We start from the raw sequence: 115343 nt of genomic DNA, 5'->3' as shown, positions 1-115343 counted from the left end.
GTCCTGCAGGAATGATTCTCCCAGTTTATTATCTGCGTAACGATACTGAATACCTGCGGTAAGATGTGGCGTCGCGTTCCACCAGAAAGCGACTGCGCCGTTGATTCCGTCCTTACCGCCATTACCTGCCGCGTAGGTTTCATTGCGGTCAAATTCGTATTCATTCCAGTTCGTTACGCTGAATTTCTCGCTGCCAAGCGAGAAGCTATATCCGGCCACCCAGCCCATTACATAACCATTATCCCCAGTATAATATGTCTGATCGGTATAACGTTTGGCAAAGAAGGGCTTAAACCAATAACCATTGCCTGTGAAATTATAACCTAACCCATAGAGAAACATATCATCATGGAAGTTAGCACGATTCGGCGAACCATAAGTTCCGTAAGCATGCAGATAGAGATTTAACCCCGTATCACCAAGATATATACGGTTGGTATTTTTGAAAGTGTAACGCTGTTCGCTGCCGGGTTTAGCGTGACGACCATTGTAGAAATTCTCCCAATCGAAGAAGCCGTACATTTCTCCCCAGCTAAAGTTCGCTCCGCCTTCAAGCTCCAGATAACCAAAGTCATCTTTATGTGATTTTTTACTGGTTTTTTCTGTAGTCTCTGATGTCCAGTCGAGATAATGCAGGCCGATATCGGCAAATCCACTTTTATATTCCGCATGGGATAGTGCGGGAATAATGAGTAAAGATGACAGCGTCAGAGTAAAGAATTTTTTCATAGCATATTTCCCTATGCCAATAGTTATTAATAGATTAATTAAAAATAAGTGATTTATAAAAATACAAACAGCATATTGTTATGATAAAGAGTAGATAACTACCAATACTGTTTTGTATCTTTATTAATACAGAAGCGATCTAAATCCATCGATATCAAATGACTATTGATAGCACCTGAAAAGTGTATTGGTCAGCACAGGTCGAAGGTCGTTATAAAAAGGAGTCAAATTTAATCCGATAGAACAAGGATATTTATGTCTCACGCTCTTTTTTCTCATAATCCTGAGTATTGTGTTGATATTATTCGTGCATATGCACCGGAGTTTACCCCGCGAGTTGCGTTTATTTTGGGTTCTGGACTAGGTGCGCTGGCGGAGCAAATTGAGAATGCGGTCGCCATCTCCTATGAAAAACTTCCCGGTTTTCCTGTGAGCACCGTTCACGGCCATGCTGGAGAACTGGTGCTCGGTCATCTGGCGGGTGTTCCTGTTGCTTGTATGAAAGGGCGTGGACATTTTTATGAAGGTCGGGGTATGAAGGTTATGACCGACGCCATTCGCACGCTGAAATTGCTGGGTTGTGAAGTATTGTTCTGTACAAATGCGGCAGGATCACTACGTCCTAAAGTTGGCCCAGGAAGTCTGGTGACGTTGTGTGATCACATTAACACTATGCCGGGTACGCCGATGGTTGGAGCGAATGATGAGCGTTTTGGCGATCGCTTTTTCTCGCTGGCAAATGCTTACGATGCAGATTACCGAGCCATTCTTCAGGCCGTTGCGGCAGAGGAGGGATTCCCTCTCACCGAAGGCGTATTTGTTTCTTATCCGGGGCCGAACTTCGAAACTGCGGCAGAAATACGCATGATGCAGATTATTGGCGGCGATGTGGTCGGAATGTCAGTGGTGCCGGAAGTTATTACCGCACGTCATTGTGGTCTCAAAGTTGTTGCCGTCTCTGCGATCACCAATCTGGCGGAAGGGTTAGGAGATGTAAAACTGTCCCATGCTCAGACACTGGCTGCGGCTGAGTTGTCCCGTCAGAACTTTATTAATCTGATTTGCGGTTTTTTACGCAAATTGGCCTAAACACACAATAGCAAAGGTTCCTTTTGGGAGCCTTACCTCACGGCAAGGAATAAAAAATGGGTATTACGTCCCGCTTAAAAATCATGTCGTTTTTGCAATATTTTATCTGGGGTAGCTGGCTGGTTACCCTGGGTTCTTACATGATTAACACCCTGGATTTTACCGGCGCGAATGTGGGTATGGTCTACAGCTCGAAAGGGCTGGCAGCGATTATTATGCCAGGCATTATGGGGATCATCGCCGATAAGTGGCTGCGTGCCGAACGTGCTTATATGCTGTGCCACCTGGTGTGTGCTGGCGCGTTACTCTACGCCACCACGGTTACTGATTCTGATACCATGTTCTGGGTGATGTTAGTTAATGCTATGGCCTATATGCCGACGATTGCGTTATCGAATAGTGTTTCCTACTCCTGCCTGGCAAAAGCCGGCCAGGATCCGGTGACGGCATTTCCGCCTGTACGTGTTTTTGGCACGATAGGTTTTATTGTGGCCATGTGGACGGTGAGTCTGATGGGCCTGGAACTCAGCAACGCGCAATTGTATATCGCCTCTGGAGCTTCGCTGCTGCTGGCTCTGTATGCGCTGACGTTGCCGAAAATTCCGGTTGCAGAGAAAAAAGAGTCCGCCACGCTGGCCAGTAAACTGGGGCTGGATGCGTTTGTTTTGTTTAAAAATCCGCGCATGGCAATTTTCTTTTTGTTTGCCATGATGCTGGGGGCGGTGTTGCAAATCACCAACGTCTTTGGCAATCCGTTCCTGCATGATTTTGCCCGTAACCCTGAGTTTGCCAACAGCTTTGTGGTGAAATATCCCTCCATTTTGCTGTCAGTTTCGCAGATGGCGGAAGTGGGTTTTATCCTCACTATTCCATTCTTCCTTAAACGCTTTGGCATTAAAACAGTGATGCTGATGAGTATGCTGGCGTGGACGCTGCGCTTTGGCTTTTTTGCCTTTGGCGATCCGTCTCCGTTTGGCTTTGTACTGCTGCTGATGTCGATGATCGTTTACGGCTGCGCGTTTGATTTCTTCAACATCTCCGGCTCGGTTTTTGTCGAGCAGGAGGTTGACTCAAGCATTCGCGCCAGCGCTCAGGGGCTGTTTATGACAATGGTAAACGGCGTTGGTGCGTGGGTGGGGTCAATCCTGAGCGGGATGGCGGTGGACTATTTTTCTGTCGATGGCGTCAAGGATTGGCAAACTATCTGGCTGGTATTTGCCGCTTATGCTTTGGCATTGGCAATTGTTTTTGCGTTGTTCTTTAAATATCAACACCATCCAGAAAAATTGTCGACTAAATCATTGGCTCATTAAAATTATTTAACTGGCGAGGGGATGCTCGCCAGTTCATTTCACAAACAAGGATTCCACGTGAAAGAAATCATTCTATCCTCAGGCATTGGGTTTGGCATTGGGGCATTATTTACTTTATGCCGAATACCCATTCCTGCACCAAATGTTTTACCTGGGGTTTTATCTATTGTGTTTATGTATATTGGGTATCTTGTCGTTAAATCTATTTTTTACTAAGCAATGTGGTAGATTCCAGACGTTATCCCTTATACCTGGAGTGCAACAGTGATGGAACGAGCTCACCGAATCGATCTGAAGTTATTGCGTTATTTTCTCGCTGTTGCAGAAGAATTGCATTTTGGCCGGGCTGCTGCCCGGTTAAATATGTCACAACCTCCCCTGAGTATTCATATCAAAGAACTTGAACAGCAACTTGGTACCTTGTTATTTATTCGCCATTCTCGCAGCGTTGCGTTAACTCATGCCGGGAAAATTCTGATGGAGGAGTCGCGTCGTTTGTTAGCCAATGCAAATCAGGCTATGGCGAGAGTGGAGCAGATTGGTCGCGGCGAAGCGGGGCGTATTGAACTGGGTGTGGTTGGTACGGCGCTGTGGGGAAGAATGCGTCCTGCAATGCACCATTTTTTGAAAGCAAATCCCAATGTTGAAGTACTGTTTCGCGAAAAATCGCCAGGTATGCAAATGGCGTTATTAGAGCGTCGGGAGCTTGATGCAGGGATCTGGCGTATGGCTATTGAACCAACGGTTGGTTTTACCAGCTTACGTCTGCATGAATCTTCATTCATGGTTGCAGTACCGGAAGATCACATTCTGGCCTCCAGGGATGCTGTTCCGCTGGCGGCGCTGCGCAACGAATATTTTGTCACGCTTCCATCCGTACATTCCGATTGGGGATTTTTGCAACGCGTATGTCAGCAGGCAGGCTTCTCGCCAATGATTATTCGTGAGGTTGTTGAGCCCCAGACAGTACTGGCAATGATCAGTATGGGAATCGGGATTACGTTAATGGCTGATGGTTATGCACAAATGAACTGGCCTGGCGTAATATTCCGGCCATTAGAGGAACGTATTCCGGCGGATTTGTATATTGTCTATGAACAACAGCAGGCTACACCCGCGCTGGAGAAACTGGTGGCGGCTTTGACGGTATGATGTCTGTGCCGGATGGCGACTAACGTCTTATCCGGCCTACGAAGAGAGTATTGTCGGTAGGCCTGATAAGCGTAGCGCATCAGGCAGTTGTATAAATCGCAGATAGCAAAAAGGCGCCTTTAGGGCGCCTTTTTACATTGGTGGGTCGTGCAGGATGACTCGCTTCGCTCGCCCTTCGGGCCGTCGCCGTAACCGGCTCCGTTGTTTCGCTGCGCTCAATACCGAACCTGCGGCAGGTTCGAATCTTACAAATCGCAGATAGCAAAAAAGCGCCTTTAGGGCGCTTTTTTACATTGGTGGGTCGTGCAGGATTCGAACCTGCGACCAATTGATTAAAAGTCAACTGCTCTACCAACTGAGCTAACGACCCGAAGTGGTGGGTGATGACGGGATCGAACCGCCGACCCCCTCCTTGTAAGGGAGGTGCTCTCCCAGCTGAGCTAATCACCCACTTCGGTACTTCAATTTTATCGTAAGAAATCCAGCTGGCGAGAAAGTGGTGGGTGATGACGGGATCGAACCGCCGACCCCCTCCTTGTAAGGGAGGTGCTCTCCCAGCTGAGCTAATCACCCACTTCTCAATTTCTTACTCTACACGGCGGAGACTACATAAAGTAGTTGGTGGGTGATGACGGGTTCGAACCGCCGACCCCCTCCTTGTAAGGGAGGTGCTCTCCCAGCTGAGCTAATCACCCCCGCTGTGTGGAGTCGCATTATAGGGAGAGTTGAAAATGAGTCAACGCATTTTCTAAAGAATTTGTTCGTTCGTCGTAAATTTAAACAAAACGATCGCAAATCAATCCATGCAGCATGATTTGTATACGAAAATGGCAAAGCGTGATGTTCCAACCTGAACAACATTGAGGAATCAGACCACAGTGATAGAATACGAGCCTGATAATCTTCCCAGGATTTGCCGGTTGTCGGCATCTTTATAAACGTAAGGCCATTTCATGAAAATCAAAACTCGCTTCGCGCCAAGCCCGACAGGTTACCTGCACGTCGGTGGTGCGCGTACTGCTCTATATTCCTGGCTTTTTGCACGTAACCATGACGGTGAGTTTGTGCTGCGTATTGAAGACACCGATCTCGAACGCTCCACTCCGGAAGCTATTGAAGCCATTATGGATGGCATGAACTGGCTGAATCTGGAATGGGATGAAGGCCCGTACTTCCAGACCAAACGTTTTGATCGCTACAACGCCGTGATTGATGAGATGCTGGAAGCCGGTACCGCGTATAAATGCTACTGCTCCAAAGAGCGTCTGGACGCGCTGCGTGAAGAGCAGATGGCAAAAGGTGAGAAACCTCGTTACGACGGTCGCTGCCGCCACGGTCATGAACATCATGCTGCTGATGAACCATGCGTGGTGCGTTTTGCCAACCCGCAGGATGGATCCGTTATTTTTGATGATCAGATCCGTGGGCCGATCGAATTCAGCAACCAGGAACTGGACGATCTGATCATCCGCCGTACCGACGGTTCCCCGACCTACAACTTCTGTGTGGTGGTCGACGACTGGGATATGGAAATCACTCACGTTATTCGTGGTGAAGACCATATCAACAACACTCCGCGTCAGATAAACATCCTGAAAGCGCTGAATGCGCCGGTACCGGTTTATGCACACGTGTCGATGATCAACGGCGACGATGGTAAAAAACTTTCTAAACGTCACGGTGCGGTCAGCGTTATGCAGTATCGCGACGACGGTTACCTTCCGGAAGCGCTGCTGAACTATCTGGTGCGTCTGGGCTGGTCCAGCGGCGATCAGGAAATCTTCACCCGTGAAGAGATGATCAAATTGTTCTCCCTTGGTGCGGTGAGCAAGTCTGCCAGTGCGTTCAACACCGAAAAACTGCAGTGGCTTAACCATCACTACATTAATGCGCTGGCACCGGAATATGTGGCAACGCATCTGCAATGGCACATTGAGCAGGAAAATATCGATACTCGCGTCGGCCCGCAGCTGTCTGAGCTGGTTAAACTGCTGGGTGAGCGCTGCAAAACGCTGAAAGAGATGGCGCAGAGCTGCCGTTACTTCTACGAAGATTTTGCTGAGTTCGACGCGGACGCCGCAAAGAAACACCTGCGTCCGGTAGCACGTCAGCCGCTGGAAGTGGTTCGCGATAAACTGGCTGTTATCAGCGAGTGGACGGCAGAAAATGTGCACCACGCGATTCAGGCGACCGCTGATGAGCTGGAAGTGGGGATGGGTAAAGTTGGGATGCCGCTGCGCGTAGCCGTAACCGGTGCGGGTCAGTCTCCGGCGTTAGACGTCACAGTGCATGCGATTGGTAAATCCCGCAGCATTGAGCGTATTAATAAAGCGCTGGCGTTTATTGCTGAGCGTGAAAGCCAGCAGTAAGCTCGGTTGAGCGATGAAACAACGGCAGGAGCGCATCCTGCCGTTTTTTTTGCCTGTTATTCAGACTCATCAATACCCAGACGGGTAAGGAAAGTGCGAATACCTTCGCGAGAAATATACATTGCCAGCTTTTCTTGTTCCGTTGGGGACATGTTGTCCAGTGCGCTAATTATTTGGCGACAGGCGTGGCTACGCACCACGTGGTTGTATTCTGCCAACGGTTCCTCTGCCTGATAAATTTCAGGTACTTTGCGAAAAGCCGGAATATTGAGCAGAAACGTGCGGACGCTGGAGTCGATATGAATCAGCCTTGCACGACCCCCTTTAACGCCGGGAAACTTTTCGGTGGTCCAGTTTTGTTCTCTGATCCAACGATTGACGGTTTGTTTGGCAACTCCGAGACAGTCCGCCAGTTCTTCGGTCGTCATTTTGCTGCGTAATTTTTTCATATTATTTGTTGTCGCGGATCCCTAAGCGTTGTAATAAACCCGTAATGCCTTCACGCAGGATCAGTGACGTAAACATTTTCTGTTCTGACGGAGTCATCTCTTTGGCGAGCCTAATCAGTAGAGCTTCGATAGAGGTATCGCCTGATAACGATAAATTATCTGATAAACCTTCGGCTGAACGCTCAGCACTGCGAATGTATTCACGAACTTGTTCGGTGACGTGAACCAGACGCGCTTTACCGCCCTGTACGCCTGGTTTTGGTGATGTAGCCCAACCCTCCTTACGCACCCATTTATTGATGGTCTGTCGGCTGTATCCGGTCAGATTAGCAAGTTCTTCTGGCGTCATCCGTTCCTTGAACATAACGATTCCCTGAATAGTCGTGGGGTTAATTAGTGGCTCATTTTATAGCACCATTTTAGTAGAAACCGTGACGCGTTTAACTACTGAATGCGAGTTGTTACGCAATGTTCTTCATTTGACTGCTTTTTCAGCGATTGAATTCTATGAGTTAATTTTGCCGTTGACACACGCGAAGGGAATTCATATGATGCCGCCCGTCAACTCGACAAGCTTTACGTAATGGGGCTATAGCTCAGCTGGGAGAGCGCTTGCATGGCATGCAAGAGGTCAGCGGTTCGATCCCGCTTAGCTCCACCAAATTTTATCCCAACAAATTTGGTATATACGTAAAAGCATCGTGGGGCTATAGCTCAGCTGGGAGAGCGCTTGCATGGCATGCAAGAGGTCAGCGGTTCGATCCCGCTTAGCTCCACCAAAATTTAAACCCTCGCTGAAAAGCGGGGGTTTTTTGTTTCTGCATCCTGTCGATTCTTACCGATATCTCTCTGCTCTGCTGAATAGCAGGCATAAAAAAGCCGGGGAAATTCCCCGGCCTTATTACTACGACGTTGTCTTACGCTTACAGCACCAGTGCTGCGATAGATGCAGACAGTACGCTCACCAGCGTAGAGCCGTACACCAGCTTCAGACCAAAGCGGGAAACTACGTTACCTTGCTCTTCGTTCAGACCTTTAATCGCACCGGCGATAATACCGATAGAAGAGAAGTTAGCGAAGGAGACCAGGAACACAGAGATGATGCCTTCAGCGCGCGGAGAGAGCGTAGAGGCGATTTTCTGCAGGTCCATCATCGCAACGAATTCGTTGGAAACCAGTTTTGTCGCCATGATACTGCCCACCTGCAGCGCTTCGCTGGACGGTACACCCATTACCCATGCAACCGGGTAGAAGATGTAACCCAGGATGCCCTGGAAGGAGATGCTGTAGCCAAACCAGCCGGTCACGGTGGCAAACAGGGCGTTCAGGGCAGCGATTAACGCGATGAAACCAATCAGCATCGCCGCAACGATAATTGCCACTTTGAAACCCGCCAGGATGTATTCACCCAGCATTTCGAAGAAGCTCTGACCTTCATGCAGGTTAGACATCTGGATATTTTCTTCGCTGGCATCAACGCGGTAAGGGTTGATCAGCGACAGCACGATAAAGGTGCTGAACATGTTCAGTACCAACGCCGCAACAACGTACTTCGGCTCGAGCATGGTCATGTACGCGCCGACGATAGACATGGAAACGGTAGACATCGCCGTTGCAGCCATGGTGTACATACGGTTGCGAGACATTTTGCCGAGAATATCTTTATAGGCGATAAAGTTCTCGGACTGACCCAGGATCAGAGAGCTGACGGCGTTGAAGGATTCCAGCTTGCCCATACCGTTCACTTTGGAAAGCAGGTAACCAATTGCGCGGATGATAACCGGCAGCACACGGATATGCTGAAGGATACCGATCAGGGCGGAGATAAAGACGATAGGGCACAGCACTTTCAGGAAGAAAAATGCCAGGCCTTGATCATTCATGCTGCCGAAGACGAAGTTCGTCCCCTCGTTGGCAAAACCGAGCAGTTTTTCGAACATTTCGGAGAAGCCTTTTACGAAGCCCAGGCCGACGTTGGAGTTCAGGAAGAACCACGCCAGTAACACTTCAATAACAAGCAGTTGAATAACATAACGAATGCGAATCTTTTTACGGTCACTGCTTACCAGCAGCGCAAGGATCGCAACAACGGCCAATGCCAATACAAAATGAAGGACGCGGTCCATATTTGCTCCAAATATGAGGCAGGTTTAGTTTTCGTGCACATTCTATGTAACAACCATAAAGAAAACGAGATCAAACACACACTATAATAAGGACCTGTGACGAGATTCAAAATTAGTGATCGGTGATACACTTCCGTTATGCTTTGTATCGAAGTGAAAAGTTATGTCATTGTGCTAATCTATAACAATAATTAAACATCTTACCGTTTTTCCCAGAATCCTTATCGATCCATAGACAAACACTATCAGAGAAATCAACTTCACCCATCAAAATGAATTTGATAATCATTCTCAATAGGCGTAGCTTGAAACATAGCAAAGGCTATGTTTCTGAGGCACTAAAATGACTAACGATCGCGTTGAGAGTAGCAGTGGACGGGCAGCGCGCAAGTTGAAGCTCGCATTAATGGGACCTGCGTTCATCGCGGCGATCGGCTATATCGATCCGGGCAACTTCGCCACCAACATCCAGGCAGGGGCCAGCTTTGGCTATAAACTGTTGTGGGTGGTGGTCTGGGCAAATCTGATGGCGATGCTGATCCAGGTGCTATCGGCAAAGCTTGGCATTGCCACGGGTAAAAATCTGGCGGAACAAATTCGCGATCACTATCCTCGTCCGGTGGTGTGGTTCTACTGGGTGCAGGCCGAAATTATCGCCATGGCGACAGACCTTGCTGAATTCATTGGTGCCGCGATTGGCTTTAAGTTGATCCTCGGCGTGTCGTTATTGCAGGGTGCCGTGCTCACCGGTATCGCGACTTTTTTGATTCTGATGTTGCAGCGCCGCGGGCAAAAACCGCTGGAAAAAGTGATTGGCGGCTTGCTGCTGTTTGTGGCTGCGGCTTACATTGTGGAATTGATCTTTTCCCAGCCGAACTTCGCGCAACTTAGCAAGGGGATGGTTATCCCGAGCCTACCTAATTCCGAAGCGGTGTTCCTCGCCGCTGGCGTGCTCGGCGCGACTATCATGCCGCATGTCATTTATCTGCACTCTTCCTTAACCCAGCATCTGCACGGCGGAACACGTCAACAGCGCTATGCGGCCACGAAATGGGATGTGGCTATCGCCATGACGATTGCCGGATTTGTCAATCTGGCGATGATGGCGACGGCTGCCGCTGCATTTCATTTTAGCGGGCATACCGGTATTGCCGATCTCGATCAAGCCTATCTGACCCTTGAACCGCTGTTGAGTCACGCTGCGGCGACAGTGTTCGGTTTAAGCCTGGTGGCTGCGGGACTTTCTTCTACTGTGGTCGGTACGCTGGCGGGGCAGGTGGTGATGCAAGGGTTTATCCGTTTTCACATTCCGCTTTGGGTTCGCCGTACGGTCACCATGATGCCATCCTTTATTGTGATTCTGATGGGATTAGATCCAACGCGTATTCTGGTGATGAGCCAGGTGTTGCTCAGTTTTGGTATTGCACTGGCGCTGGTGCCGTTGTTGATTTTCACCAGCAACAGTCAGCTGATGGGCGATTTGGTGAATACCCGATGGGTAAAACAGGTAGGCTGGGTGATTGTTGTGCTGGTGGTGACGCTCAATATCTGGCTGTTGGTAGGAACCGCTCTCGGTTTGTAAAAACAAAAGGGCCTGCGGGCCCTTTTGTTACATTAATGATGGTGGCCATGACCTCGGCCCTTTCCGCGACCGCGGTGGTCGTCACGGTCATTCCAGCCTTCACGGTAGCCGCGCTCATAAGCTTTGCGTTTATCCCAACCGCGATGATAGCCATTGTCATGACGCCACCAGCGATTTTTGCGCCACTCATAGTTATGGTGCCAGTAATCCCGGTCGCGCCAGCGGCCGCCATCCCAGTAGTTACCGTAGTTATCGCGATCGCCAATTTGCAATTTTATTGATGGCAGCAGGGTGATTTCGCCGGCGTTCGCGGCCAGCGGTGTAAAAGCCAATAAGACTGCCGCCAGAATCAGTGACCTGAACATGTTTTCTCTCCTTCACGATCGAGCCGTAGCCGGCCTGTTAATACAATATTACGGGGCAGTAAAGCCCCGTTTCATCGCCTTAACTCTTAAATCGCAAGTGAGAGCACTTTTTGTTAATAAATGTGTCTTTATTTCAATCAACTCAGGATAGCATCAATCTCCGCGCACTCTTCAGACGTAAAGTGACGGTTTGCCAGCATGTCGACAGCGTCTTCAATCTGCGCCGTTTTACTCGCGCCAATCAGCACTGACGTGACTTTGTCATCCCGTAACACCCATGCCAGCGCCATCTGGGAAAGCTTTTGCCCGCGTCGTTCTGCCAGCGCATTCAGCGCCCGCACCTTCTCCAGTTTCTCTGGCGTAATGTGATCCGGGTTCAGGAAACGGCTGCCGCTTGCCGCACGAGAATCCGCAGGAATGCCGTTCAGGTAGCGGTCGGTTAACTGCCCGCCTGCCAGCGGTGAGAAGGCGATGCTGCCGACACCTTTTTCCTGTAACAACGACAGCAGACCGCCTTCGACCCAACGTTCAAACATGGAATATTTGGGCTGGTGAATAAGGCATGGCGTACCTAAATCGTCGAGTATTTCAATCGCCTGCCTGGCAAGATCTGCCGGATAGTTAGATAACCCGACGTACAGGGCTTTGCCCTGACGGACGATGTGATCCAGTGCGCGCATGGTTTCTTTGAGCGGTGTTTCAGGGTCGGGGCGATGGTGGTAGAAAATATCGACATACTCCAGTCCCAGGCGCTTCAGGCTTTGATCGAGACTGGCAATCAGATATTTGCGTGAACCCCAGTCACCGTAGGGACCTTCCCACATGGTGTAGCCCGCTTTAGTGGAGATAATAAGCTCATCTCGCCACGGTAAAAAATCTTCCTGCAGGATCCGACCAAAATTCCGTTCTGCCGAACCCGGCGGTGGACCATAGTTATTTGCCAGATCAAAATGGTTGATCCCCAGATCGAATGCGCGCTGTAACAATGCCCGACTGTTTTCGACCTGTGTGGTATCGCCAAAATTGTGCCACAAACCCAGCGAGACAATCGGCAGTTTAAGGCCGCTCTGACCGCAGCGGCGGTACTCCATTGTCTGATAACGATTTTCATCTGCGTGATAAACCATGTCACCCCCTTCCACAATGCGTGTGTCTTTCAGTGTATACGGTTACACCGTCTATTCTTCAATGAATTTTTACCGCCAAAACTGTAAATCCTGCTTTCCACCCCTTCACAGCGACTTTCCTGGACAGTCATCACAGTTCTTCGATACTCAACATGAGGTTACCGTCAGAAGGATAGCTGTCATGCAAACCCCGTATTCCGTTGCTGATTATCTGCTGGACAGGCTGGCAGGCTGTGGCGTCGGCCATCTCTTTGGTGTGCCAGGCGATTATAATTTGCAGTTTCTTGACCACGTGATTGAACATCCCAACGTATGTTGGGTCGGGTGTGCGAACGAGTTGAATGCGGCTTATGCGGCAGATGGCTATGCACGGGTCTCCGGGGTAGGGGCGCTGCTCACCACGTTTGGTGTGGGCGAGTTAAGTGCGATTAACGGTATTGCAGGAAGTTATGCGGAATATGTTCCTGTTTTGCATATTGTTGGCGCGCCCTGTCGCGGTGCACAGCGTCGTGGGGAGTTGATGCATCACACGCTGGGTGATGGTGACTTTCAACATTTTTACCGTATGCAGCAGGCGGTGTCGACGGCGAGCGCGGTACTGGATGAACAAAACGCCTGTTATGAAATTGACCGCGTGTTGCGAGCAATGCTCATCGAACGCAGGCCGGGCTATCTGATGTTACCTGCTGATGTGGCAAAACAGCCCGCCACACCACCGAATGACATCCTGATTGTTCCTCTGAGCGAGCCGGAGAGCAGTGTGGCAGAAGCGTTTCGCTACCATGCCCGTGAACGATTGCTGGACAGCCCGCGCGTCGCGCTGCTCGCGGACTTTCTCGCGCTACGTTTTGGTTTGCAGCCGGTTTTACAGCGCTGGATGGCGGAAACGCCGATGGCCCACGCCACGTTGTTGATGGGCAAAGGGCTGTTCGATGAACGTCATCCGGCGTTTGTTGGCACATACAGTGCCGGAGCCAGTAGCGATTATGTTCGTCTGGCTATCGAAGATGCCGACACGATATTTTGTGTCGGCACACAATTTGTCGACACCCTGACCGCCGGGTTTACGCAACAGCTACCGCAGGAGCGCACCATTGAGGTTCAGCCACATGCCTCACGGATTGGAGCCAGCTGGTTTAACATCCCGATGGAGCAGGCGGTCACCACATTGCGGGAGCTGTGTCTGGAAATGTCGTTTTCACTGCCGCCAGAACGTCCGCCAGTTGCGCGCATTCAGGTTGAGAAGGGGCCTCTGACGCAGGAAAACTTCTGGCATACGGTGCAGCAGTATCTGGCGCCTAATGACATTATCCTCGTCGATCAGGGAACCGCCGCCTTTGGCGCGGCTGCGCTCTCACTACCCGGCGGGGCGGAGGTGCTCGTTCAGCCTCTGTGGGGATCGATAGGCTATGCGCTACCGGCGGCATTCGGCGCGCAAACGGCCTGTCCGGACCGTCGGGTGATCCTGATTATTGGCGATGGCGCGGCGCAGCTCACCATTCAGGAGCTGGGCTCCATGCTCAGAGACGGGCAATCACCCGTTATTTTACTCCTCAACAATGACGGCTATACCGTGGAGCGGGCCATACACGGGGCAAATCAGCGCTATAACGATATCGCCGCCTGGAGCTGGACGTTGGTGCCGCAGGCGTTTAGTCGTGAATGCCAGGCGGAATGCTGGCGGGTGAGGCAGGCGGTACAGCTGGAGGAAGTTTTGGCCAGGCTGTCCCATCCGCAACGATTGTCGTTAATTGAGGTAGTGCTACCGAAAGCCGATCTTCCTGAATTATTGCGCACGGTGACCCGTGCGCTGGAATCTCGCAACGGCGGATAGCTATTTATCAGGGCGTTCAGCGACCATCAACGGCTTGCCTGCCAGCAGCAGCCAGGCGGGCAGCATGACGATGCACAGCAGCGGCAGCAGGGTGGAATCTGGTACCACCACTGCTGCCATAAATAGGCTCAGCCAGGCGTCGCGGGTGACGACCAGCACCAGCCCGAGGATAGAGCAAGAAACCGTGATGGCAGCCGGCACCGCTTCAACATGGGCGTGCAGCATCAGACCCAAGGCGACACCAACGAATACCGCCGGGAAGATTCGCCCTCCGCGAAAACCACTCGCTGCCGCAACTACTAACGCCGCCAGCTTAATTACGGCGAGCATGAAATAATCCGATGTCCCCAGCGTTTGGCTAAACGCCATCTGCTGCATTTCGTCCAGTCCCTTAAACAAGGTAAGCGGCCCGCCGATAACACCCAAAATTCCAAGGATAAAACCGCCTGCCCCGAGGATCAGTACCGGGTGTTTTAATCGATGCATTAAATGGTGCAAACGTGGCAGACACCAGACGGCTACCATTCCGGCTGCAATAGCGATTGCGGCAACAACCGCGCCGCTGAGGATATCGATCAAGTGCATCTGCGTGTAGTGCGCGATGGGCAGTGAAAAATGGGGGTGAAAAAACAGGCTGGTGGTTAGCGAACCCGCGGCCGCGGCCATTAACGGCGCGAACAGGCGATCCCACAAGGGCACATCGTTTGAGCTATTCAGCGTTTGCGAAAATATCAGCGCAGCGGCAACGGGGGTGCCAAATAGCGCGCCGATGGTGCCGGCAGAGGCGAGAATGGTCCAGTCCAGTTTCGCAATGCGGGGAAACATGCGGCTACCAAGTGCCACTGCCAGAGCGATATTTACGGTCATGATGGGGTGTTCCGGACCCAGACTGACGCCACCCGCGAGGCCAAGGATTAGCGCTGCCAGCAGGCCCGGTAGTGCTGACGTTGGCACCGGCATACCAATTAACGGTTCACAGGCCGGATCCGGACCTGCGTGACCATGGCTGTAACGGATAACTAACCCGACCATGATCCCCGTGAGCGTCAGCATACCGATAATCCAGACCGGAGAGTCTTGGGCTATACCGATGCTAACAGGCAGACGTTCCCATAAAAACTGCTGTAAAACGGAAGCCACTTTCATCACAACGATCAACACCAGGCTGGACGCTATGCCAATGATTAGCGCTGGGGTTGATAGCAAGAGCATCGTTCTGGCTCGCGGATGGAGCATTTTGTATTCCTTAAAACAGAGTCATAGACATAGTTTGCACAGCATGCCTGACGGCATCGCTGCAAATGGTGCTGAAACGATAAAGTAATTGTGTGATCTGGATCGATTTTCCACGGGCATCAGCCTTCAGACCGTTGTTGTTATGTCCCCATGAATTTACAGTGTGGCAAAGATTTAATCTGACTTTAGCGGAGCAGTGGAAGAATGACAAAATATGCTTTAGTAGGGGATGTTGGCGGCACCAACGCGCGTCTTGCTCTGTGCGATATTGCCAGCGGCGAGATTTCGCAGGCAAAAACCTATTCCGGGCTTGATTACCCCAGTCTGGAAGCCGTGGTGCGCGTGTACCTGGATGAGCATAGCGTCAGCGTCGAAGATGGCTGCATTGCCATTGCCTGTCCGATTACTGGCGACTGGGTGGCAATGACCAACCATACCTGGGCATTCTCTATTGCTGAGATGAAAAAAAATCTGGGCTTTAGCCATCTGGAAATCATCAATGATTTCACCGCCGTGTCGATGGCGATCCCGATGCTGAAAAAAGAGCATTTGATCCAGTTTGGTGGCGCGGAACCTGTTGAAGGTAAACCGATAGCCGTCTATGGCGCAGGAACCGGGCTCGGCGTGGCGCATCTGGTGCACGTGGACAAACGCTGGGTGAGCCTGCCCGGTGAAGGCGGTCATGTAGATTTTGCGCCTAACAGCGAAGAAGAAGGAATTATCCTTGAAGTCCTGCGCGCCGAAATTGGCCATGTTTCCGCAGAACGCGTGCTGTCCGGTCCGGGGCTGGTGAATCTGTATCGCGCCATCGTCAAATCAGACGGGCGGTTGCCGGAAAATCTGCAGCCGAAGGATATCACCGCACGGGCGCTGGAAGATTCCTGCATTGACTGTCGTCGGGCGCTGTCGCTGTTCTGCGTCATTATGGGGCGTTTTGGCGGCGATCTGGCGTTAACGCTGGGCACGTTTGGCGGTGTGTACATCGCTGGTGGTATCGTACCGCGCTTCCTCGACTTCTTTAAGGCTTCAGGCTTCCGCGGTGGTTTTGAAGATAAAGGCCGTTTTAAAGCCTACGTGCAGGATATTCCGGTGTACCTGATTGTGCACGATAATCCTGGACTACTTGGCGCAGGTGCGCATTTGCGTCAGACGCTGGGCCATATTCTTTAATTCTTCAATCAGAAATCTGCAAAACCGCGTAAATCACGCGGTTTTTTTATGCCTGCCGCCCACCTTTCCGACCTTCGTCACACTTCCTGATTGCTGGATTATTTGTCCAGTAAAAGCATTATTTGTCTGATAACGGTTGTTACTTTCATCGGACCATAATTTCACTCGTTAACTATTACGAGGAAATGATTATGAGCAAAAAATTAATTGCCGTCTGCGCGTGCCCAATGGGGCTGGCCCACACCTTTATGGCAGCTCAGGCGCTGGAAGAAGCCGCGGTTGAAGCCGGTTATGAAGTGAAAATCGAAACCCAGGGTGCTGACGGAATACAAAATCGCCTGACGGCGCAGGATATTGCTGAGGCGACGTTAATCATCCATTCAGTTGCCGTAACTCCAGAAGATAACGAGCGTTTTGAGTCGCGTGATGTCTACGAAATTACGCTACAGGACGCGATAAAAAATGCTGCCGGCATCATTAAAGAGATCGAAGAGATGGTTGCCGCTGAACAACAATAATCATCGACAGGGAATTACATATGGCCATTAAAAAACGCAGTGCAACCGTTGTGCCTGGCGCATCTGGTGCGGCAGCGGCAATAAAAAATCCACCGGCCTCCCGCAATAGCTTCTGGGGCGAACTTCCGCAACATGTGATGTCGGGTATTTCACGCATGGTGCCGACGTTAATTATGGGCGGGGTGATTCTCGCCTTCTCGCAACTGATCGCCTATAGCTGGCTCGATATACCTGCTGACACTGGCATCATGGATGCGCTGAACAGCGGAAAATTTACCGGTTTTAATCTTTCATTACTGAAGTTTGCCTGGCTGTCGCAATCTTTTGGCGGCGTGCTGTTTGGTTTTGCTATTCCGATGTTTGCCGCGTTTGTCGCCAACTCCATCGGCGGCAAGCTGGCGTTTCCGGCGGGGTTCATTGGCGGGCTGATGTCTACTCAGCCGACACAAATACTGAATTTTGACCCATCAACGCTGCAATGGGTAACCAGTGCTCCGGTTCCGTCAACCTTTATTGGTGCGCTGATTATCTCGATTGTCGCCGGGTATCTGGTGAAGTGGATGAACCAAAAAATCCAGCTGCCTGATTTCCTGCTGGCATTCAAAACCACCTTTTTACTGCCCATTCTCTCCGCCATTTTCGTCATGCTGGCGATGTATTACGTGATAACGCCGTTTGGCGGCTGGATTAACGGCGGGATCCGTACTTTGCTGACGGCGGCTGGCGAGAAAGGCACGCTGATGTACGCGATGGGGATTTCCGCGGCAACGGCGATTGACCTCGGCGGTCCGATTAATAAAGCCGCAGGTTTTGTCGCCTTCAGCTTTACTACCGATCACGTTCTGCCGGTCACCGCGCGCTCTATTGCGATTGTCATTCCGCCGATTGGCCTCGGACTGGCCACGCTTATTGACCGTCGCTTAACCGGCAAACGCCTGTTCAGCGCACAGCTTTACCCGCAGGGGAAAACGGCAATGTTCCTCGCATTTATGGGCATCAGCGAAGGGGCGATCCCGTTTGCACTGGAAAGCCCCATCACCGCAATTCCTTCTTATATGGTTGGCGCCATTGTTGGGTCGACGGCTGCCGTCTGGCTGGGGGCCGTGCAGTGGTTCCCGGAATCCGCTATCTGGGCGTGGCCGCTGGTGACTAACCTCGGCGTCTATATGGCGGGGATCCTGTTAGGTGCGGTGATTACGGCGCTGATGGTGGTGTTCCTTCGCCATCTGATGTATCGCAAAGGCAAGTTGCTGATTGAAAGCCTCTGATTAAAAGGATTGTAACTATGAGCTTACTTGCTTCACTGCGCGACTGGTTAACGGCGCAACAACTCGACGCGATGCTGTTGTCATCACGGCAGAACAAACAGCCGCATATGGGGATCTCCAGCAGTTCAGGGTTTGTGTTTATCAGCCATGAAAGTGCGCATATCCTGGTTGATGCCCGTTACTACACCGATATTGCCACGCGTACTCAGGGCTATCAGATCCATCGGCTCGATGGAACGCAGACGCTGTTTTCGCAGGTGAATCACATTATTGCGCACGAAAAGCTGCAGACGGTGGGATTCGAATGTGAGCAAGTAAGCTGGGAAACGGCGAACGCGTGGTCGGACAAACTGCGCGCCCGACTGGTGAGCGCCGTACCGGATGTGCTCCGGCAGGTGAAAACGGCGCAGGAAATAGCCTGCATCCGCGAAGCCTGCCGGATAGCTGACCTCAGCGCGGAACATATACGACGCTTTATTCAACCCGGTCTCAGTGAGCGCGAAATTGCCGCTGAACTGGAGTGGTTTATGCGCACGCTCGGCGCAGATAAAGCTTCTTTTGACACCATTGTCGCCAGCGGCTGGCGCGGTGCGCTGCCACACGGCAAAGCCAGCGACAAACGTGTTGAGGCGGGTGAGTTCATCACGCTGGATTTTGGCGCGCTGTATCAGGGTTATTGCTCGGATATGACGCGAACCTTTCGCATCCCCGATGCGAACCAGCCAGCGGAAGAAAGCGCGCTGTTTGCCGTGTACCAGATTGTCCTTGCGGCGCAGCGTGCCGCGGTGGCGGCAATTCGACCAGGTGCGCGATGCAATGAGGTAGACGCCGCAGCCAGGCGGGTCATTACCCAGGCGGGCTATGGCGATGCATTTGGTCACAACACCGGACATGCTATCGGCATTGAAGTGCATGAAAACCCACGTTTTTCCTCCGACGACACAACACCTTTGGTCGCTGGCATGCTGCTCACCGTTGAGCCGGGTATTTATCTGCCGGGGCAGGGGGGTGTGCGTATTGAAGATGTTGTGCTGGTTACGCCTGACGGCGGCGAGGTGCTCTATACCATGGCGAAAACATTGCTACACACGGGAGAGGCGTAATGGATTTATCGTTGCTAAAGGCGCTGAGCGAGGCGGACGCGATCGCCTCGTCAGAACAGGAAGTGCGGCAGATCCTGCTTGAGGAGGCGGATCGTCTTAATAAAGAGGTGCGCTTCGATGGTCTGGGATCGGTGCTGATCCGTCTCAATGAATCAACCGGTCCGAAGGTGATGATCTGCGCGCATATGGATGAAGTGGGATTTATCGTGCGTAGTATTTCCAGCGAAGGGGCGATCGATGTATTGCCGGTGGGAAATGTGCGTATGGCGGCCAGACAACTGCAGCCGGTGCGGATCACCACCCGTGAAGAGAGCAAAATTCCCGGTCTGCTCGACGGAGAGCGCTGCGGTAATGAGGTCAATACGCTGCGGGTAGATATTGGCGCGCGATCTTATGATGAGGTACTCCAGGCCGGCGATCGCGTCACATTCGACACAACCTTTCAGGTCTTGCCGCACCAGCGAATCATGGGCAAAGCCTTTGATGACCGTCTTGGATGTTATTTGCTGGTGGCGCTACTGCGTGAATGGCATAACGCCATACTTCCTTGCGAGGTCTGGCTGGTGGCCAGTTCCAGTGAAGAAGTGGGACTGCGCGGAGGACAAACGGCTGCACGCGTTGTCGCACCGGATGTGGCATTTGTGCTGGATACCGCCTGCTGGGCCAAAAACTTTGATTACAGTGCGGCCAACCATCGGCAGCTCGGTAAAGGCCCGATGCTGGTGTTAAGCGATAAATCGCTGATTGCACCGCCAAAGCTGACGGCGTGGGTTGAAAGCGTGGCCGCTGACGCGGGTATTTCCCTGCAGCTCGATATGTTCAGTAACGGCGGCACCGACGGCGGGGCGGTGCACGTAAGCGGCACAGGGATCCCAACGGTTGTCATGGGACCCGCCACACGGTATGGACATTGCGCGGCGTCGATTGCCGACTGCCGGGACATCATCCAGACGCAGCAGCTGTTGTCGGCTCTTATTTCACATCTTACGTGCGAAACTGTGGCTCATCTGACGGATTTCAGGTGCTGATTTCGCGCTAATCAGGAGTTGTTATGCTAACGATTCAATTTCTTTGCCCGTTACCCAATGGTCTGCATGCGCGTCCGGCGTGGGAGCTGAAAGAACAGTGCTGCCAGTGGCAAAGTGAGGTGGTATTTATTAATCATCGCCAGAATGCGCGGGCGGATGCGAAAAGCTCGCTGGCGCTGATAGGCACCGGAACGCTTTTTAACGACAGTTGCAGCCTGTCCATTACTGGTCGCGATGAAGAACAGGCCCGGCGAGCGCTGGAGGAGTACCTGCTGCACCGGTTTATTGACAGCGATAGCGTTCAGCCGACCCCGGCGGAACTGGCGGCGCACCCGTTGCCGCGTTCGCTGATTCGCCTCAACCCGGACCTGCTGTACGGCAGCGTGCTGGCAGGGGGCGTGGGAGCAGGTACGCTCACGCTTTGGCAGAGTGATAACCTGGAAAGTTATCGTGCGATTGCGGCGAGTGCGGAAGACAATACCCGGCTGGAGCATAGTCTGGCGACGCTTGCCGAACAGCTCAATCAGCAGCTGCGCGAGCGCGACGGCGAGAGTAAAACCATCCTTAGCGCGCATCTGTCTCTGATTCAGGATGACGAGTTTGCCGGGAATATTCGCCGCTTAATGCTGGAGCAACATCTGGGGCTAGGGGCGGCAATCATTGCCAATATGGAGCTGGTGTGCGACAAGCTGTCGGCCTCCGGTAGTGATTACCTGCGCGAACGCGTCAGTGATATCCGTGATATCAGCGAACAGTTGCTGCACATCACCTGGCCTGAAAGACGGCCGCGTAATGCGCTGGTGCTGAATAAACCGACAATTCTGGTTGCTGAGGATCTGACGCCCAGCCAGTTTTTAAGCCTCGATTTGCAGCATCTGTCTGGCATGATCCTGGAGAAAACGGGGCGCACTTCGCATACCCTGATCCTTGCCCGTGCGTCAGCTATTCCGGTACTTAGCGGCTTGCCGCTGGCGGCCTTTAACCGGTATTCCGGGCAGCATGCGGTACTGGATGCCCGATGTGGGGTATTAGCCATCAATCCAGACGATGCCGTTCGCGGCTATTACGCGATTGCGCAGAAGCTGGCCGATGAATGCCAGCGGCGGCAGGCGCTTGATGCCGCCCAGCCTGCGTTGACCAAAGATCATCAGCGTATTGACGTTGCAGCGAATATCGGTACCGCGCTGGAAGCGCCGGGAGCGTTTGCCAATGGTGCGGAAGGGATTGGGCTGTTTCGTACTGAAATGCTGTTTATGGACCGCGACAGCGCACCTGATGAGCAAGAACAGTTTGAAGCCTACCAGCAGGTCTTACTGGCCGCGGGCGACAAGCCGGTTATCTTTCGCACCATGGATATCGGCGGCGATAAGAACATCCGCTATCTTAATATTCCGCAGGAAGAGAATCCGTTCCTGGGCTATCGCGCGGTGCGGATTTATCCGGAGTTTGCCGGGCTTTTTCGCACTCAGTTGCGCGCGATTTTACGGGCGGCGACCTTCGGCAATGCGCAACTGATGATCCCGATGGTGCACAGCCTCGACCAGATTTTATGGGTAAAAAGCGAACTGCAAAAAGCGTTGGTGGCGCTGAAAGCGGACGGCTTACGTCATGCTCCGACAATCTCATTGGGGATTATGGTTGAAGTCCCTTCGGTGTGTTACATCATCGACCATTTCTGTGATGAGGTGGATTTCTTCAGTATTGGCTCAAATGACATGACCCAGTACTTGTACGCCGTTGATCGCAATAACCCGCGCGTTTCGCCGCTGTACAACCCGATTACGCCGTCGTTCCTGCGCATGTTACAGCAGATTGTTCGCGTGGCGCACGAACGCGGTAAATGGGTGGGTATTTGCGGCGAACTGGGCGGTGAAGGACGTTATTTACCGCTGCTTCTGGGCCTCGGGCTGGACGAGCTGAGCATGAGCAGCCCACGTATTCCGGCGGTAAAAAGCCAGCTTCGTCAACTGGACGGCCGGGCATGTCGTGAGCTCGCCATGCAGGCCTGCGAATGCCGTAGCGCTCAGGAGATAGAAGATCTGCTAAACCAGTTTGCACCGCAGAAAGATGTGCGTCCGCTGCTGGCGCTGGAGAACATCTTTGTCGGCGAATCTCTGAGTAACAAAGAGCAGGTGATCCAGTTCCTGTGCGGCAATCTTGGCGTTAATGGACGGACTGAACATCCGTTTGAACTGGAAGAGGATGTCTGGCAGCGCGAAGAGATCGTCACCACCGCCGTCGGCTTCGGTGTGGCTATTCCGCACACGAAATCCCAGTGGATCCGCCATTCCAGCATCAGCATTGCCCGGCTTCTGCAGCCCGTTGACTGGCAGTCTGAGATGGGTGATGTAGAACTGGTGATCATGCTGACGCTGGGTGCCGATGAAGGCATAAACCACGTGAAGGTCTTCTCGCAGCTGGCGCGCAAGCTGGTGAACAAGCAGTTCCGCCAGTCGTTGTTTGCCGCTGAAAATGCTGAGAGCATTCTTGCGCTGCTGGAGGCAGAACTGACGTTTTAAGTTTGACAGCAAGAGTTGATAAGAGGGTCAGAAAGGGAAATTATCAATCAGAGAACGGTAGTTTCCCGGCCCTCAACAGCGTCATCTCTTGCTTGCAGAGCAGAACTACCGCCTGGCGACCTTTAACACGGCGGGAGGTCAGGGCTCTTTTCACGGTCCGACGATCCGCACCTGATTCCAGCATCTGAAAACACATCAGGGAGAGTGCACGTCTGTTCTTCATCGTATATTCACTTTATTGAGTAAGCCTGCAGGGTTTAGCTAAAGGCCGTTATTTTACAACGATCCTGGCTGAGATTACGAATCGTACAATAAATGACCGCTGCTGATATAATTTAAGAGCGGCCATGCGCGTAATCAACCTAAGGAGGTGCGCAATGGACAAAGCAGAAGTGAAGTCATTTGGTCTTCCAGACGAAGTTCGTGAGTTCCCTCACGGGCGACTGGAGCTTCTCGATGTGGGAGGTGCAATCGTCGGCCGTGCTGTCCTGGAGCCAGGCTGGCGGTGGTCTACGTCAGTTCAACCTATCGCTGGAACGAAGAGTTGCGAAGCCCCTCATTTTCAGTACCACGTTTCCGGTGTGCTGCGGGTAAAAATGGATGATGGCAGCGAATTTGATTGTAAGCCCGGTGAGCTGTCGCGCATTCCTCCAGGCCATGATGCCTGGGTGGTTGGCGATGAATCCGTGGTGATTGTTGATTTCCAGGGAATGGTCAATTGGGCTAAACACACAGACATCGGCTGTAACGACTCACCATAAAGCAAAGATGCGGCGGCCCTGGCAGGTGTTGATATAATCAACGCGCTGACTGAAAACGCGCGCCGTACTCTCCCGGCGTCAGGCCAAACTGACGCCGGAACAGGCGGCAGAAATAATCACTGTCATGGTATCCACACCGCTGTGCGACTTCGCTAATCGACAGATGGTATTTCTGCAAGATAATGCGCGCCTTCGCCATTCTTACCCACCGCAGATACTCGACGAACCCCATAGTGCCGTGCTGGGCAAACACTTTTGACAGGTGATTGGGTGTGATATTAAAAAACTGCGCCACGCTTTCGCGAGTCAGCGGCTGGGCATAGTTATCTTGTATCCAATTACACATACTATGATAGAGAAATTCAGCGCGTGGGCGCTCTGTGTCTGGGCGGGTATTCACCACGCTACGACACAGATGCAGCAGACTAAGCACCAACGGCTGAATGATATCCTGGGCCTGAGGAGAGCGGCTTAAATGCGTTAATGCGGTGAGCATCGCCTCGCCTTCGCCGCGCTGTGGATGGGGTAACTCAATACGGCGTACCGGACGAAGCAGCGATGCGGTTCGATTATCGTAAAAAGAGAGTCCCAGCCATGCCGGAGAAAAAACCAGGCTCAGCAGCATCACGGGTTTGTCGCCGCCGGGCAGATTGGCCGCTTTCGCCGGGATAAACAGCATGTCGCCTTCTGCCAGGTTATGCTGCTGTTTTTGCAGTTGGTTGCTGTATTCCCCACGTAGCACGATATCAAGGCGCGGAAGATCAATACATAAACTGCCGGTCGGTAACGTGGTGGGCTGGGTTGCGAACCACACGTGCCCCAGACACTGTGGGTTTAACACCAGGCCACTGAACAAATCGGCGAAAAACTGTTGGTCTGCGGGAAGGCCTGGCTCTTTCATCGCTCTTTCTCTGCGCTATAAGTGCATTAACTGTCTGAACTCTTTCACTTTACTCCGACTAACCGGGATTTCAAATTCCAGATCTTTTAAGCGCAAAATATAGGTATTGTTAAACCAGGGTTCGATCTCGCGGATTTTATTCAGATTCACGCAGAACGAGCGGTGGCAGCGGAAGAAATGCGAAGCCGGCAGTTTGCTGCAAAATTCGGTGATGTTCATCGGCATCACGTACGATTCGCGCCGGGTGTAGACAAACGTCATCTTTTCATGGGCTTCTGCGTAGTAGATGTCGTTGATCGGGGTCACGATGATCCGCTCATCTTTGATCAGGTTGATCGTATCGTTTTCGCGGGCCACCGGACTGGCGGGCGAAGTTCCCGTTTGCTGCTGTTGCCAGGCGGCTTCCAGCTTTTGCAGCATGCTGACAATGCGTGATTCCTGGTACGGCTTCAGAATGTAGTCAAAAGCTTCCAGTTCGAAGGCTTCAACGGCGTGCTCTTTCCACGCGGTAATAAACACAATAAAGGGTTTATGCGCGAACTGGCTGATATTTTGTGCCAGCAATACGCCGTCCAGCGAGGGAATATTAATATCCAGAAAAATGGCGTCAACGCGGTTGTGCTGGAGATATTTCAGCACGTCCAGACCATCGTCAAACGTGCCGACAATCTCCATCTGGCTGTGCTCTTTTATCAGCCAGCTCAGTTCCTGTTGGGCCAGGAATTCATCTTCAACAATGATGACTTTCACGACTTCACTCCTGGTTAAAGCAACAATGTGGCCGGTGCGGCTGCGGGCGAATGCTGATTCGGTACATAAAAGGCAATCTCAGTGCCTGGCTCCAGACGGCGGATATGTAATCCCTCACCGTAGAGCAGCTTAACGCGATGGTGCACATTCAACAGACCAATTTTATTGCCCGGCATTTCATTGGATTCGACCCGTTCAATCACTTTTGGATCGATACCGTGGCCCGTATCCCGCACGGCTATCCGTACCCGGTTACCACACTCCGCCACGCTGATGGTGACCACACCTTTCCCTTTGCAGGGCTGAATCCCATGGACGATAGCGTTTTCTACCAGCGGCTGAATCAGCAGGCTGGGAATATAACAGCTTACCTCTTCATCGATATCATAAATAACCGTTAGTTTGTCGCCAAAACGCGCTTGTTCGATGGCGATGTAATCCTTGATTTGATACAGCTCTTTTTTGATGTCGATCTGCTCATCGTCTTTTAATTCGATATTGTAGCGAAGATAACGCGACAAATTAAAAATGAGCTGGCGTGCGGTGTCCGGGTTAAGTCGCACCGACGACGAAATTGCGTTCAGGGCGTTAAACAGGAAATGAGGATTTATTTTACTTTGTAGTGCGCGTAGCTCTGCCTTATTTGCCATTTCACGTAGCTGTTCCGCCCGGGAAACTTCAAGCTGAGTCGAGATAATTTGCGACAGGCCAATAGCCATTTCCTGCAGCGAGGAGGTTATCTGGTGGGCGTGACAGTAGTAGATTTTTAGCGTACCGGTGACAACGCCTTTCTCCCACAGCGGGATCACCAGCATGGAATGTATTTCCGGTGTGCGATGCGCTTCATCATTGTTTTTAATGATGATTTTTCCGTAATTGATCGCCTGCTGAGTGGTAGGACTGACGAAATCATTGTTATCACGGTAGTTAAGTTCCCCCACGCCAACGTAGGCCAGAACGTGCTGGGTATTGGTAATTGCGACGGCGTCCGCATGGATGTCATGGCGAATAATTTCGCATACCTGGCGGAGCGACTCGCTGTTAACCTGCCGAAAAAGCGGCAAGGTTTTGTTGGCAATATCCAGCGCCAGCTTGGCCTGCTTTGCGGCGCTGGCCTCTTTCTCGCCCTCCACGCTTTGCACTAGCATGACGATAAAGCCAATGCAGACGCTGCCCAGGATCATTGGGATACCGATTTTTGAGACAATATCCAGTCCCAGTGCGGTAGAGGGGGCCCAGACGACGACGAGGATCATCGTCAGGGATTCGCACAGCATTCCGCCTAAAATGCCAGCTCGCCAGTGCTGCGCTTTAGGGATCTTACGGTTGATCCACCCGGCAATACAGCCTGCCAGAATACTGGTGATAAAACAGGGCAGGGCGGTGACGCCGCCGATGTCGATCAGATAGCGGTGGGTACCCGCGATGAGGCCTGTAATGATACCGACCCACGGACCAAACAGAATCCCCCCTGACATGACCGCGATAATACGCACGTTAACCAGTGAGCCTTCAACCGGTACGCCGGACCAGGTACTGAACAGGGCAAACATTGAGAAAATCGCGGTAACGGCGAGCAGCTCTTTTGGGGAGTGGGCTGATTTGTGCAACAGTTCGCGGAACAGGCGGATACGAATCAGGAAAAACAGACAGAACAGCATCAGTGCTGCCCGGTCAAATACCGCCAGCAGCATATTGAATATTTCGTGCACGGGTGACTCTTGCGCAAGGGTTAAACCTCTATGATAGGTAACCTGGGCCAGGATGACCAGCACCCACGCAGCCTGTGCCTAATGAGGAAAAACCATAATATTAAAAGGGGATTGTTGCATGATTGTTGTATTTACAATACCTGTCCTGTCAGCGCTGCATTCAAGGTAATGTATTTAACAACAAAATGTTAAATGATGGTAATTTTAAGCGGGTTGTGAAAATGAATATTTCCTCATTTTACTATGTTGTTCCTCTTTTTTGTCAGGAAAAAATATTTTGTTTTGCCTCTCGACAGAAGGAAATTATTCAGGCTATTTTCTAAACGTGCCACCATCGTGGCAGCGTCGCTCGGACGGTCCGGGCGCTAACGTTAATCTGAGGATATTATGGCTGACTCCCGCCCTGAACGTCGCTTTACGCGTATTGATCGCCTTCCCCCGTACGTTTTTAACATCACGGCTGAACTGAAGATGGCTGCGCGTCGGCGCGGCGAAGATATTATCGACTTCAGCATGGGGAACCCGGATGGGGCCACGCCTCCTCACATTGTTGAAAAACTGTGTACTGTGGCGCAGCGCCCGGATACGCACGGTTATTCCACTTCTCGCGGTATTCCGCGTCTGCGTCGGGCGATTTCCCGCTGGTACCAGGAACGCTATGACGTTGAGATCGATCCTGAATCCGAAGCCATTGTGACCATCGGTTCCAAAGAGGGACTTGCGCACCTGATGCTGGCAACGCTCGATCACGGTGATACGGTCCTCGTACCCAACCCAAGTTATCCCATCCATATTTATGGCGCGGTGATTGCCGGCGCGCAGGTACGATCTGTGCCGCTGGTCGAAGGCGTCGATTTCTTTAATGAGCTGGAGCGCGCGATTCGCGAAAGCTATCCGAAACCGAAGATGATGATCTTAGGTTTCCCGTCGAACCCGACGGCACAATGCGTTGAGCTGGAGTTCTTTGAAAAAGTTGTGGCTCTGGCTAAACGCTATGACGTGCTGGTGGTTCACGACCTGGCCTACGCTGATATTGTTTATGACGGCTGGAAAGCGCCATCGATAATGCAGGTACCGGGCGCTCGCGATGTCGCAGTTGAATTTTTCACTCTGTCGAAAAGCTACAACATGGCGGGCTGGCGTATCGGTTTTATGGTGGGCAATAAAACGCTGGTGAACGCGCTGGCGCGAATTAAGAGCTATCACGATTACGGGACCTTTACACCGTTACAGGTTGCGGCTATCGCCGCGCTGGAAGGCGATCAGCAGTGCGTGCGAGATATTGCAGAGCAATATAAACGTCGTCGTGATGTGCTGGTCAAAGGGCTGCATGAAGCTGGCTGGATGGTCGAGGTGCCAAAAGCCTCGATGTACGTTTGGGCGAAAATTCCAGAGCAATACGCCGGGATGGGGTCACTTGAGTTTGCCAAGAAACTGCTGAATGAAGCGAAGGTATGCGTTTCACCGGGGATTGGGTTTGGTGATTATGGTGATACGCATGTGCGTTTTGCGTTAATTGAAAACCGTGACCGTACCCGTCAGGCTATTCGCGGTATCAAAGCAATGTTCCGTGCAGATGGCCTGTTACCGACCAGTGCAAAATCGACTTCTGAAAGTACCGACTGACCGAATGTTCCCCCAAAATGCAAACAGGAGCCTGATGGCTCCTGTTTTTTGCTGCGTCTTTTAATTTAGATCATCAGGGCGAAAGTACCGGCCCAAACGATGACCATAAAAGAAATGCCCATAAAGAAATATTTCACTTTTCATCTCTCCGCATACCTTGGGTATGTCTAAATGAACATATGCTTACCTGACAGAGAGCTGATGCACGCATAAACGAAATGGAGAATTCCCCTCGTTTACTTGGCTGCATCACCTCAGAATTCTGAGCTTTAATGCTCCAGACGGCGCTAATGTACGCCTAAAAATGAGGTGAGACAAGAGGCATTTTTTTATTTAATTTTAATAACTTACAAGTGTCGTGATTCGGCGACAGTTTAATTTCTTTCGGTAATAAATTGCTATTGAGCGACGGAATGCTTACTCGGATAGTTCTCATATCGCCATGATGTTAATGCGGTTAATTTTTCGCGGAATTTAATAATGAAAAGGTTAAAAATGACCAGGTTAATGATGTTAGCACTCGTTCTTACGCCGTTGACGTCGATGGCGGCCTCGCCGCTGGCGTTCAATTTCAACTGCGCAAGTATTGGTGGTGTGAATAGTGATGGTAAAGGCAATGTCTGGATTGATGGCGGGAAGGCGACGGTGAAGGCTTTCAATGAAAACTATTGGGAGGCGACAAGTGGTAAAAATACCGTTTCTATCTCCCGCAAAGATGACGGAAATCCGGACGTATCCTGGACTGGACCTAATCGTAAGCACGGGGTTTGCCTGCCGGAGGATAATATTGATTATTCTCCAGCGAAAAAATCGACCAACGCAGGTCCGTCTTACTCCTGCTCTGCTGTTCAAAAGGGAAGTGCGGAAGATATTATTTGCCAGAGCCCATCGCTCTCTGCAATGGATCTGAAATTGAACGAAATTTTTAAACAGGCACTGGCTAAATCGAAGAATGATCCGATGTTAAAAGCAGAGCAGCGCGGTTGGATCAAAGGACGCAACGAGTGCTGGAAGGAGAAGGATGATGAGCCAGCCTGCATTGCCCGAAGCTATAGCGAACGAATGACTGAACTCCACAATAAATGGGGCGTGAAGTAATTCAGCCGTAGAAAAAAAGAAAGGCCTTGCGGCCTTTCTTTTCAGATATACAACGAGGCTTCACCCATCGGGCGCGTTTTGAAGCGACGGTGGATCCAGAGATACTGCTCGGGGGCGCGCATGATCTCTTTTTCGATAATTTTATTCATATAGGCCGCTGCCTGGCACTCATCAGACGGGTAACCTTCCATTTCAGGCGTGATGAACAGGCGATAACCAGAGTTATCTGCTTTTCTCACCATGGTTACGGTCAGCATCGCTGCACCAGACAAACGCGACAGCACGTAGGTACCGTTGGTGGTTGCCACATCTTTGACGGCAAAGAAGGGGGCAAACGAGCTTCCTTTACGACCGTAGTCCTGATCGGGGGCAAACCATACGGCTTCTCCTTTTTTCAGAGCACCGACAATACCACGCAGATTATTTCTGCCGATCATCGCCTTGTTGGAGCGCATACGACCACGGGTTTGGATCCACTCCATCAACTTATTGTTGTGCGGGCGATAGGTCGCCATCATTGGCTGACAAAGCCCCATTACGCGGCCACCCAACTCGAGCGACATAAAGTGTACGCCGACAACCATCACGCCACGATTTTGCAACTGGGCGCGCTTCAGGTTGTCCAGTCCTTCTACATCAAACCATTTACGCACCCGACGGTCCGGCCAGAACCAGGCCATACCTGTTTCAAGTAGCCCCATGCCGAGTGAACGGAAATTCTCATCGACCAGTTTGTCTCTTTCTTCCTGCGACAAATTTGGGAAACAGAGTTCGAGATTTTTACGTGCAATAGATTCACGGCGTTTTAAAAATGGACGAGCCAGCGTTCCTGTACGGGTACCAAGAAAACACAATACGGGATAGGGAAGCTGTACCAGTAACCAGAGCACTCCAACACCAAACCACGTGAGCCAGTAGCGCGGATGCAAAAACGCGCGTGAAAATTTACATTGGGGGAACATAAGCACCTGTTGTTGATACGAAATAGATGTATCGCGAAGATTCTTTGTCTTTCGCTTTACTCTCTGTACTGATCGTTAGGCCGCCATGAACGACATTGGTTCCTGTAAAGAGTGTAAAACTGAGTCAGGACAAAACCACGAGGGGGCATGAATGATCGGACGCACAATGTACACCCGAAAATTAATGTCAGCCAGAAATAATTACTCAAGATTCGTAAATGTTTTTAAGGCGATTAAGAACAAAAATTAACCTATATATAATCCGTTGTTTTTATGCAGATTAAATAAATGTCTGCCCGAGAGAGTAATAGTATGCAGGTGAAGGATTTTTGTAACTAAGATGTTGCTGAAATTGCACGAGGATAGGAATTGTCTTAGAATATAAAGTTAAGGGAGTGTAAGGACTTACGTTAAGTTTACGGCAAACAGGAGGTATCGCTATGCTCTATTTCTGGATCTTTCTCGCTCTGAGCATTTTGTGCGTCAGTTGCTATATCTGGCAGGTTATGGGCGCTGCGGCGTCAATCAGCGCTTTTCTCGGCATGGCCATCCTTACGGCATTAATTTACTTTTTTACTATGCGATTGACCAATGGTAACGAAATGGTAACCGGGTTATTCCTGTTTCTTGCTCCTGCTTGCGGTTTGATTATTCGCTTTATGGTGGGTTACGGTAAGCAATAATTTGGAATGTTACGTTTAGCAATAAATTATCACGTTGAGCTTTTTTATTTATCTGAGTTATTGAAGTGCCAGCATCGCTGGCACTTTTTTGTGAGAGCGAAATGAATTACCGGGCATCCGCCAACTGGAGTGAGGCTTCCTCGTGCTGAGCATTTTTTCGCTGTTGTTCAAGCTCCAGCGCGCCACGATGAGAGAGGTAGCAAAACAGGATGCAGCAGACAATCCCACCCATCAACAGATAGAATCCGCCATGCCATCCCATTTTGTCGACCATTACGCCAAACAGGCTGGTTCCCAGCGACGCGCCAAAAATGTAGCTCATAAATCCGCGTAAACCTACCGCTGACCCCACAGCGAAGCTGGGGACGATTTCCATCGTCTGAACAGAAGCGAGGAACTGTGGAACATAGATCAGGCAACCCACAATGGCGGCAAAAATAGTGACCATCAGCAGGGATTCACTTTTCCAGTAGCCGATCAAACAGACGAAAATCAGCGCCATACAAATCATGGCCAGCGGCATGCGACGGCCTTTAAACAGTTTATCGGTAAGCCAACCCGCCAGTAATGTGGAAGGGATTGCCGCCCATTCAAAAAACAGAAAAGCGATGCTCATTTGCTCTTTCGAGAAATGTTTTTCGGTTAACAGATAAATAGGCAACCAGCTAATCATGCCAAAACGCACCATATAGACGAAGACATCTACCAGTGAAACATACCAGGCATTCTTATTACGCAGCACATAGGTGCAGAAGATCTGGAAGGCACTCATATTTTCTGGCGCCTGGACAGTGTGTCGGGAATTTAATACGACTTTTTCTTCCGGCATCATTTGTTCCAGAGCCGGTAAGCCTTCCTGGCGTGGTGAACCTTTCCCCAGCATTAGCACAATAAAAGCGAACAGGACGGCCACACCGGCCGGAACAATATAGCTGGCACTTTGCCAGTGCTCGCTCCCCAAAATGGCAAAGGCGGCACCCACGATCGGGGCAACAATACCACCGCCAACATTGTGAGAGATATTCCAGAATGCGCCAACGCGTCCACGTTCTTTACGCGGAAACCAGTTGGCAATGGTAATAAATGAAGGGCCAACGCCCATACCCTGGAACAAACCATTGAAAACGACCAGAGCGGCAAAAATCCAGAATCCGGTACTGAATCCTAACCCGACGTTTACAATGGCGCACAGAATCAGGCCGCATGCCATAAAGACCTTAGGGCTGGCCTTGTCTGCCAGGCTGCTCATAATGCCTTTACTGATCCCATAAGCAATAAGCATGCAGCTGCTGAGTAGACCAATTTGTGTGGCACTGAGATCCAGATGTTCCTTCAGGTACGGTGTTGAGAGCGTGAAGTTATTGCGCACAATATAGTACGCAAGATAGCCAAGAAATACGCTGAGTAATGCCTGAATGCGGTATCGGCCATAAGTTTCCTGGACTTTCTCCGCCGGGACTTTATTTGCCGCTGGCCCTGCTTTAAATATTGATAACATATCATCACCTAAATTTATATTGATGTGAATATCAGGATTTTTCGCAGTGAAGAGTGAAATAGACGGCAGAGAAACTCAAGTTGATGAAATGAGTCACTATTGACACAATTTGTGGATTGCGTGGCTGATTTTGACTCTTTTTAAATAATGGATTTTAAATTCTATTCTTTTACGGACGTTTTTATCATCAGCGTGTGCGGATATTAACAAATTCAGGCTGCATTTTCGGGTATTCTTTACCGATGCCGTCACTTTCCGTTTGGTTATTCTACGAATAACCTTATTCTTAACTCTGGCAGTGATAAACGGGTAAGTTTTGTCTCAATATTATTTTTTGCACATGTTGGTATTTATGAACGGGATCACAAACAGACTTTTGGACCGGGGGCGTTGTTGGGCGATCTCGCTCTGTTTTATGTCGCTGTCGGTGAGTTGTCTGGCGCAGGGTAAAGAGCTGGTAATGGCAACAACCTTTTCACCGGGGGCAACGGCCTGGATTATTCAGCGTTGGCAGACGGAACCGGGGTCGGTGATGATTCGCACATTAAACCGGACCAGCAGTTCACTGGAACAACTGCTTGATACTGCCAATGCGGAGAACGTCGATTTGATTTTGACCTCGTCGCCCATGCTGTTGCAGCATCTTCAGGAGCATCAGAAGCTGGCGCCCTTCGATAATGTGCTGCCGGAAAGCCAGCGGCTGGTGCCGGACTCGATTCGTTCTACCTCCGTGGCTGTTGCGATATCTGGTTTTGGCCTGTTGATTAACCGTTCTGCGCTGGCGGCGCGTCATTTGTCGCCTCCTGCTGACTGGGGGGATTTAACGCATCCTAAATATCAGAACGCTTTGTTAATGAGTAGCCCGTCGCGTTCCGATACCAACCATCTGATGGTTGAGTCGTTGCTACAGCAAAAAGGGTGGGAAGAGGGCTGGGCGACATTACTGGCGAGTGCTGGAAATTTGGTGACGATTTCATCACGCAGTTTTGGCGTAGCCGACAAAATTAAGAGCGGCCTTGGCGTTGCGGGGCCGGTCATTGATAATTATGCCAACTTGCTGCTTAACGATCCTCACCTGGCATTTACCTATTTTCCACGCTCGGCGGTATCGCCAACCTATGTTGCTGTTCTCAATAACAGCCAGCACCCCAATGAAGCGCGTCGTTTTATCCGCTATTTGTTAAGCCCGGAGGGACAGCGGATCCTTGCGGATGCGAATACGGGGAAATACCCGGTAACGCAGCTCGCATCTGATAATCCCCGCGCTGCTCAGCAGGCCATTTTAATGAACCAGCCTGCGCTTAATTATCGGCTGATCCTTAAGCGGCAACAGTTGGTGCAGCGGATGTTTGATACCGCCATCAGTTTTCGTCTTGCGCAACTAAAGGATGCATGGCGGGCGCTATACAGTGCTGAAGCTCGTCTGAAACGCCCGCTACCCGAAATCAGAGCCTTACTGACCAGCGTTCCGATAGATGCCAAAAGTAGTGAAGATGAAGCCTGGCTTGCGCAGTTTGATAATAAAAGCGTTGCCGAACAGCAGATGATGGAGTGGCAGCTCTGGTTTCTTAAAAATCAGCGTCAGGCGATATCAAAACTGGAAGAATTAAAATGAAAGGGGGATCGATACTGCACCGTCTGCGTCAGCTCAGCATCAGCAGCAGTCTGCGAGGAGCCTTTCTGACGGGCGCATTACTGACGTTGAGCGTAAGCTGCGTCAGTTTGTACTCCTGGCATGAACAGAGCTCGCAGATACGCTATTCGCTTGATGATTACTTCCCGCGCGTGCATTCCGCTTTTTTGATTGAAGGGAATCTCAACCTGGTTGTGGACCAACTTAATGAATTCCTGCTGGCTCCCAATACGACGGTAAGGCTGCAACTGCGCAATCAGATAATCTCGCATCTGGATAAAATCGAAGTGCTGAGCAGGGGGTTGCAACCAGCAGAACAGCAGCAACTGGCGGTGATTTTGCAAGACAGCCGGGCGCTGATGGCGGAACTGGATCGGGTGCTCTACAACATGTTCCTTGTACGCGAAAAAGTGAGCGAACTTTCCGCGCGCATTGATTGGCTACATGATGATTTTACTACTGAGCTGAATTCACTGGTGCAGGATTTTACCTGGCAGCAGGGGACGTTGCTGGATCAAATCGAGGCCAAAAATGGTGATGCGGCGCTGTATCTCAAACGTGCCCGAGAGGTGCAAAACGAGCAGCAGCAGGTTTACACCCTGGCAAGAATTGAAAACCAGATCGTTGATGATTTACGCGACAGGCTTAATGAACTGAAATCGGGTAGCGACGACGGAATGCTGGTGGAGAATCACATCCGCTACCTGGAAAATCTGAAGAAAACGGCGGATGAAAATATCCGTACCCTTGATGACTGGCCCAGCACTATCACCCTGCGACAAACTATCGATGAGCTGCTGGAAATCGGGATGATGAAAAATAAAATGCCCGATACCATGCGCGATTATGTCGCAGCGCAAAAAGCGCTCGTTGATGCCAGCCATGCCAGAGAGGCCACACTTGGGCGCTTTCGAACACTGCTTGAAGCGCAACTGGGGAGTAGCCATCAGCAAATGCAGACGTTTAACCAACGGTTGGAACAAATTGTTCGTGTCAGCGGTGGACTTATCCTGCTGGCGACGCTGCTGGCGCTACTTCTCGCCTGGGGGCTTAATCACTTTTTCATTCGTTCGCGTCTGGTGAAACGTTTTACTGCGCTCAACCAGGCCGTGGTGCAAATTGGTCTTGGCAGAACGGATGCCACTATCCCGGTATATGGACGCGATGAACTGGGGCGTATCGCAGGCTTGCTGCGCCATACTCTGGGCCAGTTGAGCGCGCAAAAAAATCAGCTGGAGCAGGAAGTGACAGAGCGCAAAGAGATTGAATCCGATCTTCGCGCAACGCAGGATGAGCTGATCCAAACCGCAAAACTGGCAGTGGTCGGCCAGACTATGACCACGCTGGCGCACGAGATTAATCAACCGCTGAATGCGCTGTCGATGTACCTGTTTACGGCGGGGAGGGCAATTGAACAGGGGCAATCCGCTCAGGTCAGAAGCACATTAACCAAAGCGGAGGGACTGATTACTCGCATTGATGCCATTATCCGTTCGCTGCGTCAGTTTGCGCGCCGAGCCGAGCCAGGTACGCCTCTGCATCCGGTCGATCTCCGACAAACGTTCAATGCTGCCTGGGAACTGTTGTCCATGCGGCATAAGCCACAGCAGGGTACGCTGACGCTCCCAGATCGGAGCGTGTGGGTGGCTGGTGATGAAGTGCGTATTCAGCAGGTGCTGGTAAACGTCCTGGCAAATGCGCTGGATGCCTGTCCGGTAGCGGCGAAAATAGATGTTCACTGGCAGGCCGAAGGCAGCCGGTTGTGCGTATTTATCAGCGATAACGGCCCCGGCTGGCCTGGGGCATTATTACCATCACTGTTAAAACCGTTTACCACCAGTAAGGATGTTGGCCTCGGTATTGGCTTATCGATTTGTGTATCGTTAATGATGCAAATGAACGGCGAACTGCGCCTGGCGTCAACCCCGGGGCGCAATGCCTGCGTCGTTCTGCAATTTAATCTGACGGATGTAAACGATGTTGAGTGATGAATATTCTGTTCTGCTTATTGATGATGATGCCGATGTTCTCGACGCTTACACCCTGTTACTTGAACAGGAGGGATATCATGTATTCGCATGCAGTAACCCTTTTGATGCCCGAAATTGGTTGCAGGCCGACTGGCCAGGGATTGTCCTGAGCGATGTGTGTATGCCTGGCTGTAATGGAATCGACCTGATGACGTTGTTTCATCAGGATGACAATCAGCTTCCGATCCTGTTGATCACCGGGCATGGCGATGTTCCGATGGCGGTGGACGCGGTGAAGAAAGGGGCGTGGGACTTTCTGCAAAAACCGGTTGATCCTGGCAAACTGCTGGTGTTGGTAGAGGATGCGTTGCGTCAGAGAAAATCTGTGATTGCACGTCGTCACTATTGCCAGCAAAAGCTACAAGTTGAACTGGTCGGCTACAGTTACTGGGTTAATCAGTATCGCCAGCGTTTACGGCAACTGGCGGAAACGGATATTGCCGTCTGGTTTTATGGCGAGCCGGGAACCGGGCGTATGACCGGGGCCCGTTATTTACATCAACTTGGGCGCAGCGCTGAAGGCGCGTTTATTCGCGGTGAACTGACGCCCGGGAACTCGGAACAACTCAATGACCTTATTGCCCAGGCGCAAGGGGGAACGCTGGTTCTGAGCCATATTGAGTGCCTGACGCGTGAACAGCAACACCAGTTGGTGCATTTGCAAAGTCAGGAGCGACGTCCGTTTCGCTTAATTGGCATTGGCGCCACTTCGTTGGTGGAACTGGCGGCAACCAACCAGATTGTGGCCGAACTCTATTACTGTTTTGCGATGACGCAAATTGGTTGCCAGCCGTTGTCTCAGCGCCCGGATGATATTGAACCGCTGTTTCGCCATTATCTGCAGAAAGCCTGTCTGCGTCTGAACCATCCTGTGCCTGAGGTTGACGGGGAATTACTAAAAGGTATGCGGCGTCGCGTGTGGTTAAGCAATGTTCGGGAACTGGCCAATGCCGCCGAGCTTTTTGCCGTTGGGCTATTGCCACTGGCTGAAACCGCGAATCCGCAACTGCATTTGCCTCAACCGACACCGCTCGATCGTCGGGTCGACGAGTACGAGCGGCAGATCATTACTGAAGCGCTAAATATCCATCAGGGGCGTATTAATGAAGTCGCAGAGTATTTACAAATCCCGCGTAAAAAACTCTATTTACGCATGAGAAAATACGGACTGAGCAAAGAACACTATAAGTTTTAGCAGGCGGAATGTGGGGATGAAGAGGCGTTGACAGTATTTCGGTGGCGGCGTGAGCGTTCACCGAAATATGTGACGAAATTCCGGGTGATTATTGAGGGGTTTTGCTTACCACATCAGATCATCAGGAATGACAAAATCAGCATACGGATCGTCTTCATCCTTAGCTTCCTGGCTCAGTTCGCAATTAAGCACGATATAGCTTGCATCGCGCTGGGCAATCTTGTCGGCGACGACTGCCGGAATGATGGCGTATTCGCTCTCGCTACCACTTTCAGCCGTCAGACGGGCAATAGCCAGGCGGCCCTTGATCAACTGAGACTGAGTCACCTTATCAACATAGACTTTTTTGATCAGATTATTGTCAGTAAAGTTGTAACCAATATCGCCACGGGTAATGGTGATTTTATTCATTTCAATTAGTTGCTTGATCTGCGCTTTATACTCTTTAGACAACGTGGCCTGCTTCTGTTGTTCGCTGAGTTGCTTATCACGCTCGATCTGCGCTTTTTTATTCTCTTCAACCGCTTCTCTGGCTTCACGAGCCTGAACGCGCGATTTTTTCGCCGTTCTCTGCACTTTCGCCATTTTTTTGCTGCTGACCAGACCCGCTTTAAGCATCTGTTCTTGTAGGGTAAGTTTTGTCATTGTCGCTTCTAATCCAAAAAATCATTGTAAGGATTATAACCTTAACGTTCGGTGGGACGCCAGAATGATGGCCGTAGTCACGGCTGTTATCTCGGCTGCTATCACTGTCCTGAGTCTCTCTCCCTTGCTGAATCAGTTGATGATTACCTGATTTTTTTAATAAAAAATAATATGCCGAATAAGTTAATAAGATGGAGCATAGGTTTGCAGATTCACATTAGACAGCGTTTTATTCTGATTGAAGTAATTAAATAGAGTTATCCTGGTAAATATTTAATCTAAAAAACAAACAGTTGCCCATTGCTCAAATTTAAAGAGCCGCTTCTTTACGCCGATAACCATAATGAAAATATGGACAATGGAGGGAAGTGGCATGTGGTGGGTTTATCGAATGCCGATGAAAATGAAGTTAATAATCGCGCTACAACCACTATTACTGGCGTTGTGTTGGTTTGCAGGTTCAGGAATATTGACGCGTATTGAGACAGAACGGCAGATGGAGAATATTGCCCAACTGACAGCGCTCGCACGCAGTGCTGGAAATGTGGTGCATGAACTGCAAAAAGAACGGGGAATGAGTGTCGGATTTCTGGGGGCTGCAGGGACTACGTTCAAAGATGAGTTAAACGCACAGCGGGCTTTGACCGATCGCGAGATCGAGGTATTCGTGCGCTCGTTGTCCGATACTGCATTACCGGAAGGGGATGTTGCTACCTCTGTCGCTGCGTTTAAGAAAAACATTCTTTCGCTCGCCACCATCCGGGAAAATGTCACGCAGTTGGGGCTTCCGGCCGCAGATGTGGTTAAGTTTTACACCAACGCCATTGCTGATGTGCTGAGTTTTGTCGGCAAGTTGGGGCAGTTGACGGATTCTGGCGAAATGGCAAACGCATTTGCCGCCTACTACAATCTGCTGAATTTGAAAGAACAAGCGGGTATTGAACGGGCACTGTTATCAAATATCTTTTCCTCCGGTCATTTCGCCGACGGACAGTTACATCAGCTCAGTGATGTCGTCAGTAAACAGAACGTCTGGCTGGCACAATCGTTGCGCCTGAGCTCGCCTGAACAGGCGGCCATGTTGAAAAATCGCTTACAATCTGCAGAAGCGTCAAAAGCCCTCTCATTTCGTGAAACCGCGTTTAATCATGTCGAGAACGGTGGATTTGGTGTCGATCCTACTACCTGGTTCAAAGTACAAACCCAGCGTATTGAAGTGATGCGGCATATAGAAAATGTGACGGCGAATCTTCTGTTGGCGAATGCAGAAAAACTCGCGCAGGATGCACGAAAAAACTGGCAAATATATATGGTCGTCAGCTTGTTAGCGCTACTGGCATCATTGACCTTCGCTGGAGCCATCGCAATCAATATGCATCGCCAATTCAGCGACACGCTGCGCAAGATTGCGGGGATGAATGGCGATCTGACTCAACGTCTGGCGACGCCGGGTAAAGATGAGCTTTCCTCACTTAATCGTGCCTATAACACGATGCTGGAAAGTATTCAGCATATCGTACAGGAGATTAAACAAGGCGCCGTGGTTTTGTCCGATGCCAGCAGCAGTATTACGGTGGGAAATCAGGATTTGGCTCAACGTACAGATGAACAGGCTGCATCAATAGTACAAGCCGTGGCCAGTATGGAGCAGCTATCAACTGCGATTACGCAAACAGCGGATAATGCCCGCGAAGCGGAGCATCTGACAATCAGGCTGGAAAAAGAGGTCCGACAGGCCAGTAACGTTGCCACTGCGGCGAACCAGAGTATGGGGGATATTCGCGCTTCCAGTGAGAAAATATCGAATATTGTGACCTCAATTGATGATATCTCGTTTCAGACTAACTTACTGGCGCTGAATGCGGCAGTGGAAGCTGCGCGGGCAGGAGAGATGGGCAGGGGGTTTGCGGTTGTGGCCAGTGAAGTGCGGAATCTTTCGCAGCGTTGCGCCAAAGAAGCTAACCAGATCCGCGAGCTGGTTGCGCAGAACATGGTTAAAATTAGTGAGGGCGTTGAGCGGGTCACGGCGTCCGCTACCGCGCTGGAAGCGGCAGCGGACAATACCACCAGTATGAAGCAATATATTGCGGATATCGCGCGCGTGGCGACAGAACAGTCGCAAGGGGTAACCCAGATAAACCAGGCTCTGCGACCGATGGAGCAGGTTACGCAGCAAAATGCGGCGCTGGTTTCTCAGGCCGCGAGCGACAGCCAGCGGCTGGACAATCTGTCGGTCACCATGAAGGGGCTGGTCAATCGTTTTGTTGTCTGACATGACGCCGCTGTACCGATCCGGTAAACGCGCCGGATCGGTCAGTTGTCGTCATCTTAGTGTGATGGTATGAAGCAAATATTGGGCGGGTTAAGCAAAGATTCCTGACATAGCAATCTTGTCGCTGGTAAAGTGAACAACCGATACCGAGATGTGGCCAGAAGGGAATTCCGTGTGACTGAACGTATTGATTATGAGACTGAAAAATACAGCTTTACTGAGGCGACTGAGAGCTCCCGCCTTACCGGCCAGTGGGCTGATGTTATTACTGAATGTCGCGAATTGAAGGCGGGACCGCAAGAGCGTCTGCGTATTGCTTTATTGAATGTGGACTACGTGACCAGTTTTGAGTTGCCTTTCCGCCTGTTATTACTCCGTACCCCGCAACTGATTGCCAGCGTGCGTGAAGAGCTGCAGCTTAGTCAGAAAAACGTCATCTTTAACGGCAAACGCTTTGGTTGTGTTTACAGCCTGAAAGCGAGTCTCGGTGGGATACCGGATGAATTTCAGTACCGCCTGTCGCATCGAATCCGGCGCATTAGCCCTGCAGGTTCAAGCGAAGCGCCATTTCAGCAGATTGCTAAAACAGTAAAAGCACCACGCGAACGTCTGAAGCTGGCACTTGAATCAGGCCTTGATGTCACTGCACTGGACGGGCTTTTCTGGTTTGGCAGCCAGCGTATTGCCGCTGATGTGTTGAGGCTGAGAAAAGCAGGGATGCGGATAGCTACAAAGCAGACAATGGTGTCCGACAATCTTACTGCAACAGTGAGGAATGTGCCGTTTTATCGCCTGGCTAATTAATGGATGAACATGAGAAGTATATATGGTGTCCCCTGCAGGAATCGAACCTGCAACTAGCCCTTAGGAGGGGCTCGTTATATCCATTTAACTAAGGGGACGAAGCGGCACGAGTATAGCGTTTTTTACTCACAACGGTAAGTCTCAGGCCGCCCGACTGCTCAAACAGTCACCATTCAGGCCTGTTTTTTCTGGTTTTTCTGCGTTTGCTCATCACGCTTTGCTTGTAACCGGGCTTCTTCCTTGCGTTTGTTGCTCATATCATTGCGGATCTGCGCATGGCTCATCAGCGCGAAAATAAACGTTCCGCCACAGATATTCCCGGCGAGCGTTGGTAGCGCAAAGGGCCAGAAAAAATCACTCCAGTGTAGCGTGCCATTAAAGACCAGATAGAGAATTTCCACCGAGCCAACGACGATATGCGTGGTATCGCCTAACGCAATCAGCCAGGTCATCAGAATAATGACCACAATTTTTGCCGCCCCGGCGGCGGGGAACATCCACACCATGGTGGCAATTAACCAGCCAGAAATGATGGCGTTGGAAAACATCTCCACAGGAGAGTTTTTCATCACATCCATGCCAATCTTGACGAAAGCATCGCGGGTCTCTTCATCAAAAATCGGCATATGTTCAAACGCCCATGCTGCAACCCCGGTGCCAATAATATTACCCAGCAGTACCACGCTCCACAGGCGCATCAACAGGCCAAAATTGCCGAGGGTAGGGTTTTGCATCACCGGCAGTACGGCGGTGACGGTATTTTCGGTAAAGAGTTGTTGGCGGGCCATAATGACAATAATAAAGCCGAAGGTATAACCGAGGTTCTCGAGTAAAAATCCCCCTGGCACACCTTCCAGCTGTACGTGAAAAATCCCTTTAGCCAGTAGCGAGGCGCCCATCGACAGTCCGGCTGCGATGGCTGACCACAGCAGGGCCATTGCGTCGCGCTCCATCTCTTTCTCCCCATCCTGGCGAATATGTTCATGGATCGCCATGGCGCGGGAGGGGAGTCTGTCCTCATCAAGCTCTATCTTTTTCCCTGTTAGTTTTTCATCGCTTTCCACTTCGAGTTCGTCGCTGTGTCGATCAATCTTATCTTTCTTGATGTCATTCATGGCCGAATCCTGAATAAGCACGTATTGCTAAAGCGTAGCGGCTTTTCTCTGAAAATCAGCGGGAGAAAGTCTGAGATAGCAAAAATAGTAACGTTTGTTTTTATCGGGTTAGTTAGAATAGAACCGCCGCGGAGTGCGTATTACCAGGCTATGATCAAATCAGTAAGACAGGGTATATAGACATCATTTGACGTGCTGTTACAATCGCTCACATCTAAACAGGCGGATACGTCATCGTTCCGTCATGGATGGCAATCAGCGATAGCCATAAAACACAGGGAGATACTTATGAAGCTTCGCCTGTCGGCGCTTGCGCTGGGAACCACACTTTTGGTGGGGTGTGCGAGCTCCGGTACTGAACAGCAGGGGCGTTCGGACCCATTTGAAGGGTTCAACCGTACCATGTACAACTTCAACTTTAACGTGTTGGATCCCTATGTTGTTCGACCGGTTGCAGTGGCCTGGCGTGATTATGTTCCGCAGCCGGCGCGTAATGGTTTAAGCAACTTTACGGGGAACCTTGAAGAACCGGCCGTCATGGTCAACTATTTCCTGCAAGGCGATCCTTATCAGGGGATGGTGCACTTTACCCGTTTCTTCCTGAATACCCTGTTAGGTATGGGCGGCTTTATCGATGTGGCAGGTATGGCTAATCCGAAGTTGCAGCGCGTTGAACCACACCGCTTTGGCAGTACGTTAGGCCACTATGACGTGGGTTACGGGCCGTATATGCAGCTTCCGTTCTACGGTAGTTTCACACTGCGTGATGACGGCGGCGATATGGTCGATACCCTGTATCCGGTACTGTCCTGGCTGACCTGGCCGTTGTCGATAGGCAAATGGACGGTTGAAGGGATTGAAACTCGCGCGCAATTGCTCGATTCTGACGGTCTGCTGCGTCAGTCTTCCGATCCTTACATTATGGTGCGTGAAGCTTACTTCCAGCGTCATGACTTTATTGCGAATGGTGGGAAACTCAAACCAGAAGAAAACCCGAACGCGAAAGACATTCAGGACGATTTAAAAGAGATCGATTCTGAGTAAGGAATTGGGCAAATAAAAAGGTGAGCGAAAAAGCTCACCTTTTTTACGTCTGAAGAAAATCAGAATGCGTAGTTGAAGTTTGTACCAAACAGCCAGGCTTTACCTTCAGAATCGAAAGTATACGGGCCTTCTTTAACGGTCACTTTCTGGCCGTGCATATAAGAAACGCCGACGTCAATGGATGCGTCATCATTGAATGCGTAAGTCGTACCCGCACTCAGCCACAGACGATCCTGGTCCGGAATGGAGATGGAACGCTTGCTTGCTGGAACCGGGCTATCGTCATAAGCAATACCGGTACGGAACGTCCAGCTTTTATCCATATAGTAAGTTGTACCCAATGCAATGCGGTAAGAATCTTTGAAGCCTTCTTCTTTATAGAACAGTGTCTGTCCATTGGAACCTGTGGCTTTCAGCTCCTGGAACTGACTCCAGCTGGTATAGGCCATGCTGTAGTGGATAGCCCACTGTGGTGCAATACGGTTATAACCTGACAATTCCCACATTTCAGGCAGGTTAAGTGTCAGAGAACCCGGGACGGTGGCATTGGTCGTTCCCCATGGGAATGTAGTGCCAGCGCCAGGTATGGCGTTCGCCTGGGTACGGATGCCACTCTTATAATCGCCATCAAAATCAATTTTAACTTCAGAACGGTACGTTAAACCATAACGGTTATTTTTATCCAGTTCGTACAAAATCCCGGCGTTCCAGCCGTAGCCCCATTCGTCCCCTTTCAGGCTGGCAATTTTGTTGCTGACCTTCGGTAATGCAGCCGTTTGCTCACCAGAATAACGTTCAATTTTTGCATCAGCATAAACGGCGTTAAAACCGAGACCGAAGCTCCAGCTATCATTCAGACGGTAGGCGCCGCTCAGGTTAAGGTTGACCGTTTTAAGGTCGGTCTTACCGCCGTATTCACCAACGATGTAGCTGTCGTTAAATTCGGTAGCCAGACCATAGTTTGAGGTAACGGAAGCACCCCAACCAAACTGTTCGTTGATAGGCATCACGAAGTGAGCATTGGGAACCCACGCCGTAGGCGCGATGTTGTCCGCATCAGTGCTGCGTCCGGTGTATGGCGATTTACCGGAAATATTAACGTCTGGATCGATATACACCGCACCTGCTGAGAAAGTAGGGCGATCGAACATCATAATCAGTGCCGGGTTACGACTGGCGTTTCCTGCATCATCTGCAATTGCGCCTTCACCCGAATATGCCCGGCCAAGGCCAGAGGAAGAAAATTCGTTTAACTGAAAGCCTGCAGACCAGGCCTGTGTGGAGATAATTGCCACTGCGACTGCGAGAGCAGACTTTGTAAACAGGGTTTTCTGGCTCATGACCATAACCTCATAGATTTATTTTTATACAAACAATGTTACATACCGTAACAGGAGCGCGAAGTGTAGGGTCTGAGGTACGACTTAGAAATCAGACCAGTGGCGTGAGTATAGGTCGGACCAGCTGGAATGTTGCAAGTATGTTTATAAATATTTTCAAATTTGATCAGAGAAACGCGATCCAGCTGGCAAAATTGCGGAGGTGCGCACTCACCTGTTTGGGCGATTTTTGTTTTAGATCATTTTTAAGTGTGATTTCGGTCACTTATCGCATTTCGTACAATTAACGACTGGAGAGGCGAATAATGGGAGCGTAAAATATCCCTATCGTTTATCTGGCACCTCAGGTGCGAATACAGAGGAAATCTACAATGAGTAAATGCAGTGCTGATGAAACCCCGGTTTGCTGCTGTATGGATGTTGGCACCATCATGGACAACTCCGATTGCACCGCGTCCTACAGCCGTGTGTTCGCGAATCGCGCAGAGGCAGAAGAAACACTGGCCGCTCTGACTGAAAAGGCACGTGGCGTGGAATCTGAGCCTTGCCAAATCACTTCGACCTTTACTGAAGTGTCAGAAGGTGTGCGTCTGGATATCGACTTTGTTTTTGCCTGTGAAGCTGAAACGCTGATTTTCCAGCTGGGCCTGCGTTAATCCCCTCTGCAAAAGCCCTTGCTATCTGATAGCAAGGGCTTTTTCGTAACTGTCAGTGATTATTCACTGTGTCTTAGCTCCCACTTTCTTTTCTCCCCGCTTGGCTAAATGTAAAAAATTGGTTAAGACTATGATCAGGTCAGACCACTTATTTTATTTTTTTACAGGGGAGTGTTATGAGTCAGGCTTTACCGCTGGTTACCCGCCAGGGCGACCGTATTGCCATTGTAAGTGGATTGCGTACGCCATTTGCTCGTCAGGCTACCGCGTTTCATGGCATTCCCGCCGTTGATTTAGGAAAGATGGTCGTCGGTGAGCTGCTGGCGCGCAGCGAAATTCCTGCCGATGTGATCGAGCAACTGGTTTTTGGCCAGGTGGTGCAAATGCCTGAAGCACCAAATATTGCTCGTGAAATTGTGCTGGGAACCGGCATGAATGTACATACCGATGCATACAGCGTGAGCAGGGCCTGCGCGACCAGTTTCCAGGCGGTGGCGAATGTCGCGGAAAGCCTGATGGCGGGGTCTATTCGTGCTGGAATTGCGGGTGGTGCGGACTCCTCGTCAGTCTTGCCTATTGGCGTTAGTAAAAAGCTGGCGCGGGTGCTGGTGGATGTCAATAAGGCCCGGACAACCGGTCAACGCCTTAAACTCTTTTCCCGATTGCGCTTACGTGACCTGATGCCTGTGCCGCCGGCCGTCGCCGAGTATTCCACCGGTTTGCGTATGGGGGATACGGCTGAGCAAATGGCCAAAACCTATGGTATTACCCGAGAGCAGCAGGATGCTCTGGCGCACCGCTCTCATCAGCGTGCCGCTCAGGCATGGGCTGAAGGAAAGCTGGCAGATGAGGTAATGACTACCTACGCGCCACCGTTTAAAGATCCTTTTTCAGAAGATAACAACATTCGCGGTAACTCTACGCTGGCCGATTACGCCAAACTACGTCCGGCGTTTGACCGCAAGCACGGCACCGTCACCGCGGCAAACAGTACCCCGCTAACGGACGGCGCTGCCGCCGTGATCATGATGACGGAGTCGCGTGCGAAAGAGTTGGGGCTGGTGCCGCTGGGGTACTTGCGTAGTTTTGCTTTTACCGCCATCGATGTCTGGCAGGACATGCTGCTGGGACCGGCGTGGTCAACACCGCTTGCCCTAGAGAGAGCCGGTCTGACGATGGCAGATTTAACCCTGATCGATATGCATGAAGCCTTTGCCGCGCAAACGCTGGCGAATCTTCAGCTGTTGGGTAGCGAACGTTTTGCCCGCGACGTGCTGGGCAGGAGGCATGCCACTGGCGAGGTTGATGACAGTAAATTTAACGTGCTGGGCGGATCGATTGCCTATGGACACCCCTTTGCTGCCACCGGTGCGCGCATGATCACTCAAACCCTCCATGAGCTGCGTCGTCGTGGCGGCGGTTTTGGTTTAGTGACAGCCTGTGCAGCTGGTGGTCTGGGTGCGGCAATGGTTCTGGAGGCGGAATAATGGAAATGACATCGGCTTTTACACTAAACGTACGTCTGGATAACGTTGCTGTTGTCACCATTGATGTGCCCGGAGAGAAAATGAACACCCTGAAAGCAGAGTTTGCTTCTCAGGTGCGGGCCATTCTGAAACAAATCCGCGATAACAAAGCATTGCGTGGTGTGGTGTTTATTTCGGCTAAACCCGATAACTTCATTGCCGGGGCGGATATCAACATGATTGGTAGCTGTCGCAGCGCGCAGGAAGCCGAAACGCTGGCCCGTCAGGGGCAGCAGATGATGGCGGAAATTAATGCTTTACCGATCCCGGTTATCGCCGCGATTCATGGTGCATGCCTCGGCGGTGGCCTGGAGATGGCGCTGGCGTGCCACAACCGTATTTGTACCGATGATGCTAAAACCGTACTGGGTTTACCGGAAGTACAACTTGGCTTGTTGCCCGGCTCCGGTGGTACGCAGCGGCTGCCGCGCCTGATTGGCGTCAGTACCGCACTGGATATGATCCTCACCGGAAAACAATTACGCGCAAAACAGGCGCTGAAAGTTGGTTTAGTGGATGAAGTTGTACCGCATTCCATTTTGCTGGAAGCGGCCGTTGAACTGGCTAAAAAGGACAGTTCTGCGCAACGAACACTGCCCGTGAGAGAGCGAGTGTTGGCGGGGCCGCTGGGGCGGGCGCTGTTGTTCCGCATGGCCAGTAAAAAGACGGCGCAAAAAACGCAAGGTAACTACCCTGCAACAGAACGTATCCTTGAGGTCATCGAAACCGGGCTAGCGCAAGGCAGCAGTAGTGGTTACGACGCAGAGGCCCGTGCGTTTGGTGAGCTGGCGATGACATCCCAGTCTCAGGCGCTACGGCACATCTTTTTTGCCAACACCGACGTGAAAAAGGATCCGGGAAGCGATGCGAAGCCCGGTCCGCTGGACAGCGTTGGCATTTTGGGCGGCGGTCTGATGGGGGGCGGTATTGCTTATGTGACGGCCTGTAAAGGCGGCTTGCCTGTGCGCATCAAAGATATAAATGCTAAGGGAATCAATCATGCGCTGAAGTATAGCTGGGATCAGCTTGAAACGAAGGTTCGCCGCCGTCATATCAAAGCCAGCGAACGCGATAAACAACTGGCGCTGATTTCGGGATCGATCGACTACCGTGGCTTTGCGCATCGCGATTTGATTATTGAAGCCGTGTTTGAAGATCTGTCGCTAAAACAACGGATGGTGGCAGAAGTTGAGCAAAATTGCGCACCTCATACCGTTTTTGCTTCTAACACCTCATCTTTGCCCATTGGCGATATTGCCGCGAATGCTACCAGGCCTGAACAAGTGATTGGTTTACACTTTTTTAGTCCGGTGGAAAAAATGCCATTGGTCGAAGTGATCCCACATGCCACGACCTCCGAGCAGACGATTGCAACTACCGTTAAGTTAGCGAAAAAACAGGGCAAAACGCCGATAGTGGTCAGAGATAAGGCCGGCTTTTACGTTAACCGCATTTTAGCGCCTTACATTAACGAAGCGATTCGTATGTTGACCGAGGGCGAGCGGGTCGAAACCATAGACGCCGCGCTGGTTAAGTTTGGTTTTCCAGTTGGGCCAATCCAACTTTTGGATGAGGTCGGAATTGATACGGGCACTAAAATTATACCAGTGCTTGAGGCTGCATATGGAGAACGTTTTAGCGCGCCTGCAAATGTTGTTGCTTCAATTTTGAATGACGATCGCAAAGGTAGAAAAAATGGTCGGGGTTTCTATCTTTATGGTGTGAAAGGGCGTAAAAGCAAAAAACAGGTCGACCCTGCAATTTATACGCTTATTGGCGTTCAGGGTCAGGGCCGACTTACCGCTGCACAGGTAGCAGAGCGGTGCGTCATGTTAATGCTCAATGAAGCTGCTCGTTGTTTCGACGAGAAGATAGTCCGTAGCGCACGTGATGGCGACATCGGCGCTGTATTTGGTATTGGTTTTCCGCCATTCCTCGGCGGCCCGTTCCGGTATATGGATTCACTCGGCGCGGGAGAAGTGGTTGCGACTCTGCAACGGCTGACCACGCAATACGGCTCGCGGTTTGCGCCGTGTGAACAGTTATTGCAGATGGCGGCACACAGTGAAAAATTCTGGAATATTGGGGAAACTGACCTGAATTCATGAGGTCAAAGGTAGGATGAATCCGCACTGAATGTATGGCTCGCGCTCAAAATGTAAACAGAGATTGACTATACTTACGCCGTTGAGGTAAAAAACAGCGTTTCATTCGGTGAATGGATAAGGCACAATGCCGGCCACCATATCGTTAGCACAGCCAATAGGGGCTGTGAATAAAGGTATTGGTGATTCTGGTTAACAAAAGCGGTGCAATATGCAAGTTTTTATCATGCGTCACGGCGACGCGGCCCTCGATGCCGCCAGTGATTCGGTTCGTCCCTTAACCTCCTGTGGTTGTGACGAATCTCGCCTGATGGCGAACTGGCTGAAAGGTCAAAAAGTGGATATCGAACGTGTTCTGGTGAGCCCGTTCCTACGAGCCGAACAAACGCTGGATGTGGTGGGGGAGTGTATGAACCTGCCAACCGGTGTGGATGTTTTGCCGGAGTTGACTCCTTGCGGCGATGTCGGTCTGGTCAGTGCCTATTTACAGGCTCTGGCCAATGAAGGTATCGCCACGGCACTGGTTATCTCTCACTTGCCTTTAGTGGGGTATCTGGTGTCTGAGCTTTGCCCAGGTGAAACACCGCCGATGTTTACCACATCAGCGATTGCCAGCGTAACGCTTGATGAGAGCGGGAAGGGGACTTTTAACTGGCAGATGAGCCCGTGTAACCTGAAAATGGCAAAAGCGATTTAAAAAGGTTGGTATCGGATAAGGCGCAGCCGTCATCCGAAAATGCAAAGAGCCGCAAACGCGGCTCTTTCTGTTTTTCTGCATCACGGAAGTTCGGGCGGTAGCCACTCTTCTACTTCAATTAGCACCAGCAGCGCGGCGTCGCCACCGTACTCTTTCGGTGCCTGATGAAAAGCCATCACGTGCGGATGCTGGGCCAGCCAAAGCGGCGTTTGCTGTTTCAAAATATGTTTTCCGTGGCCATGCATCACGCAGGCGCAAAATACATGCTCACGACGACAGGCGGCAATCAGCGCGCCTAACTCTTGTTTGGCCTGCTGCTGGGTCAGCCCATGCAGATCGAGAAACAGCTCCGGAGAGTAATCGCCACGGCGCATTTTCTTCAGTTCGAAATGGCTGACGTCGGCACGCAAGTATCTTACCGGGCCGTCCGTATTCAGCAGCGGCTGAAACTCATCCGAGAAATAGTGGCTGGCATCAGCCTGCTCCTGTAGCAGTCTTTTAACCGGAACCTCGGCAATTTTTTTACGTGGAGGTCGGTGAACAATGGTGTCCTGTTTAATTTTACGCGTGCCGGTCATCAGCTGGCGAAACAGCGTCTGATCCTCCTCGCTGAGCGATGTTTTCTTTTTCATTCGAGAGTCTCAACTTTTATTTTCCATTAGTTTAACCCGACTCGGCGGGCATCCGATCGCTTAAAACGCAATTTTCGCGCTCAGGCCCTGTGTGAATGCTGATTTATCGCCGTCTTCGTGGCAAACTAGCCGCCGAAATTAATACGAGCATGCCCTGGAGGAATACGTGGATAAAATTTTCGTCGATGAAGCAGTGAGTGAACTGCATACCATTCAGGACATGTTGCGTTGGGCGGTCAGCCGTTTTAGCGCGGCGAACATCTGGTATGGCCATGGCACGGATAACCCATGGGACGAGGCCGTACAACTGGTGCTGCCGTCACTTTATTTGCCGTTGGATATTCCGGAAGACATGCGTACAGCGCGTCTGACCTCCAGCGAGCGTCATCGTATTGTTGAACGCGTGATTCGCCGCGTCAACGAGCGCATTCCGGTTGCTTATCTGACCAACAAAGCCTGGTTCTGCGGGCATGAGTTTTATGTTGATGAACGCGTGCTGGTTCCGCGTTCACCGATTGGCGAGCTTATCAATAACCGCTTTGCGGGCCTTATTAATGAGCAGCCGCAGCATATCCTCGATATGTGTACCGGCAGCGGTTGTATTGCCATTGCCTGCGCGTATGCCTTCCCGGAAGCCGAAGTTGATGCGGTGGATATCTCCACTGACGCGCTGGCGGTGACCGAACACAATATTGAAGAACACGGCCTGATCCATCACGTCACGCCGATCCGTTCCGATCTGTTCCGCGATCTGCTGAAAGTCCAGTATGACCTGATTGTGACCAACCCGCCGTATGTCGATGCGGAAGATATGTCCGATCTGCCAAACGAATATCGTCACGAACCTGAGCTGGGTCTGGCGTCCGGCAGTGATGGGCTGAAACTTACCCGCCGCATTCTGGGGAACGCCCCAGACTACCTGTCAGATAACGGTATTCTGATTTGTGAAGTCGGAAACAGCATGGTACATCTGATAGAGCAATATCCGGATGTACCGTTCACCTGGCTGGAGTTCGACAACGGCGGTGACGGCGTATTCATGCTGACCAAAGAGCAGTTAGTTGCTGCTCGTGAGCACTTCAGCATTTATAAAGACTAATTACACGCGCACATACACAACACTCATAACGGAGCCGTGATGGCAGGAAACACAATTGGGCAACTCTTTCGCGTAACCACTTTCGGCGAATCACACGGGCTGGCGCTCGGTTGTATTGTCGATGGTGTTCCGCCGGGCATTTCTCTGACAGAAGCTGACCTGCAGCACGATCTCGACAGACGGCGTCCAGGCACATCGCGCTACACTACGCAGCGTCGTGAGCCGGATCAGGTGAAAATCCTCTCCGGGGTGTTCGAGGGCGTTACCACTGGCACCAGCATTGGCCTGCTGATCGAAAATACCGATCAGCGTTCACAGGATTACGGCGCGATTAAGGACGTTTTTCGTCCAGGACACGCCGACTATACCTATGAGCAGAAATATGGCCTGCGCGACTACCGTGGTGGCGGGCGTTCGTCCGCACGTGAAACAGCGATGCGCGTGGCGGCCGGAGCGATTGCCAAAAAATATCTGGCGGAAAAGTTCGGCGTTGAGATTCGCGGTTGCCTGACGCAGATGGGTGATATTCCTTTGGAGATCAAAGACTGGTCCCAGGTGGAACTTAACCCGTTCTTTTGTCCGGACCCGGATAAACTCGAAGCGCTGGACGAACTGATGCGCGGGCTGAAGAAAGAGGGCGATTCCATCGGGGCGAAGGTGACCGTTGTTGCAAGCGGTGTGCCTGCGGGTCTTGGCGAACCTGTATTCGACCGCCTGGATTCCGACATCGCCCATGCGCTGATGAGCATTAACGCCGTTAAGGGCGTTGAGATTGGCGACGGATTTGACGTTGTTGCGCTGCGTGGCAGCCAGAACCGAGATGAAATCACCAAAGAAGGTTTCCAGAGTAACCATGCGGGCGGCATTCTGGGTGGGATCAGCAGCGGGCAACAAATCATTGCTCATATGGCGCTGAAACCGACGTCCAGTATTACCGTTCCAGGGCGCACCATTAACCGCTTTGGTGAAGAAGTCGAAATGATCACTAAAGGTCGTCACGATCCGTGCGTTGGGATCCGCGCCGTACCGATCGCCGAGGCGATGCTGGCGATCGTATTGATGGATCACCTGCTGCGTCAGCGGGCGCAAAATGCGGACGTGAAGACCGATATTCCACGCTGGTAAGAGATGAAAAAAACGGCACTTGCGGCGCTGGCTCTGTTTGCCAGTACCGCCTGTCTAGCGGCGACGCCCTGGCAGAAAATTACCCATCCGGTTGCGGGTAGCGCGCAGTCTATCGGCGCGTTTTCCAATGGCTGTATTGTTGGCGCAGATACGCTGCCTGTACAGTCAGAACATTATCAGGTGATGCGCACCGATCAGCGTCGTTACTTTGGCCATCCGGATCTGGTGAGGTTTATCCAGCGTCTGAGTAATCAGGCTAATAGTCAGGGGCTGGGCACGGTGTTAATCGGCGATATGGGTATGCCGGCCGGTGGGCGATTCAATGGCGGTCACGCCAGCCACCAGACGGGACTGGATGTGGATATTTTCCTGCAACTGCCGAAAACGCGCTGGACCCAGTCGCAACTGCTGCGGCCGCAGGCGTTAGATCTGGTCTCACAGGACGGCAAACGTGTTGTGCCATCACTGTGGAAACCGGAGATTTTTAGCCTGGTAAGGCTGGCTGCAAAAGATAATGAAGTAACGCGTATTTTCGTGAATCCGGCGATTAAGCAACAACTTTGTCTGGATGCAGGGACCGACAGGGACTGGTTGCGTAAAGTGCGGCCATGGTTCCAGCATCGTGCGCATATGCACGTGCGGTTACGTTGCCCTGCCGACAGCCTTGAGTGCGAAGATCAACCGTTACCGCCACCGGGTGACGGCTGTGGCGCAGAGCTGCAAAGCTGGTTCGAACCTCCAAAACCTGGAACCACCAAGCCTGAGAAGAAGACACCGCCGCCGTTGCCGCCTTCCTGCCAGGCGCTACTGGACGAGCATGTACTCTAATGGATCATTTTGCCTCTCTGTTTATGGTGTCGCCACTGCTGTTAGGTGTGCTTTTTTTTGTGGCGATGCTGGCAGGTTTTATTGATTCTCTGGCCGGAGGCGGTGGTCTACTCACCATCCCGGCATTGATGGCGGCCGGGATGCCACCAGCGCAAGCGCTGGCGACCAATAAGTTGCAAGCCTGCGGGGGATCTATCTCTTCCTCCCTCTATTTTATTCGTCGTGGCGTGGTTAATCTGGCGGATCAGAAGCTCAATATCTTCATGACGTTTGTCGGATCAATGAGCGGGGCGCTATTGGTTCAGCACGTGCAGTCAGATGTTCTGCGCCAGATCCTGCCGGTTCTGGTTATCTGTATTGGCCTTTACTTTCTGTTGATGCCGAAAGTGGGGGAAGAGGACCGACAGCGTCGATTGCACGGTTTACCTTTCGCGCTGGTGGCGGGAGGCTGCGTCGGTTTTTACGATGGCTTTTTTGGTCCGGCGGCAGGGTCGTTCTACGCGCTGGCCTTTGTCATGCTGTGCGGATACAACCTGGCGAAATCGACGGCCCACGCCAAAGTATTAAATGCCACATCGAATATCGGTGGGTTGTTGTTGTTTGCCCTCGGCGGCAAAGTGATTTGGGCGACAGGTTTTGTGATGCTCATTGGCCAGTTTATTGGCGCACGGATGGGCTCTCGACTGGTGCTCAGCAAAGGACAAAAACTCATTCGGCCAATGATCGTTATTGTCTCCGCCGTGATGAGCGCCAAGCTACTTTATGATAATCATGGACAGGAGATTCTCCACTGGCTGGGGATGAATTAATGAATAATACGCACCACTACGAACAGTTAATTGAGATTTTTAACGGCTGCTTTGCCGATGAATTTAATACCCGTCTGATTAAAGGCGACGACGAACCGATCTATCTTCCTGCGGATGCGGAATTACCGTATCACCGTATCGTTTTTGCGCATGGTTATTACGCCAGTGCGTTACACGAAATTTCACACTGGTGCATCGCCGGTAAAGCTCGTCGTGAGCTGGTCGATTTTGGTTACTGGTACTGCCCGGACGGACGCGACGCGAAGACACAATGCCAGTTTGAAGATGTGGAAGTGAAGCCGCAGGCGTTTGACTGGTTGTTTTGCATGGCGGCGGGGTACCCGTTTAACGTCAGTTGCGACAACCTCGAAGGGGACTTTGAACCGGACCGCGTGGTATTCCAGCGCCGTGTTCATGCTCAGGTAATGGAGTACCTGGAAAAGGGGATCCCTGAACGTCCGGCGCGTTTTATTAACGCGTTACAGAATTATTATCACACGCCTGAACTTACGGCGGAACAATTCCCGTGGCCCGAAGCGCTCAACTGAAGCCGCTGCCACGTTTACAATGAGGAAAGAAGATGATCGCGGAGTTTGAATCACGCATTCTGGCATTAATCGACGATATGGTAGAGCACGCCAGCGATGATGAGTTGTTTGCCAGTGGCTATTTGCGTGGACACCTGACGCTGGCTGTGGCTGAGTTGGATGCTGGCGAGGACCATTCCGCTGAGGCATTGTACGCCAATGTGACCAGCAGCCTGGAAAAAGCCATCAGCGCAGGCGAACTCTCGCCGCGTGACCAGGCGTTAGTGAAAGAGATGTGGGACACTTTATTTCAAAAGGCAACGCAATAATAATTGCAGTGGATTGTGCCGGATGGCGACGCGAAGGCGTCTTATCCGGCCTACGTGGACGGGGGTTGTTGGCCTGATAAGCGTAGCGCCATCAGGCAATGATGAGATGGTATCTTATTTCACCGCTTTACCCTTCAATAACTTCCTTACCCACAGACGATTAGGATTCAGCGCAGTCAGCGTGCTGGCATCCATAGGGATAGGTTCATCGCTCATTTGCGATGCCAGAATTTCTGCACACAGCGGGGCAGTACACAGCCCGCGCGAGCCCAGCGCACCCAACATAAATAAATCGGAATAAACCGGGGCGTTTACGGCGTGCTCTCTGTCTTCGGCAAGAGTGGCATACTGGCTGAGCGTGGCGTCATAATCCGCGACGTTGCCGACCATCGGCATGTGATCGCGCGTGGCGCAGCGCACTCCACAACGGGCGGCATTGCCACTAACGTCTACTTCTTTTGCCCACGCGGCATTCGGGAAACAATCTATTAAGCGCTGACGGTTTTGCTGCTGATCGTCAGCACGATACACCGTTTCTTCACTTCCGCGATGATAACTGGCGCCAATGCAGTGCTGCTGATTTTGCGGGTTGTGCGGCGTGAGGTAGCCGTCATAGCACAGCACCTGACGCAGCGCTAAAAGCGAAGGCGTAGTAGGAATGTGACTCACCTGACCGCCTACGGAGTACACCGGTAGCGACTGCGTCTGTTCAACGCTGTTAATGCGATGCCCGTTAGCCAGCACTACCGCAGCGTGAGTGGCGGTTGATCCACTGGCAAACGCCAATTTCCAGTTTTCTGTCTGTCGAGACAGTGAGGCCAGCGTATGTTGATACCGGGTGCGTAATCCCAGCGTTGCGGCATAGTCGAATACGGCGGCGGTTAACTGTGCTGGACACAGCCATCCTCCGGCGGGGTACTGAATCCCGCCGCATCCGGTTTTTACGCCGGTCGTTTGTAAAACCTGCTCTGCGTCAACTCCGACGGCGAGCGCATCGGGCAATTCAAGGGACAACATTTGGTCGATTTTTTGCTGGCTTTTCTCATCCCACGCCAGTTGCGTCACGCCGCACCAGTCATGCGCGAACTCAACGGGGAGGGCGTCATACAGCCGGCGGGCGAAGGTAAACGCGGTGGGGAAAAAGAGATTAATGGCCGCGTCATGTTTGCTCAGTAGCGGATAAAGAGCGCCCTGGCGATTGCCGGATGCACCCCCGGCTGGGTTATCGTCGGCGCAATAGAGCGTGACCTGCCAGCCGCGGCGCAGTAACGCCAACGACAGCAATGCGCTGGCAATCCCCCCGCCAATAATGGCGGCTTCGCGTTTATCTGTTCCGGTACGTGCAAACCAGGGTGCCGAGGAGGGGAGCGCCAGCGTCTTATCCATTACGCCACAAAGCATTTCTCGTTTGCGACCAAAGCCTTTGCATTTTTGCATCGTAAACCCGGCTTCCTGCAATCCCCGACGCACAAAGCCTGCTGAGGTGAAGGTCGCCAGCGTGCCGCCGGGGCGAGCCAGACGGGCCATTGCGTTAAACAGCGTTGGCGTCCACATATCCGGATTTTTTGCCGGCGCGAAACCGTCCAGAAACCAGGCATCCACTTTTTGATTCAGGGAGTCATCCAGCTTGCTGGTCAGTTCGTTAATATCGCCAAACCACAGATCCAGCGTGACGCGTCCTTCATCAAGGAGCAGGCGATGGCATCCCGCCAGCGGCAGCGGCCATTGCTCTTGCAGCGCCGTGGCCCACGGGGCAAGTTCTGGCCAGTGCTGATGGGCTAAGGTCAGATCTTCACGCGTCAGCGGAAATTTTTCAAAACTGATGAAATGTAATCTTTCCAGGGTAGCGTCAGGGTGGGTATCGAGGAATTCGGCAAACGCCTGCCAGAGTGTCAGGAAGTTAAGTCCGGTGCCAAACCCGCTTTCGGCCACCACGAAGAGGGGACGTGAATGCGCAGGGAATCGCTGGGCGAGATGATTCCCGCCGAGAAAGACGTAACGTGTCTCTTCCAGCCCGTTATCATTAGAAAAATAGACATCGTCAAAATCTCGGGAAACAGGTGTACCCTCAGCGTTGAATTCAAGGTTGGCAGGTTGTATAGCGTATTGTTTCACGTAAGTTACTCGTCTGGCAGGCTGTGCCCCGATCTTAGCGATGAGTGCCTGGCTGCGCAAATTTCCACATTAAATGGCTGATCGGACTTGTTCGGCGTACAAGTGTACGCTATTGTGCCACTCGAAACTTTAAAATAGTGCGACTTACAGAGGTATTGAATGAAACGTGCAGTGATTACTGGCTTGGGCATCGTTTCCAGCATCGGTAATAACCAGCAGGAAGTCCTGGCATCTCTGCGTGAAGGACGTTCAGGGATCACTTTCTCTCAGGAGCTGAAGGACTCCGGCATGCGTAGCCACGTTTGGGGCAACGTAAAACTGGATACCACTGGCCTCATTGACCGCAAAGTAGTGCGCTTCATGAGCGACGCATCCATCTATGCATTCCTTTCTATGGAACAGGCAGTGGCTGATGCCGGCCTTGCAGCAGAAGATTACCAGAACAACCCGCGCGTTGGCCTGATTGCAGGTTCCGGCGGCGGCTCCCCGCGTTTTCAGGTGTTCGGTGCTGACGCAATGCGTAGCCCGCGTGGCCTGAAAGCGGTTGGCCCGTATGTGGTCACCAAAGCGATGGCGTCCGGCGTTTCTGCCTGCCTCGCAACGCCGTTCAAAATCCACGGCGTAAACTACTCTATCAGCTCTGCCTGTGCGACATCTGCGCACTGTATCGGCAACGCAGTAGAACAAATTCAGCTGGGCAAACAAGACATCGTTTTCGCTGGCGGCGGCGAAGAGCTGTGCTGGGAAATGGCGTGTGAATTCGACGCCATGGGCGCGCTGTCTACCAAATATAACGACGATCCATCCAAAGCTTCCCGTACCTATGACGCACACCGTGACGGTTTCGTTATTGCTGGCGGCGGCGGTATGGTCGTGGTCGAAGAGCTGGAACACGCTCTGGCACGTGGCGCGCACATCTATGCGGAAATCGTCGGTTATGGCGCAACGTCCGATGGCGCAGACATGGTTGCTCCGTCTGGCGAAGGCGCAGTACGTTGCATGCAGATGGCGATGCACGGCGTAGACACGCCGATCGACTACCTGAACTCCCACGGTACCTCTACTCCGGTAGGCGACGTGAAAGAGCTGGGTGCGATTCGTGAAGTGTTTGGCGACAACAGCCCGGCAATCTCCGCAACCAAAGCCATGACCGGTCACTCACTGGGTGCGGCTGGCGTTCAGGAAGCTATCTACTCTCTGCTGATGCTGGAACACGGTTTTATCGCGCCAAGCATCAACATTGAAGAGCTGGACGAGCAGGCGGCAGGTCTGAACATCGTGACCAAACCGACCGAGCAGGCGCTGACGACTGTTATGTCTAACAGCTTCGGTTTTGGCGGCACCAACGCTACGCTGGTTATGCGTAAGCTGTAAGCGTAAGACTGAAAGATTGTGCAAGAGGGGAGCCTGATGGCTCCCTTTTTTATATCGTTGACAACCGCTCTGGTTTACAGGCAGACTCCAGCTTCAACATTATCCTCTTGATAATGCGTAAGCGTTTAACGTTATCCAACGCACCTTAATCCTGATAGTCAGGTAGAGGGGGCGTGGGCATTCCTCGCCTTACTCTGCATTTTGGAGTAACGCATGACAGCTGTAACCCAACAAGAAAAAACACCTTCGGCGAACTTTTCGCTGTTTCGCATCGCTTTTGCGGTTTTCCTGACCTATATGACGGTCGGTTTACCTTTGCCCGTCATTCCTCTGTTTGTGCACCAGGAACTGGGCTATGGCAATACCATGGTCGGCATCGCCGTCGGCGTACAGTTTCTGGCGACGGTATTAACACGCGGCTACGCCGGGCGGTTAGCCGATCAATATGGTGCCAAACGCTCGGCGCTGCAGGGGATGTTTGCCTGTGGGCTGGCGGGTGCGGCGTGGCTGTTAGCCGCGCTATTGCCCGTTTCTGTTCCCGTAAAATTTGCGTTGCTAATCGTCGGTCGTTTGATCCTCGGTTTTGGCGAAAGCCAACTGCTCACCGGAACGCTGACCTGGGGGCTGGGGCTGGTCGGCCCAACACGCTCCGGTAAGGTGATGTCATGGAACGGAATGGCGATTTACGGCGCGCTGGCCGCCGGTGCACCGTTGGGCCTTCTGATCCACAGCCACTTTGGCTTCGCGGCGCTGGCGGGAACCACGATGGTATTACCGCTGCTGGCATGGGCATTCAATGGCACCGTACGTAAAGTGCCTGCACATGCAGGAGAACGCCCTTCGTTATGGAGCGTGGTAGGGCTTATCTGGAAACCGGGCCTGGGCCTTGCGCTGCAGGGCGTTGGCTTTGCGGTGATCGGTACGTTTATTTCACTCTATTTTGTCAGCAACGGCTGGACGATGGCGGGGTTCACCCTGACCGCGTTTGGCGGGGCGTTTGTGCTGATGCGCATTCTGTTTGGCTGGATGCCGGACCGGTTCGGCGGCGTGAAGGTTGCCGTTGTCTCTTTGCTGGTGGAAACCGCAGGACTGATTCTGCTGTGGCAGGCCCCAACAGCCTGGGTTGCACTGCTTGGAGCGGCATTAACCGGGGCCGGGTGTTCGCTTATCTTCCCGGCCTTGGGCGTCGAGGTGGTGAAGCGAGTACCCGCGCAGGTTCGCGGTACGGCGCTGGGCGGGTACGCCGCATTTCAGGATATCTCCTACGGCATAAGCGGGCCGGTCGCCGGGGTGCTGGCCACCGCGTACGGTTATCCCTCAGTGTTCCTTGCCGGGGCGATATCCGCCGTGGTGGGGATTATTGTAACGTTGCTTACGCTGCGTAAAGGTTAAGCGACCAGCCAGAAAATGGCTAACGCAATCATCAATGCAACAAACAACAGTCCCGGTCGTGCCGACAGAGATTTAACCGTTTCAATCATCGGCGCGAACGGGCTGTAAATGGGCTGCAGATGACGCGGATCGCTGAGCTCGCGTTCTCGTTCCACGCGACGCAGGAAAATTTGATTGAGCAAGTCCTGCACCTGCACCGTGGTCAGAATCGATTGTGGTTGGATCTGATACGTCTGCTGCGCGTACTCTTTTATTGCTGTCAGCTCATTCGGCTCTAATGGCAGCTTCAGCGCAGCCTGGAGCGTTTGTAGCGTCGGGGCGCTTTGCAGGCTGAGCGTCTGGCGCGCCTGCAGCCAGGTGACCAGGTGCGTAAACTGTTTGGCAGGGATCAGCTCACCGCTTTTTACGCCAGACAACTCCAGCATCGACTGCCAGATCATCTTCCCGGATTCTCCCGTGGCCGCCGCCAGTTTGGTAACTAACTGGTTCAGCGTATTGTGCTCTGCGGGGAGCAACGGGCGATCGGTTGCCGGGCGCTGCTGCGGCTGTGGTATCGACAGCTGCCCTTGTTGCAGCAGCGTGAGCACGTTTTTCAACTGCTCAGGGGTGAGCTGACTGAGCGCCGTTTGCCCATACTGCTGACGGATAAAATCACTCACCGCCTGGCGATTATTTCCCTGGCTCAGTAATTCAGTGAGCTGCGAAAGCACCTGACGATTAACATGATTTTGCTGAGCAACTCCCAGCCGTTGGTTAAGGTTTTGCTCAGCGGCTGGAAAGTGACGTGACTGCAGCGGAGTATCACTTTTGACGCCCAGATCGTGCTTCATTCCGGCCCACACCTCAGCACTTTGCTGCTGGGTGAGTGAAATCAAACGGGTAATTAGTCGTTCCAACACAGTACGTTGTTGCGTGGATAACGGTTGTTCACCCGCAGCGGAAGGGGCATTTTGGCCTTCGCCGGGAGGGCGTGCGGGCGTACCTGAAATGGGCTGCATCATCTCTGTTCCTTAAATCTGTGCTGACCAGGTCTCGCAGTATGCCTGGCGGCGAGATTATGGCACACTTGCCCGGTTAACTCTCGTTCTCAAACAGGTGCGAAAGACGTGAAAATCCTCGTTGATGAAAATATGCCCTATGCCCGCGAACTGTTCAGTCGTTTGGGGGAGGTCAAAGCGGTTCCCGGTCGTCCGATTCCCGTTGCTGAACTGGATGATGCGGATGCTTTAATGGTGCGCTCGGTGACGAAAGTAAATGAATCACTGCTTGGAGGCAAACCGGTTAAATTTGTCGGTACGGCAACCGCTGGCACAGACCATGTGGATGACGCCTGGCTTGCGCAGGCTGGGATCGGTTTTTCCGCCGCGCCCGGTTGTAACGCGATAGCGGTCGTAGAATATGTTTTTTCAGCGTTGCTGATGCTGGCGGAGCGTGATGGGTTTGCGTTACGCGATCGCACCGTAGGCATTGTGGGTGTGGGCAACGTGGGTGGGCGTTTGCAGGCGCGTCTGGACGCGCTGGGGATCCGCACGCTGCTGTGCGATCCACCGCGAGCCGATCGCGGTGACGAGGGCGATTTCCGCTCGCTGGATGAACTGGTAGAGCAAGCCGATGTGCTGACTTTCCATACGCCACTGTTTAAAGACGGACCCTACAAAACGCTGCACATGGCGGATGATGCGCTGATTAGCCGACTGAAGCCGGGCACTATTCTGATCAACGCCTGCCGTGGGCCGGTCATCGACAATACAGCATTGCTGAACCGGTTGAATGCCGGTCAGTCGCTGAGCGTTGTGCTGGATGTCTGGGAAGGAGAGCCGGATCTCAATGTGGCGTTGCTGGAGAAAGCCGATATCGGCACGGCGCACATTGCCGGGTATACCCTCGAAGGAAAAGCGCGTGGCACCACGCAGGTCTTTGAGGCCTATAGTAAGTTTATTGGTCACGAGCAGCACGTTGCGCTCAGTACCCTGTTACCTGCGCCGGAATTTGGTCGTATCACCCTGCATGGCCCGTTAGATCAGCCAACGCTGAAAAGGCTGGCGCATTTAGTGTATGATGTGCGCCGCGATGATGCGCCGCTGCGTAAAGTCGCTGGAATTCCGGGTGAGTTTGATAAACTGCGTAAAAATTACCTTGAGCGTCGTGAATGGTCGTCTTTATATGTGATGTGTGACGACGCAACGGCTGCTGCCTTATTGTGTAAGCTGGGTTTTAACGCTGTTCATCATCCGGCACATTAATGTCTTCTTAATGCTCCCTGTCGAATAATGCGACAGGGACGCTTACGTATTTCTTGGAGTAAATCACCATGTCTGAAGGCTGGAATATTGCCATTCTGGGCGCAACGGGCGCCGTAGGCGAAGCCCTGCTCGATACGCTGGCTGAACGCCAGTTCCCGGTCGGTGAAATTTATGCGCTGGCGCGTAATGAAAGCGCCGGTGAGCATCTGCGTTTTAACGGTAAATCGGTCATAGTGCAGGACGTTGCAGACTTTGACTGGACGCAGGCACAGTTGGCATTTTTTGTTGCGGGCACTGAAGCCACCGCCGCATGGGTAGAAGAAGCAACAAATGCGGGTTGCCTGGTGATTGACAGTAGCGGTCTGTTCGCGCTTGAGCCAGACGTTCCGCTGGTGGTTCCGGACGTTAACCCGTTCGTGCTGGCGGATTACCGTAACCGCAATGTGATTGCGGTACCAAACAGCCTGACAAGCCAGTTGCTGTCTGCGCTGAAACCATTGATTGATGACGGCGGGCTGTCACGGATTACGGTGACCAATATTATTTCGGCTTCCGCTCACGGCAAAAAAGCCGTAGACGCACTGGCCGGACAAAGCGCGAAATTGCTTAACGGCATCCCGATTGACGAAGATGATTTCTTTGGTCGTCAGCTGGCGTTCAATATGCTGCCGCTGCTGCCCGATCGCGAAGGCAGCGTGCGTGAAGAGCGTCGTATTGTTGATGAAGTGCGCAAAATTATGCAGGATGACGGTCTGCTTATCTCAGCCAGCATCGTGCAGTCCCCGGTGTTTTATGGCCATGCGCAGATGGTGAATTTTGAAGCCCTGCGCCCGTTGGCGGCGGAAGAAGCACGTGATGCGTTTTCACGCGGCGAAGATGTGGTGTTGTCGGAAGAGACCGACTTCCCGACTCAGGTTGGCGACGCGTCAGGTACTCCGCACCTTTCTATTGGCTGCGTGCATAACGATTACGGTATGCCGGAGCAAGTTCAGTTCTGGTCTGTGGCAGACAACGTACGCTTTGGCGGCGCGTTAATGGCGGTGAAAATTGCGGAAAAACTGGTGCAGGAGTACCTGTACTAATGTCTGACCAGCAACAGCCGTCAACCCATAAAATTGCGCTGGGCATTGAGTATGACGGCAGCAAATATTATGGCTGGCAGCGCCAGAACGAAGTGCGTAGCGTTCAGGAAAAACTGGAAAAAGCGCTTTCTCAGGTGGCGAACGAACGCATTAATGTTTTTTGTGCAGGTCGCACGGATGCGGGCGTTCATGGCACTGGGCAGGTTGTGCATTTTGAAACCACTGCTCAGCGTAAAGATGCGGCCTGGACACTGGGGGTAAATGCGAATTTACCTAGTGACATCGCCGTGCGCTGGGTGAAAGCTGTACCTAATGATTTTCATGCCAGATTTAGCGCTACGGCTCGCCGTTATCGCTACATCATCTACAATCATCGGTTGCGCCCTGCGGTTTTGGGTAAAGGGGTAACCCATTATTATGAACCGCTGGACGCTGAGCGTATGCATCGTGCAGCCCAGTGTCTGATTGGCGAAAATGATTTTACCTCGTTCCGTGCGGTACAGTGCCAGTCGCGCACACCGTGGCGTAACGTGATGCACATTAACGTCGAACGTTTCGGTGCATATGTGGTGGTGGATATTAAAGCGAATGCCTTTGTACATCATATGGTCAGGAATATTGTCGGCAGCCTGATGGAAGTTGGCGCCAACAACCAGCCGGAGAGCTGGATAGCAGAACTGTTAGCGGCAAAGGACAGAACGCTGGCAGCGGCAACGGCGAAAGCGGAAGGACTGTATCTGGTTGCAGTAGATTACCCGGACCGGTTCGACCTGCCAAAACCGCCTATGGGCCCGCTATTTCTGGCGGACTAATTTGAGTCGTATAAAGGCATAACTATGGACCTGATTTACTTTCTTATTGATTTTATCCTGCACATTGATGTGCACCTGGCGGAGCTGGTTGCGGAATACGGTATCTGGGTATACGCCATTCTGTTTCTGATCCTGTTCTGTGAAACCGGGCTGGTGGTGACACCATTCCTGCCAGGGGACTCGCTGCTGTTTGTTGCTGGTGCGCTTTCTGCGCTGCCGACCAATGATCTCAATGTTCATCTGATGGTAGCACTGATGATTGTGGCGGCGATTGTGGGCGATGCAGTGAACTACACGATTGGCCGATTGTTTGGGGAAAAACTTTTCAGTAACCCGAACTCCAAAATTTTCCGCCGCAGCTACCTGGATAAAACCCATGCGTTCTACGAGCGTCATGGCGGTAAGACGATTATCCTGGCGCGTTTCGTGCCTATCGTGCGCACATTTGCGCCGTTTGTTGCCGGTATGGGACATATGTCCTACCGTCACTTTGCGATGTATAACGTCCTAGGTGCATTGCTGTGGGTATTGTTGTTCACCTACGCAGGCTACCTGTTCGGCGATCTGCCGATTGTCCAGGAAAACCTGAAATTACTGATTGTGGCGATTATCGTCCTTTCCGTATTGCCGGGGGTGATTGAAGTAATTCGCCATAAACGTGCTGCGTCACGGGCTGCAAAATAGAAAGTAACTCAGCGGTTCGACCACTTTTTTATCCAAAGTTTCGGGCTGTTATGTTTTAATGTGCAACATTCATGGTCTGTTAGGGGCAAAAATGGCATTATGCGCCCCTTATAACAAAGCTGACTAGGGTTCAGGCAGAAAGGTCACCAATGAGCTGGATTGAACGAATTAAAAGCAACATTACTCCCACCCGCAAGGCAAGCATTCCTGAAGGGGTGTGGACCAAGTGTGATAGCTGCGGTCAGGTTTTATACCGTGCTGAGCTGGAACGTAATCTTGAGGTCTGTCCGAAGTGTGACCATCATATGCGCATGTCGGCGCGCAATCGCCTGCATAGCCTGTTAGATGAAGGTTCTCTTGTGGAACTGGGTAGCGAGCTTGAGCCGAAAGACGTGCTGAAGTTTCGTGACTCCAAAAAATACAAAGACAGACTGGCTTCTGCGCAGAAAGAAACCGGCGAGAAAGATGCGCTGGTGGTGATGAAAGGCACGCTGCATGGTATGCCGGTCGTCGCTGCGGCATTCGAGTTCGCGTTTATGGGCGGCTCCATGGGCTCTGTGGTCGGTGCGCGTTTTGTCCGTGCCGTTGAGCAGGCGCTGGAAGACAACTGTCCGCTGATCTGCTTCTCCGCTTCTGGCGGGGCGCGTATGCAGGAAGCGCTGATGTCTCTGATGCAGATGGCAAAAACCTCTGCTGCGCTGGCGAAAATGCAGGAACGCGGTTTACCGTATATTTCTGTACTGACCGACCCAACAATGGGTGGTGTTTCCGCAAGCTTCGCGATGCTGGGCGATCTCAACATTGCAGAACCGAAAGCACTGATCGGCTTCGCGGGTCCGCGTGTTATCGAGCAAACCGTACGTGAGAAACTGCCGCCGGGATTCCAGCGCAGCGAGTTCCTGATTGAAAAAGGCGCTATCGATATGATCGTCCGCCGTCCGGAAATGCGCCTGAAACTGGCAAGCATCCTGGCGAAGCTGATGAATCTTCCTGCGCCGAATCCGGATGAGCCGCGTGAAGGCGAGGTGGTATCTCCGGTACCCGATCAGGAATCAGAAGCCTGATAACTTACTCTATGGATTTCGAGTTGCAGGAAGACGGCAAGAGAGTGAACCCTGATGAGCTTGCACGGGCAAGTGATTCGGGTGAGCGAGAGCAGCCAACACACCTGCAGCTTGAAAGACGACGAGTAAAAAAGGGCAGGGCCAACTGGCGCTGCCTTTTGCTTTAATCTACGTAATAAAATTACAGGCATCATGGACAATAAACGTATTCCTCAAGCCGCGTCGCCCCTGGCGTCGTGGCTTTCTTATCTGGAAAACCTGCACAGTAAAACCATCGATCTTGGCCTTGAGCGCGTAAGCCAGGTAGCGCGCAAACTGGGTGTATTGAAACCCGCGCCATTTGTGTTTACGGTGGCAGGAACCAACGGAAAAGGCACGACCTGTCGTACGCTGGAATCTGTGCTGACTGCGGCAGGATATAAAGTTGGGGTATATAGTTCGCCTCATCTGGTGCGCTACACGGAACGCGTACGCGTGCAGGGGGGGGAACTGCCGGAATCAGCCCATACCGCCTCGTTTGCTGAGATTGAAGACGCTCGTGGTGATATTTCCCTGACTTACTTTGAATACGGTACGTTATCGGCACTCTGGCTGTTTAAACAGGCCCAACTGGATGTCGTTATTCTGGAAGTGGGATTAGGCGGCCGCCTTGACGCCACCAATATCGTCGATGCCGATGTCGCTGTAGTCACCAGTATTGCGCTTGACCATACTGACTGGCTGGGCCCGGATCGCGAAAGTATTGGTCGTGAGAAGGCGGGCATTTTCCGTGCAGAGAAACCGGCTATCGTCGGCGAGCCTGAAATGCCTTACACCATCGCGGATGTCGCGCAAGAGTGCGGGGCGATTTTGCAACGCTGCGGCGTAGACTGGCGCTATGCGGTTGCTGAGAACGACTGGTCGTTTACGGATGCTCATGGAACGTTGGCGCATTTGCCGTTGCCGCAGGTGCCACAACCTAATGCTGCTACCGCGCTGGCCGCGCTGCGCGCAAGCGGGCTGAACGTTAGCGAGCAGGCGATTCGTGACGGCATCGAACGCGCGATTTTACCGGGGCGCTTCCAGATTGTGAGCGAGTCGCCGCGAGTGATTTTCGATGTTGCCCATAACCCGCATGCGGCAGAGTATCTGACCGGACGTCTGAAAAAGTTAGTGAAAAGCGGGCGTGTACTTGCGGTTATCGGTATGCTACATGATAAAGATATTGCCGGTACGTTAGCCTGGTTAAAAAGCGTGGTTGACGTCTGGTACTGTGCGCCCCTGGAAGGGCCGCGTGGCGCAACGGCAGAACAACTGCTGGAGCACTTGGGCAAAGGCAACGCTTATGACAGCGTGGCGCAGGCATGGTCTGCAGCACTTGCTGAGGCGAAGCCAGAAGATACCGTGTTGGTGTGTGGATCCTTTCACACTGTCGCACATGTCATGGAAGTAATAGACGTGGGGAGAAGCGGTGGCGAGTAAGTTTCAGAATCGATTAGTCGGCACAATTGTGCTAGTCGCGCTCGGGGTAATTGTGCTTCCCGGGCTGCTTGACGGGCAGAAAAAGCATTATCAGGATGAATTTGCAGCGATCCCACTGGTGCCTAAACCCGGTGATCGCGATGAACCAGACATGATGCCTGCAGCAACGCAGGCGCTGCCGACTCAGCCGCCGGAAGGGGCGGCAGAAGAGGTGCGTGCGGGTGATGCTGCCGCGCCATCGTTGGATCCATCACGTTTGACGACGACAAACAGCGCGGAATTAGATCCTGTCCCTGCGCCTGTGGAACCACCGAAACCTAAACCGAAACCGCAGCCTGTTGCCGTCGCTCCGACGCCGACACCGACTCCTGCGCCGAAACCGGCCGCTGAAGAAGCGCCAGCCCCAACCGGCAAAGCGTACGTTGTACAGCTCGGTGCACTGAAAAATGCGGATAAGGTCAATGAGATCGTGGGTAAACTTCGTGGCGCGGGCTTCCGGGTATATACTTCCCCGTCGACGCCGGTGCAGGGTAAAATAACCCGCATTCTCGTGGGGCCGGACGCCTCCAAAGATAAGCTAAAGAACTCGCTGGGCGAGCTGCAGAAGATCTCTGGTCTGAGTGGCGTCGTGATGGGGTACACCCCTAATTAAGGGATTGCGCTGTTTACGGCGCAGCTCTGATTCAGGCCGGATACGGTGTTTTCACCGCTATCCGGCAGTGCCCGAAGAGGCATAAAACGGTATGGCGTTGAAGATTTTTTCAGCGCCATTTTTATTTACGCGTGGAAAGGAAATCCCTACGCAAACGTTTTCTTTTTCTGTTAGAATGCGCCCCGAACAGGACGACAGGGCGTAAAATCGTGGGACACATATGGTCTGGATTGATTACGCCATTATCGCGGTGATTGGTTTTTCCTGTCTGGTTAGCCTGATCCGTGGCTTTGTTCGTGAAGCATTATCGTTGGTGACTTGGGGTTGTGCTTTCTTTGTCGCCAGCCATTACTACACTTACCTGTCTGTCTGGTTTACGGGCTTTGAAGACGAACTGGTTCGAAATGGGATTGCTATCGCGATACTGTTCATCGCGACACTTATCGTCGGCGCTATCGTTAACTTTGTGATAGGCCAACTGGTAGAGAAAACAGGACTGTCGGGTACCGACAGGGTGTTGGGGATCTGCTTCGGTGCTTTGCGTGGAGCGTTGATCGTTGCCGCCATACTGTTCTTTCTCGATACCTTTACCGGTCTGTCGAAAAGTGAAGACTGGGGTAAGTCGCAGCTGATTCCGCAGTTCAGTTTCATCATCAGATGGTTCTTTGACTATCTGCAAAGCTCGTCAAGTTTCTTGCCCAAAGTATAAACTTTGGGTCGTTGCTGAACGAGGAAAAGACGTATGTGCGGTATTGTCGGTATCGCCGGTGTTATGCCGGTAAACCAGTCGATTTATGACGCGTTAACGGTGCTCCAGCATCGTGGTCAGGATGCTGCGGGCATCATCACCATTGATGCCAACAACTGCTTCCGCTTGCGTAAAGCAAACGGAATGGTGAGCGATATTTTTGAAGCGCGCCATATGCAGCGTTTGCAGGGCAATATGGGCATCGGTCATGTGCGTTACCCAACGGCTGGCAGCTCCAGCGCCTCCGAAGCTCAACCTTTTTACGTCAACTCACCGTATGGCATCACGCTTGCCCATAATGGCAACCTGACCAATGCGCATGAGTTGCGTAAAAAGCTGTTTGAAGAAAAGCGCCGCCACATCAATACCACTTCAGATTCTGAAATTCTGCTGAATATTTTCGCCAGCGAGCTGGATAACTTCCGCCATTACCCGCTGGAGGCCGACAATATTTTTGCTGCCATTGCGGCAACCAACCGCCAGATTCGCGGCGCCTATGCCTGCGTGGCGATGATTATCGGTCACGGTATGGTTGCCTTCCGCGACCCTAACGGTATCCGTCCGCTGGTAATGGGCAAACGCGATATTGGCGATGGCCGTACCGAGTACATGGTGGCGTCTGAGAGCGTAGCGCTGGACACGTTGGGCTTTGAATTCCTGCGCGACGTAGCCCCTGGCGAAGCGGTGTATATCACCGAAAAAGGCCAGCTGTTTACCCGTCAGTGTGCTGATAACCCGGTGAGCAATCCGTGTCTGTTTGAATACGTTTACTTCGCTCGTCCTGACTCCTTTATCGACAAGATTTCTGTCTACAGCGCCCGTGTGAATATGGGGACTAAGCTTGGCGAAAAAATTGCCCGTGAGTGGGAAGATCTGGACATCGACGTAGTCATCCCAATCCCGGAAACCTCCTGCGATATCGCGCTGGAAATTGCCCGTATTCTCGGTAAGCCGTACCGTCAGGGGTTTGTGAAAAACCGCTATGTGGGACGCACCTTTATCATGCCGGGCCAGCAGCTGCGCCGTAAATCAGTGCGCCGTAAGCTGAACGCTAACCGTGCGGAATTCCGTGATAAAAACGTGCTGCTGGTGGATGACTCCATCGTGCGCGGCACCACTTCAGAACAGATTATCGAGATGGCGCGTGAAGCCGGAGCGAAGAAGGTGTATCTGGCCTCTGCCGCCCCGGAAATTCGCTTCCCGAACGTTTATGGCATCGATATGCCTACGGCGACGGAGCTGATTGCGCATGGTCGTGAAGTGGACGAGATTCGCCAGATAATCGGCGCAGATGGTCTGATCTTCCAGGACCTGAACGATCTGATTGAAGCTGTCCGTGCTGAGAATCCGGATATTCAGCAGTTTGAATGTTCAGTGTTTAACGGTGTGTACGTCACCAAAGACGTCGACCAGCAATATCTCGATTTCCTCGACTCCCTGCGTAATGATGATGCCAAAGCGGTATTGCGTCAGAACGAAGCGGAAAACCTTGAAATGCACAACGAAGGTTAATGTTTGCTCGCAAGCAAGGGCGCAACCTGCACCCTTGCTTGCAACTCACCGTAATTTCCTGCAAAGTCGGCCCTGAGCAAGTAAGGGCTATTACACATGAAACGACTCATCATTGGTATTTCTGGCGCAAGCGGGGCAATTTACGGCGTGCGCCTGCTGCAGGTTTTGCGTGACGTTACCGATGTGGAAACCCATCTGGTGATGAGTGCCGCTGCCCGGCAGACGCTGGCACTGGAAACGGACCTCTCTGTGCGCGACGTGCAGGCGCTGGCAAATGTGAATCATGATACGCGCGATATCGCCGCCAGTATCTCCTCCGGCTCTTTTCAGACCGCCGGCATGGTTATCCTGCCGTGTTCAATCAAAACCCTTTCCGGCATTGTCCACAGCTACACTGATGGGTTGCTTACCCGTGCGGCAGATGTGGTGTTGAAAGAACGTCGTCCGCTGGTGCTGTGTGTACGCGAAACGCCGCTGCATCTGGGGCATCTGCGCCTCATGACCCAGGCGGCAGAAATTGGCGCAGTGATTATGCCACCAGTCCCGGCGTTCTATCATCGTCCACAAACGCTCGATGATGTGATTAATCAAACGGTTAATCGCGTGCTTGACCAGTTTGATATTACCCTTCCGCAGGACCTGTTCACCCGCTGGCAAGGGGCGTAAGCCGTTCCATCAGCGTGCAAAGAAACATCCGTTGCCCTGTTTCAGGGCAATTTTGTAACCGCGATCATATCCTCAACATTTAATTCGTTAAAACTCAACGAAACGCTGCGGTTCGACCGTCAGACCTGCTATCTTCAAAATCAGGACATTATTGCAACGTTTTATTAACATATTTAACGTCGAATATCCTCATCGACGCGAAAATGGCATAAGACCTGCATGAAAAAGTCTGCAAACACACAACACAACGTAAAACATAATAAAATTACGCCACTTGAGGGTTATGTATGAAGAAGACGGTTCTTGCTTTGTCTTTGCTGGTAGGACTCTCCGCCACCGCGGCCAGCTACGCAGCACTTCCGCAGACGGTTCGTATTGGTACAGATACAACGTACGCACCTTTTTCCTCTAAAGATGCCAAAGGCGACTTTGTCGGCTTTGATATCGATCTGGGAAATGAGATGTGTAAGCGCATGCAGATCAAATGTACCTGGGTTGCCAGCGACTTTGATGCGCTGATCCCGTCGCTGAAAGCGAAAAAAATTGATGCCATTATCTCCTCGCTTTCTATCACCGAGAAGCGTCAGCAAGAGATTGCATTCTCAGACAAACTTTACGCAGCAGACTCACGGCTGATCGCCGCGAAAGGTTCCCCAATTAAACCGACTCTGGACTCCCTCAAGGGTAAACACGTTGGCGTGCTGCAAGGCTCTACTCAGGAAGCCTATGCCAATGACAACTGGCGTAGCAAAGGCGTGGATGTGGTGGCCTATGCGAACCAGGATCTTATCTATTCTGACCTGACGGCGGGTCGTCTCGACGCAGCGCTGCAGGATGAAGTCGCGGCCAGCGAAGGCTTCCTGAAGCAACCTGCCGGTAAGGACTACGACTTTGCAGGTCCTTCGGTGAAAGATAAAAAATACTTTGGCGACGGAACCGGGATTGGTTTGCGCAAAGATGACACCGAGCTGAAAGCCGCTTTTGATAAAGCGCTGGGTGAACTGCGCAAAGACGGCACCTACGACAAAATGGCGAGCAAATATTTTAATTTTAATGTCTACGGCGATTAATACAGCGGCGTGGGGAATTGACTGCACCATTGCGGGTAACCATTACGGTGCATAATACATTCAGTGCACTGTTTTGGTGCTTTTATCACTGACTTAATAAGCATGAGTGCATACTTAAGCGCTTTTCATGCAAATAAATACCGCCGGCAGGGTAGAATACTTTGCCTTGTCGGCCTGATTAATGGCACGATAACTGCACCTGGTCCTGTAAAGATCCCCTATAAAAGACAGTCTGTTGAGGATAGTTATGAAAAAACTGGTGTTGTCTCTTTCTCTGGTTCTGGCTTTCTCCAGTGCTACCGCAGCATTTGCAGCCATTCCGCAAAAAATTCGTATCGGTACTGATCCTACTTATGCGCCGTTCGAATCGAAAAATGCCCAGGGTGAATTAGTCGGTTTTGATATCGATCTGGCTAAAGAGCTGTGCAAACGTATTAATACGCAATGTACTTTCGTGGAAAACCCGCTGGACGCGCTGATCCCTTCGCTAAAAGCGAAGAAAATCGATGCCATCATGTCCTCGCTTTCCATTACTGAAAAACGTCAGCAGGAAATCGCTTTTACTGACAAGCTTTATGCAGCCGACTCGCGTCTGGTTGTCGCTAAAGATTCAGCTATTCAGCCGACCATTGAGTCGCTGAAAGGTAAACGTGTTGGTGTGCTGCAGGGCACCACCCAGGAAACGTTCGGCAACGAACACTGGGCGCCAAAAGGTATTGAGATTGTCTCTTATCAGGGGCAGGACAATATCTATTCTGACCTGACTGCCGGGCGTATTGACGCCGCGTTCCAGGATGAAGTCGCGGCCAGCGAAGGCTTCCTGAAACAGCCAGTCGGTAAAGATTACAAATTTGGCGGTCCGTCTGTGAAAGACGAGAAGTTGTTCGGCGTGGGTACCGGGATGGGGCTGCGCAAAGACGATAACGAGCTGCGCGAAGCGCTGAACAAAGCCTTTGCCGAAATGCGAGCTGATGGGACTTACGAGAAGCTGGCGAAAAAGTACTTCGATTTTGATGTTTACGGCGGTTAATTACCGCAGGTGCTGATAAAGCCCGTAGATTTTTGATCGACTTATTGCCTGATGGCGGCTGCGCCTTATCAGGCCTACGACGAAAGCTTGTAGGCCTGATAAGCGAAGCGCCATCAGGCATAAAGTGACGAGACAAAATATCAAAAGAGGCTTACTACTCCACCACACACGACAGGACAGGCAGCATGTTGTATGGCTTTTCAGGTGTTATTTTACAGGGCGCAATTGTTACGCTGGAGCTGGCACTCAGCTCGGTGGTACTGGCGGTTCTGATAGGTCTTGTCGGCGCAGCAGCAAAGCTGTCGCAAAGCCGGGCAATGGGGCTTATTTTCGAAGGGTACACAACCCTAATCCGCGGCGTGCCCGATCTGGTCTTAATGCTGCTCATCTTCTACGGATTACAAATCGCGCTGAATACCATTACCGATGCCATCGGTATCGGCCAGATTGATATCGATCCGATGGTTGCGGGCATTATCACCCTTGGATTTATCTACGGCGCCTACTTTACCGAAACTTTTCGCGGTGCGTTTATGGCTGTACCAAAAGGCCATATTGAAGCCGCGACGGCGTTTGGCTTTACCAGCTCACAAATATTTCGTCGCATTATGTTCCCGGCGATGATGCGTTATGCCTTACCGGGAATCGGTAATAACTGGCAGGTTATTCTTAAGGCCACGGCACTGGTGTCGCTGCTCGGCCTGGAAGACGTGGTGAAAGCGACCCAGCTTGCCGGGAAGAGTACCTGGGAGCCGTTCTATTTTGCCGTGGTGTGCGGGGTCATCTATCTGGTATTTACCACTGTTTCTAATGGTGTGCTGCTGTACCTTGAGCGCCGCTATTCCGTGGGTGTGAAGAGGGCTGACCTGTGATCGAGATTATTCAGGAATACTGGAAGTCCCTGCTGTGGACCGACGGATATCGCTACACTGGCGTCGCTATCACCCTGTGGCTTTTGATTTCTTCAGTAGTGATGGGCGGAATACTTGCGCTCTTTTTGGCTATTGGCCGCGTTTCCAGTAATAAATTTATTCAGTTCCCTATCTGGCTGTTCACCTATATTTTTCGTGGCACGCCGCTGTACGTTCAGCTACTGGTGTTTTATTCCGGGATGTATACGCTGGAGATAGTCAAAGGCACGGACTTCCTCAACGCGTTTTTCCGCAGCGGGCTGAATTGCACCGTGCTGGCGCTGACGCTGAATACCTGCGCCTATACCACTGAGATTTTCGCCGGGGCTATCCGTTCCGTGCCTCACGGTGAGATTGAGGCTGCTCGCGCATACGGTTTCTCGTCATTCAAACTGTATCGATGCATTATTTTACCTTCCGCGCTGCGTATTGCGTTGCCGGCTTACAGCAATGAAGTCATTTTAATGCTGCACTCCACGGCGCTGGCGTTTACCGCAACGGTACCTGACCTGTTGAAAATCGCCCGCGATATCAACTCGGCAACGTATCAGCCGTTTACCGCCTTCGGTATTGCCGCTGTACTGTATTTGATTATTTCGTATGTCCTGATTAGCCTGTTCCGTAAAGCGGAAAAACGCTGGTTGCAGCATGTATCCTCTAAATGATTCGAGTAACACGATGTCTGAAAATAAATTAAACGTTATCGATTTACATAAGCACTACGGCGAACATGAAGTGCTGAAAGGGGTGTCGCTGCAGGCCAACGCGGGTGATGTTATCAGTATTATTGGCTCGTCAGGTTCCGGTAAAAGTACCTTCCTGCGCTGCATTAACTTTCTTGAGAAACCAAGCGCCGGGTCGATTATAGTCAGTGGTCAGAACATTGGTCTGGTGCGCGACAAAGACGGTCAGCTCAAGGTTGCGGACAAAAATCAGTTGCGCCTGCTGCGCACGCGTCTGACGATGGTCTTTCAGCACTTTAATCTGTGGAGCCACATGACGGTGCTGGAAAACGTCATGGAAGCGCCGATCCAGGTGTTGGGGCTGAGCAAACAGGAAGCCCGCGACCGTGCGGTGAAGTATCTGGCTAAAGTGGGCATTGATGAGCGCGCGCAGGGCAAATATCCGGTGCATCTGTCCGGTGGTCAGCAGCAGCGTGTTTCCATTGCCCGTGCGCTGGCGATGGAGCCGGAAGTGTTGCTGTTTGATGAACCCACGTCGGCACTAGATCCTGAGCTGGTGGGTGAAGTGCTGCGCATTATGCAACAGCTGGCCGAAGAGGGGAAAACCATGGTGGTGGTGACTCACGAAATGGGGTTTGCCCGTCATGTTTCCACGCACGTGATTTTCCTGCATCAGGGGAAAATTGAGGAAGAGGGCGACCCGGAGCAGGTATTCGGTAATCCGCAAAGTCCACGTTTGCAGCAGTTCCTCAAAGGTTCGTTGAAGTAAATCACCTGCCCGGAGGCGTTACGTTTTCCGGGCTTACAATTTTAGCGCGTCGCGCTCCAGCCGAAACACCCAGTCGTCGTAGGCGATGCCATCAATCTCATACGCCTTTTCCAGTACCTGCGTACGCACAAACCCCGTTTTTTCCAGAATACGAACAGAACCCTTATTCTCCGCGAGTGCGTAAGCGTTTATCGCAGTGACGTCCGTGCGCTCGAAAGCGTACTGGCACACTGCCGTCACGGCTTCGCTGGCAATCCCTTTCCCCTGAGCTTCTGGCAAAATGGCGTAGCCGAGGTCGGCCTCGTGTGGGTATAAATGGCTGATTTGCAGACCAATATCACCGAGAGGTGTTGATTTGTTATGCTCGCGGATGACAAAAGTATGCTGTGCAGCCAGACGTCTGGCGAATAACAGACGTGTGTCTTTCGCTGGGGCAATATCACCCATATAGCGCATGACTTCCGGGCATTCACGTAATCTCTGGAAAAATGACCAGTCAGAAAATTTAAATAAGGAGAGGGTAAGTCGGGGAGTCGAAATTATCGCCATAACGTCGCCATTGCGGAAATCTAGCCTATAACCTTACCACCACAACAGCGACCGTGAATAGAGCTACGGGATTATCGGATCACATCCGCCAGCGCTTCTTCTAAATCGTACCAGCGAAATGCAAAACCGGATGCTTCCAGGCGTTTGGGTAATGCTCGCTGCCCGCCGAGGACCAGTACTGAAGATTCCCCCATCAGCAGCCGCATAGCGGTGGCGGGAATGCGCAGAATGGCAGGGCGGTTTAGAGCGTGTCCCAGCGCGTGGGCAAACTGCTCATTGTGCACCGGGTATGGCGAAACCATATTGAAGGGACCGCGTAGATCATTATTCAGCAGCCAGATAATTCCGTTGACCATATCATCAACATGGATCCAGGCCATATACTGTCGTCCGTTACCGATTGGGCCGCCTAAGCCAAGACGAAATGGCGGGACCATTTTCGCCAGAATACCGCCAGCAGAGGCTAGTACCACGCCGGTACGCAGCATACACACGCGGGTTTTGTCGCTTTGCGCGGTGCTGGCAATTTGCTCCCAGCGGGCACATAGCTTATGGGTAAATTCGTTATGCGGTGGCTCTTCTTCCGTAACCACAACTTCGCCCAAATCGCCGTAGTAACCGGTAGCGGAACCGGAGATTAACACTGAGGGCGGCGTCTCGCTGGCATGGATTAAATCGACCAGTTTCTGCGTAATGCCCCAACGGCTCTGGCACAGGCGTTCCTTTTGTTGTGCGCTCCAGCGCTTATCTGCAATAGGTTCTCCGGCAAGGTTAATCACGGCATCAATGTCATTGAGATGCTGCCGCTCTTCCAGTCCTTTCCATAACGTGACCCGAGAGTCGAGAATCTGACGAGCCTTATCAGGGGTACGTGTCACTACAATTATCTGATGCCCCAGTTCCAGCAGGCAGGGGATCAGATGACGTCCAATCAGGCCAGTACCGCCGGTAATCAGAATCTGCATGTCGCCTCCCGGGTTACGTTTTAGCGCTGCCAGCTCAGCGTCATAGAAACTGAGTCGGCGTAACGCAATGCGTGAAGTTTATCTATCTCCACTTCAGCATAAGTGACCCAGTGATGTTCGCGTGCGATATCGAGCACATCTTGAGTTAATTTTTCTAATAATGAGAAGCGGTTACCCTCCACGTGGGCAATGATGCTTTTGGTGATTGTGCGATAATTCAGCGCGTCGTTGATATCTTCGCTGGTACGGGCTTTGTCTGCCGGATAGTGAATGGCAATGTTGATGACGATATCCTGGCGGTTAAGGATCTCCTCTTCTTTGATGCCGATAAAAGTGCGCAGACGAAGGTTTTTTATACGAATAATAGCGTCAGGTTGTGACATTGCAGGTTTCCTCCATGTATGAACCTTTGCATGATACACGAGAACCGAATTGCGTCATCGCTTCTCGCTTTGTGCGTGCTGCATGGCGCGTTCAGTCGCGGGACGCGTACGGATGCGTTCGTGCCAGTTATTGACCGCCGGATAGTTGTCGAGGTCGATGCGCTGACGCTGATGGGCGTGGATCCACGGCCAGCTGGCAATGTCGGCAATGCTGTAGTGATCGCCTCCCAGCCAGGGTGACGATTCCAGACGTTTATTCATCACGTTGTACAGGCGCTGGGTTTCAACCTGGTATCTTTCAATGGCGTAAGGGATCGTTTGCGGAGCGTAATGACTGAAATGATGATTCTGCCCCAGCATAGGACCCAGACCGCTGACCTGCCAGAACAGCCACTGCAGCGTGGTGTGGCGTTCGCGTAATTCACCGCTGAGCAGCTTACCGCTCTTTTCCGCCAGATAGAGTAAAATTTCTCCGGACTCAAACAAGCTGATGGGCCTTCCGCCGTCCACCGGGGCATGATCGATAATGGCCGGGATTTTATTGTTCGGCGAGATCCGCAGAAAATCGGGGTGAAACTGGCTACCTTTGCTGATATCGACATGAATCAGACGGTATTGCAGCTGCGCCTCTTCAAGAAACAACGTGATTTTGTGACCGTTTGGCGATGGCGTGTAATAGAGATCGATCATTTTCAGCATCCGTTTTGTCATGAACCGGGTCATAACAAGTATAGAGCCTGTTGGCGTGCTTGAGTTTTCATCAAGTGACAGCGAGAGAAAGACTCTATATTTTGAAGGCAAGCTAATACACTTCAGAGGACATTATGAGCAAACCTGCAATTACGCTGTGGTCAGATGCCAATTTTTTCTCCCCTTACGTGCTGTCTGTTTATGTCGCTCTGCAAGAGAAAGGGCTGCCTTTTACGCTGAAAACTGTTGATCTCAACAGTGGCGAACATTTGCAACCTTCATGGCAAGGTTACGCCTTGACGCGCCGCGTGCCGGTTCTTGAGATCGATGGTTTTGAACTGAGCGAATCATCAGCGATTACGGAATTCCTGGAAGAGAGCTTCGCGCCGCCACAGTGGGAGCGTATCTATCCGCACGATGTGCAAAAACGCGCGCGGGCGCGCCAGGTTCAGGCGTGGATCCGCAGCGATTTAATGCCTATCCGTGAAGAACGCTCAACGGATGTCGTTTTTGCTGGCGTGAAGAAAGGACCGTTAAGCGAAGCGGGAAAAGCCAGTGCGGAAAAATTGTTCGCTACTGCCGGCAGTTTACTGAGCCACGGTAAGCAGAATTTATTTGGCGAATGGTGTATCGCTGACTGTGATTTAGCGCTAATGCTTAATCGTCTGGTCCTGAATGGCGATGAGGTTCCGGAAGCGCTTGCGGAATACGCTACCTTCCAGTGGCAGCGCGCTTCAGTACAGCGTTTTATCGCGCTTTCAGCGAAGCGTTCCTGCTGAAAAACGGGCCGTAATCCAGTATCATTACAAGGTACTTTTCAACGAGGAGTGAGTGATGAAACTGATGTTCGCATCGGACATTCATGGTTCGTTGCCAGCCACGGAACGCGTGCTCGAACTGTTTAACGCAAACGGTGCGCAATGGCTGGTGATATTGGGTGATGTTTTAAACCACGGGCCGCGTAATGCGCTTCCAGAAGGCTATGCACCTGCGCAGGTTGCAGAACGGCTGAATGAACAGGCATCGCGAATTATTGCGGTGCGTGGTAATTGCGACAGCGAAGTAGATCAGATGCTCCTGCATTTTCCGATGACTGCGCCGTGGCAGCAAATTCTGACAGAAAACCAGCGACTCTTTTTGACGCACGGACATCTTTTTGGCCCGCAAAATATGCCGGCGCTCAATGCGGGCGATGTTCTGGTTTATGGGCATACTCATCTGCCGGTTGCTGAGCGGCGCGAGGATATCTATCATTTCAATCCCGGCTCGGTAAGCATCCCTAAAGGGGGCTTTGCGGCAAGTTACGGGATTCTGGATGATAATGTTCTCAGCGTAATGGCACTCAATGATCAAAGTGTTATTGCACAGGTCGAGATTAATCCGTAATTTACCCCACAAACATAAACGCGCCGTAAGAGCGCCAGAAAAAAGAAGGTTTCCTGATGGTGGAACAGCGTCGTTTGGCAAGTACTGAATGGGTGGATATTGTGAATGAAGACAACGAGGTCATTGCACAGTCCAGCCGGGAACAAATGCGGGCGCAACGCTTACGCCATCGTGCAACGTATATCGTTGTGCATGATGGTATGGGCAAAATTCTGGTTCAACGTCGCACTGAGACAAAAGATTTTTTGCCCGGTATGCTGGATGCCACCGCAGGCGGTGTTGTTCAGGCTGACGAGCAGATGCTGGAATCAGCGCGCCGTGAAGCAGAAGAGGAACTGGGGATTGCGGGCGTGCCGTTTGCCGAGCATGGTCAGTTTTACTTTGAAGACCAGAACTGTCGCGTATGGGGCGGGCTGTTTAGCTGTGTTTCCCACGGACCGTTCGCGCTGCAGGAAGAAGAAATTAGCGAAGTTTGCTGGCTGACGCCGGAAGAAATTACCGCGCGCTGCGACGAATTTACACCGGACTCCCTGAAAGCCCTGGCGCTGTGGATGACCCGCAACGCCAAGAATGAAGGGGCGAAAGCCGAAAAGCAGGAAGAAGCTGAGTAACCTCTGTTCATCCGGCCTACTGCGTCGAGAAATCGAGTAGGCCGGACGTGCGCTTTTTAATGGTAACCCATTATCTGCGCACCAATCACCACCACGCTGGACATAATAAACAGCAGCCCCAACAGCGTAGCACCTACCTTCAGCCAGTTACGAAAATCCACCCGACAAACACCTAACGTAGCCATCAGAGATGCCGACGTCGGATAGATAATATGGCTGAATCCGTCGCCAAACTGGAAGGCCAGCACGGTAACCTGACGGTTGACGCCAACCAGATCGCCCAGCGGCGCTAACAGCGGCATGGTCAACGCTGCCTGACCAGAGCCGGAGGTGACGAAGAAATTAAACACCGCCTGGAACAACAGCATAAACCACGCCGCGATGGCGTTATCCAGTCCGCTGATGCCATTGGCAATACTGTGCAGCAGAGTGTTTAACACGCTGGCTTCACCCGCCTCTCCATTACCGACCAGCAGTAAAATGCCCTTGGCAAAACCAACCAGCAGGGCTGGGGCAATCATCATTCGTGCTCCCTCAGTAAATGAGGAGGCCATGATGTTGACCGTCATGCCGTTGAGCCGAAACACGACGCCGATAATGCCAATCAACAGTCCCATGGTGAAGAACTGGCTGGCGATCTCAGGAATGAACCATGCGTGGACGATAACGCCCCAGATGACCCACACGATCACGCCCGTCAGCACCATCAGCACCAGCCAGTCGCCGAGCGTGAAGCGGCGCTCAATGACTTCATCCTGCTGTTCGCGGAAGAAACGGTCTGATTCATGCACGCGCGACAGCTGCGGATTCTTTTTGATGCGCGCCGCATAGGCCAGCGTGAAGGTCAGGCCAATCATTGTGGCAACGACCCACACCACGATACGCAAACCTGAGCCGGAGAGCACCGGAACGCCCGCAATACCCTGCGCGACCACCACGCAAAATGGGTTCATCCATGAGCTGGCGAAACCAATCTGAGTCGCGATATAGGTCACCAGAACGGTGGTGATACTGTCGTAACCTAGCCGGACCATCAGCGGCGCGATGATAATGGCAAAGGCAACCGCCTCTTCCCCCATGCCAAACACCGCGCCGCCTAAGGAGAAGAGAATAAACAGCACTGGGATAAAGAGGACCTCGTTGCCCCGCGTATGGCGGATGAGCGCCAGGATGCCGTTATCAATGGTGCCGGTACGCATAACGATGCCAAATGCGCCGCCAATGACCAGCATAAACATAATGATGCCGACCGCAGTGCCGAATTTCGAGCCGGAGGTTAAGCCTTCGAACGGAAAATTCATCAGGCCTGGGCGCTCATCTCCGGTGGTAAAGAACTTAACTGGGTGATACTGCTCTTCACCAGCTTCATTGGTCAGAATACGAAAGGAATGAGGGTCAACCACCTTACGGGTTTTGGTTTGTCCATCAACCTGATATTGCACTTCCTGGCTGTCGAACATCCCGACGGGAACAACCCATGTCGCCAGACTGGTTAAAATGGCGACGAAAAAAATAATCACCAGCGTGTCGGGCATCGCCCATTTTTTGGCTGGCTGTGATTCTGTTACTGCTGACATGAAAGACTATCCCTGTTGCAACGCAAAGAGGGTAAGTATGCGAACAGAAGAATAGTTATTCATTGATGCAGCGCATTCAGGCAAATATTTCAGATTATGCCAAAGGGGAAACAGACATAAAAAAACCGGAAATATCAGCTATTTCCGGTTTGATAAGTAGATGTGTTGCCGGATAAGAGATCCGGCACACTCGGCAGATTATTGCTGCTGCTGGGAAGACTGGATCGCGGTCAGTGCGATGGTATAGACGATATCGTCTACCAGCGCGCCACGAGACAGGTCGTTCACCGGCTTGCGCATACCCTGCAGCATCGGCCCGATGGAGATCAGGTCGGCAGAACGCTGTACCGCTTTGTAGGTGGTGTTACCGGTGTTCAGATCCGGGAAGATGAACACGGTAGCGCGACCTGCAACCGGAGAGTTCGGCGCTTTGGATTTCGCAACGTCAGCCATAACGGCGGCGTCGTACTGCAGCGGGCCGTCGATCATCAGGTCAGGACGTTTTTCCTGCGCCAGACGAGTCGCTTCACGAACTTTCTCTACGTCGCTACCTGCACCAGAGGTACCGGTGGAGTAGGAGAGCATCGCAACGCGCGGTTCGATACCGAAGGCAATCGCGGATTCAGCGGACTGAATAGCGATTTCTGCCAGCTGTTCTGCGGTTGGATCCGGGTTGATCGCGCAGTCGCCGTAAACGTAAACCTGATCCGGCAGCAGCATGAAGAACACAGAAGACACCAGGGAACTACCCGGTGCAGTTTTGATCAGCTGCAGCGGTGGACGAATGGTGTTCGCAGTAGTGTGAACGGCACCGGAAACCAGACCGTCAACGTCGTCCTGTTCCAGCATCAGGGTACCGAGAACGACGTTGTCTTCTAGCTGTTCGCGGGCAACGGTTTCGGTCATGCCTTTGTTCTTACGCAGTTCGACCAGACGAGCAACGTAGCTTTCGCGAACCACATCTGGATCAACGATTTCTACGCCAGCGCCAAGTTCAACGCCCTGAGAGGCCGCAACGCGGGTGATCTCATCCGGGTTACCCAGCAGTACGCAGGTTGCGATACCACGTTCAGCACAGATGGCTGCCGCTTTAACGGTACGCGGTTCGTCGCCTTCCGGCAGAACAACGCGTTTGCCCGCTTTACGTGCCAGCTCGGTCAACTGATAACGGAACGCTGGTGGAGACAGACGACGGCTGCGCTCAGACGTTGCGGTCAGAGATTCAATCCAGTCAGCGTTGATGAAGTTAGCAACGTATTCCTGAACTTTTTCGATACGCTCGTGATCGTCAACCGGAACTTCCAGGTTGAAGCTCTGCAGGCTCAGAGAGGTCTGCCAGGTGTTGGTGTTTACCATGAATACCGGCAGGCCGGTTTCGAATGCACGTTCGCACAGTTTGGTAATGCGCGCGTCCATTTCGTAGCCGCCGGTCAGCAGCAGGGCGCCAATTTCTACGCCGTTCATCGCTGCCAGACATGCTGCAACCAGCACGTCCGGACGGTCAGCGGAGGTCACCAGCAGGGAACCTGCGCGGAAGTGTTCCAGCATGTGCGGAATGCTGCGTGCGCAGAAAGTCACAGACTTCACGCGACGGGTATTGATATCGCCTTCGTTTACGATGGTGGCGTTCAGGTGACGCGCCATATCGATTGCACGGGTAGCGATCAGATCGAAGCTCCATGGCACCGCGCCCAGAACCGGCAGCGGGCTGGATTCTTGCAGTTTAGCCGGATCAACTTTGATCACTTTCGCTTTGGAAGAGTCGTCGAAAATCTCGGACAGATCCGGGCGAGTACGGCCCTGCTCATCAACCGGTGCGTTCAGTTTGTTAACGATTACGCCGGTGATGTTGGTGTTTTTCGCGCCACCGAAGCTGCTGCGAGTCAGTTCAATACGCTCGTTCAGTTGTTCCGGGGTATCGGTGCCCTGAGACATAACGAAGACGATTTCTGCATTCAGCGTTTTCGCGATTTCGTAGTTCAGAGACTGCGCGAACTGATGTTTACGGGTTGGGACCAGGCCTTCAACCAGGACAACTTCAGCGTCTTTAGTGTTCGCGTGGTAGTTCGCGATGATCTCTTCCATCAGCACATCTTTCTGATTGCTGGACAGCAGAGATTCAACGTGGCTCATCTTCAGCGGCTCAGCGGCTGGCAGAGAAGAGTTAGCACGGACGATGCTGGTAGTCTGGTCTGGCGCATCGCCACCGGCACGCGGTTGAGCGATCGGCTTGAAGACGCTCAGACGAACGCCTTTGCGTTCCATTGCGCGGATCACGCCAAGGCTGACGCTGGTCAGACCGACGCTGGTTCCGGTAGGGATCAGCATAATAATACGGGACACGGTTTATCCTCTTTCGTTACCGCCCGTTTCAGGCGGGTTACAAAACAGCACCGCCAGCTAGGCTGGCGGTGTGAAATCAGGCGGTCAGACGGCTCGCGTCTTGCGCGATAACCAGTTCTTCGTTGGTTGGGATAACCAACGCAGGACGGGTACCTTCTTTGTTGATGAAACCAGATTTGCCGAAACGTGCGGCCAGGTTACGTTCGTGGTCTACTTCAAAGCCCAGAACGCCCAGTTTGCCCAGAGACAGTTCACGAACCATCGCGGCGTTTTCACCGATACCACCGGTGAAGACAACGGCATCCAGACGACCATCCATCAGCGCAGTGTAAGAACCGATGTATTTCGCCAGACGGTGGCAGTAAACGTCCATTGCACGTTTAGCGTCTTCTTTAGTCGCGTAGTTATCTTCAACATAGCGGCAGTCGCTGGTGACTTCGGTCAGACCCAGCAGGCCGGACTCTTTGGTCAGCATTTTGTTGATCTGGTCAACGCTCATGCCCAGGGTGTCGTGCAGGTGGAAGATGATCGCCGGGTCGATGTCACCGGAACGCGTACCCATCACCAGACCTTCCAGTGGGGTCAGACCCATGGAGGTATCAACACATTTACCGTTACGGATAGCAGATACAGAACCGCCGTTGCCCAGGTGGCAAGTGATGATGTTCAGCTCATCAACCGGTTTGTTCAGCACTTTAGCCGCTTCCTGAGTAACGAAGAAGTGGCTGGTACCGTGCGCGCCGTAACGACGAACGCCATGTTCTTTGTACAGGCTGTACGGCAGGGCGTAGAGGTAAGATTCTTCCGGCATAGTCTGATGGAACGCGGTGTCGAATACGGCCACGTTTTTGTCTTTCAGATTCGGGAAGGATTTCAGCGCTTCAGCGATACCGATCAGGTGTGCAGGGTTGTGCAGCGGTGCAAAAGAGGCTGCATCTTTGATACCCTGAATAACGGAATCGTCGATAACTACAGAGCCGGTGTATTTTTCGCCGCCGTGAACAACACGGTGACCAATCGCAGTCAGCTGAGCAGACAGTTCTGGTTTTTGTGCCAGAATAGTATTAACGATAAAATTCAGCGCTTCACTGTGAGCGGCGCCTGCACCTAAAGCCGCTTCTTGTTTACCGCCATCCATTTTCCATTTGATACGTGCTTCTGGGAGATGGAAACATTCGGCTAAACCAGAAAGGTATTCTTCACCGTTTACTGCATCGATGATGGCAAATTTCAGTGAGGAGCTACCGCAGTTCAGAACCAGTACTAACTTACTCGACATGGAAGTACCTATTTATGATACGTGGCTAAAAAAACGTCAGGGAGTCATAGAGCGTAGCGCATGATGACACCGACGTTTATGATTAACATCATGCGCCATGGTCTTTTTGGGCACGATGGAATAAATACCTTTGAGTCTATGTCATTTTGCGTATTTTTCAGCCAATGGCATACTATGTGTCAATTTGACGACTCAATGATTTTGGACTAAAGGCCTTAGAGGCCGGCACAGGATACCTGAATGTGGGTATCAAAGACAAAATGTTTTGAACGATGTCCCTTGTAGTTGTTGTTTTGCACAAATTTTTTAATTTTTATATGTGAAGTTGAGGTAACCGCCATGTCGACACCGGATAATCGTTCCGTCAATTTTTTTAGCTTGTTTCGCAGGGGGCAGCATTACGCGAAGACGTGGCCAATGGAAAAGCGCCTCGCGCCCGTGTTTGTAGAGAACCGCGTGATCCGTATGACACGTTACGCAATCCGTTTTATGCCGCCTATCGCCGTCTTCACCTTATGCTGGCAAATTGCGCTAGGGGGACAGTTGGGACCGGCCGTGGCGACCGCGCTGTTTGCGCTCAGCCTGCCGATGCAGGGCATGTGGTGGCTGGGTAAACGTTCCGTGACGCCGCTGCCGCCTTCAATACTCAACTGGTTCTACGAAGTTCGGGGTAAATTGCAAGAAGCCGGACAGGCGCTCTCTCCGGTAGAAGGAAAGCCGGATTACCAGGCGCTGGCTGACACGCTTAAGCGCGCCTTCAAACAACTGGATAAAACTTTCCTTGATGATTTGTAATTGACCCCTGATTACGCATATAAAAGAAGGCACAAGATGCCTTCTTTTTTTTCATCGCAGTAGTAGTGATACAGGAGTCCCAAATGGAAATGACCAACGCTCAACGTCTGATTTTGTCGAATCAGTACAAAATGATGACTATGCTCGACCCAACTAACGCCGAGCGTTATCGTCGTTTGCAGACGATTATTGAACGCGGTTACGGCTTGCAGATGCGTGAGCTGGATCGTGAGTTTGGTGAACTGACGGAAGAAACCTGTCGTACGATTATCGATATTATGGAGATGTATCACGCATTACATGTGTCCTGGACTAATCTTAAGGATGCACAGGCTATTGATGAGCGCCGCGTGACTTTCCTCGGTTTTGACGCCGCAACGGAAGCCCGTTTCCTCGGATACGTTCGCTTTATGGTGAATGTGGAAGGTCGCTATACCCACTTTGATGCGGGTACGCATGGCTTCAACGCCCAGACCCCGATGTGGGAAAAATATCAGCGTATGTTGAACGTCTGGCACTCTTGCCCGCGCCAGTATCACCTGAGCGCGAATGAAATTAACCAAATCATTAATGCCTGAGGGGGCGAGCGTGCAGTGCAAAGGTTTTCTGTTTGATCTGGATGGAACGCTGGTCGATTCCTTACCCGCAGTAGAACGTGCGTGGTGCAACTGGGCCGATCGTTTTGGCCTCGATCACGCCGAGGTGCTCGGCTTTATTCATGGCAAGCAGGCCATTACCTCCCTGCGACACTTTATGGTGGGCAAATCTGAGGCAGAGATCGCCGCGGAGTTTACCCGTCTGGAGCAGATCGAAGCGACGGAAACCGCCGGAATCACTGCGCTGCCTGGGGCTGTTGATTTACTCAACCATCTCAATAAAGCGGGTATTCCATGGGCGATTGTGACCTCAGGTTCTATGCCGGTCGCACGGGCACGCCATCGTGTTGCTGGGCTTCCTGCTCCTGAAGTGTTTGTCACCGCCGAGCGGGTAAAAAGAGGGAAACCAGAGCCAGACGCGTATCTGTTAGGCGCTCAGCTTCTGGGCCTGGCGCCGCAGGAATGTGCCGTGGTGGAAGATGCCCCCGCCGGGGTGCTTTCAGGACTGGCAGCTGGGTGTCATGTCATCGCGGTCAACGCGCCAGCGGATACGCCGCGTCTGAACGAGGTTGATTTTTCGCTGACCAGTCTGGAACATATTTCTGTGACCAAACAACCCAACGGAAATGTGGTCGTTATAAGAAATACCTGATCATGATTTAGCCCCAGATTGTTGGGGCTTTTTTATGGCAGAATCAGTCCATCCCTCTCATTTAACAAGGATATGTTGTGAACGGTGAATTGATATGGGTTCTCTCATTGCTGGCGATTGCTGTCGTCTTGTTTGCAACTGGCAGAGTGCGTATGGACGCGATCGCTTTGCTGGTCATTATTGCCTTTGTTCTGAGTGGAACATTGAGCATCACAGAGGCTTTTTCCGGGTTCAGCGATCCTAACGTTATTTTGATAGCGGCTTTATTCATTATCGGTGACGGCCTCGTGCGTACCGGTGTGGCGACAGTAATGGGCGCCTGGCTGGTGAAGGTCGCCGGTAGCAGTGAAGTCAAAATGCTGGTGTTGCTGATGATAACCGTAGCTGGACTCGGTGCATTCATGAGTTCGACCGGTGTGGTCGCCATCTTTATTCCGGTTGTCTTAAGTGTTTCCATGCGCATGGAAATTTCCCCTTCACGCCTGATGATGCCGCTAAGTTTTGCCGGCTTGATAAGCGGCATGATGACGCTGGTGGCAACGCCGCCAAACCTGGTCGTCAACAGTGAACTGTTACGTGAAGGACTTAATGGTTTTAGCTTTTTTAGCGTAACCCCACTGGGATTGGTGGTGTTGGTACTTGGCATAATTTATATGCTGGTGATGCGTTTTATGCTGAAGGGTGAAGACTCCGGGCAGCCGGGCGACGGCTGGAAGCGCCGGACTTTTCGCGATCTGATTAAAGAATATCGCCTGACCGGGCGCGCGCGTCGCCTGGCGATTCGCCCGGGTTCTCCTATGATAGGCCAGCGTCTGGACGACCTGAAACTGCGTGAGCGCTACGGGGCAAACGTGATTGGCGTGGAGCGCTGGCGTCGCTTTCGTCGCGTGATCGTTGACGTAAACGGGGTTTCTGAGTTTCGTGCTCGTGACGTATTGCTGATTGATATGTCTGCGGCCGATGTCGACCTGCGTGAATTTTGCGCTGAGCAACTGTTGGAACCGATGGTGCTGCGTGGAGAATACTTCTCCGAGCAGGCACTTGATGTGGGCATGGCCGAAATCTCTCTGATCCCTGAGTCGGAATTGATCGGCAAAACGGTACGGGAAATCGCTTTTCGTACGCGTTACGGGCTGAATGTCGTTGGGCTGAAGCGCGATGGTACGGCGCTGGCCGGGGCGGTGGTTGATGAGCCGCTGTTGATGGGCGATATCATTTTAGTGGTGGGCAACTGGAAGCTGATCACGCTGCTTGGACAAAAAGGGCGCGATTTTGTGGTGCTAAATATGCCTGTGGAAGTCAGTGAAGCTTCTCCGGCGCACAGCCAGGCGCCGCATGCGATTTTCTGTCTGGTACTGATGGTCGCGTTAATGCTCACCGATGAAATCCCTAATACGGTTGCCGCGATTATCGCATGTTTGCTGATGGGAAAATTCCGCTGCATCGATGCCGAAAGCGCCTACAAAGCCATTCACTGGCCAAGCATTATTTTGATTGTCGGGATGATGCCTTTTGCGCTGGCGTTACAGAAAACGGGCGGCGTCGATCTGGTGGTGAAAGGGCTAATGGACGTTGGTGGTGGGTATGGCCCGTATATGATGCTGGGCTGCCTGTTCGTGCTGTGCGCGACCATTGGGTTATTTATCTCTAACACCGCAACGGCGGTACTGATGGCGCCGATTGCGCTGGCGGCGGCAAAGTCGATGTGCGTTTCGCCGTATCCGTTTGCGATGGTGATTGCGATGGCGGCTTCCGCAGCCTTTATGACGCCAGTGTCTTCACCGGTAAACACACTGGTGCTCGGGCCGGGTAACTACACCTTTAGCGACTTCGTGAAGATTGGCGTACCGTTTACGGTGATTGTCATGGCAGTGTGCGTGGTGATGATCCCGATGCTGTTCCCGTTTTGACCGCCGCAGTAAACGCCTGATGGCGCTGCGCTTATCAGGCCTACGGATATCACGTTACCTGTAGGCCGGATAAGGCGTTAGCCGCCATCCGGCAAAATCGTTTAAAGCGGTGAATCCTGGCTGATTTCATCTAATGAAAGGTGAAAGCTTGGGACAAACACGTCCATAAAGTAGTCCATCTCTTCGCTGCGTCGTGACTCCAGCGTTTTTTCCAGACGTGTTTTCGCCAGCAGAAATTCGTTGTTACCGGCGGAGAGTTCTTCCAGGCACTTCAGATACGCGCACAGGGCATCGGCCTGTTTAACAATCGATCTTTCTTCTTCACTCAAGGCATGTTCATCAATGAGCGGTGCAAAAATATCGCGCAACTCATCGGGAACCATATCGACCAGTTTTTGCTGGGCAATTTTCTCTATCGCTTTATATTCCTGAGCAATCTGCGAGTTGAAATATTTCACTGGGGTAGGGAGATCGCCGGTTAACACCTCTGACGCATCGTGATACATCGCCAGCAGGGCAATACGCTCAGCATTTACCTGACCACCAAATTTACGGTTTTTGATCGCGGCCAGCGCATGAGCAACCATAGCAACCTGCAGACTGTGTTCGGACACGTTTTCGGTGCGCACGTTGCGCATCAGCGGCCAGCGGTTAATGAGTTTCAGACGGGAGAGGTGGGCAAAAAAGTGGCTCTGCTTCATAACGACCCTTACTCAGTGACTTCAGTAACGGTATTTTGCGCAGAGAGTGCTACCGGATGCAAACCCGGTAGCACTTTGCGTGGTTACAGCTGGCGATACCCTGACAGGAAACGCTCAAATTTACTCAACGACATTTCGATATCATCAATTCGCGGCAGCGTAACGATGCGGAAATGATCCGGCCACGGCCAGTTGAATGCTGTCCCCTGGACCAGCAGTACTTTTTCCTGCAACAGGAAATCGAGCACCATCTTCTGGTCGTCATGAATATTGAAGCGCTTGGCGTCAATTTTCGGGAACATATACAGTGCACCGCGCGGTTTTACGCAAGAGACGCCAGGGATATCATTGAGCAGTTCCCAGGCGCGGTTACGTTGCTCATACAGACGTCCGCCAGGCATGATGAATTCGCTGATGCTCTGATATCCGCCCAGCGCAGTCTGAATGGCATGTTGTGCCGGGACGTTCGCACACAGGCGCATAGAAGCCAGCATCTCAAGGCCTTCGATATACCCTTTGGCATGTTTCTTCGGTCCGTTCAGTACCATCCAGCCCTGACGGAAACCGGCAACACGATAGGTTTTTGACAGGCCGTTAAAGGTAATAGTCAGCAGATCCGGGGCCATTGCCGCAATCGAGTGGTGCTCGGCGTCATCGTAGAGAATTTTGTCGTAAATCTCATCTGCAAAGATGATGAGGTTGTTCTGGCGAGCAATCTCAACAATCTCCATCAGCAGCTCTTTAGAATAAACAGCGCCGGTTGGGTTGTTGGGGTTGATGATGACGATCCCACGCGTACGCGGCGTAATTTTGGCGCGGATATCATCCAGGTCCGGGAACCAGTCTGACGATTCATCACACAGGTAGTGCACGGCATTACCACCAGAGAGCGAAACCGCCGCCGTCCACAGTGGATAATCAGGTGCAGGAACCAGCATTTCGTCCCCACTGTTCAGCAATGCCTGCATGGCCTGCACAATCAATTCGGATACGCCGTTACCGATATAGATATCTTCTACGGTTACATCGCGCATCCCGCGGGCCTGGTAATGCTGCATGATTGCTTTGCGGGCTGAATAAAGGCCTTTGGAATCGCAATATCCTTGCGCAGTTGGCAAATTGCGGATCACATCCACTAAAATTTCATCTGGTGCTTCAAACCCGAAAGGCGCAGGGTTGCCGATGTTCAGTTTCAGAACTTTGTTGCCTTCTTCTTCCAGGCGCTTTGCTTCCTTCAGAACCGGGCCGCGAATGTCATAACAGACGTTTTCTAATTTGCTGGATTTTTCAATGGGGGACATGAACGTTGACCTTTTTAGCTGTGAATGCCACTCCCTGCCGTGGAAGTCAGCCCAGCACAATGTACTCCCACGACGGTGAGTTTTGAAGGGTCTTTAGTAGAAGATTTTGGAAAGCAGGAGGACGATAATTAACTTTTAATAACTAAATTATGCAATTATTACAGTGTAATAATCTGGATTGTTGTGTTTTTTATGGTTTATGTTTTGCTTTGTTGGCTTTGGTATGGTGATTTGTCTGGTCGAAAAAAGTTACCCCTATAAAACAAAATGCAGTCGATATCTGTGTGATACGGCGCGATTCGAAAATACTGAGGTTTCATCAACGAATTCTGTTATCGGTCTGATCCCTACGTGATACGGTGTGAATCCATTGTTAAGCATAATTAATGAATTGAGAGATTCTTAATTAATTATTATTTATTATTTAAACGACATCAAATTGAGTGGGCTAATAATACGAAAACCGTTGCACTGACATAACACCAATTCGCCCGGAATTATTCGCAATAACACTTATAAATATAGTGGTTTTAGGTTAAGATAACTCCTATGAAATGGTTTGTAGTACGAGTTTTACGATAATTCAAATGTTTGTTGGTTGTTCATAACATACTGAAAAGTTAGTTCTTAATGTGTAAATTATTGTTCGTTAACTATTTTTTAAATTTACAAAATTTACATGTTTTCCATTAGTCAGAATCATACGGCAGCTAAAAATACGGCTCTTTCTCGTTGCTATATTCCGATGAATATCACGGGTCTTAAAATAGCTCAGAAAGAGAATTGTTTCGTTTGTTAAACCAAATACATCCTTATTTTCACTTGGTTACACTAAGCGAAACTGAAGGGAGGCACATTACAAATGGAGTTGTTTGATTCTGAATGCACAGCATTAACCCGGTATGACCCGCGAGTAAGTGAAAAACTATGATAAATGCAAATCGTCCGATAATTAACCTCGACCTCGATCTGCTGAGAACCTTTGTTGCTGTTGCCGACCTAAATACCTTCGCGGCTGCGGCAGCTGCGGTATGTCGAACTCAGTCTGCGGTAAGTCAGCAAATGCAGCGCCTTGAGCAACTTGTGGGGAAAGAGTTGTTCGCGCGTCATGGACGCAACAAACTGCTGACCGAACATGGTATCCAGCTGTTGGGTTACGCCAGGAAAATACTGCGATTTAATGATGAGGCATGCTCATCATTGATGTTTAACAATCTTCAGGGGGTGTTAACTATCGGTGCTTCTGATGAATCCGCCGACACCATACTCCCATTTCTGCTTAACCGCATTAGTTCGGTTTATCCGAAACTTGCGCTTGATGTAAGAGTGAAACGCAATGCTTACATGGTGGAGATGCTTAAGTCGCAAGAAGTGGATTTAGTGGTCACCACGAATCGCCCTGACGATTTTGAATGCCTGAATTTGCGGACTTCACCGACGCACTGGTATTGCGCAGCCGAATATATCCTGCAAAAAGGCGAACCCGTGCCGTTAGTTCTGCTGGACGATCCCAGCCCGTTTCGCGATATCGTGCTGGCGACGTTGAATGCCGCACAGATCCCGTGGCGTCTGGCTTATGTCGCTTCAACATTACCTGCGGTCCGCGCGGCGGTAAAAGCAGGGCTTGGCGTTACTGCGCGTCCTGTAGAAATGATGAGCCCGGATTTACGCGTACTGGGGGCGGCGGACGGATTGCCACCTCTGCCTGATACCGAGTATCTGTTGTGCAGCGATCCGGGCACGCAAAATGAATTAGCTCAGGCTATCTTTAAGTCGATGCAGACATATCAAAATCCTTGGCAATACAATCAGTTTACCCCTGAAGGGGGAGATGACTCGCTGATTGTTGAAGGCGACTTTGAGTAAAGCGTCACAAAAAAACGTTTAAAAATGTAAGTGTAAAAAAGAGCCACTGATGATGAAAAAACATCCAGCGGCTCTTTTTTTATGCAAATATTACTGCTTTCTGTTCATTCATATACTAAAACTTAACAAAATCAGCAGGTAAAAAAACAGACTGACAATAGGGTGAAAAATAATCAGCCGCGTTGCTAAATGTTTCCATGTTAAAAAACTAGAGAAATTGTTGCTGTTTTTTATGGTGAATTAACAAAAGCGTGTCACAGATCAAGAAAATACTCCCATTTAGGGGGAGGCATCTGGGTGAATTCCTGTCAAAATAGACGTGTATTATCTTTTTTACTTCACTACGGACACGATTCAACAACATTAAAAATGACCGATGATGCAATCGAAATGGGTCTAAAGAGCACTTTATGTTAATGAAGTTGGATTAGTGTAAAATAATGTGAGGAAACTTTTGTTAAAGTTGACAAAAGGTTATAGAAAGGAGTAAAAAACCCCATCAATTAGCTGTATAAAATGATTTTTCACAGTGATTGTAAGGTTTTTTTATTCCTCCCCATGAATCGATGTGGCGTTCATCTGCCGAAAAGAGCAGAGAATTTGGCGCTACTTTTGATGAGTAAGCAATGAGTATGTCAACATCCACTGAAATCATCGCTCATCACTGGGCATTCGCTATCTTTCTTATCGTTGCCATTGGCCTGTGTTGCCTGATGCTCGTCGGCGGCTGGTTTTTAGGGGGTCGCGCACGCGCGAGATCTAAAAACGTGCCGTTTGAATCAGGTATCGACTCGGTCGGCACCGCCCGCCTGCGCCTGTCTGCCAAGTTTTATCTGGTAGCCATGTTCTTCGTTATCTTCGACGTTGAAGCGCTGTATCTGTTCGCATGGTCAACTTCTATCCGTGAAAGCGGTTGGATTGGCTTTGTGGAAGCTGCAATTTTTATTTTTGTGTTACTGGCAGGTCTGGTTTATCTGGTGCGTATTGGCGCGCTGGACTGGACGCCCGCGCGTTCACGCCGCGAGCGTATGAACCCGGAAACGAACAGTATCGCTAATCGTCAACGCTAACCGCGAGGCATTAAGATGGATTATACGCTCACCCGCATAGATCCTAACGGTGAGAACGACCGTTACCCCCTGCAAAAACAGGAGATCGTAACCGACCCCCTGGAACAAGAAGTTAACAAAAACGTGTTCATGGGCAAACTGCATGACATGGTTAACTGGGGCCGTAAAAACTCAATTTGGCCATATAACTTTGGCCTTTCCTGCTGCTACGTTGAGATGGTGACCTCGTTTACCGCCGTGCACGATGTGGCCCGTTTTGGTGCGGAAGTACTGCGTGCATCGCCGCGTCAGGCTGACCTGATGGTCGTAGCCGGAACCTGCTTTACCAAAATGGCGCCAGTTATTCAGCGCCTCTACGATCAGATGCTGGAACCGAAATGGGTTATTTCCATGGGCGCATGCGCCAACTCCGGCGGGATGTACGACATCTATTCTGTGGTGCAGGGCGTTGATAAATTTATTCCGGTCGATGTGTACATCCCGGGATGTCCGCCGCGCCCAGAAGCGTATATGCAGGCTCTGATGCTGCTGCAAGATTCCATTGGCAAAGAACGCCGTCCGCTCTCCTGGGTGGTTGGCGATCAGGGCGTTTATCGCGCCAATATGCAATCAGAACGCGAGCGTAAACGCGGCGAACGTATTGCTGTAACGAATCTTCGTACACCAGACGAGATTTAATTTGCGCCTGTCGGCAGCAGCACTTCCTTCGCTTATCACTACATAAATAGCGCGAAGCACTGCCGACCACCACGGACCATTTGCAATGGTGAACAATATGACCGACTTAACCGCGCAAGACGCTGCATGGCAAACACGGGATCACCTTGATGACCCGGTCATTGGCGAACTGCGCAACCGTTTTGGGCCGGATGCCTTTACCGTTCAGGCGACTCGCACCGGGGTACCCGTTGTTTGGGTCAAGCGTGAACAATTACTGGAAGTTGGCGATTTCTTAAAGAGACTGCCGAAACCTTACGTCATGCTGTTTGACTTACACGGCATGGACGAACGTCTGCGTACGCACCGCGAAGGGTTACCCGCCGCGGATTTTTCCGTTTTCTATCACCTGATCTCCATTGAACGCAATCGCGATATCATGCTCAAGGTGGCTTTGTCTGAAAACGATCTGCGCGTACCGACTTTCACCAAACTGTTCCCGAACGCCAACTGGTATGAGCGTGAAACCTGGGAAATGTTTGGCATCGACATCGAAGGTCACCCGCACCTGACGCGTCTGCTGATGCCGCATACCTGGGAAGGCCATCCGCTGCGTAAAGACTACCCGGCGCGTGCGACTGAATTCGACCCGTTTGAGCTGACTAAAGCCAAACAGGATCTGGAAATGGAAGCGCTGACCTTCAAACCTGAAGATTGGGGCATGAAGCGTAGCACCGAAAATGAGGACTTCATGTTCCTCAACCTCGGTCCTAACCACCCGTCTTCCCACGGTGCGTTCCGTATTGTGCTGCAGCTTGATGGCGAAGAAATCGTCGACTGCGTACCTGACATCGGCTACCACCACCGTGGCGCTGAAAAGATGGGCGAACGTCAGTCCTGGCACAGCTACATTCCGTACACCGACCGTATCGAGTACCTCGGCGGCTGCGTTAACGAAATGCCTTACGTACTGGCGGTTGAGAAACTGGCAGGCATCACCACGCCGGATCGCGTCAACGTGATTCGCGTCATGCTGTCTGAACTATTCCGTATCAACAGTCATCTGCTGTACATCTCCACGTTCATTCAGGACGTCGGCGCGATGACCCCGGTATTCTTCGCCTTTACCGATCGTCAGAAAATCTACGACGTCGTGGAAGCGATCACCGGTTTCCGTATGCACCCGGCCTGGTTCCGTATCGGCGGTGTGGCACACGATCTGCCGCGCGGTTGGGACAAACTGCTGCGTGATTTCCTCGACTGGATGCCAAAACGTCTGGATTCTTACGAGAAAGCCGCGCTGCGTAACACCATCCTGAAAGGCCGTTCGCAGGGTGTTGCCGCTTACGGTAAGAAAGAAGCGCTGGACTGGGGTTGTACCGGTGCTGCGCTGCGTGCGACCGGTATTGATTTCGACGTGCGTAAAGCGCGTCCGTACTCTGGCTATGAAAACTTTGACTTTGAGGTCCCGGTTGGCGGCGGTGTGTCCGACTGCTATACCCGCGTGATGCTGAAAGTTGAAGAGCTGCGCCAGAGTCTGCGCATCCTTGAGCAGTGCCTCAATAACATGCCGGAAGGCCCGTTCAAAGCGGATCACCCGCTGACGACGCCGCCACCGAAAGAGCGCACGCTGCAACATATCGAAACCCTTATCACCCACTTCCTGCAGGTTTCGTGGGGTCCGGTTATGCCGGCAAACGAGTCCTTCCAGATGGTAGAAGCGACCAAGGGTATCAACAGTTACTACCTGACCAGCGATGGCAGCACCATGAGTTACCGTACCCGTATCCGTACCCCGAGCTATGCGCACCTGCAGCAGATCCCGGTAGCGGTACGTGGCAGCCTGGTGTCCGACCTAATCGTCCATCTGGGTAGTATCGATTTTGTTATGTCAGATGTGGACCGCTAATTATGCACGAGAATCAACAACCACAAACCGAGGCTTTTGAGCTGAGTGCGGCTGAGCGTGAAGCGATTGAGCACGAGAAGCACCACTACGAAGACCCGCGTGCGGCGTCCATTGAAGCGCTGAAAATCGTTCAGAAACAGCGTGGCTGGGTGCCGGATGGGGCGATCTATGCGATCGCTGATGTGCTGGGTATTCCGGCAAGCGACGTAGAAGGTGTTGCTACGTTTTATAGCCAGATCTTCCGCCAGCCGGTAGGTCGCCACGTGATCCGCTATTGCGACAGCGTGGTGTGCCATATCAACGGCTACCAGGGGATCCAGGCCGCGCTTGAGAAAAAACTCAACATCAAGCCGGGGCAGACGACTTTTGATGGTCGCTTTACGCTGCTGCCGACCTGTTGCCTGGGGAACTGCGACAAAGGGCCAAACATGATGATCGATGAGGATACTCACGCTCATCTGACCCCGGAAGGCATTCCCGAACTGCTGGAGCGGTATAAATGAAAGACATTATCCGTACTCCCGAAACCCATCCGCTGACCTGGCGTCTGCGTGATGACAAACAGCCGGTCTGGCTGGACGAATACCGTAGCAAGAACGGCTACGAAGGTGCGCGTAAGGCCCTGACCGGGCTGTCACCGGACGAAATCGTTAATCAGGTAAAAGACGCTGGCCTGAAAGGGCGCGGCGGCGCGGGCTTTTCCACTGGTCTGAAGTGGAGCCTGATGCCGAAAGACGAATCCATGAACATCCGTTACCTGCTGTGTAACGCCGATGAAATGGAGCCGGGCACCTATAAAGACCGTCTGCTGATGGAACAGCTGCCGCACCTGCTGGTGGAAGGCATGCTGATTTCCGCGTTTGCGCTGAAAGCGTACCGTGGTTACATCTTCCTGCGCGGTGAATATATCGAAGCAGCCGTGCATCTGCGTCGCGCGATCGCCGAAGCGACCGAAGCCGGTCTGCTTGGCAAAAACATTATGGGCACCGGTTTCGACTTCGAACTGTTTGTCCACACTGGGGCAGGGCGTTACATCTGCGGTGAAGAAACCGCGCTGATCAACTCCCTTGAGGGTCGCCGTGCTAACCCACGCTCCAAGCCGCCGTTCCCGGCAAGCTCTGGCGCATGGGGTAAGCCGACCTGCGTAAACAACGTCGAAACCCTGTGTAACGTACCGGCTATCCTCGCGAACGGCGTGGAGTGGTACCAGAACATTTCGAAGAGCAAAGACGCGGGCACCAAGCTGATGGGCTTCTCCGGTCGTGTGAAGAACCCTGGCCTGTGGGAACTGCCTTTCGGTACTACCGCGCGTGAGATCCTCGAAGATTACGCGGGCGGCATGCGCGATGGCCTGAAGTTCAAAGCCTGGCAACCTGGCGGCGCGGGGACTGACTTCCTGACCGAAGCACACCTCGATCTGCCGATGGAATTCGAAAGCATTGGTAAAGCAGGTAGCCGTTTGGGCACCGCGCTGGCAATGGCTGTCGATCACGAGATTGGCATGGTTCCTCTGGTGCGTAACCTCGAAGAGTTCTTTGCCCGCGAGTCCTGTGGCTGGTGTACGCCGTGCCGTGATGGTCTGCCGTGGAGTGTGAAAATTCTGCGCGCGCTTGAGCGTGGCGAAGGCCAGCCTGGGGATATCGAGACACTTGAGCAACTGTGTCGTTTCCTCGGCCCGGGTAAAACCTTCTGTGCACACGCACCGGGTGCAGTGGAACCGCTGCAGAGCGCCATTAAATATTTCCGCGAAGAATTCGAAGCTGGCATCAAGCAGACCTTCAGCAATACCCACGCTATTGGTGGTATTCAGCCAAACCTGCTGAAAGAGCGCTGGTGATCACAGGGTTAGCCCTGTGTCGCGATAAGAAATTCGATTAACGCTCGGTTACGACCGAGCCAACTGGAAGCATGCTGACTATGGCTACGATTCATGTAGACGGCAAAGAATATGAGGTCAACGGAGCGGACAACCTGCTGGAAGCTTGTCTGTCTCTTGGCCTTGATATTCCGTACTTTTGCTGGCACCCGGCGCTGGGAAGCGTCGGTGCTTGCCGCCAGTGTGCGGTGAAGCAATATCAGAACGCGGAAGACACGCGTGGTCGCCTGGTGATGTCTTGTATGACACCGGCCACCGAAGGCACCTTTATTTCTATTGATGACGAAGAAGCGAAGCAGTTCCGCGAAAGCGTCGTGGAGTGGTTGATGACTAACCACCCGCACGACTGTCCGGTCTGTGAAGAGGGCGGCAACTGCCACCTGCAGGATATGACCGTCATGACCGGTCACAGCTTCCGTCGCTACCGCTTCACGAAGCGTACTCACCGTAACCAGGACCTGGGGCCGTTCATCTCTCACGAAATGAACCGCTGCATCGCCTGCTATCGCTGTGTACGTTACTACAAAGATTACGCCGATGGTGCGGATCTGGGCGTGTATGGCGCACATGACAACGTCTACTTCGGTCGTCCGGAAGACGGTACGCTCGAAAGCGAATTCTCTGGCAACCTGGTTGAAATTTGTCCAACCGGCGTCTTCACCGATAAAACGCACTCCGAGCGTTATAACCGTAAATGGGACATGCAGTTTGCGCCGAGCATCTGCCAGCAGTGTTCCATCGGCTGTAACACCAGCCCGGGCGAGCGCTACGGTGAACTGCGTCGTATCGAAAACCGTTATAACGGTACCGTTAACCACTACTTCCTCTGCGACCGTGGTCGTTTCGGCTATGGTTACGTGAATCTGAAAGACCGTCCGCGTCAGCCGGTACAGCGTCGTGGCGATGACCTGATCACGCTGAACGCCGAGCAGGCGATGCAGGGCGCGGCAGATATTCTGCGTCAGTCGAAGAAAGTGATTGGTATCGGCTCCCCGCGCGCCAGCGTTGAAAGTAACTTCGCGCTGCGTGAACTGGTCGGTGCGGATAACTTCTATACCGGTATCGCTCAGGGCGAACTGGATCGTCTGCAACTGGCGTTGAGCGTACTGCGTGACGGCGGGATTCATACTCCGGCACTGCGCGAAATCGAATCTTATGATGCGGTTCTGGTGCTGGGAGAAGATGTCACCCAGACCGGCGCACGCGTTGCGCTGGCGGTGCGTCAGGCGGTGAAAGGTAAAGCGCGTGAAATGGCGGCGGCACAGAAAGTGGCTGACTGGCAGATCGCAGCAATCCTTAATATCGGCCAGCGTGCTAAGCATCCGCTATTCGTTACCAACGTCGATAACACCCGTCTGGACGATATCGCCGCTTGGACCTATCGCGCACCGGTTGAAGATCAGGCGCGTTTAGGTTTCGCTATCGCCCACGCGCTGGATAACAACGCGCCGGCGGTTGACGGTATTGACCGTGACCTGCAGAACAAAATTGACGTTATCGTTCAGGCACTAGCCGGGGCGAAGAAACCACTGATTATTTCCGGCACCAACGCCGGTAGCGCCGAAGTGATTCAGGCGGCTGCCAACGTGGCGAAGGCGCTGAAAGGCCGTGGCGCAGACGTTGGCATCACCATGATTGCTCGCTCGGTTAACAGCATGGGCCTCGGCATGATTGGCGGTGGTTCCCTTGACGATGCGCTGACCGAGCTGGAAACAGGCCGCGCTGACGCTGTTGTGGTGCTGGAAAATGACCTGCATCGCCATGCTTCAGCCGCTCGCGTTGATGCCGCGCTGGCGAAAGCGCCGCTGGTACTGGTCGTTGACCATCAGCTTACGGCAATTATGGAAAACGCCCATCTGGTGCTTTCCGCTGCAAGCTTCGCCGAAAGCGATGGTACGGTGATTAACAACGAAGGCCGCGCCCAGCGTTTCTTCCAGGTTTATGACCCATCCTACTACGACAGCAACACCGTAATGCTGGAAAGCTGGCGCTGGCTGCACTCGCTGCACAGCACCGTGCAGAGCCGTGAAGTGGACTGGACGCAGCTCGACCACGTTATCGACGCGGTTGTTGAGAAGTTGCCGCAGCTGGCGGGCATTAAAGATGCCGCGCCGGACGCAAGCTTCCGTATCCGTGGACAGAAGCTGGCGCGTGAACCGCACCGCTACAGTGGGCGTACCGCAATGCGCGCCAACATCAGCGTACACGAACCGCGTCAACCGCAGGACAAAGACACTATGTTCGCTTTCTCTATGGAAGGGAACAACCAGCCGTCTGCACCGCGTTCACAAATTCCGTTTGCCTGGGCTCCGGGCTGGAACTCCCCACAGGCGTGGAACAAGTTCCAGGATGAAGTGGGCGGTAAACTGCGTCATGGCGATCCGGGCGTGCGCCTGATCGAAGCTTCTGCGGATGGTATGGATTACTTCACTACCGTTCCGGCGAGCTTCCATGCTCAGGATGGTCAGTGGCGTGTCGCGCCGTACTACCATCTGTTTGGCAGTGACGAAATGTCCCAGCGTGCGCCGGTCTTCCAGACCCGTATGCCGCAGCCGTACATCAAACTCAACCCGGCTGATGCCGCGAAGTTGGGTGTTAATGCCGGTACGCGCGTTTCTTTCAGCTACGATGGCAACACGGTTACGCTGCCGGTTGAAATCGCTGAAGGATTAACGGCAGGGCAGGTTGGTTTACCGATGGGCATGCCTGGCATCGCGCCGGTTCTGGCAGGTGCGCGTCTTGAGGATCTGCAGGAGGCACAACAATGAGTTGGATTACACCCGATCTGATTGAGATCCTGCTGAGCATTCTCAAAGCGGTGGTGATCCTGCTGGTGGTGGTCACCTGCGGGGCATTCATGAGCTTTGGCGAACGTCGTCTGCTGGGTCTGTTCCAGAACCGTTACGGACCGAACCGTGTTGGCTGGGGCGGTTCGCTCCAGCTGGTTGCGGACATGATCAAGATGTTCTTTAAAGAAGACTGGATCCCGAAATTCTCGGATCGCGTCATCTTTACCCTGGCACCGATGATCGCCTTCACCTCGCTGCTGCTGGCTTTCGCCATCGTGCCGGTGAGTCCGAACTGGGTGGTTGCTGACCTGAACATCGGGATCCTGTTCTTCCTGATGATGGCGGGCCTCGCGGTATACGCAGTGCTGTTCGCCGGCTGGTCCAGTAACAACAAATACTCCCTGCTCGGTGCGATGCGTGCGTCTGCGCAGACCCTAAGCTACGAAGTGTTCCTCGGACTTTCCCTGATGGGCGTGGTGGCGCAGGCCGGTTCATTTAACATGACCGACATCGTCAACAACCAGGCTGATATCTGGAACGTTATTCCGCAGTTCTTTGGTTTTGTCACCTTTGCCATCGCGGGCGTGGCGGTGTGTCACCGTCACCCGTTTGACCAGCCAGAAGCCGAGCAGGAACTGGCCGACGGTTACCACATTGAATATTCCGGTATGAAATTCGGTCTGTTCTTCGTGGGTGAATACATCGGTATCGTCACCATTTCTGCACTGATGGTTACCCTGTTCTTCGGTGGCTGGCATGGCCCGTTCTTACCGCCATTCGTCTGGTTCGCGCTGAAAACCGCGTTCTTCATGATGATGTTCATTTTGATTCGTGCGTCGTTACCGCGTCCTCGTTATGACCAGGTAATGTCCTTCGGCTGGAAAGTCTGTCTGCCGCTGACGCTCGTCAACTTGCTGGTAACTGCGGCTGTCATTCTCTGGCAGGCGCAATAAGGGACACAAAGACCATGACCTTAAAAGAATTGTTCGTAGGTTTCGGCACCCAGGTACGCAGTATCTGGATGATCGGCCTGCATGCGTTCGCGAAACGCGAAACGCAGATGTACCCGGAAGAGCCGGTCTATCTACCGCCCCGTTTTCGTGGTCGTATCGTTCTGACTCGTGATCCAGACGGTGAAGAGCGCTGCGTTGCCTGTAACCTGTGTGCGGTAGCGTGTCCGGTAGGCTGTATCTCTTTGCAAAAAGCAGAGACCAAAGATGGCCGCTGGTATCCGGAGTTTTTCCGCATTAACTTCTCACGCTGCATTTTCTGCGGCCTGTGCGAAGAAGCCTGTCCGACAACGGCTATTCAGCTGACTCCAGATTTCGAGCTGGGTGAGTACAAGCGCCAGGACCTGGTTTACGAGAAAGAGGATCTGCTGATCTCCGGTCCGGGCAAATACCCGGAATATAACTTCTACCGGATGGCAGGTATGGCAATCGACGGCAAAGATAAGGGCGAAGCAGAGAACGAAGCCAAGCCTATCGACGTCAAGAGCCTGTTACCGTAAGGAGAGGGGCAATGGAGTTCGCTTTTTATATCTGTGGCCTGATAGCCATTCTCGCAACCTTGCGGGTGATCACCCACACCAATCCGGTACACGCGCTGCTGTATCTGATTATTTCGCTGCTGGCGATTTCCGGGGTGTTCTTCTCGTTAGGCGCTTACTTCGCCGGTGCGCTGGAAATTATCGTCTACGCGGGCGCTATCATGGTGCTGTTCGTATTCGTGGTAATGATGCTCAACCTCGGTGGTTCTGAAATTGAACAGGAACGCCAGTGGCTGAAACCTCAGGTGTGGATTGGTCCGGCGATTCTGTCGGCCATCATGCTGGTGGTCATTGTTTACGCCATTCTGGGCGTAAACGATCAGGGCATCGACGGGACGCCAATTAGCGCGAAAGCAGTCGGTATTTCCCTGTTCGGACCGTATGTACTGGCGGTCGAACTGGCTTCGATGCTGCTGCTGGCGGGCCTGGTTGTGGCCTTCCACGTGGGGCGCGAAGAGCGTTCAGGTGAAGTGCTGAGCAATCGCACTGATGACCGCGCGAAAAGAAAAACGGAGGAGCACGCATGATCCCCTTACAACATGGACTGATCCTCGCTGCGATTTTATTCGTCCTGGGTTTGACCGGTCTGGTTATCCGCCGCAATCTGCTGTTTATGCTGATCGGGCTGGAAATCATGATTAACGCCTCCGCGCTGGCCTTTGTGGTCGCCGGAAGCTACTGGGGCCAGACCGATGGTCAGGTGATGTACATTCTCGCCATCAGCCTTGCGGCTGCGGAAGCGAGCATTGGACTTGCGCTGTTGCTGCAACTTCATCGCCGTCGCCAGAACCTGAACATCGATTCAGTAAGTGAGATGCGTGGATGAACATGCTTGCCTTAACCATTATTCTGCCATTTATTGGCTTTGTATTACTGGCGTTTTCCCGTGGTCGTTGGTCAGAAAATCTGTCCGCTACCGTGGGTGTCGGGTCGATTGGTCTGGCCGCGCTGGTGACTGCGTTTGTTGGCGTTGATTTCTTTGCCAATGGCCAGCAGGCTTATAGCCAGCCGCTGTGGACCTGGATGTCAGTCGGCGACTTCAACATCGGTTTTAACCTGGTGCTGGATGGCCTGTCGCTGACTATGCTCTCCGTGGTGACCGGCGTTGGTTTCCTGATCCACATGTTCGCCTCCTGGTATATGCGCGGAGAAGAGGGCTATTCTCGTTTCTTCGCCTACACCAACCTGTTTATCGCCAGCATGGTGGTTCTGGTGCTGGCGGATAACCTGCTGCTGATGTACCTCGGCTGGGAAGGCGTGGGCCTGTGCTCCTATCTGCTGATTGGTTTCTACTATACCGATCCGAAGAATGGCGCTGCGGCAATGAAAGCCTTTGTGGTAACCCGTGTTGGTGACGTATTCCTGGCGTTCGCGCTGTTCATCCTCTACAACGAGCTGGGCACGCTGAACTTCCGCGAAATGGTGGAACTGGCGCCTGCGCACTTTGCAGATGGTAACAACATGCTGATGTGGGCAACCCTGATGCTGCTGGGCGGTGCGGTCGGTAAATCTGCGCAGTTGCCGTTGCAAACATGGCTTGCTGATGCGATGGCCGGCCCGACGCCTGTCTCTGCGCTTATCCACGCTGCGACGATGGTTACCGCCGGTGTCTACCTGATTGCACGTACGCACGGCCTGTTCCTGATGACCCCAGAAATCCTTCACCTGGTGGGGATTATCGGTGCCATCACTCTGGTGCTGGCGGGTTTTGCTGCGCTGGTACAGACCGACATCAAACGCGTTCTTGCGTACTCCACCATGAGCCAGATTGGTTATATGTTCCTGGCTCTCGGTGTACAGGCGTGGGATGCGGCGATTTTCCACCTGATGACGCACGCCTTCTTTAAAGCGCTGCTGTTCCTGGCATCCGGCTCGGTTATCCTGGCTTGCCACCACGAACAGAACATCTTCAAGATGGGCGGACTGCGTAAGTCAATTCCGCTGGTGTATCTCTGCTTCCTGATCGGTGGCGCGGCGCTGTCGGCTCTGCCGCTGATTACCGCTGGCTTCTTCAGTAAGGATGAGATTCTGGCCGGTGCAATGGCGAATGGTCATATTAATCTGATGGTTGCAGGTCTGGTCGGTGCGTTCATGACCTCTCTGTACACCTTCCGTATGATTTTCATCGTGTTCCACGGTAAAGAACAAATTCACGCTCATGCAGGGAAGGGGATTACCCATCATCTGCCGCTGATTGTGCTGATGATCCTGTCCACCTTCGTTGGCGCGCTGATTGTGCCGCCGCTGCAGGGTGTACTGCCTGCGACGACCGAGCTTGAGCATGGTCGCGTCATGACGCTGGAAATTACCTCCGGTATCGTAGCGATTGCGGGCATCCTGATCGCAGCATGGCTGTGGCTGGGTAAACGCCAGCTTGTGACATCGATTGCCAACAGTGCGCCGGGCCGCCTGCTGGGTACCTGGTGGTATAACGCCTGGGGCTTCGACTGGCTGTACGACAAAGTGTTCGTCAAGCCGTTCCTGGGTGTTGCCTGGTTGCTGAAACGCGATCCGCTCAACTCAATGATGAACATTCCGGCGATCCTTTCCCGCTTTGCAGGTAAAGGCCTGCTGTTGAGCGAGAACGGTTATCTGCGCTGGTATGTCGCATCAATGAGCATCGGCGCCGTCGTTGTGCTGGCACTGTTGATGGTACTGCGTTGAGTTTGAGGATTGTGGGGTTGATGTCGGATGGCGCTCGCGCTTATCCGACCTACGGGAATCTGTAGGCCCGGTAAGCGTTCGCGCCACCGGGCAAAAAAAGCCGCAATCCGAAGTGAATTTTCTGTTTGAGAATTCGTTGAAAATCAGGTCCTGATGGGACTTTAACAAGGAATAAAGATCGCCATGTTACTACCCTGGCTAATATTAATTCCCTTTATCGGTGGCTTCCTGTGCTGGCAGACCGAACGCTTTGGCGTGAAGGTGCCGCGCTGGATCGCGCTGATTACCATGGGATTGACGCTGGCGCTTGGCCTGCAACTGTGGTTGCAGGGCGGCTATTCACTGACGCAATCCGCTGGCATTCCGCAGTGGCAGTCTGAGTTTGTCCTGCCGTGGATCCCACGTTTTGGCATCTCTATTCATCTGGCTATCGATGGTCTGTCGCTGCTGATGGTAGTGCTGACCGGTCTGCTCGGTGTTCTGGCGGTACTTTGCTCCTGGAATGAAATCGAAAAATACCAGGGCTTCTTCCATCTGAACCTGATGTGGATCTTAGGCGGCGTGATCGGCGTGTTCCTTGCCATCGACATGTTCCTGTTCTTCTTCTTCTGGGAAATGATGCTGGTGCCGATGTACTTCCTGATCGCGTTGTGGGGGCATAAAGCCTCTGACGGTAAAACGCGTATCACGGCGGCGACCAAGTTCTTCATTTATACCCAGGCGAGTGGTCTGGTGATGTTGATTGCCATCCTGGCGCTGGTGTTTGTGCACTATAAAGCGACCGGTGTGTGGACCTTCAACTATGAAGAGTTGCTGAATACCCCGATGTCCCACGGTGTGGAATATCTGCTGATGCTGGGCTTCTTCATCGCCTTCGCGGTGAAAATGCCGGTGGTTCCGCTGCACGGCTGGTTGCCGGATGCACACTCCCAGGCGCCGACCGCAGGTTCCGTTGACCTGGCGGGGATTTTGCTGAAAACCGCAGCCTACGGTCTGCTGCGCTTCTCCCTGCCGCTGTTCCCGAACGCGTCGGCGGAGTTTGCACCTATCGCAATGTGGCTGGGCGTTATCGGTATCTTCTACGGCGCGTGGATGGCCTTTAATCAGTACGATATCAAACGCCTGATCGCTTACACCTCCGTATCGCACATGGGCTTCGTACTGATTGCTATCTACACCGGCAGCCAGCTGGCTTACCAGGGTGCGGTTATTCAGATGATCGCGCACGGTCTGTCCGCAGCCGGTCTGTTCATTCTGTGTGGTCAGCTGTACGAACGTCTGCACACGCGTGATATGCGTATGATGGGCGGCCTGTGGGGCAAAATGAAATGGTTGCCTGCGCTGTCAATGTTCTTCGCCGTGTGTACGCTGGGTATGCCTGGTACAGGTAACTTCGTTGGCGAATTTATGATTCTGTTCGGCAGCTACCAGGTGGTTCCGGTCATTACCGTGATCTCGACCTTTGGTCTGGTGTTTGCCTCTGTTTACTCGCTGGCGATGTTGCATCGCGCTTACTTCGGTAAAGCGAAGAGCCAGATTGCCAGTGTTGAACTGCCAGGGATGTCGCTGCGTGAGCTGTTTATCATCCTGTTGCTGGTCGTGCTTCTGGTACTGCTTGGCTTCTATCCGCAGCCGATTCTGGATACCTCGCATTCTGCGATGAGCAACATCCAGCAGTGGTTTGTTAATTCCGTTACTACTACAAGGCCGTAAATCGCCATGACAATAACTCCACAACACCTGATTGCGCTGCTACCGCTGCTGATCGTCGGCTTGACGGTGGTGGTTGTGATGCTCTCCATTGCGTGGCGACGCAATCACTTCCTCAATGCCACGTTATCGGTCATTGGGCTTAACGCCGCGCTGGTTTCGCTCTGGTTTGTTGGCCAGGCGGGCGCCATGGACGTCACCCCGCTGATGCGGGTTGACGGTTTCGCCATGCTCTACACCGGACTGGTGCTGCTGGCCAGTCTTGCCACCTGTACCTTTGCTTACCCGTGGCTGGAAGGCTACGACGACAACCGGGAAGAGTTCTACCTGTTGGTGCTGATTGCCGCACTCGGCGGTATTCTGCTGGCTAACGCTAACCATCTGGCGGCGCTGTTCCTTGGTATTGAGCTGATCTCTCTGCCGCTGTTTGGTCTGGTTGGCTATGCGTTCCGTCAGAAACGTTCGCTGGAAGCCAGTATCAAATACACCATTCTGTCTGCCGCAGCGTCTTCCTTCCTGCTGTTCGGTATGGCGCTGGTGTACGCGCAGTCTGGCAATCTGTCGTTTGTTGCGCTCGGTAAGAGCCTCGGCGACGGCATGCTGCACGAACCGCTGCTGCTGGCGGGCTTCGGTCTGATGATTGTTGGCCTCGGCTTTAAACTTTCGCTGGTTCCGTTCCACCTGTGGACGCCAGACGTTTACCAGGGCGCTCCGGCTCCGGTTTCCACCTTCCTGGCGACGGCGAGCAAAATCGCTATCTTCGGCGTGGTGATGCGTCTGTTCCTGTACGCACCGGTAGGGGATAGTGAAGCGGTACGTATTGTACTGGGCGTGATTGCCTTTGCTTCCATCATCTTCGGTAACCTGATGGCGCTGAGCCAGACCAATATTAAACGTCTGCTCGGTTACTCTTCGATCTCTCATCTCGGCTACCTGCTGGTGGCGCTGATTGCTCTGCAGAGCGGCGAGATGTCGATGGAAGCGGTTGGCGTTTACCTGGCCGGTTACCTGTTCAGCAGCCTCGGCGCGTTCGGTGTGGTCAGCCTGATGTCCAGCCCGTACCGCGGCCCGGATGCGGACTCTCTGTTCTCCTACCGTGGTCTGTTCTGGCATCGTCCGATCCTCGCGGCAGTGATGACGGTAATGATGCTGTCTCTGGCCGGTATCCCGATGACGCTGGGCTTTATCGGTAAGTTCTACGTACTGGCAGTCGGTGTGCAGGCTAACCTGTGGTGGCTGGTTGCCGCTGTGGTGGTCGGTTCGGCGATTGGTTTGTACTACTATCTGCGTGTTGCCGTGAGCCTGTACCTGAGCGCACCGCAACAGCTGAACCGCGATGCGCCATCCAACTGGCAGTACAGCGCGGGCGGTATCGTGGTGCTGATTTCTGCCCTGCTGGTACTGGTGCTGGGTATTTACCCGCAACCGCTGATCAGCATTGTGCAGTTAGCGACTCCGCTGATGTAAGGCTACATGCAGTAACGAAAAAACCCGCCTCGGCGGGTTTTTTTATGCGTGAAATACGGTCAGTTCAATAGCTGACGGCTCACCAGCGGACCGCTGATGCCTTTTGCTGTGCGATCCATCACTTCCTGGATCACTGAAGAAAGCTCATTGACTTCGAATTTGGCCACGTAGCCATCCGCTTTTACTCGGCGAACATGATCTTCGTTCGCACTACCGGAAAGCGAAGAGTGGATAACGACCGGGATCTTCTTCAGGCGTTCGTCGGTTTTTATTTTGCGGGTAAGCGTAAAACCGTCCATCTCCGGCATTTCGAGATCGGTGAGTACCAGGGCGATCTTCTCGCTAATAGGCTTGCCCTCCGCCAGTGCTTCTGCGGAAAGCTGCTGTATTTTTTCCCACGCATCCTGGCCCGTTACATGCATCAGATGCGGGATTTCCATGGCGTTAAGCCCTTTTTCCAGCATTGCGCGGGCCACTTTTGAATCATCTGCCACAATCGCCACCGCACCCGGCGTGATGTTGAATTTATTGGTTTTCAGATCGGTTGCGCGCAGGTCGTGGTTCGCCGGTACGATGTCATACAAGATCTGCTCAACGTCGAGCACCAGCGCCAGGTTGTTGGTCTCTTTGTTATCGTCCAGGCAAGCGATACTGGTGATATAGCGACCATTGACGGCTTTCTCGGCGGTATGCACCTGTTGCCAGTCCAGGCGCATAATGTTTTCCACTGACTCCACCGCAAACGCCTGGACGCTGCGGGCATATTCTGTGATCAACAGGATGTTGAGTCCGGTCTCTGGTTTACAGCCCGCGACGGCGGGCAGGTCAATCACCGGGATCACCTGATCGCGAATATTAACCATACCCAGCAGCGGGGCCTTCATACCAGCCGGACGCGTAAAGGTCGGCATCGGCACGATTTCACGCAGCTTGAATACGTTGATGCCAAATAGCTCTGATTTCTGCTCCTCAACAGATTTGCCGAGGCGAAATAGCAGTAGTTCAAAACGGTTAGACAGGGTTAGGTTTGTCCTGTCATCAATATCTTTCTGGAAATTGTTCATCCTGTCCTCAGTGTGAAAGCCAGCCTTTCCACTGTTATCGGCACTGAGGCGGAAAAATAAAGCGTTAAACGCTGAAAATGGCGAAATCGTGAGCCAGTTCCGTGTCTGGAAAAATCGCTTTGCACTCTTCAAGCAAACGCTGACAGCCTTTTTCATCATAGCGTGAGCTAACGTGGGTCATGATCAGGCGTCCCACTCCGGTATCCAGCGCCAGCTGTGCGGCTTGTCGGGTTGAGCTGTGCCCGCGACTGTTCGCTTTCTCCTCCATTGAGGCATCCAGCGTGGTTTCGTGTACCATGACATCTACACCTCGAGCCAGTTCAATGGCGGACGCGCAGGGTCCAGTGTCACCGAAAATAGCGACTGATTTTCCCCTGGTGGCCGGGGCGAGGAAGTCGGCGCCGTGGATCGTACGTCCATCCTCCAGCACGATAGTTTTCCCGGCTTTCAAATCCTGAAACCACGGGCCCGCTTTAACACCTGCCGCCTTCAGGGCGTTAGCGTCAAGCGCACCGGGTTTGTCATGCTCTTGAATGCGAAAACCGTAGCACTCCAGCGGATGCGCCAGCGGGTACGCCGTGACTTTACGCAGGCCGTCATCGACAATCTCACCTGCGGTGATTTCCACAATTTCCATCGGATAATCGGTCCAGGAGCCGCTCAGACGTAATGCGGTTTCGGTAAACTCTCGCAACCCTTTTGGCCCGTAAAGCGTCAGAGGCTGGACATTGCCGGCCATTGAGCGACTGCACAGTAGTCCCGGTAAACCAAACAGGTGATCGCCGTGCAGATGGCTGATAAAAATACGATCGAGTTTTCCTGGATTGAAAGGAGTGGTGAGCATCTGATGCTGCGTCCCTTCACCGCAATCAAAAAGCCACAGCCCCGCCTGAGTCGGGTGTTGCAGATTCAGTAAAATTGCCGTTACATTGCGTGAGCGAGTGGGGACTCCCGCTGACGTGCCTAAAAATAGTAATTCCATCTTCGCGTTACACTTTTCGCCATCAATAAGGCAGGGTGTTCAGGTTATCACAACATAGGGGCAGACAATGATTCACTGGCAAGATCTCCACCATGCAAAGCTGAGTACCCAACAACTGTACGCACTACTTCAGTTGCGATGCGCGGTGTTTGTAGTTGAGCAACAGTGTCCGTACCAGGATGTGGATGGCGATGACCTGGTTGGAGAGAATCGCCATATTCTGGGCTGGCATAACGATGAGCTGGTGGCGTATGCGAGGATTCTGAAAAGCGATGACGAGCTGGAGCCGGTGGTGATTGGTCGGGTGATTGTAAGCGAAGCGCTGCGCGGTGAAAAACTGGGGCAACGGCTGATGGCCCAGACGCTGGCATCCTGCGCGCAACACTGGCCACACAAGGCGTTATATCTGGGCGCGCAGGCGCATCTGCAATCGTTCTATGCGCGCTTTGGCTTTGTTCCGGTAACGGATATCTATGACGAAGACGGTATTCCACACGTCGGAATGGCGCGGGAAGCACATCAGGCGTAAACAGGCGCAAACAGTCCAGGTTGTCTATAGTTAGCGGGTACGTCAATAGAAAGGGAGAATATAATGTCTTTTCATTCTTATGAATCACGTGTCGATGATGATCTGGAATTATTAAGTGAAACGCTGGAAGAGGTGCTGCGTTCTTCTGGCGACCCAGCAGATCAAAAATACCTTGAGTTAAAAGCGCGGGCAGAACGGGCGTTAGAAGAGGTGAGAAATCGCGTCAGCCATGCTTCTGACAGCTACTATTACCGTGCGAAAAAAGCTGTTTGTCGGGCGGATGATTATGTGCACGAAAAACCCTGGCGCGGGATTGGCGTTGGCGCCACAGTCGGTTTAGTGATGGGATTATTGTTAGCACGGCGATAAATTCCGTTCTGTCATCGCATTTGTACGTACTCCCTAACTGGGGGTACTGCTTTTTCTGCTCAGTACCCCGTATAATGTGAGGTTTTTAACAGGGAGAGGTCCGCGTGCATTCAATCACTACTGCGCTGGAAAGTCTGATGCGTCATTTATCGCAAGAGATGCCAGCAGCACCTGGAATTCGTATTTACGATATACCTTTCCCACTGAATGATGCGTTTGACGCTTTAGGATGGCTGGCCAGTCAACCCGTCTGGCCCCAGTTTTACTGGCAGCAGCGTAACGGCGACGAAGAGGCCGCCGTATTAGGGGCCGTCGCCGCATTTTCCTCACTGGAATCAGCTCAGCAGTTTTTACACCAGCATGATAATCATCCCGACCTGCGCATCTGGGGCCTGAATGCCTTTGAGCCACAGCGTGGCAATTTGCTGCTGCCGCGGCTGGAGTGGCGACGTTGCGCCGGAGTGGCGAGCTTACGCTTACATCTCTACAGCGACGTATCGTTACGTGACGACGCCGCGCAGGCGGTGGCGTTTATCTCATCGCTCGCCAATGTTAAGCCGCTACCCGCGTTGCGTCTCAGTTTGACGGGAGAACAGAACTGGCCAGATAAAGCGGGCTGGACAAATCTGATAAAACTCGCCACCCAAACGATCGCAGGAGAAGACCTCGATAAGGTCGTGCTGGCGCGGGCGACCGATTTACAGTTTTCTCAGCCGGTTAATGCCGCGGCCGTGATGGCATCCAGCCGTCGCTTAAACCTGAACTGCTACCATTTCTTTATGGCATTCTCTGCCGACTCCGCTTTTCTTGGCTCTTCCCCTGAGCGTCTGTATCGGCGGCGAGACACGGCGCTGCGCACCGAGGCGCTGGCCGGAACCGTTGCTAACCACCCTGAGGATCATCGCGCCTGGCAGTTGGGTGAATGGCTAATGAAAGATGATAAAAACCAGCGTGAGAATATGCTGGTGGTTGAAGATATTTGCCAGCGCCTGCAAGGCTGTACGCAAACTCTTGATGTGCTGCCGCCACAGGTGCTGAGACTGCGTAAAGTGCAGCACTTGCGCCGTTGCATCTGGACGGAACTGAATCAGGCCGACGATATGCTTTGCCTGATGCAACTCCAGCCCACGGCGGCTGTCGCCGGTATTCCGCGAGAGCTGGCACGTGAATTCATCCAACAAAATGAACCCTTTGAACGTGAGTGGTATGCCGGTTCTGCGGGTTATCTTTCACGGCGCCAAAGTGAGTTTTGCGTGTCACTACGTTCGGCGAAAATTAGCGCAAACGTGGTGCGCCTGTATGCCGGGGCAGGGATCGTACGTGGTTCAGATCCTGAGCAGGAATGGCAAGAAATAGACAACAAAGCGGCGGGTTTACGTACTTTATTACAGATGGAAGCCTAATGAGTCACACATTACCGACTCATATCAAAAATCCATTTATTCGATTCTTTATACTGTGTCGCAATATTGATACCGGACAATCTCATGTCAGTAAGCGCATTTAACCGACGCTGGGCGGCGGTCATTCTGGAAGCACTCACTCGCCACGGCGTCAGGCATGTCTGCATTGCCCCTGGCTCTCGTTCTACACCGTTGACGCTGGCGGCAGCGGAAAACCCCGCATTCATCCACCACACCCATTTTGACGAGCGTGGTCTTGGGCATCTGGCCTTAGGTCTGGCAAAAGTTAGCCGTCAGCCTGTCGCCGTGATTGTGACGTCCGGTACCGCGGTGGCGAATTTATATCCCGCGTTGATTGAAGCGGGCCTGACCGGTGAAAAACTAATTTTACTTACGGCAGACCGACCGCCAGAGCTTATCGACTGTGGTGCGAACCAGGCGATTCGTCAGGCCGGAATGTTTGCCTCGCATCCATCGCAAACGCTCTCTTTACCGCGTCCCACTCAGGACATTCCGGCAAGCTGGCTGGTGTCCACTATTGATAATGCGTTAGCAACCCTGCATAGCGGGGCGGTTCATATCAATTGCCCGTTTGCGGAACCGCTGTATGGCGATATGGACGAAACGGGGATTGCCTGGCAGCAGCGCCTCGGCGACTGGTGGCAGGACGATAAACCCTGGCTGCGAGAAGCGCGTCGGCTGGAAAGCGACAAACAGCGCGACTGGTTTTTCTGGCGACAAAAACGCGGCGTAGTCATTGCGGGCCGCATGAGCGCTGAAGAAGGTAAGAAAGTTGCGCAGTGGGCGCAGACGTTAGGCTGGCCGCTGATTGGTGATGTTCTGTCGCAAACCGGACAACCGCTGCCGTGCGCCGACCTGTGGCTGGGAAATGCGAAAGCGGTAGCTGAGTTACAGCAGGCGCAGATTGTGGTGCAGCTTGGCAGCAGCCTGACCGGAAAACGACTCCTGCAATGGCAGGCCAGTTGCGATCCGCAGGAATACTGGATTGTCGATAATATCGAAGGCCGCCTCGATCCGGCTCACCATCGTGGCCGCAGGCTGGTGGCGAAAGTTGGCGACTGGCTGGAGCTGCATCCGGCGGAGAAACGTCAGCCCTGGTACGTGGAAATCCCTCGCCTGGCACAACTGGCCTGGCAGGCGGTAGAAGCCCGTCGTGAGGCGTTCGGTGAAGCGCAATTAGCCCACCGTATTCACGAATACTTGCCGGAGCAGGGGCAGCTGTTCGTGGGTAACAGTCTGGTGGTACGCCTGATTGATGCGCTGTCGCAGCTTCCGGCTGGTTACCCGGTCTATAGCAACCGTGGCGCGAGCGGTATTGACGGTCTGCTGTCAACGGCAGCAGGTGTACAGCGTGCCAGCGCGAAATCGACGCTGGCGATTGTTGGCGATTTATCTGCATTGTATGACCTGAATGCGCTGGCGTTATTGCGCCAGGTTTCTGCACCGTTTGTCCTGATAGTGGTCAACAATAACGGCGGACAGATTTTTTCTCTGCTGCCGACGCCAGCCAGCGAACGCGAACGGTTCTATCTGATGCCGCAGAACGTACATTTCGAGCATGCTGCCGCCATGTTTAACCTTAAATACCAGCGCCCGGAAAACTGGGAGCAGCTGGAGAGCGCGTTGACTAACGCCTGGCGTACTCCTGCGGCCACGGTGATTGAGCTGGTGGTGAATGAAACTGACGGGGCGCAAACCTTGCAGCAACTGCTGGCGAAGGTAAGTCATCTATGATCCTGCATGCGCAGGCGAAAGAGGGCCAGACGGGATTTCCCTGGCTGGTTTTCCTGCACGGTTTCTCTGGCGATTGTCGGGAATGGCAGACGGTCGGCGAAGCGTTTCAGGATTATTCGCGGCTATACATCGATCTGCCGGGACACGGTGGCTCTGCTGACATCAGCGTGAGCGGATTCGATGACGTAAACGTTTTGCTGCGTAACACTCTGCTTAGTTACAACATACACAACTACTGGCTGGTGGGATACTCTCTTGGTGGCAGAGTCGCGATGATGGCGGCCTGTCAGGAGATGCCT

General features: G+C 52.4%; 107 protein-coding genes, 7 tRNA genes and 1 other RNA gene (2 of these 115 only partly in view). 78 read left to right on the top strand and 37 right to left on the bottom strand.

Annotated elements, in window-relative coordinates:
- Positions 1–729 carry the 5' portion of an outer membrane protein OmpK gene (locus tag WN16_RS20435; RefSeq protein ID WP_003847297.1) on the bottom strand. It extends 33 nt beyond the left edge of the window, so only the first 729 of its 762 coding nucleotides appear in the window; it begins with the start codon at positions 727–729; its stop codon lies off the left edge, out of view.
- 255 nt (positions 730–984) lie between these two features.
- On the opposite strand from WN16_RS20435, the gene xapA reads away from it, so the two are divergent.
- The 4 genes from xapA to WN16_RS20415 are packed head-to-tail and all read left to right on the top strand — an operon-like array spanning position 985 to position 4283.
- A complete protein-coding gene (gene xapA, locus WN16_RS20430; protein WP_044701743.1) occupies positions 985–1818 on the top strand; it encodes a xanthosine phosphorylase in 834 nt (277 codons plus the stop codon).
- A 56-nt stretch (positions 1819–1874) separates the two neighbouring features.
- Entirely contained in the window at positions 1875–3131 is a 1257-nt protein-coding gene (locus WN16_RS20425; protein WP_003847301.1) for a nucleoside permease, read from the top strand.
- A 57-nt stretch (positions 3132–3188) separates the two neighbouring features.
- Positions 3189–3347 (top strand): DUF1427 family protein, encoded by a 159-nt coding sequence (locus tag WN16_RS20420; RefSeq protein ID WP_003847305.1) that lies wholly within the window; start codon positions 3189–3191, stop codon positions 3345–3347.
- Between the two features lie 51 nt (positions 3348–3398).
- Positions 3399–4283, top strand: a complete 885-nt coding sequence (locus WN16_RS20415; protein WP_003847307.1) for a LysR family transcriptional regulator — start codon at positions 3399–3401, stop codon at positions 4281–4283.
- A gap of 138 nt (positions 4284–4421) precedes the next feature.
- Here the strand turns inward: WN16_RS20415 and WN16_RS20410 are convergent.
- The 5 genes from WN16_RS20410 to WN16_RS20390 form a co-directional block, all read right to left on the bottom strand.
- A non-coding RNA gene (locus WN16_RS20410) (RtT sRNA) lies at positions 4422–4548 on the bottom strand.
- Between the two features lie 29 nt (positions 4549–4577).
- Positions 4578–4653: transfer RNA gene (locus WN16_RS20405), tRNA-Lys, on the bottom strand.
- Positions 4654–4657: 4 nt separating this feature from the next.
- A tRNA-Val gene (locus WN16_RS20400) sits at positions 4658–4733 on the bottom strand.
- Positions 4734–4780: 47 nt separating this feature from the next.
- Positions 4781–4856 (bottom strand) — tRNA-Val (locus WN16_RS20395).
- 46 nt (positions 4857–4902) lie between these two features.
- Positions 4903–4978: transfer RNA gene (locus tag WN16_RS20390), tRNA-Val, on the bottom strand.
- Between the two features lie 258 nt (positions 4979–5236).
- Between WN16_RS20390 and gltX the strand changes: the two genes are divergently transcribed.
- A complete protein-coding gene (gltX, locus tag WN16_RS20385) occupies positions 5237–6652 on the top strand; it encodes a glutamate--tRNA ligase (protein ID WP_044701742.1) in 1416 nt (471 codons plus the stop codon).
- A gap of 56 nt (positions 6653–6708) precedes the next feature.
- On the opposite strand, the gene WN16_RS20380 is transcribed toward gltX, so the two are convergent.
- Positions 6709–7101: a YfeC-like transcriptional regulator gene (locus WN16_RS20380; RefSeq protein ID WP_003028279.1), complete on the bottom strand. Its 393-nt coding sequence runs from the start codon at positions 7099–7101 to the stop codon at positions 6709–6711.
- Position 7102: 1 nt separating this feature from the next.
- Complete coding sequence (locus WN16_RS20375) at positions 7103–7465, bottom strand: YfeC-like transcriptional regulator (protein WP_003028277.1); 363 nt, start codon at positions 7463–7465, stop codon at positions 7103–7105.
- Positions 7466–7686: 221 nt separating this feature from the next.
- Between WN16_RS20375 and WN16_RS20370 the strand changes: the two genes are divergently transcribed.
- Positions 7687–7762, top strand: a tRNA-Ala gene (locus WN16_RS20370).
- Between the two features lie 42 nt (positions 7763–7804).
- Positions 7805–7880, top strand: a tRNA-Ala gene (locus WN16_RS20365).
- A gap of 144 nt (positions 7881–8024) precedes the next feature.
- On the opposite strand, the gene nupC is transcribed toward WN16_RS20365, so the two are convergent.
- Positions 8025–9227 (bottom strand): nucleoside permease NupC, encoded by a 1203-nt coding sequence (gene nupC, locus WN16_RS20360; RefSeq protein ID WP_003028275.1) that lies wholly within the window; start codon positions 9225–9227, stop codon positions 8025–8027.
- Positions 9228–9570: 343 nt separating this feature from the next.
- Between nupC and WN16_RS20355 the strand changes: the two genes are divergently transcribed.
- Complete coding sequence (locus WN16_RS20355) at positions 9571–10809, top strand: Nramp family divalent metal transporter (RefSeq protein ID WP_003028272.1); 1239 nt, start codon at positions 9571–9573, stop codon at positions 10807–10809.
- 32 nt (positions 10810–10841) lie between these two features.
- Here the strand turns inward: WN16_RS20355 and ypeC are convergent, their stop codons facing one another.
- Both ypeC and mgrA read right to left on the bottom strand, forming a co-directional pair.
- Positions 10842–11174 (bottom strand): DUF2502 domain-containing protein YpeC, encoded by a 333-nt coding sequence (ypeC, locus tag WN16_RS20350; RefSeq protein WP_003839243.1) that lies wholly within the window; start codon positions 11172–11174, stop codon positions 10842–10844.
- A 137-nt stretch (positions 11175–11311) separates the two neighbouring features.
- Entirely contained in the window at positions 11312–12301 is a 990-nt protein-coding gene (mgrA, locus tag WN16_RS20345; protein WP_044701739.1) for an L-glyceraldehyde 3-phosphate reductase, read from the bottom strand.
- Between the two features lie 181 nt (positions 12302–12482).
- On the opposite strand from mgrA, the gene WN16_RS20340 reads away from it, so the two are divergent.
- Positions 12483–14135 (top strand): thiamine pyrophosphate-binding protein, encoded by a 1653-nt coding sequence (locus WN16_RS20340; RefSeq protein ID WP_044701737.1) that lies wholly within the window; start codon positions 12483–12485, stop codon positions 14133–14135.
- Here the strand turns inward: WN16_RS20340 and WN16_RS20335 are convergent, their stop codons facing one another.
- Positions 14136–15371, bottom strand: a complete 1236-nt coding sequence (locus WN16_RS20335; RefSeq protein ID WP_003028258.1) for an ion channel protein — start codon at positions 15369–15371, stop codon at positions 14136–14138.
- A gap of 204 nt (positions 15372–15575) precedes the next feature.
- Between WN16_RS20335 and glk the strand changes: the two genes are divergently transcribed.
- The 6 genes from glk (at position 15576) to ptsP (ending at position 22977) form a co-directional block, all read left to right on the top strand.
- Complete coding sequence (gene glk / locus WN16_RS20330) at positions 15576–16541, top strand: glucokinase (RefSeq protein ID WP_003028256.1); 966 nt, start codon at positions 15576–15578, stop codon at positions 16539–16541.
- A gap of 191 nt (positions 16542–16732) precedes the next feature.
- Positions 16733–17059: a fructose PTS transporter subunit IIB gene (locus WN16_RS20325; RefSeq protein WP_003028254.1), complete on the top strand. Its 327-nt coding sequence runs from the start codon at positions 16733–16735 to the stop codon at positions 17057–17059.
- Between the two features lie 20 nt (positions 17060–17079).
- The gene (locus WN16_RS20320) at positions 17080–18327 is read left to right on the top strand and encodes a PTS fructose transporter subunit IIC (protein WP_003028252.1); all 1248 of its coding nucleotides are present in this window, start codon (positions 17080–17082) and stop codon (positions 18325–18327) included.
- A 17-nt stretch (positions 18328–18344) separates the two neighbouring features.
- A complete protein-coding gene (gene ypdF, locus WN16_RS20315; RefSeq protein WP_044701736.1) occupies positions 18345–19430 on the top strand; it encodes an aminopeptidase in 1086 nt (361 codons plus the stop codon).
- Complete coding sequence (gene ypdE / locus WN16_RS20310; RefSeq protein WP_044701735.1) at positions 19430–20458, top strand: aminopeptidase; 1029 nt, start codon at positions 19430–19432, stop codon at positions 20456–20458. The genes ypdF and ypdE overlap by 1 nt, the downstream gene beginning before the upstream one ends.
- Before the next feature lie 23 nt (positions 20459–20481).
- Positions 20482–22977, top strand: coding sequence for a phosphoenolpyruvate--protein phosphotransferase (gene ptsP, locus WN16_RS20305; protein WP_044701730.1), 2496 nt, complete (start codon positions 20482–20484; stop codon positions 22975–22977).
- A 43-nt stretch (positions 22978–23020) separates the two neighbouring features.
- Here ptsP and WN16_RS20300 read toward each other — a convergent pair whose 3' ends face one another.
- Positions 23021–23200, bottom strand: a complete 180-nt coding sequence (locus tag WN16_RS20300) for a hypothetical protein (RefSeq protein WP_071524306.1) — start codon at positions 23198–23200, stop codon at positions 23021–23023.
- A gap of 154 nt (positions 23201–23354) precedes the next feature.
- Between WN16_RS20300 and WN16_RS20295 the strand changes: the two genes are divergently transcribed.
- Positions 23355–23738, top strand: a complete 384-nt coding sequence (locus tag WN16_RS20295; RefSeq protein ID WP_003028244.1) for a cupin domain-containing protein — start codon at positions 23355–23357, stop codon at positions 23736–23738.
- Positions 23739–23775: 37 nt separating this feature from the next.
- Here WN16_RS20295 and WN16_RS20290 read toward each other — a convergent pair whose 3' ends face one another.
- From WN16_RS20290 to WN16_RS20280, 3 genes are read right to left on the bottom strand one after another with little or no spacing between them, the layout of a single operon-like run.
- Positions 23776–24639 carry an AraC family transcriptional regulator gene (locus WN16_RS20290; RefSeq protein WP_044701728.1) on the bottom strand — a complete coding sequence of 288 codons (864 nt, stop codon included), beginning with the start codon at positions 24637–24639 and terminating at the stop codon, positions 23776–23778.
- Positions 24640–24654: 15 nt separating this feature from the next.
- Positions 24655–25389, bottom strand: coding sequence for a two-component system response regulator YpdB (gene ypdB, locus WN16_RS20285; protein WP_032936528.1), 735 nt, complete (start codon positions 25387–25389; stop codon positions 24655–24657).
- 14 nt (positions 25390–25403) lie between these two features.
- A complete protein-coding gene (locus WN16_RS20280) occupies positions 25404–27101 on the bottom strand; it encodes a sensor histidine kinase (protein ID WP_044701793.1) in 1698 nt (565 codons plus the stop codon).
- A gap of 387 nt (positions 27102–27488) precedes the next feature.
- On the opposite strand from WN16_RS20280, the gene alaC reads away from it, so the two are divergent.
- Positions 27489–28727, top strand: a complete 1239-nt coding sequence (alaC, locus tag WN16_RS20275) for an alanine transaminase (protein ID WP_003028236.1) — start codon at positions 27489–27491, stop codon at positions 28725–28727.
- Between the two features lie 65 nt (positions 28728–28792).
- Here alaC and ypdK read toward each other — a convergent pair whose 3' ends face one another.
- Positions 28793–28864, bottom strand: a complete 72-nt coding sequence (ypdK, locus tag WN16_RS20270) for a membrane protein YpdK (RefSeq protein ID WP_010723117.1) — start codon at positions 28862–28864, stop codon at positions 28793–28795.
- 343 nt (positions 28865–29207) lie between these two features.
- On the opposite strand from ypdK, the gene WN16_RS20265 reads away from it, so the two are divergent.
- Positions 29208–29825, top strand: coding sequence for a lysozyme inhibitor LprI family protein (locus WN16_RS20265; RefSeq protein WP_044701726.1), 618 nt, complete (start codon positions 29208–29210; stop codon positions 29823–29825).
- A 41-nt stretch (positions 29826–29866) separates the two neighbouring features.
- Here the strand turns inward: WN16_RS20265 and lpxP are convergent, their stop codons facing one another.
- Complete coding sequence (gene lpxP / locus WN16_RS20260; RefSeq protein ID WP_003839269.1) at positions 29867–30787, bottom strand: kdo(2)-lipid IV(A) palmitoleoyltransferase; 921 nt, start codon at positions 30785–30787, stop codon at positions 29867–29869.
- Positions 30788–31227: 440 nt separating this feature from the next.
- Between lpxP and WN16_RS20255 the strand changes: the two genes are divergently transcribed.
- Positions 31228–31470, top strand: coding sequence for a YfdY family protein (locus WN16_RS20255; protein ID WP_003028231.1), 243 nt, complete (start codon positions 31228–31230; stop codon positions 31468–31470).
- 106 nt (positions 31471–31576) lie between these two features.
- Here WN16_RS20255 and pgtP read toward each other — a convergent pair whose 3' ends face one another.
- Positions 31577–32968 carry a phosphoglycerate transporter PgtP gene (gene pgtP, locus WN16_RS20250; protein WP_044701724.1) on the bottom strand — a complete coding sequence of 464 codons (1392 nt, stop codon included), beginning with the start codon at positions 32966–32968 and terminating at the stop codon, positions 31577–31579.
- Positions 32969–33383: 415 nt separating this feature from the next.
- Between pgtP and pgtC the strand changes: the two genes are divergently transcribed.
- From pgtC to pgtA, 3 genes are read left to right on the top strand one after another with little or no spacing between them, the layout of a single operon-like run.
- Positions 33384–34583 carry a phosphoglycerate transport regulator PgtC gene (pgtC, locus tag WN16_RS20240; RefSeq protein WP_103790837.1) on the top strand — a complete coding sequence of 400 codons (1200 nt, stop codon included), beginning with the start codon at positions 33384–33386 and terminating at the stop codon, positions 34581–34583.
- Between the two features lie 11 nt (positions 34584–34594).
- Positions 34595–36589, top strand: a complete 1995-nt coding sequence (pgtB, locus tag WN16_RS20235; RefSeq protein ID WP_170864048.1) for a two-component system sensor histidine kinase PgtB — start codon at positions 34595–34597, stop codon at positions 36587–36589.
- Positions 36579–37826: a two-component system response regulator PgtA gene (gene pgtA / locus WN16_RS20230; RefSeq protein ID WP_044701720.1), complete on the top strand. Its 1248-nt coding sequence runs from the start codon at positions 36579–36581 to the stop codon at positions 37824–37826. The genes pgtB and pgtA overlap by 11 nt, the downstream gene beginning before the upstream one ends.
- Before the next feature lie 105 nt (positions 37827–37931).
- Here pgtA and WN16_RS20225 read toward each other — a convergent pair whose 3' ends face one another.
- Positions 37932–38471, bottom strand: coding sequence for a DUF2058 domain-containing protein (locus tag WN16_RS20225; RefSeq protein ID WP_003839289.1), 540 nt, complete (start codon positions 38469–38471; stop codon positions 37932–37934).
- A gap of 373 nt (positions 38472–38844) precedes the next feature.
- On the opposite strand from WN16_RS20225, the gene WN16_RS20220 reads away from it, so the two are divergent.
- Together WN16_RS20220 and WN16_RS20215 are read left to right on the top strand one after the other, a co-directional pair.
- Entirely contained in the window at positions 38845–40743 is a 1899-nt protein-coding gene (locus WN16_RS20220) for a methyl-accepting chemotaxis protein (protein WP_044701718.1), read from the top strand.
- A 174-nt stretch (positions 40744–40917) separates the two neighbouring features.
- The gene (locus WN16_RS20215; RefSeq protein WP_044701716.1) at positions 40918–41547 is read left to right on the top strand and encodes a DNA-binding protein; all 630 of its coding nucleotides are present in this window, start codon (positions 40918–40920) and stop codon (positions 41545–41547) included.
- Positions 41548–41570: 23 nt separating this feature from the next.
- Here the strand turns inward: WN16_RS20215 and WN16_RS20210 are convergent.
- Together WN16_RS20210 and WN16_RS20205 are read right to left on the bottom strand one after the other, a co-directional pair.
- Positions 41571–41645: transfer RNA gene (locus WN16_RS20210), tRNA-Arg, on the bottom strand.
- Between the two features lie 75 nt (positions 41646–41720).
- Positions 41721–42662 (bottom strand): formate/nitrite transporter family protein, encoded by a 942-nt coding sequence (locus WN16_RS20205; protein WP_003839292.1) that lies wholly within the window; start codon positions 42660–42662, stop codon positions 41721–41723.
- A 288-nt stretch (positions 42663–42950) separates the two neighbouring features.
- On the opposite strand from WN16_RS20205, the gene mlaA reads away from it, so the two are divergent.
- On the top strand, positions 42951–43706 hold the full coding sequence (gene mlaA, locus WN16_RS20200; protein WP_003028190.1) for a phospholipid-binding lipoprotein MlaA: 756 nt from the start codon (positions 42951–42953) through the stop codon (positions 43704–43706).
- A gap of 59 nt (positions 43707–43765) precedes the next feature.
- Here the strand turns inward: mlaA and fadL are convergent, their stop codons facing one another.
- On the bottom strand, positions 43766–45046 hold the full coding sequence (fadL, locus tag WN16_RS20195) for a long-chain fatty acid transporter FadL (RefSeq protein WP_003845058.1): 1281 nt from the start codon (positions 45044–45046) through the stop codon (positions 43766–43768).
- Positions 45047–45417: 371 nt separating this feature from the next.
- Between fadL and WN16_RS20190 the strand changes: the two genes are divergently transcribed.
- The 4 genes from WN16_RS20190 to sixA all read left to right on the top strand — a co-directional run bounded on the left by WN16_RS20190 (position 45418) and on the right by sixA (position 50030).
- Entirely contained in the window at positions 45418–45702 is a 285-nt protein-coding gene (locus WN16_RS20190) for a YfcZ/YiiS family protein (protein ID WP_003028186.1), read from the top strand.
- 176 nt (positions 45703–45878) lie between these two features.
- The gene (gene fadI / locus WN16_RS20185) at positions 45879–47189 is read left to right on the top strand and encodes an acetyl-CoA C-acyltransferase FadI (protein ID WP_016150715.1); all 1311 of its coding nucleotides are present in this window, start codon (positions 45879–45881) and stop codon (positions 47187–47189) included.
- Complete coding sequence (gene fadJ / locus WN16_RS20180) at positions 47189–49336, top strand: fatty acid oxidation complex subunit alpha FadJ (protein ID WP_044701216.1); 2148 nt, start codon at positions 47189–47191, stop codon at positions 49334–49336. The genes fadI and fadJ overlap by 1 nt, the downstream gene beginning before the upstream one ends.
- A 208-nt stretch (positions 49337–49544) precedes the next feature.
- Entirely contained in the window at positions 49545–50030 is a 486-nt protein-coding gene (gene sixA, locus WN16_RS20175) for a phosphohistidine phosphatase SixA (RefSeq protein WP_003028179.1), read from the top strand.
- Positions 50031–50110: 80 nt separating this feature from the next.
- Here sixA and smrB read toward each other — a convergent pair whose 3' ends face one another.
- A complete protein-coding gene (gene smrB, locus WN16_RS20170; RefSeq protein WP_003839296.1) occupies positions 50111–50662 on the bottom strand; it encodes an endonuclease SmrB in 552 nt (183 codons plus the stop codon).
- A 166-nt stretch (positions 50663–50828) separates the two neighbouring features.
- Between smrB and prmB the strand changes: the two genes are divergently transcribed.
- The 6 genes from prmB to WN16_RS20140 are packed head-to-tail and all read left to right on the top strand — an operon-like array spanning position 50829 to position 55379.
- Positions 50829–51761 (top strand): 50S ribosomal protein L3 N(5)-glutamine methyltransferase, encoded by a 933-nt coding sequence (gene prmB / locus WN16_RS20165; protein WP_003028173.1) that lies wholly within the window; start codon positions 50829–50831, stop codon positions 51759–51761.
- 39 nt (positions 51762–51800) lie between these two features.
- Positions 51801–52886 (top strand): chorismate synthase, encoded by a 1086-nt coding sequence (aroC, locus tag WN16_RS20160; RefSeq protein ID WP_044701213.1) that lies wholly within the window; start codon positions 51801–51803, stop codon positions 52884–52886.
- A gap of 3 nt (positions 52887–52889) precedes the next feature.
- Positions 52890–53714 (top strand): penicillin-insensitive murein endopeptidase, encoded by an 825-nt coding sequence (gene mepA / locus WN16_RS20155; protein ID WP_003028168.1) that lies wholly within the window; start codon positions 52890–52892, stop codon positions 53712–53714.
- A complete protein-coding gene (locus WN16_RS20150) occupies positions 53714–54523 on the top strand; it encodes a sulfite exporter TauE/SafE family protein (protein WP_003028167.1) in 810 nt (269 codons plus the stop codon). The genes mepA and WN16_RS20150 overlap by 1 nt, the downstream gene beginning before the upstream one ends.
- Positions 54523–55071, top strand: coding sequence for an elongation factor P hydroxylase (locus tag WN16_RS20145; protein ID WP_003834819.1), 549 nt, complete (start codon positions 54523–54525; stop codon positions 55069–55071). Before WN16_RS20150 ends, WN16_RS20145 begins: the two co-directional genes overlap by 1 nt.
- A gap of 32 nt (positions 55072–55103) precedes the next feature.
- On the top strand, positions 55104–55379 hold the full coding sequence (locus WN16_RS20140; protein ID WP_003028163.1) for a YfcL family protein: 276 nt from the start codon (positions 55104–55106) through the stop codon (positions 55377–55379).
- 114 nt (positions 55380–55493) lie between these two features.
- Here WN16_RS20140 and mnmC read toward each other — a convergent pair whose 3' ends face one another.
- Positions 55494–57494, bottom strand: coding sequence for a bifunctional tRNA (5-methylaminomethyl-2-thiouridine)(34)-methyltransferase MnmD/FAD-dependent 5-carboxymethylaminomethyl-2-thiouridine(34) oxidoreductase MnmC (mnmC, locus tag WN16_RS20135; protein WP_044701211.1), 2001 nt, complete (start codon positions 57492–57494; stop codon positions 55494–55496).
- 159 nt (positions 57495–57653) lie between these two features.
- On the opposite strand from mnmC, the gene fabB reads away from it, so the two are divergent.
- Together fabB and WN16_RS20125 are read left to right on the top strand one after the other, a co-directional pair.
- On the top strand, positions 57654–58868 hold the full coding sequence (gene fabB / locus WN16_RS20130) for a beta-ketoacyl-ACP synthase I (RefSeq protein WP_003834815.1): 1215 nt from the start codon (positions 57654–57656) through the stop codon (positions 58866–58868).
- Between the two features lie 213 nt (positions 58869–59081).
- Complete coding sequence (locus WN16_RS20125; RefSeq protein ID WP_044701208.1) at positions 59082–60260, top strand: MFS transporter; 1179 nt, start codon at positions 59082–59084, stop codon at positions 60258–60260.
- Here the strand turns inward: WN16_RS20125 and flk are convergent.
- Positions 60257–61258 (bottom strand): flagella biosynthesis regulator Flk, encoded by a 1002-nt coding sequence (flk, locus tag WN16_RS20120; protein ID WP_003845068.1) that lies wholly within the window; start codon positions 61256–61258, stop codon positions 60257–60259. The genes WN16_RS20125 and flk overlap by 4 nt on opposite strands.
- 108 nt (positions 61259–61366) lie before the next feature.
- Between flk and pdxB the strand changes: the two genes are divergently transcribed.
- From pdxB to hisP, 15 genes are all read left to right on the top strand, one after another.
- Positions 61367–62503, top strand: a complete 1137-nt coding sequence (gene pdxB / locus WN16_RS20115) for a 4-phosphoerythronate dehydrogenase PdxB (RefSeq protein WP_003028146.1) — start codon at positions 61367–61369, stop codon at positions 62501–62503.
- 68 nt (positions 62504–62571) lie between these two features.
- Complete coding sequence (locus WN16_RS20110) at positions 62572–63585, top strand: aspartate-semialdehyde dehydrogenase (RefSeq protein WP_003028144.1); 1014 nt, start codon at positions 62572–62574, stop codon at positions 63583–63585.
- Complete coding sequence (gene truA, locus WN16_RS20105; protein WP_044701207.1) at positions 63585–64397, top strand: tRNA pseudouridine(38-40) synthase TruA; 813 nt, start codon at positions 63585–63587, stop codon at positions 64395–64397. The genes WN16_RS20110 and truA overlap by 1 nt, the downstream gene beginning before the upstream one ends.
- Before the next feature lie 24 nt (positions 64398–64421).
- Positions 64422–65081, top strand: coding sequence for a DedA family protein (locus WN16_RS20100; protein ID WP_044701204.1), 660 nt, complete (start codon positions 64422–64424; stop codon positions 65079–65081).
- Positions 65082–65230: 149 nt separating this feature from the next.
- Positions 65231–66145: an acetyl-CoA carboxylase, carboxyltransferase subunit beta gene (accD, locus tag WN16_RS20095; protein WP_003839317.1), complete on the top strand. Its 915-nt coding sequence runs from the start codon at positions 65231–65233 to the stop codon at positions 66143–66145.
- A 192-nt stretch (positions 66146–66337) separates the two neighbouring features.
- On the top strand, positions 66338–67606 hold the full coding sequence (folC, locus tag WN16_RS20090) for a bifunctional tetrahydrofolate synthase/dihydrofolate synthase (protein WP_044701203.1): 1269 nt from the start codon (positions 66338–66340) through the stop codon (positions 67604–67606).
- Positions 67596–68258, top strand: coding sequence for a cell division protein DedD (dedD, locus tag WN16_RS20085; RefSeq protein WP_003845071.1), 663 nt, complete (start codon positions 67596–67598; stop codon positions 68256–68258). Before folC ends, dedD begins: the two co-directional genes overlap by 11 nt.
- Before the next feature lie 220 nt (positions 68259–68478).
- A complete protein-coding gene (cvpA, locus tag WN16_RS20080) occupies positions 68479–68967 on the top strand; it encodes a colicin V production protein (RefSeq protein WP_003028129.1) in 489 nt (162 codons plus the stop codon).
- Positions 68968–69000: 33 nt separating this feature from the next.
- Positions 69001–70518 carry an amidophosphoribosyltransferase gene (gene purF, locus WN16_RS20075; RefSeq protein WP_003028127.1) on the top strand — a complete coding sequence of 506 codons (1518 nt, stop codon included), beginning with the start codon at positions 69001–69003 and terminating at the stop codon, positions 70516–70518.
- Positions 70519–70614: 96 nt separating this feature from the next.
- A complete protein-coding gene (locus WN16_RS20070; protein WP_003028125.1) occupies positions 70615–71184 on the top strand; it encodes a UbiX family flavin prenyltransferase in 570 nt (189 codons plus the stop codon).
- A gap of 287 nt (positions 71185–71471) precedes the next feature.
- A complete protein-coding gene (gene argT, locus WN16_RS20065) occupies positions 71472–72254 on the top strand; it encodes a lysine/arginine/ornithine ABC transporter substrate-binding protein ArgT (RefSeq protein WP_003028123.1) in 783 nt (260 codons plus the stop codon).
- A 247-nt stretch (positions 72255–72501) separates the two neighbouring features.
- Positions 72502–73284 (top strand): histidine ABC transporter substrate-binding protein HisJ, encoded by a 783-nt coding sequence (gene hisJ / locus WN16_RS20060; protein WP_003028120.1) that lies wholly within the window; start codon positions 72502–72504, stop codon positions 73282–73284.
- A gap of 185 nt (positions 73285–73469) precedes the next feature.
- A complete protein-coding gene (locus tag WN16_RS20055; RefSeq protein WP_003028118.1) occupies positions 73470–74156 on the top strand; it encodes a histidine ABC transporter permease HisQ in 687 nt (228 codons plus the stop codon).
- Positions 74153–74860, top strand: a complete 708-nt coding sequence (gene hisM, locus WN16_RS20050; RefSeq protein WP_003028116.1) for a histidine ABC transporter permease HisM — start codon at positions 74153–74155, stop codon at positions 74858–74860. Before WN16_RS20055 ends, hisM begins: the two co-directional genes overlap by 4 nt.
- Before the next feature lie 13 nt (positions 74861–74873).
- Complete coding sequence (hisP, locus tag WN16_RS20045) at positions 74874–75647, top strand: histidine ABC transporter ATP-binding protein HisP (protein ID WP_003839331.1); 774 nt, start codon at positions 74874–74876, stop codon at positions 75645–75647.
- Between the two features lie 33 nt (positions 75648–75680).
- On the opposite strand, the gene WN16_RS20040 is transcribed toward hisP, so the two are convergent.
- From WN16_RS20040 to yfcG, 4 genes are all read right to left on the bottom strand, one after another.
- On the bottom strand, positions 75681–76196 hold the full coding sequence (locus WN16_RS20040) for a GNAT family N-acetyltransferase (protein WP_016150708.1): 516 nt from the start codon (positions 76194–76196) through the stop codon (positions 75681–75683).
- Positions 76197–76267: 71 nt separating this feature from the next.
- Complete coding sequence (locus WN16_RS20035) at positions 76268–77161, bottom strand: TIGR01777 family oxidoreductase (protein ID WP_044701200.1); 894 nt, start codon at positions 77159–77161, stop codon at positions 76268–76270.
- Positions 77162–77181: 20 nt separating this feature from the next.
- Complete coding sequence (gene folX / locus WN16_RS20030) at positions 77182–77544, bottom strand: dihydroneopterin triphosphate 2'-epimerase (RefSeq protein ID WP_003028107.1); 363 nt, start codon at positions 77542–77544, stop codon at positions 77182–77184.
- Between the two features lie 54 nt (positions 77545–77598).
- A complete protein-coding gene (yfcG, locus tag WN16_RS20025; protein ID WP_044701227.1) occupies positions 77599–78234 on the bottom strand; it encodes a GSH-dependent disulfide bond oxidoreductase in 636 nt (211 codons plus the stop codon).
- A 134-nt stretch (positions 78235–78368) separates the two neighbouring features.
- On the opposite strand from yfcG, the gene yfcF reads away from it, so the two are divergent.
- From yfcF to yfcD, 3 genes are read left to right on the top strand one after another with little or no spacing between them, the layout of a single operon-like run.
- Positions 78369–79013 carry a glutathione transferase gene (yfcF, locus tag WN16_RS20020; RefSeq protein ID WP_003839339.1) on the top strand — a complete coding sequence of 215 codons (645 nt, stop codon included), beginning with the start codon at positions 78369–78371 and terminating at the stop codon, positions 79011–79013.
- A 55-nt stretch (positions 79014–79068) separates the two neighbouring features.
- Positions 79069–79620, top strand: coding sequence for a phosphodiesterase (gene yfcE / locus WN16_RS20015; protein WP_032949699.1), 552 nt, complete (start codon positions 79069–79071; stop codon positions 79618–79620).
- Positions 79621–79676: 56 nt separating this feature from the next.
- Positions 79677–80231 carry an NUDIX hydrolase YfcD gene (gene yfcD, locus WN16_RS20010; RefSeq protein ID WP_003839343.1) on the top strand — a complete coding sequence of 185 codons (555 nt, stop codon included), beginning with the start codon at positions 79677–79679 and terminating at the stop codon, positions 80229–80231.
- Positions 80232–80287: 56 nt separating this feature from the next.
- Here yfcD and yfcC read toward each other — a convergent pair whose 3' ends face one another.
- From yfcC to ackA, 3 genes are all read right to left on the bottom strand, one after another.
- Entirely contained in the window at positions 80288–81808 is a 1521-nt protein-coding gene (gene yfcC, locus WN16_RS20005; RefSeq protein ID WP_032936558.1) for a putative basic amino acid antiporter YfcC, read from the bottom strand.
- A gap of 198 nt (positions 81809–82006) precedes the next feature.
- Positions 82007–84151 carry a phosphate acetyltransferase gene (gene pta, locus WN16_RS20000; RefSeq protein WP_003028094.1) on the bottom strand — a complete coding sequence of 715 codons (2145 nt, stop codon included), beginning with the start codon at positions 84149–84151 and terminating at the stop codon, positions 82007–82009.
- A 76-nt stretch (positions 84152–84227) separates the two neighbouring features.
- Positions 84228–85430 carry an acetate kinase gene (gene ackA / locus WN16_RS19995; RefSeq protein WP_003839347.1) on the bottom strand — a complete coding sequence of 401 codons (1203 nt, stop codon included), beginning with the start codon at positions 85428–85430 and terminating at the stop codon, positions 84228–84230.
- 339 nt (positions 85431–85769) lie between these two features.
- On the opposite strand from ackA, the gene yfbV reads away from it, so the two are divergent.
- From yfbV to WN16_RS19975, 4 genes are all read left to right on the top strand, one after another.
- Complete coding sequence (gene yfbV, locus WN16_RS19990; protein ID WP_003028087.1) at positions 85770–86225, top strand: terminus macrodomain insulation protein YfbV; 456 nt, start codon at positions 85770–85772, stop codon at positions 86223–86225.
- 83 nt (positions 86226–86308) lie between these two features.
- Positions 86309–86803, top strand: coding sequence for a YfbU family protein (locus tag WN16_RS19985; RefSeq protein ID WP_003028086.1), 495 nt, complete (start codon positions 86309–86311; stop codon positions 86801–86803).
- Positions 86796–87473, top strand: a complete 678-nt coding sequence (locus tag WN16_RS19980) for a sugar phosphatase (RefSeq protein WP_085951580.1) — start codon at positions 86796–86798, stop codon at positions 87471–87473. The genes WN16_RS19985 and WN16_RS19980 overlap by 8 nt, the downstream gene beginning before the upstream one ends.
- A 77-nt stretch (positions 87474–87550) precedes the next feature.
- On the top strand, positions 87551–89383 hold the full coding sequence (locus tag WN16_RS19975) for an SLC13 family permease (protein WP_044701197.1): 1833 nt from the start codon (positions 87551–87553) through the stop codon (positions 89381–89383).
- A gap of 101 nt (positions 89384–89484) precedes the next feature.
- Here WN16_RS19975 and yfbR read toward each other — a convergent pair whose 3' ends face one another.
- Positions 89485–90084: a 5'-deoxynucleotidase gene (gene yfbR / locus WN16_RS19970; protein ID WP_003028083.1), complete on the bottom strand. Its 600-nt coding sequence runs from the start codon at positions 90082–90084 to the stop codon at positions 89485–89487.
- An 83-nt stretch (positions 90085–90167) separates the two neighbouring features.
- Positions 90168–91385: an alanine transaminase AlaA gene (gene alaA / locus WN16_RS19965; RefSeq protein ID WP_003028082.1), complete on the bottom strand. Its 1218-nt coding sequence runs from the start codon at positions 91383–91385 to the stop codon at positions 90168–90170.
- Positions 91386–92312: 927 nt separating this feature from the next.
- Between alaA and lrhA the strand changes: the two genes are divergently transcribed.
- The 14 genes from lrhA (at position 92313) to nuoN (ending at position 108942) form a co-directional block, all read left to right on the top strand.
- A complete protein-coding gene (lrhA, locus tag WN16_RS19960) occupies positions 92313–93251 on the top strand; it encodes a transcriptional regulator LrhA (protein WP_044701192.1) in 939 nt (312 codons plus the stop codon).
- Positions 93252–93877: 626 nt separating this feature from the next.
- On the top strand, positions 93878–94321 hold the full coding sequence (gene nuoA, locus WN16_RS19955; RefSeq protein WP_003028077.1) for an NADH-quinone oxidoreductase subunit NuoA: 444 nt from the start codon (positions 93878–93880) through the stop codon (positions 94319–94321).
- A gap of 15 nt (positions 94322–94336) precedes the next feature.
- Positions 94337–94999, top strand: coding sequence for an NADH-quinone oxidoreductase subunit NuoB (gene nuoB, locus WN16_RS19950; RefSeq protein WP_003028075.1), 663 nt, complete (start codon positions 94337–94339; stop codon positions 94997–94999).
- An 85-nt stretch (positions 95000–95084) separates the two neighbouring features.
- Positions 95085–96887 (top strand): NADH-quinone oxidoreductase subunit C/D, encoded by a 1803-nt coding sequence (nuoC, locus tag WN16_RS19945; RefSeq protein ID WP_003028072.1) that lies wholly within the window; start codon positions 95085–95087, stop codon positions 96885–96887.
- A 2-nt stretch (positions 96888–96889) separates the two neighbouring features.
- Positions 96890–97390 (top strand): NADH-quinone oxidoreductase subunit NuoE, encoded by a 501-nt coding sequence (nuoE, locus tag WN16_RS19940; RefSeq protein ID WP_003028069.1) that lies wholly within the window; start codon positions 96890–96892, stop codon positions 97388–97390.
- Positions 97387–98724 (top strand): NADH-quinone oxidoreductase subunit NuoF, encoded by a 1338-nt coding sequence (nuoF, locus tag WN16_RS19935; RefSeq protein WP_003839356.1) that lies wholly within the window; start codon positions 97387–97389, stop codon positions 98722–98724. Before nuoE ends, nuoF begins: the two co-directional genes overlap by 4 nt.
- A gap of 80 nt (positions 98725–98804) precedes the next feature.
- Positions 98805–101531, top strand: coding sequence for an NADH-quinone oxidoreductase subunit NuoG (nuoG, locus tag WN16_RS19930; protein WP_044701224.1), 2727 nt, complete (start codon positions 98805–98807; stop codon positions 101529–101531).
- Positions 101528–102505, top strand: coding sequence for an NADH-quinone oxidoreductase subunit NuoH (gene nuoH / locus WN16_RS19925; protein ID WP_003028063.1), 978 nt, complete (start codon positions 101528–101530; stop codon positions 102503–102505). The genes nuoG and nuoH overlap by 4 nt, the downstream gene beginning before the upstream one ends.
- 14 nt (positions 102506–102519) lie before the next feature.
- Positions 102520–103062: an NADH-quinone oxidoreductase subunit NuoI gene (gene nuoI / locus WN16_RS19920; protein WP_003028062.1), complete on the top strand. Its 543-nt coding sequence runs from the start codon at positions 102520–102522 to the stop codon at positions 103060–103062.
- Between the two features lie 11 nt (positions 103063–103073).
- The gene (gene nuoJ / locus WN16_RS19915) at positions 103074–103628 is read left to right on the top strand and encodes an NADH-quinone oxidoreductase subunit J (protein WP_003028059.1); all 555 of its coding nucleotides are present in this window, start codon (positions 103074–103076) and stop codon (positions 103626–103628) included.
- Positions 103625–103927 carry an NADH-quinone oxidoreductase subunit NuoK gene (gene nuoK, locus WN16_RS19910; RefSeq protein WP_000612644.1) on the top strand — a complete coding sequence of 101 codons (303 nt, stop codon included), beginning with the start codon at positions 103625–103627 and terminating at the stop codon, positions 103925–103927. Before nuoJ ends, nuoK begins: the two co-directional genes overlap by 4 nt.
- Complete coding sequence (gene nuoL / locus WN16_RS19905) at positions 103924–105765, top strand: NADH-quinone oxidoreductase subunit L (RefSeq protein ID WP_003027695.1); 1842 nt, start codon at positions 103924–103926, stop codon at positions 105763–105765. Before nuoK ends, nuoL begins: the two co-directional genes overlap by 4 nt.
- 183 nt (positions 105766–105948) lie before the next feature.
- A complete protein-coding gene (nuoM, locus tag WN16_RS19900; protein ID WP_003027692.1) occupies positions 105949–107478 on the top strand; it encodes an NADH-quinone oxidoreductase subunit M in 1530 nt (509 codons plus the stop codon).
- Between the two features lie 6 nt (positions 107479–107484).
- Positions 107485–108942 (top strand): NADH-quinone oxidoreductase subunit NuoN, encoded by a 1458-nt coding sequence (nuoN, locus tag WN16_RS19895; RefSeq protein ID WP_003027689.1) that lies wholly within the window; start codon positions 107485–107487, stop codon positions 108940–108942.
- A gap of 59 nt (positions 108943–109001) precedes the next feature.
- Here the strand turns inward: nuoN and WN16_RS19890 are convergent, their stop codons facing one another.
- Positions 109002–110006: a chemotaxis protein gene (locus WN16_RS19890; protein ID WP_003839364.1), complete on the bottom strand. Its 1005-nt coding sequence runs from the start codon at positions 110004–110006 to the stop codon at positions 109002–109004.
- A gap of 64 nt (positions 110007–110070) precedes the next feature.
- Positions 110071–110988 (bottom strand): ribonuclease BN, encoded by a 918-nt coding sequence (rbn, locus tag WN16_RS19885; RefSeq protein ID WP_044701188.1) that lies wholly within the window; start codon positions 110986–110988, stop codon positions 110071–110073.
- A gap of 67 nt (positions 110989–111055) precedes the next feature.
- On the opposite strand from rbn, the gene WN16_RS19880 reads away from it, so the two are divergent.
- From WN16_RS19880 to menH, 5 genes are all read left to right on the top strand, one after another.
- Positions 111056–111517 carry a GNAT family N-acetyltransferase gene (locus WN16_RS19880; RefSeq protein ID WP_044701185.1) on the top strand — a complete coding sequence of 154 codons (462 nt, stop codon included), beginning with the start codon at positions 111056–111058 and terminating at the stop codon, positions 111515–111517.
- A gap of 63 nt (positions 111518–111580) precedes the next feature.
- Positions 111581–111886, top strand: coding sequence for a stress response protein ElaB (gene elaB / locus WN16_RS19875; RefSeq protein ID WP_032936574.1), 306 nt, complete (start codon positions 111581–111583; stop codon positions 111884–111886).
- Positions 111887–111990: 104 nt separating this feature from the next.
- Entirely contained in the window at positions 111991–113289 is a 1299-nt protein-coding gene (gene menF / locus WN16_RS19870) for an isochorismate synthase MenF (RefSeq protein WP_044701182.1), read from the top strand.
- An 84-nt stretch (positions 113290–113373) separates the two neighbouring features.
- On the top strand, positions 113374–115044 hold the full coding sequence (gene menD / locus WN16_RS19865; protein ID WP_044701181.1) for a 2-succinyl-5-enolpyruvyl-6-hydroxy-3-cyclohexene-1-carboxylic-acid synthase: 1671 nt from the start codon (positions 113374–113376) through the stop codon (positions 115042–115044).
- Positions 115041–115343, top strand: the beginning of a protein-coding gene (menH, locus tag WN16_RS19860; RefSeq protein WP_044701178.1) for a 2-succinyl-6-hydroxy-2,4-cyclohexadiene-1-carboxylate synthase. The gene runs 456 nt beyond the window's last position; the window shows 303 of its 759 coding nt (coding positions 1–303); its start codon is at positions 115041–115043; the stop codon falls past the right edge of the window. The genes menD and menH overlap by 4 nt, the downstream gene beginning before the upstream one ends.

Origin of the sequence: Citrobacter sp. ABFQG (assembly GCF_004322975.1) — a bacterium.
In the GTDB taxonomy this organism is placed as follows: domain Bacteria; phylum Pseudomonadota; class Gammaproteobacteria; order Enterobacterales; family Enterobacteriaceae; genus Citrobacter; species Citrobacter freundii.
The sequence above is the reverse complement of the archived record's forward strand: the minus strand, read 5'-3'. Positions and strand labels throughout refer to the sequence as shown.

Coding starts and splice junctions, on each gene's coding strand:
- yfcF (WP_003839339.1), top strand. CDS start 78,369: ATGAGCAAACCTGCAATTACGCTGTGGTCAGATGCCAATTTTTTCTCC.
- yfcG (WP_044701227.1), bottom strand. CDS start 78,234: ATGATCGATCTCTATTACACGCCATCGCCAAACGGTCACAAAATCACG.
- nuoF (WP_003839356.1), top strand. CDS start 97,387: ATGAAAGACATTATCCGTACTCCCGAAACCCATCCGCTGACCTGGCGT.
- ypdE (WP_044701735.1), top strand. CDS start 19,430: ATGGATTTATCGTTGCTAAAGGCGCTGAGCGAGGCGGACGCGATCGCC.
- ypeC (WP_003839243.1), bottom strand. CDS start 11,174: ATGTTCAGGTCACTGATTCTGGCGGCAGTCTTATTGGCTTTTACACCG.
- WN16_RS20225 (WP_003839289.1), bottom strand. CDS start 38,471: ATGACAAAACTTACCCTACAAGAACAGATGCTTAAAGCGGGTCTGGTC.
- WN16_RS20290 (WP_044701728.1), bottom strand. CDS start 24,639: ATGAAAGAGCCAGGCCTTCCCGCAGACCAACAGTTTTTCGCCGATTTG.
- WN16_RS20300 (WP_071524306.1), bottom strand. CDS start 23,200: ATGAAGAACAGACGTGCACTCTCCCTGATGTGTTTTCAGATGCTGGAA.
- fadL (WP_003845058.1), bottom strand. CDS start 45,046: ATGAGCCAGAAAACCCTGTTTACAAAGTCTGCTCTCGCAGTCGCAGTG.
- yfbR (WP_003028083.1), bottom strand. CDS start 90,084: ATGAAGCAGAGCCACTTTTTTGCCCACCTCTCCCGTCTGAAACTCATT.
- WN16_RS20145 (WP_003834819.1), top strand. CDS start 54,523: ATGAATAATACGCACCACTACGAACAGTTAATTGAGATTTTTAACGGC.
- purF (WP_003028127.1), top strand. CDS start 69,001: ATGTGCGGTATTGTCGGTATCGCCGGTGTTATGCCGGTAAACCAGTCG.
- truA (WP_044701207.1), top strand. CDS start 63,585: ATGTCTGACCAGCAACAGCCGTCAACCCATAAAATTGCGCTGGGCATT.
- nuoC (WP_003028072.1), top strand. CDS start 95,085: ATGGTGAACAATATGACCGACTTAACCGCGCAAGACGCTGCATGGCAA.
- glk (WP_003028256.1), top strand. CDS start 15,576: ATGACAAAATATGCTTTAGTAGGGGATGTTGGCGGCACCAACGCGCGT.
- nuoN (WP_003027689.1), top strand. CDS start 107,485: ATGACAATAACTCCACAACACCTGATTGCGCTGCTACCGCTGCTGATC.
- hisP (WP_003839331.1), top strand. CDS start 74,874: ATGTCTGAAAATAAATTAAACGTTATCGATTTACATAAGCACTACGGC.
- WN16_RS20150 (WP_003028167.1), top strand. CDS start 53,714: ATGGATCATTTTGCCTCTCTGTTTATGGTGTCGCCACTGCTGTTAGGT.
- WN16_RS20355 (WP_003028272.1), top strand. CDS start 9,571: ATGACTAACGATCGCGTTGAGAGTAGCAGTGGACGGGCAGCGCGCAAG.
- ypdF (WP_044701736.1), top strand. CDS start 18,345: ATGAGCTTACTTGCTTCACTGCGCGACTGGTTAACGGCGCAACAACTC.
- WN16_RS19985 (WP_003028086.1), top strand. CDS start 86,309: ATGGAAATGACCAACGCTCAACGTCTGATTTTGTCGAATCAGTACAAA.
- rbn (WP_044701188.1), bottom strand. CDS start 110,988: ATGGAATTACTATTTTTAGGCACGTCAGCGGGAGTCCCCACTCGCTCA.
- hisJ (WP_003028120.1), top strand. CDS start 72,502: ATGAAAAAACTGGTGTTGTCTCTTTCTCTGGTTCTGGCTTTCTCCAGT.
- pgtC (WP_103790837.1), top strand. CDS start 33,384: ATGTCGCTGTCGGTGAGTTGTCTGGCGCAGGGTAAAGAGCTGGTAATG.
- nuoH (WP_003028063.1), top strand. CDS start 101,528: ATGAGTTGGATTACACCCGATCTGATTGAGATCCTGCTGAGCATTCTC.
- mlaA (WP_003028190.1), top strand. CDS start 42,951: ATGAAGCTTCGCCTGTCGGCGCTTGCGCTGGGAACCACACTTTTGGTG.
- WN16_RS20100 (WP_044701204.1), top strand. CDS start 64,422: ATGGACCTGATTTACTTTCTTATTGATTTTATCCTGCACATTGATGTG.
- nuoJ (WP_003028059.1), top strand. CDS start 103,074: ATGGAGTTCGCTTTTTATATCTGTGGCCTGATAGCCATTCTCGCAACC.
- WN16_RS20380 (WP_003028279.1), bottom strand. CDS start 7,101: ATGAAAAAATTACGCAGCAAAATGACGACCGAAGAACTGGCGGACTGT.
- WN16_RS20265 (WP_044701726.1), top strand. CDS start 29,208: ATGAAAAGGTTAAAAATGACCAGGTTAATGATGTTAGCACTCGTTCTT.
- ackA (WP_003839347.1), bottom strand. CDS start 85,430: ATGTCGAGTAAGTTAGTACTGGTTCTGAACTGCGGTAGCTCCTCACTG.
- yfcE (WP_032949699.1), top strand. CDS start 79,069: ATGAAACTGATGTTCGCATCGGACATTCATGGTTCGTTGCCAGCCACG.
- WN16_RS20035 (WP_044701200.1), bottom strand. CDS start 77,161: ATGCAGATTCTGATTACCGGCGGTACTGGCCTGATTGGACGTCATCTG.
- WN16_RS20140 (WP_003028163.1), top strand. CDS start 55,104: ATGATCGCGGAGTTTGAATCACGCATTCTGGCATTAATCGACGATATG.
- WN16_RS20255 (WP_003028231.1), top strand. CDS start 31,228: ATGCTCTATTTCTGGATCTTTCTCGCTCTGAGCATTTTGTGCGTCAGT.
- yfcC (WP_032936558.1), bottom strand. CDS start 81,808: ATGTCAGCAGTAACAGAATCACAGCCAGCCAAAAAATGGGCGATGCCC.
- WN16_RS20415 (WP_003847307.1), top strand. CDS start 3,399: ATGGAACGAGCTCACCGAATCGATCTGAAGTTATTGCGTTATTTTCTC.
- cvpA (WP_003028129.1), top strand. CDS start 68,479: ATGGTCTGGATTGATTACGCCATTATCGCGGTGATTGGTTTTTCCTGT.
- alaC (WP_003028236.1), top strand. CDS start 27,489: ATGGCTGACTCCCGCCCTGAACGTCGCTTTACGCGTATTGATCGCCTT.
- aroC (WP_044701213.1), top strand. CDS start 51,801: ATGGCAGGAAACACAATTGGGCAACTCTTTCGCGTAACCACTTTCGGC.
- lpxP (WP_003839269.1), bottom strand. CDS start 30,787: ATGTTCCCCCAATGTAAATTTTCACGCGCGTTTTTGCATCCGCGCTAC.
- nuoI (WP_003028062.1), top strand. CDS start 102,520: ATGACCTTAAAAGAATTGTTCGTAGGTTTCGGCACCCAGGTACGCAGT.
- pgtP (WP_044701724.1), bottom strand. CDS start 32,968: ATGTTATCAATATTTAAAGCAGGGCCAGCGGCAAATAAAGTCCCGGCG.
- nuoA (WP_003028077.1), top strand. CDS start 93,878: ATGAGTATGTCAACATCCACTGAAATCATCGCTCATCACTGGGCATTC.
- WN16_RS20295 (WP_003028244.1), top strand. CDS start 23,355: ATGGACAAAGCAGAAGTGAAGTCATTTGGTCTTCCAGACGAAGTTCGT.
- fadJ (WP_044701216.1), top strand. CDS start 47,189: ATGGAAATGACATCGGCTTTTACACTAAACGTACGTCTGGATAACGTT.
- WN16_RS20375 (WP_003028277.1), bottom strand. CDS start 7,465: ATGTTCAAGGAACGGATGACGCCAGAAGAACTTGCTAATCTGACCGGA.
- elaB (WP_032936574.1), top strand. CDS start 111,581: ATGTCTTTTCATTCTTATGAATCACGTGTCGATGATGATCTGGAATTA.
- yfbV (WP_003028087.1), top strand. CDS start 85,770: ATGTCGACACCGGATAATCGTTCCGTCAATTTTTTTAGCTTGTTTCGC.
- WN16_RS20040 (WP_016150708.1), bottom strand. CDS start 76,196: ATGGCGATAATTTCGACTCCCCGACTTACCCTCTCCTTATTTAAATTT.
- WN16_RS20320 (WP_003028252.1), top strand. CDS start 17,080: ATGGCCATTAAAAAACGCAGTGCAACCGTTGTGCCTGGCGCATCTGGT.
- WN16_RS20110 (WP_003028144.1), top strand. CDS start 62,572: ATGTCTGAAGGCTGGAATATTGCCATTCTGGGCGCAACGGGCGCCGTA.
- yfcD (WP_003839343.1), top strand. CDS start 79,677: ATGGTGGAACAGCGTCGTTTGGCAAGTACTGAATGGGTGGATATTGTG.
- mgrA (WP_044701739.1), bottom strand. CDS start 12,301: ATGGTTTATCACGCAGATGAAAATCGTTATCAGACAATGGAGTACCGC.
- fadI (WP_016150715.1), top strand. CDS start 45,879: ATGAGTCAGGCTTTACCGCTGGTTACCCGCCAGGGCGACCGTATTGCC.
- WN16_RS19890 (WP_003839364.1), bottom strand. CDS start 110,006: ATGAACAATTTCCAGAAAGATATTGATGACAGGACAAACCTAACCCTG.
- WN16_RS20070 (WP_003028125.1), top strand. CDS start 70,615: ATGAAACGACTCATCATTGGTATTTCTGGCGCAAGCGGGGCAATTTAC.
- nuoB (WP_003028075.1), top strand. CDS start 94,337: ATGGATTATACGCTCACCCGCATAGATCCTAACGGTGAGAACGACCGT.
- WN16_RS20425 (WP_003847301.1), top strand. CDS start 1,875: ATGGGTATTACGTCCCGCTTAAAAATCATGTCGTTTTTGCAATATTTT.
- lrhA (WP_044701192.1), top strand. CDS start 92,313: ATGATAAATGCAAATCGTCCGATAATTAACCTCGACCTCGATCTGCTG.
- nupC (WP_003028275.1), bottom strand. CDS start 9,227: ATGGACCGCGTCCTTCATTTTGTATTGGCATTGGCCGTTGTTGCGATC.
- gltX (WP_044701742.1), top strand. CDS start 5,237: ATGAAAATCAAAACTCGCTTCGCGCCAAGCCCGACAGGTTACCTGCAC.
- folX (WP_003028107.1), bottom strand. CDS start 77,544: ATGTCACAACCTGACGCTATTATTCGTATAAAAAACCTTCGTCTGCGC.
- xapA (WP_044701743.1), top strand. CDS start 985: ATGTCTCACGCTCTTTTTTCTCATAATCCTGAGTATTGTGTTGATATT.
- flk (WP_003845068.1), bottom strand. CDS start 61,258: ATGCAGCCCATTTCAGGTACGCCCGCACGCCCTCCCGGCGAAGGCCAA.
- accD (WP_003839317.1), top strand. CDS start 65,231: ATGAGCTGGATTGAACGAATTAAAAGCAACATTACTCCCACCCGCAAG.
- WN16_RS19980 (WP_085951580.1), top strand. CDS start 86,796: ATGCCTGAGGGGGCGAGCGTGCAGTGCAAAGGTTTTCTGTTTGATCTG.
- pgtA (WP_044701720.1), top strand. CDS start 36,579: ATGTTGAGTGATGAATATTCTGTTCTGCTTATTGATGATGATGCCGAT.
- nuoM (WP_003027692.1), top strand. CDS start 105,949: ATGTTACTACCCTGGCTAATATTAATTCCCTTTATCGGTGGCTTCCTG.
- WN16_RS20205 (WP_003839292.1), bottom strand. CDS start 42,662: ATGAATGACATCAAGAAAGATAAGATTGATCGACACAGCGACGAACTC.
- argT (WP_003028123.1), top strand. CDS start 71,472: ATGAAGAAGACGGTTCTTGCTTTGTCTTTGCTGGTAGGACTCTCCGCC.
- WN16_RS20325 (WP_003028254.1), top strand. CDS start 16,733: ATGAGCAAAAAATTAATTGCCGTCTGCGCGTGCCCAATGGGGCTGGCC.
- nuoL (WP_003027695.1), top strand. CDS start 103,924: ATGAACATGCTTGCCTTAACCATTATTCTGCCATTTATTGGCTTTGTA.
- WN16_RS20125 (WP_044701208.1), top strand. CDS start 59,082: ATGACAGCTGTAACCCAACAAGAAAAAACACCTTCGGCGAACTTTTCG.
- mepA (WP_003028168.1), top strand. CDS start 52,890: ATGAAAAAAACGGCACTTGCGGCGCTGGCTCTGTTTGCCAGTACCGCC.
- WN16_RS20340 (WP_044701737.1), top strand. CDS start 12,483: ATGCAAACCCCGTATTCCGTTGCTGATTATCTGCTGGACAGGCTGGCA.
- WN16_RS20220 (WP_044701718.1), top strand. CDS start 38,845: ATGTGGTGGGTTTATCGAATGCCGATGAAAATGAAGTTAATAATCGCG.
- WN16_RS20055 (WP_003028118.1), top strand. CDS start 73,470: ATGTTGTATGGCTTTTCAGGTGTTATTTTACAGGGCGCAATTGTTACG.
- nuoK (WP_000612644.1), top strand. CDS start 103,625: ATGATCCCCTTACAACATGGACTGATCCTCGCTGCGATTTTATTCGTC.
- folC (WP_044701203.1), top strand. CDS start 66,338: ATGGACAATAAACGTATTCCTCAAGCCGCGTCGCCCCTGGCGTCGTGG.
- alaA (WP_003028082.1), bottom strand. CDS start 91,385: ATGTCCCCCATTGAAAAATCCAGCAAATTAGAAAACGTCTGTTATGAC.
- nuoG (WP_044701224.1), top strand. CDS start 98,805: ATGGCTACGATTCATGTAGACGGCAAAGAATATGAGGTCAACGGAGCG.
- WN16_RS20335 (WP_003028258.1), bottom strand. CDS start 15,371: ATGCTCCATCCGCGAGCCAGAACGATGCTCTTGCTATCAACCCCAGCG.
- ptsP (WP_044701730.1), top strand. CDS start 20,482: ATGCTAACGATTCAATTTCTTTGCCCGTTACCCAATGGTCTGCATGCG.
- sixA (WP_003028179.1), top strand. CDS start 49,545: ATGCAAGTTTTTATCATGCGTCACGGCGACGCGGCCCTCGATGCCGCC.
- nuoE (WP_003028069.1), top strand. CDS start 96,890: ATGCACGAGAATCAACAACCACAAACCGAGGCTTTTGAGCTGAGTGCG.
- fabB (WP_003834815.1), top strand. CDS start 57,654: ATGAAACGTGCAGTGATTACTGGCTTGGGCATCGTTTCCAGCATCGGT.
- menD (WP_044701181.1), top strand. CDS start 113,374: ATGTCAGTAAGCGCATTTAACCGACGCTGGGCGGCGGTCATTCTGGAA.
- smrB (WP_003839296.1), bottom strand. CDS start 50,662: ATGAAAAAGAAAACATCGCTCAGCGAGGAGGATCAGACGCTGTTTCGC.
- WN16_RS20190 (WP_003028186.1), top strand. CDS start 45,418: ATGAGTAAATGCAGTGCTGATGAAACCCCGGTTTGCTGCTGTATGGAT.
- WN16_RS19880 (WP_044701185.1), top strand. CDS start 111,056: ATGATTCACTGGCAAGATCTCCACCATGCAAAGCTGAGTACCCAACAA.